We start from the raw sequence: 108,515 nt of genomic DNA, 5'->3' as shown, positions 1-108,515 counted from the left end.
GCACGCCGATCTGGAGTGGGCCCCTGGAGGTGGACGGATTGGATAAGGCTGATTGACCGGCTGGCTGGGTCTTCGGAGGATGAAGACCATGGCACGACACCGTTCCCACAGCGTCGCGTTCAAGCGGCAGGTCGCGCAGGAGTACCTGTCCGGCGAGACGCTGCACGGCTTGGCCAAGCGCCACGAYCTCTCGCGCAACCTCGTGCGCCTCTRGGTGCAGAAGTACGAGACGGGCGCGTTCGACGAYGACGCGGCCGCCGCCGACACGATCCAGGCCTATGAGGCTCGCATCGCCGCGCTCGAACGGCTCGTCGGGCGGCAAGCGCTTGAGCKTGAGTTTTTAAAGGGGGCTCTGCGCAACGGACCGCTGCCGCGAAGCGGGCCTACGTCCGTGATCACCGGCCCGGCAGCCTCTCTGTCGCCGCGGGATGCCGGCTGATGGGTCTGGCGCGCTCAACCTACTACGATGCCCCAATGCGGGCTGCCGACGACACCGCCCTCGTCGAGGCCATGGCCGCAGTCTGCGACGCGTTCGAGGCCTACGGCTGGCGCCGCGCCCAGGCGGCCCTGCGCCAGCAGGGCTGGCGGGTGAACCATAAGAAGGTCCGCCGCCTCATGCGGGAGCACGACCTGCAACCGCGCGTCCGGCGCCGCTACGTCACGACCACCGACAGCGATCACGACAGCCCGATCTTCCCGAACCTGGCCCGGGACATCGTGCCGGACGGGCCTGACCAGCTCTGGGTCGCGRATCTGACMTACGTCGCGGTKACRGGCGGTTTCGTCTACGTCGCGATCATCCTGGATGCCTGGTCGCGGCGAGYGGTCGGCTACGCGCTCGGCCGGTCGATCGACGCCCGCCTGACCATCGGGGCTCTGCGCGCAGCGATCGAGCGGCGTCGGCCGGCGCCAGGACTGACCCACCACACSGACCGCGGCAGTCAATACGCTGCCGAGGCGTATCGAAAGGTGCTGGCCGAGCATGGYCTCATCGGCTCGATGGGCCGGCGCGRCAATCCCTACGACAACGCCAAGGCCGAGAGCTTCATGAAGACGCTCAAGGTCGAGGGGGTATACCCGATGGMGTTCGAGACCTTCGCCGATGTGGCGGCTGAGCTGCCGCGCTTCATCGAMGAGGTCTATAACACCCRCCGCCTGCACTCCGCGCTCGGTTATCTGAGCCCCGTGCAGTTCGAGGAGCAGCACGCCCGGCAGACGGTCAAAACCGCCGCCTGATCGTGCCCACCGTCAGGGGCCCACTCCAGCCGCCTGCACTCCGCGCTCGGTTATCTGAGCCCCGTGCAGTTCGAGGAGCAGCACGCCCGGCAGACGGTCAAAACCGCCGCCTGATCGTGCCCACCGTCAGGGGCCCACTCCAGTTCATCGAAATGGACAGCACCGTGACCCTCGCCGACCAGTTGGCCGACGAGGAGGCTGGTCCGATCGTCTTGATCAACACCTTCGTCGTCCCGCCAGAGGACGCGGACGCGCTTCTGGAGGTCTGGAGCCGCGATGCGGCGATCATGAAACGGCAGCCGGGCTTCATCTCGACACAGCTTCATCGCGGCATCGCGGGAAGCGGTGCCTTTCTGAACTATGCGGTTTGGCAGTCCGTCGCCCATTTCCGGGTCGCCTTCGCCAACCCCGAGTTTCGGGCGAAACTCTCGGAGTATCCAGAGAGCGCGAGGGCGAGCCCCCATCTGTTCCGTAAGGTCGAGGTTCCCGGCATTTGCATCGCCTGACGCCTCATGGGCCCAGATCAGGACACCGCTCTTCGAGAACGCGGATGAAGGCTGATCACTGCGGTTGCTCGATCGAGTGAGGGCCACTTTCTCAGCCCTCACTTCCCAAAGCGGACCGTCGGAAATCCACCACCCTGGACGTGGGTCATCCTCGACGTAGCTGCCGAGAAGCGGACCTTCCAAAAGTCTGAGAAAAGTGGTTTGCGGACCCTGACCTTTCGTCCTGAAGCGGATGTTCCGCCTCCGACCAACAATGGCCATAGCTAGCGGTTTCCCTAATCCCCTGAAGTGGTCATTCGCTTTGCTCTGACCGGCGCGCCTCGGTGCGACACTGCGACCCTCAGGCCCTGGTCAATTTTAGTTCAGTGGCATTTCCGCTGGCGCAGAGAATACAATAAAGGCGTGTTTGGAGTGACCGAGGGCTCCGGCGGTCCTTCGAAGCCCGGAGTTCCTTCTTGCCAACTTCCCCCGAGAAGCCGAAGACCTACGGCCCAAAGACGCCGGTCAGCGGCAGTGGCCCTTCGGGCGTAATCGACCAGCATCACGACATCTTCTTCGCGGCCGTCGAAACGACGCGCATGCCGATGATCGTTACGGACCCGCACCAGGCCGACAATCCCATCATCTTCGTCAACCGCGCTTTCGAGCGCATGACAGGCTACACCCGGGACGAACTTATCGGCACGAACTGCCGCTTCCTCCAAGGGCCTGAGACCGACCGAGAGGTGGTCACCGAACTGCGTGTCGCCATCGCGGAGCAGCGCGAGTTCTCCACGGAGATCATCAATTACCGCAAGGACGGGTCTTCGTTCTGGAACGCGCTGTTCGTCTCGCCGGTCTTCAACCGAGCCGGCGACCTCGTATACTTCTTCGGCTCGCAGCTCGACGTTTCGCGCCGCCGCGACGCAGAGGAGAGTCTACACCAAGCACAGAAGATGGAGAGCCTGGGGCAGCTTACCGGCGGGATCGCGCATGACTTCAACAACCTCCTACAGGTGATCTCCGGTCACAACGAGGTCATGCTGGCGCTGATCGACCACCCGACCATCGATGTCGGCCGATTGCGGCGGGCGGGCGAGGCGGTGCGCGACGCCTCGGAACGCGCCGCCAAGCTGACCCACCAGCTTCTGGCCTTCTCGCGCAAGCAGCGATTGGAGGGGCGCCTCCTCAACCTCAACGGCCTCGTCCAAAGCATGAGCGAGATGGCCGAGCGTACCCTGGGGGACGACGTCACCCTGAAGCAGTCCCTCGCATCCGATCTCTGGAACACCCGCATCGACCCGACCCAGGCCGAGGTCGCCTTGCTGAACGTCTTGCTGAACGCCCGCGATGCGATGCCGGGCGGAGGGTCCGTCACGGTCAAGACCGAAAACCTCCTCATCGAGGACGAGGATACGGCGCTTTTCAAGACGGTCGGCCCTGGGGCCTACGTGGTGGTATCCGTCACCGATACGGGTAGCGGTATGCCGGCCGAGATCCTGAACCGAGTGATGGAGCCGTTCTTCACCACCAAGGGCGAAGGCAAGGGCACAGGCCTAGGCCTCGCGATGGTCTACGGTTTCGCCAAGCAATCGGGCGGCTCGGTCAAGATCTACTCTGAGGTGGGGCACGGCACCACGGTGCGCCTGCTCTTTCCAGCAAGCGACCAGAAGATCGAGGACGAGCGCAGGGCCTCGCAGCGCGCCGCCGACCGGCACGGGACCGAAACGGTACTCGTGGTCGACGACCGACCGGACGTGGCGGAGACGGCGGGAATGATCCTGGAGGATTTCGGCTACAAAGTCATCGTGGCCGACGGCCCCCGCGCGGCGATTGAGTTCCTCGACGGCGAGCGCCGGATCGATCTCCTGTTCACCGATCTCATCATGCCGGGTGGGATGAACGGCGTGATGCTGGCCCGCGCCGCACGCGAGCGACAGCCTAAGATCAAGGTGCTGCTCACTACGGGCTACGCGGAGGCATCCATCGAACGCTCGGATGCGGGTGGCACGGATTTCGAGATCATCAATAAGCCCTATAAACGGCTGGAACTCGCGCGCCGCGTGCGGCGGGTCATTGATGGCCCGACCGGCGTAGGTTGAGCTGTCATTCCCCCGGCTTCCGGCCCTGATCGATACGTCCGCCTCGCCCAGGATCTATCCGATCGCAGCCGGGCAGAAATTCACCCGTCCCGGCCGTAGGACGCTGCTCAACCGTGCAGCCCGCAAGCGGCGGTTCCGGGCTTCTGCAAAGGGTCGGAAGCCGACCTCCCCGGCAGTCAGATTCCGCCACCCCGCGCCCCCTCGGCAACGGAGCGTCAACGCCTCTCGGGCTTCAGTGGCCGGATGGCATCCTCCGCACCCGGTCCCGCCCCGCTCCCCGCCGACGCCCTGGCGTTTCCCGGGGACGCGGCCCTGCGCGCCGAAGCCCGGGCGTGGCAGGACGAACTCGCGCGGGAGCGGCGCCTCTCGCCCAACACCGTCGAGGCCTATGCCCGGGACCTGCGCCAGTTCCTGGCCCATCGCGCCGGGCGGCACGGCCCGCCCGGCATCGCCCAGCTCGTCGCCCTGAAACCGCGCGACGTGCGCGCCTTCATGGCCGCGCGCCGGGCGGACGGGGTCGGCGGGCGCTCGCTGATGCGGGCGCTGGCGGGCCTGCGCTCCTTCGCCCGCCACCTCGAGCGCCAGGGCCACGGCACCGTGGCGGCCTTGGGCGCCGTGCGCTCGCCCAAGGTGGAGCGGCGCCTGCCGCGCCCGATCCCCATCGACGCCGCCCGGGCGATGACCGGGCCGGAGCTGCGGGCCGGCGAGACCCGCGAGCCCTGGGTGCTGGCGCGCGACGCCGCCGTGCTGGCCCTGCTCTACGGCTCGGGCCTGCGCATTTCCGAAGCCCTCGGGATCCGGGCGAAGGACGCGCCCGTGCCGGGCACCGATTCCGTCACCGTGCTCGGCAAGGGCGGCAAGACCCGGATGGTGCCGGTGCTGCCGGTGGTCGCGGCGGCGGTGGCCGACTACGTGGCGGCCTGTCCCTACGCCCTGGCTCCGGACGGCCCGCTCTTCGTCGGCGCCAAGGGCGGCCCGCTCTCGCCGCGGATCATCCAGTACGCCGTGGCGGCGATGCGGGGCGGGCTGGGCCTGCCCCCGAGCGCGACGCCGCACGCCCTGCGCCACTCCTTCGCCACCCACCTCCTGGCGCGCCAGGGCGAATTGCGGGCGATCCAGGAGCTGCTCGGCCACGCCTCCCTCGCCACGACGCAGCTCTACACCAAGGTCGACGCCGCCCGCCTGATGGAGGCCTTCGACGCCGCCCATCCCCGCGCCGGCGCCGGCCGGGCCGCGGCCCTGCGCGCGAAAAGCCGTGCGCCCGGTCCCCCACCCGCGCTAGGACCGGCGGCATGATCCGGCTCCCCGCGCCCCCGACATGACCCAGGACCCGTTGGCCGACCCGTTGGCCGCCCTGCTGGCCTCCCTGCGCCGGGGCGACTGCGCCGGGGCCCGGGCCCTGCGCTTTCCCCCCGGCCTCGCCGAATTCCCGCCCGAGGTCTTCGGCCTCGCCGACACCCTCGAGCTCCTGGACCTCAGCGGCAGCCACCTCGACGCGCTGCCGGCGGATCTCGGCCGCCTGCGGCACCTGCGCGTGCTGTTCTGCTCGGGCAGCCGCTTCACCCGCCTGCCGCCGGTCCTGGGGGATTGCCCGTCCCTGAGCCAGGTCGGCTTTCGCGGCACCGGGCTCGAGGAGGTGCCGGGCGAGGCCCTGCCCCCGGCCCTGCGCTGGCTCACCCTCACGGACAACCGGATCGCCGCCCTGCCGGACGCCCTCGGGCAGCGCCCGCACCTGCAGAAGCTCATGCTCTCGGGCAACGCCCTGGCGGCCTTGCCCGGGAGCCTGGCGGGGGCGCCGAACCTGGAGCTGGTGCGGCTGGCCGCCAACCGCCTGGAGGCGCTGCCGCCCTGGCTGACCACCCTGCCGGCCCTGGCCTGGACCTCCTTCGCGGGCAATCCCGTCGATGACGCGCCCGGGCGCCGCGACGTGCCGGGCGTGCCCTGGCGCGATCTCGAACCGGGCGACCTCCTCGGCGAGGGCGCCTCGGGCCGCGTGCACCGGGCGCTCTGGCGCCGGGGCGGGGCCCCGGCCGAGGCGGTCGCCCTGAAGCTGTTCAAGGGTGCCATGACCAGCGACGGCCTGCCCGAGCGCGAGATGGCGGCCTGCCTCGCGCGAGAAGGGCAACGTCCCGTTCTCCCGGGAGGCCCCCATCTTCGCCTCGATCCTTGGCCTGCTCATCGCCCTCAGCTTCGTCGCCGAGCCTGGAGAGCTGCAGCCGCGACGTCTACGCCCCGGGCCTCGCCCTGACGCCGGCGGCGGCCCTGCGCATCGCCCGCGCCGCCGCGGAGGCCTGCGCCCATCTCCACGCCCGCGGCATCCTGCACGGCGACCTCTACGGCCACAACATCCTGTGGGACGGCACGGACGGCGCCGCCGTCGTCAGCGATTTCGGCGCCGCCTCGACCCTGCCCGCGGGGCCGGCCGGCGCGGCCCTGCGCCGGATCGAGATGCGGGCCTGGGGGCTGCTCCTGGGCGAGCTCCTCACCCTGGCGGATGTCGGTGCCGGCCCCTGGCGCGACCTGGAGCGGGCCTGCACGGGGCCCGACATCGCGGCGCGCCCGGACTTTTCGGATCTCCTCGCCCTTCTGCCGGCCGCGACGACGGGGGCCGGCCGCGACGACTGATGTGCGGAAAGCACAGGCGCTGCCCGGCGCAAGTCCCGGCGGGCCGAACCCGCGCCCCGGCCCGAAGCGGCCCCGATTTCGTCACGGTGGCCCGCCAGGGACCGCAGCCGGAATCAAGGGATGACGGGGATCATGAAGGCATTTACTTCCGCGTTGCTGCTCCTCGGCGCCCTCGCGGCCCCGCAGGCTGCGATGGCCGCGAGCAAGACCACGGTGGGCGTCGGCACCGGGGCGGTGGCGGGCGCCCTGGTGGGCGGACCGGTGGGGGCGGTCGTGGGCGGCATCGTCGGCGGCTATATCGGCGCCACCGCCGAGAGCCCCCGCCCGCGCCGCCGCCGGGTGCGCGCCGCCCGGCGGGCCGCGGTCGCCCCGCCCAAGCTGCGGGTGGCCGAGGAGCGTGCCGCGCCGGTCCGCCCCGCCGCCCCGGCCGCCACCGGCAGCCTCGCCCCGGTCACCACCGCCCCCGCCGCGACCACCTGGCAGAACCCGCGCTAGCGGTTGTCCGGGATTCGGGGAAACCGGTTCTCCCGAAAAGACCAACGACCGGACAGGACTCGAGGGTCTGTCGGGTTCAGGATGAGCCTGACAGACTCCCGGGGGACGGCCTTCGAGGACCGGGACGCACCCTAGCCGACCGTCCGCTCTTGGGGCGTACCGCCATGACGCCGGACATTGGCCGTCCGATCGAGCGGTGCTCGCTCAGGGCGCGGGAGCGTGGGCGGGACGGGATGGGCCTCAGGCCGCCTCGCCCGAGGCCTGAACCCGCGCGCCGCCGAACACGACCGCCTGCCGCAACGGCGCTCGCGACAAGCCGTAGATCAGGCGTGGCTCCGCCGGCGCGCTGACCGCCTCCAACGCGGCGCGATGCTCCGCGGCGAGCACGACATCGAGCGCAGCGATGTTGTCGGCCACCTGCGCCGGTCGGCTCACGCCCATCAGCGGCGCGGTCACACCCGGTCGCCCCATCACCCAGGCGAGCGCCACGCGCGCCGGCGATTGCCCGATGGCCTCCGCCACCCGGCGCACCGCTTCGACGATGGTCCAGTTGCGCGGCGTGAACAGGCTGTCACCGAACGGATTGGCCCCATCGAGCCGCTTGTCGCCGGCGGGACGCGCCTCGCCCGACGCCGCCGCATCCCTCGGCAGGCCGCCCGCGCGGGGTCCGGCCGCTTCCACCGTCGCGCGGTCGTACGTGCCGCTCAGCAGCCCGTAGGCGAGCGGCGACCACGGCACCACGCCCAGGCCGAATGCGGCGGCGAGCGGAATGTGCTCGTCCTCCACGTCCCGGTTCACGAGGGCGTAGAAGTACTGCAGGGCGATCGGCCCCGGCAGCCCGCGTCGTGCGGCCAGCGTCGCGAGCGTGGCAACGTACCAGGCGGGCGTGTTCGACACGCCCCAATAGCGAACCTTCCCGGCGCGCACGAGACCGGCCATCGTCTCCAGCAACTCCTCGGCCGGCGTGACCCCGTCCCACACATGCACCCAGTAGAGGTCGACGTAGTCGGTTCGCAGACGGCGCAGCGAGCCTTCCAGCGCCGCGTGGACGTGCTTGGCACCGTTGCCGCCCGCGTGCGGACCGTTGCCCGTCGCGAACCCCGACTTGGTCGCGAGGACGATCCCGTCCCGCATGCCGGACGCGCGGATGAAGCGCCCGAGCATCGCCTCGCCCTCGCCCCCGGCATACACGTCGGCCGTGTCCACGAAGTTGCCGCCCCGCTCCCGATAGGCGTCGAACACGGCGCGGCTGCCGGCCTCGTCCAGCCCCCAGCGCGCCGTCCCGAAGGTCATGGTGCCGAGCGCGAGGGGACTGACCGCCAGGCCGGAGCGGCCGAGCGTACGGTAATGCGTGAGGTCCATTGTTGCATATCCTTGCTGCTATCACCCAGGATAAGGCCACCGACCCAGGGGGATTAGCCGAAATCGGCGACAAGGGTCTGTGAGTGGAATTCAGCAATGCGACGAGGCACACTCGATGATCTCGCGGCCTTCGCGGCGGTCGCGCGCACCTGCAGCTTCACGCGTGCAGCGGCGGAACTCGGCCTGTCGCCCTCGGCGCTCAGCCACGCCGTCCGCGGGCTGGAGGAACGGCTCGGGGTTCGGCTGCTGGCGCGCACCACGCGCAGCGTCGCGCCGACGCCGGCGGGCGAGCGGCTCGTGCGGTCGCTGGCCCCGGCGCTGGCGGAGATCGAAGGCGGCCTTGCAGCCCTCGCCGACTGGCGCGGTGCGCCGTCCGGTGCGCTCCGGCTGACGACCTTCTCCTCGGCCGCACGCCGCGTGCTCGAGCCGGCCCTGCCGCGCTTCCTCCTCGACCATCCGGCCGTCTCGGTCGAGGTCGTCATCGACGATCGCCTGGCCGACATCGTCGCGGACCGGTTCGACGCCGGCATCCGCTTCGGCGAGTCGGTGGAGCGGGACATGGTGGCGGTGCGGCTGGGGCCGGACCTGCGCACGGTGGTGGTCGGCACGCCCGCCTATTTCGCGCGCCATCCGCGGCCCGAGACGCCGGCCGACCTGGACGCGCACAACTGCGTCAACTACCGGCTGGTCGGCGGCGGGGGATTGCTGCCGTGGGAGTTCGCGCGCGACGGCCAGGAGGTGCGCGTGCGGGCCAAGGGACAGCTCATCGTCAACGATGCGGACCTGTCGGGGGCCGCGGTGCGGGCCGGGGCCGGGCTCGGCTACATGCTGGAGGAGGACGTGGCCGCCGACATCGCGGCGGGCCGCCTCGTGCAGGTTCTGGCGGACTGGTGCACGCCCTTCCCCGGCTACCACCTCTACCATCCGAGCCGGCAGGCGACGCCGACGCTTCGCGCCCTGATCGACGCCCTGCGTCGGCCCGAAGCCTGACCGGCCGGGGTCCGGCGCGACGCGGGTGTCCTCGCGACCGCTTCGTCGCGATCTCGCCACAGGGCGCTCCGCCGGCCTTCCGGCCGCCGGAGCACGGGTCGGGCCGACGAGGTCCGGCCCGACCCGGACCGGACCGGGCGTCAGGCGCCGCCCACCCGGGCGGCCGCCCCGCGGTCCCCGTCACCCCCTCAGGCGCCGCCCCACTGCATGGTCAGGCCGCCGTCGACCACCAGGGTGTGGCCGGTGACGTAGTCGGCATCGTCCGAGGCGAGGTAGAGGATCGCCTTGGCGATCTCGTCGGGCTGGCCGGCCCGGTGCCACGGGATGCGCTCCAGGGACTGGGCGAGCTTGTCCGGGTTCTCGAAGCGGTCGGCGGTCATCGGCGTCTCGATCAGGCCGGGCGCCACGTTGTTGACGTTGATCCGATCCTCGGCGAGCTCCCGCGCCAGGCTGCGGCACAGCGAGCCGACGCCCGCCTTCGACATGCCGTAGGGGGCACTCTCCGGGGTGGGCAGGTGCTGGGCCACCGAGGAGACGATGACGATCTTGCCGCGCCCGCCCTGGGCCCGGCGGACCTTGATGAAGGCCCGGGCGCAGAAGACCGGGGCCATCAGGTTGACGCGCAGGATCTGCTCGAGCTTGCCATCGTCCATCTCGGCCACCGGCATGCCGCTCATCGCCTGGCCGGCATTGTTCACCAGGATGTCGAGCACGCCGAGATCCTGCGCGACCCGCGCGAAGGTCGCCGCCACCGAGGCCGGATCGCCGACATCGTTCTGGATCACGAGGCAGCGGCGGCCCGCTGCCTCGACCCGGCGCGCGGTCTCGCGGGCACCGTCCGCGTCGGTGTTGTAGGTGATCGCCACGTCGGCGCCCTGGCGGGCGAACAGCTCGGCCGTCGCCTGTCCGATTCCCGAATCCGCGCCCGTGATCAGCGCGCGTTTGCCTTCCAGCGTCATGTGAGCCCGTCTCCTCGCACCGTTCGAATCGATGCGGGGACAAGGGACCGGCGCCCGGCCCTGTTCCAGGCCGCGACGCCGGATCACGGGCGCCCGTGCGGGCGTGCGCCCCTCAGGTGACGACGCTCGGCGCGGCGCGGCCGGTGAGCGCGGCGATGTCGGCCAGCGCGTTGGCCACCGCCACCACCGGGGCCAGCACCTCCACCACCGGCAATTCGAGCCGGTCTGGGGCGGCTTCGTAGCGCTCGATATAGACCCGCAGGGTCGCCCCCGCCGTGCCGGTGCCGGAGAGGCGGTAGACCACCCGGGCGTCCTCCGCGAAGGTGACGCGCACGCCCTGCTGCTCGGTGACGGAGCCGTCGACGGGATCGACGTAGCGGAAGTCGTCCGCCGCCGCGACGGTGAGGCCGCCGAGCTTGCTGCCCGGCAGCGTGGCGAGCTTGGCCCGCAGGCCCTCCATCAGGCCCTTGGCGGCCCCGGCGTCGATCTCCTCGTAATCGTGCCGGGTGTAGTAGTCGCGCCCGAACGCGGCCCAGTGCCCCCGCACGACGTCCTGGGCCGGCTTGCCCGTGACCGCCAGGATGTTCAGCCAGATCAGCACGGCCCAGAGCCCGTCCTTCTCGCGGACGTGGTTCGAGCCGGTGCCGGCGCTCTCCTCGCCGCAGAGGGTGATGAGGCCGGCATCGAGCAGGTTGCCGAAGAACTTCCAGCCGGTGGGGGTCTCGTAGGCCGCGATGCCGAGCGACGCCGCCACCCGATCCAGAGCCCGGCTCGTCGGCATCGAGCGGGCGACGCCCGCGAGCCCCTGAGCGTAGCCGGGGGCGAGGTGGGCGTGGGCGGCCAGGATCGCCAGGCTGTCGCTCGGGGTCACGAACAGGCCGGGGGCCACGATCATGTTGCGGTCGCCGTCGCCGTCCGAGGCCGCGCCGAGGTTCGGCGCGTCGGCGCTCAGCATCAGCTCGTAGAGGTCGTGGGCGTGGACCGGGTTCGGGTCCGGGTGGTGGCCGCCGAAATCCTCCCGCGGCGTGCCGTTGAGGACGGTGCCCGGCTCGGCGCCGAACACGCCCTCCAGGATGGCGTGGGCGTAGGGGCCGGTGACCGCGCTCATGGCGTCGAAGCGCATGCGGAAGCCGCCGGCGAACAGGCGCGTGATCGCGTCGAAGTCGATGAGTTCGCGCATCAGCGCGAGGTAGTCGGCGACGGGGTCGATCACCGCGACGGTCATGTCGCCGATCCGGGTCTCGCCGATCGTGTCGAGGTCGAGGTCGGGCCCGGCGACGATCCGGTATTCGGTCAGCGCCTTGGTGCGCGCGTGGATCGCCGCCGTGACGCTTTCGGGGGCCGGGCCGCCATTGGCGGTGTTGAACTTGATGCCGAAATCGCCCTCGGGGCCACCCGGGTTGTGGCTCGCCGACAGGATGATGCCGCCGATGGCGCCGTGCTTGCGGATGACGCAGGAGGCGGCCGGGGTCGAGAGCAGGCCGCCCTGGCCCACCAGCACGCGGGCGAAGCCGTTGGCGGCGGCGATCCTCAGGGTGGTCTGGACCACCTGGCGGTTCAGGAAGCGCCCGTCGCCGCCGAGCACCAGGGTGGCGCCCGCCCGATCGGGAATGCAGTCGACGATCGCCTGGACGAAGTTCTCGACGTAATGCGCCTGCTGGAAGACCGGCACCTTCTTGCGCAGGCCGGACGTGCCCGGCTTCTGGTCGTCGTAGGGCGTCGTCGGGACGGTCGTTGCGGACATCGTTCAAGCACTCCTGAATCGCCGCGCTCAAGAACGCGGTTTGCCGCTGCGGGTCAATCGGCGCCGGCCCGCAGGGGAGCCGGCCTTCGGGGCAAGCTTCGCGCCGATGGGGGGCGACCACGCACGCTTCGGACAGCGTCGCGGACGGGGATGGTCTTCAGAGAGCGATGACAACGCCAGCGTTCCCGAAGCACATCCGCCTTGCCGCGTCGCGGATTCCATGCTTCCTGGATCTCGGCCAGGTGGGTGAGTGTCGAGCCAGGATCCCCGCAAGGATTCGTACGTCCGGTTCAAATCCGGACCCCGGCCTCCATCCTGAACGACCAGCCCCCTCGCGGCGCGTCTTCGAGGTTCGCCCTCCCCCCAAGGGCGGACGACCGGGCCTGAACGCCGGCCGCCGCAACGCCCCTTGCCGACGTCGCCTTTCGCAGCCGCGTCCCGACGCTGCGCGCCGGGATGAATCCCGGTCCTGAGACGTGTTGCCCTGGGAACGATCCCAAACGGTCAAGATTTGTCCTTCACGAATTCGCGTGTGAGGACCGTGCATGGAATGCCCCCAGGATGTCAGCCTGCGCGCTGACGGGTCGAGCGCGACCGAGGTCCGCCCGGAGGCCGACGACATCCTGCTGGCGCCCCTCGCCGACATCCCGCGCATCAACCTGCGCGAGGCGGGCGAGCCCTGGGACAAGCGTCGCCACGCCGGCAAGGCCCTGCGCGAGGCGGTGCCGCACGCCGCCCACGCGGCCTGGACGCCGCCCGCCCACCGGCCCGACCCCGTCGCGCTGATCGAGGCGGCGCATGAGGGGCGCCAGGCGCACCTCATCCCGCTCCGGGTCGCCCGCATGGCGAGCTCGCCCTTCGCCTTCCTGCGCGGGGCCGCCCACGTCATGGCCTGGGACCTCGCCCACACCCCGCGCAGCGGCATCGCGGTGGTGATGAACGGCGACGCGCACCTGGCCAATTTCGGCCTGTTCGGCACGCCCCAGCGCGACATCGTCCTCGACCTCAACGACTTCGACGAGGTCACGATCGGCCCCTGGGAATGGGACCTGAAGCGCCTCGCCGCCAGCATCGAGGTGGCGGCGCGCACCGACGGGGTCGCCAAGGCCGAGCGCCGCGAGGCCGCCCTCGCGGCGGTGGCGGGCTACCAGCACACCATGACCGAGCTGGCGCCGCAGGGGCCCCTCGACGTCTGGCACCAGGCGGCCCGGGCCGACCAGCTCGACTTCGCCGGGCTCACCATCGACACCCATTCCGAGGCGGTCATCGCCAAGGCGGTGGAGAAGGCGCGCAAGAAGCACAACAAGAGCCTGCTCGCCCGGGTCGGCGAGCGCCGCACCGACGGCGGCTGGCGCTTCAAGGCGGCCCCCCCGATCCTCACGAGCGTCGATGCCGAGACCCGCGAGGCGGTGATCGGCGGGCTGGAGCACTATGCCGAGACCCTGCCGCGCGAGCGCCGGTTCATGCTCAGCCGCTACCACGTGGTGGACGTCGCCCACCGGGTCGTCGGGGTCGGCAGCGTCGGCACCCGCGCCTACGTCGCGCTCCTGTGCGGGAATTCCGACCAGGACGTCCTCTTCCTCCAGGTCAAGGAGGCGGTGACGCCGGCCCATGCCCCCTACCTCGCGGGCATGCCGGACGCCTACGGCGACCACGAGGGCGAGCGGGTGATCTACGGCCAGCGCCTGCTCCAGGCGGTGGGCGACCCGCTGCTGGGCTGGACCACCATCGAGGGCCGGCCGTTCTACGTGCGCCAGATGAAGAACATGAAGGGTGACATTCCCGTGGCCGGCCTCACCGGCCAGCCGCTGATCTACTTCTCCTGGGCCTACGGCGCCCTGCTGGCGCGGGCGCATGCCCGCACCGGGGATGCGGCGGCCATCGCGGGCTATTGCGGCCGCGACCGCCAGTGCGACCTGCGCGAGGCCTTGGCCGACTGGGCCCTGGCCTACGGCGACCAGAACGAGGCCGACTTCGCCGCCTTCCAGGCCGCCATCGCGCAGGGCCGCCTGGAGGCGGCGCCCGACCCGGAGATGTGATCCACAGGCCTGCGACAAACTGGGGACGGCGGGCGAAAGAACGGAGCCCGGACCCTTCGTCCGCGTTTCCCGAGTCCTCTTCTCGAGCCGGGCAGCGCACACCCCAGATGGCAAAACGCAGGACCGCGTCGTCTTCCGCTTCGACCGCGACTGCCGAGGGATCGGCCGAGCAAATGGCCGGGGGATCGGCCAAGGAAACGGGCAAGAAAACGGCCAAGAAACCGGTCGAGCGGCCGACCAAGACCTCGCCCCAGGGGCCGCGTGCCAAGGCGGCGCCGAAACCCGCCTCCCGCAAGGCCTCGGGGACACCGGCCGAGACGGTTTCCGAAGCCGCATCCGGCAAGGGGGCCGGCAAGGAATCTGGGAAGGGGACCGGTGCGGGCCGTCCGGCCGCGGCGCCGGCGCAGGCCGCCCCGGCCGGCCCCGAGATCGTGGCGCCCCTGGTGCCCACCGGTGCCCTGGCGGTCGCCCTCCTGGACCTGACGCGGACCGGCAAGCCCCTGATCCACATGGCCCGCGAGAGCCACCGGCTCGACGTCATCGCCAAGATCCTGCGCGCCCTGTCGCCCGAGCGCAGCGTCGCGATCTACCCCGAATGGGACTGCCTGCCCTACGACAGGGCGTCGCCCTCGCGCGGGGTGATGGGCGCGCGCACCGGCGTGCTGCGCTGGCTCACCGACACCGCGGCCCTGCCCGACATCGTCCTCACCACCGCCCCCGCCCTGATCCAGCGCGTGCCCCCGGCCGAGACCTGGGCGCAGGCGCGCCTGGAGGTCCGGGTCGGCGACGCCCTCGATCCCTCCGCCGTCTCCGCCTTCCTGCAGCGGCTGGGCTACATCCTCGACGACCGGGTCGACGAGCCCGGCGAGGTCGCGGTCTGGGGCCGGACCGTGGACGTCTTCCCGGCCGCCGCCGACCGCCCCTGCCGCATCGAGTACGAGGAGGGCCGGGTCACCGCGATCCGCTCCTACGATCCGGTCTCGCAGCGCTCGCTGGCTGATGCCGACCTGCTCGTCATCGACCCCGCCACGGAGATCCTCCTGCCCGAGGGCTCGGAGAGCCGGCTCGCGCCCTTTACCGGCCAGGAACATGGCCTCGCCCGGTTCTACCCGTCCCTCGTCACGGTCCTCGATCAGGTGCCCGACGCGCGCCTCGTGGTCGAGGACGGAGCGGAGGAGCGGGCACAGGCCTTCTTCGAGCAGATCGCGGAAGGCCGCGAGGCCGCGGCCCGGTCCCGGCGCGGCGGGGCCGAGGATGGCGGCCTCTATCTCAGCCCCGCGGATTGGGCGGCCCAGCTCGCGGCGCGCCGGGTCGCCGAGGCCGAGGCGGAGGGCGCCGAGGATCTCACCATGCCGGCCTTCGTGCGCAAGGCCCGGCCGAACACGGCCCTGGCCGAGACCCTGCGCGAGCGCCTGAAGGCGGGCGACCGCATCCTCCTCACGGGACCGGCCGAGCCCCTGGCGCGCCTCGTCCGCATCGCCGAACGGGCGCTGGGCCGCAAGGCCCGGACGGTCCGGGCCTGGGCCGAGGCCGTCGCGGCCAAGCCCGGCGCGCTCCTCAGCCTGGAGGCCCCGATCGAGGCCGGTTTCCGGGTGCCGGACCAGGGCCTGGCGGTGGTCGCCGCCGCCGACCTCTTCGGCGCCCGTGCCGCCACCGTGGCGGCCGGGGGCCCGAGCGCCATCCTGCCCATCGGCGAGGTCGAGCTGCGCATCGGCGACGTCGCCGTGGACCGCGACAACGGGCTCTGCGTGTTCGAGGGCCTGGAGGCGGTGAGCACCGGCGAGGGCGGGAGCGAGGACGCCCTGCGCCTGCGCTTTGCCGGCGACGGCATCCTGATGGTGCCGGTCTCGCAGGCCGACCGGATCTGGCGCTACGGCTCCGAGGTGGAGGCCGTGACCCTCGACAAGCTGGAGGGCGGAAGCTGGGGACGCCGCCGCCTCGAGGCGGAGGCCTGCATGGCCCGGGCCGCCCGGGTGATGCTGGCGGACGCCGAGAAGCGCCGGACGATCCGGGCGCCGGTCCTGGTGCCGCGGGAGCGCGAGATGGAGCGCTTCGCCGCCGGCTTCGGCTTCGCCCTGACCGCCGACCAGGCGGCGGCGGTGAGCGGCGTGATGGCGGACCTGGCCTCCGGCCGGCCGATGGACCGCCTCGTCTGCGGCGATGTCGGCTTCGGCAAGACCGAGGTCGCCCTGCGGGCCGCCGCCGCGGCGGTGTTCGCCGGCAAGCAGGTGGCGATCGTCGCCCCGACCACGGTGCTGGCGCGCCAGCACGTGCAGACCTTCACCCGGCGCTTCGCCCGCTTCGGCCTCGAGGTCGCCCACCTCTCCCGCCTCGTCTCGGCCGCGGAGGCCAAGCGGGTGAAGGCGGGGCTGGCCGACGGCACGATCCGCCTCGTGGTCGGCACGCACTGCCTCGCGGCCAAGGGCGTGGGCTTCGCCGATCTCGGCCTGATGGTCATCGACGAGGAGCAGCGCTTCGGCGCCAAGATCAAGCAGGGGCTGCGGGAGGCGGCGGGGGACGGCCACGTGCTCACGCTCACCGCGACCCCGATCCCCCGCACCCTGCAGAGCGCGCTGGTGGGACTCCAGAGCCTCAGCGTCATCGCCACGCCGCCCTCCGTGCGCCAGCCCATCCGCACCGTGATCGGGCCCTTCGAGGACGAGGCGATGCGGGACGCCCTCACGCGCGAGCACCGGCGCGGCGGCCAGAGCTTCGTGGTCTGCCCGCGCATCGAGGACATCGCCCCCATGGCGGCGCGCCTCGCCAAGCTGGTGCCGGATCTGCAGACCCGGGTGGCCCATGGCGGGCTCAACGCCGCCGAGATGGACGACGTGATGGTGCGCTTCGCCGACGGCGAGGGCGACGTGCTGCTCGCCACCAGCATCATCGAGAGCGGGCTCGACGTGCCGCGCGCCAACACCATGCTGGTCTGGGATGCCGAGCGCTTCGGCCTGTCGCAGCTGCACCAGCTACGCGGCCGGGTCGGGCGCGGCCAGCGCCGCGGCGTGGTCTACCTGCTGAGCCGCCCCGACCGGCCGCTGACGCCCGCCACGGAAAAGCGCCTGCGGACGCTGGAGGCCCTCGACCGCCTGGGCGCGGGCTTCGCCATCAGCGCCCGGGACCTCGACCTGCGCGGGGCGGGCGACCTCGTCGGCGAGAACCAGGCCGGCCACGTCAAGCTCATCGGGCTCGGGCTCTACCAGCACCTGCTGCACCTGGCCCTGCGCGCCGCCAAGGGCGAGCCCGCCGAGGACTGGAACCCGGAGATCCGGCTGGGCCTGTCGGGCGCCGTGCCGGCCGACTACGTGCCCGAGCCGGAGGTGCGGCTCAGCCTCTACACCCGCACCCTGCGCCTCGCGAACCCGGAGGAGGTGGAGGCCCTGCGCAGCGAGGTGGTCGACCGCTTCGGCCCGCCGCCCGCCGCCTTCGAGGACCTGATCGCCCTGGCCCGGCTCCGGGTCGGCTGCCTCGGGCTCGGCATCCACCGCCTCAGCGGCGGACCGCAGGGGCTGGCCGCCGACCTGCGGCCGAACGCGCCGCCCCTGCCGGTGCCCGCCCACGCCCATATCGTGCGCAAGGACAACCGGGTGCTCCTGCGCCAGGGCAGCGACGACCCGGCGACGCGCGGGCGCCTCGCCGCCGCCTTCCTGGAGCGCCTGGCGGCGCAGGGCGAGCGCCCGGCGCCCGCCCTCGCGGCGGCGGCCTGACGGGCCGCCGCACGAGGCCGTGAGGCACGGAACGGCCGGCGGCGGGGCCGATTGACGAGGGCGAGGGGGCGCCCAGCGGCGCCCCCGGACGCCAGACGCGACCCGATGCCCGAGACCCGCTGCCCATGACCGACCTGTCCCGCCGAAGCCTCCTGGCCGCCACCGCCGCCGGGGGCTCCCTCCTCACCGTGGCCGGCGCGCAGGCTCCGCCCGCGGCACCCGGGGCGCAGAGCCCGATCCGGGGCAAGGACGGCGCCTCGATCCTGGGGCCCCGCAACCCGGCCCGGGAGGCGCAGGACCCCTTCACCCTGCGCCCGCCCCGGACCGACCACGGCACGATGCCGAACCTGAAATGGTCCTTCGCCGACAGCCACATGCGCCTCGAGGAGGGGGGCTGGGCCCGGCAGACGACGATCCGCGAACTGCCGGTGTCGAAGGCGATGGCGGGGGTGAACATGCGGCTCGGCGCCGGGGTGGTGCGCGAGATGCACTGGCACAAGGAGGCCGAGTGGGCCTACATGCTGAAGGGCCGGGCCCGGATCACCGCGGTGGACGCGCAGGGGCGGACCTTCGCGGACGATGTCGGCGCGGGCGACCTCTGGTACTTCCCCTCGGGCATCCCGCACGCGATCCAGGGCCTGTCCGCCGACGGCGTCGACGGCTGCGAGTTCCTGCTGGTCTTCGACGATGGCGGGTTCTCGGAGGATTCCACCTTCCTCCTGACCGACTGGATGGCGCATACGCCGAGGGACATCCTGGCCAAGAATTTCAGCCTGCCGGAGAGCGCCTTCGCGGGCATGCCGGAGAAGGAACTCTACATCTTCCCGGGGCCGATGCCCGGCCCCCTCGACGCGGACCGGATGGGCGGCAGCGGCCCGGTGCCGGAGCCCTTCAGCCACCGGATGCTGGCCCAGGCCCCCCTCAGCCTGCAGGGCGGCACCGTGCGCATCACCGATTCCTCGGTGTTCAAGGCCTCGAAGACCATCGCGGCCGCCCTGGTGGAGCTGGAGCCCGGAGCCATTCGCGAGCTGCACTGGCACCCGAACGGCGACGAGTGGCAGTTCTACATCGCGGGCCAGGGCCGCATGACGGTGTTCGGCTCGGAATCGAAGGCCCGCACCTTCGACTACCAGGCCGGCGACGTCGGCTACGTCCCCTTCGCCATGGGCCACTACATCGAGAACACCGGCCCGACGCCCCTGACCTTCCTGGAGATGTTCCGCAGCCCGACCTACGCGGACATCTCCCTGCGCCAGTGGCTCGCCCTCACCCCGCACGCCCTGGTGGCGGCGCACACCCACCTCAATCCGGCGGATCTCGACCGCCTGCCGGCGGTCAAGGCGCCGGTGCTGCCGGGCTGAGCCGCCTCAACTCCCGGGCTTCCTCACCGCCGCGGCGACGTCCACGGGCTTCGGCAGCAGGCCGAGGCGGTGGAAGGTGTCGGCGACCCGCTGCTGGTCGGCGGTGGTCTCGGCGTTCAGCGGCGTGACCCCGTAGGTGAGGCGGCGCAGGGCCACCGTGAGAATCGGCGCCGGGATGCCGACGGAGGGGGCGAGTTCGGCCGCCACCGCGTCGGTGTTGTCCTTGGCCCAGGCGTCGATCGCGCCGATGGCGGCGAGCGTCGCGTCGAGGGCCGGGCCGTGCGCGGCGGCGAAGGCGCGGGTCGAGAGGTAGAACTGGCGGTTCGGCACGAGGCCGGTGCCGTCGGCGAGAATGCGACCGCCGGTGCTGCGCTCGCCCGAGGCAAGGTAGGGGTCCCAGATCGCCCAGGCGTCCACGGCGCCCCGCGCGAAGGCGGCGGCCCCGTCGGCCGGCGCCAGGAAGGTCGGCGTCACCGCCTCGTAGGGCACCCCCGCCTGCTCCAGGGCCCGGACCAGGAAGTAATGGACGTTCGAGCCCTTGTTCAGGGCGATCTTCTTGCCGCGCAGGTCCGCGACCGTGCGGATCGGGCCGTCCTGGGCCACCAGGATCGCCTCGCCCTTGGGGGCTGCGGGCTCGTGGCCGACATAGAGCAGGTCCGGGTTGGCGGCCTGGGCGAAGATCGGGGGGGCCTCGCCGGCCGAGCCGAGATCGACGGCCCCGGCATTCAGCGCCTCCATCAGGGGCGGCCCCGAGGGAAACTCGGCCCAGGTGACGCGGTAGCCGAGCGGCTTCAGGCGCTGCTCCAGCAGGCCCTTGCCCTTGAGCAGCACCAGGGTGCCGTATTTCTGGTAGCCGATGCGGATCACCTTCTCGTCCGCGCGGGCGTGCAGGACGCCGAAGGTCAGCACGGCCAGGGCGGCGAGCAGGATCCCGGCGCGGCGGGTGCCGTCGGAGCGGAGCGCGAGCGCGCGGGTGGCGGCGGGCATGGGACTGTCCTCTGGGCTGGGGGTGGGGTGGAGCGCCGGCAAGGCTCTCTCCCCGCCTGCGGCGACCGGATTTCCACATGTCGGCACGACGCGGCCCTCCTCCCCCTCGTGGGGAGGAGTGGGAGGTGGGGGTGGCTCCGCCAGCCTCGGCCGGCTGAGGGTCACCCGCCCCCCACTCCTCACCTCTCCCACAAGGGGGAGAGGGACGCGCCGAGTTTGCAGAGGCGGATGCGTGAATACGGTAGCCGCCTGCGGGGCGAGGAGCGCGGACACCGCGTCGTGCCCGCGATGAGCGGCGGCGACGCCGAGGAGGCGCCTTCGACGTCAGCGCCTCAATGGGCCGCGATGCGCCGGCTCGGGACGATGTCGTTGGCGATGACCTCGCCGAACGGGCCGTTGTTGCGGGCGTTCGTGGGCGCGACGCCGGTGGTGGCGCGCAAGGGCAGCTTGGGGAAGACCAGCTCGGCGAAGCGGTAGGCCTCCTCCAAGTGCGGGTAGCCCGACAGGATGAAGCGGTCGATCCCGAGGTCGATGTACTCCTTCATCCGGTCGGCGACCTGATCGGCCGAGCCGACCAGGGCGGTGCCGGCGCCGCCGCGCACCAGGCCGACGCCGGCCCAGAGGTTCGGCGAGACCTCGAGCTTGGTGCGGTCGCCCCCGTGCAGGGCCATCATCCGGCTCTGGCCGACGGAATCCTGGCGCTTCAGGGTGGCCTGCGCCTTGGCGATGGTCGCGTCGTCGAGGCGCGAGATCAGGCTCTCGGCCGCGGCCCAGGCCTCGCCCTCCGTCTCCCGCACGATGACGTGCAGGCGGATGCCGTAGGAGAAGGATTTTCCTTTCCGGTCGGCCGCTTCGCGGGCCTTGGCGATCTTCTCGGCGACGCCCGCCGGGGGCTCGCCCCAGGTGAGGTAGACCTCGCAATGCTCGGCCGCGACCTCGATGCCGGCCGGCGACGAGCCGCCGAAGTAGAGCGGCGGATAGGGCGTCTGCACCGGCGGGAAGATCACCCGGCCCTCCTCCACCCGGAGGTGCTTGCCTGCGTAGCTGACCGTCTCGCCGGCCATCAGCCCGCGCCAGATGTGCAGGAACTCGTCCGTCACGACGTAGCGCTCGTCATGGTCGAGGAAGACGCCGTCGCCGCGCAGCTCCACCGGGTCGCCGCCCGTGACGACGTTGATGAGCAGGCGCCCGTCCGAGATCCGGTCGAGGGTCGCGGCCATGCGGGCGGCCATGGACGGCTCCTGCAGGCCGGGGCGCACGGCCACGAGGAAGCGCAGCCGCTTCGTCAGGGGCGCCAGCGCCGAGGCCACCACCCAGGAATCCTCGCAGGAGCGCCCGGTGGGCAGGAGCACGCCGTAATAGCCGAGCTCGTCCGCGGCCTGGGCGATCTGGCGCAGATAGGCGAGCGAGACGTCGCGGGCGCCCTCCTGGGCGCCGAGGTAGCGGCCGTCGCCGTGGGTCGGGAGGAACCAGAGAACGTCGGTCTGACCGGTCATGGGAAATCTTTCTTGGACGGGGAGGCGGCGCTCAGGACGGCGCGCGCTCGGACAACAGGTGGTCGAGGATGCGGCCTTCCAGGGCCGCGAGGTCGGCATCGCCCCGCCGGCGCGGGCGCGGCACGTCCACGGCGACGTCGAGGGCGATGCGGCCGGCCTCCACCACGAGGATGCGGTCGGCCATCGCCACGGCCTCGGCGACGTCGTGGGTGACGAGGATCGCGGTGAAGCCCTGCGCCCGCCAGATCCGCTCGATCATCGCCTGCATGTCGATGCGGGTCAGGGCGTCGAGGGCGCCCAGGGGCTCGTCGAGGGCGAGCAGCCCCGGGCGGCTGACGAGGGCGCGGGCGAGCGCCACCCGCTGGCGCTGGCCGCCCGACAGGGTCGCGGGCCAGTTGCCGGCCTTCTCGGAGAGGCCGACCTCGGCCAGCGCCGCTTGCGCCCTGGCGCGGCGCTCGGCCTTGCGGCCGCCCTCGCCGAGGCCCACCGCCACGTTGTCCACGACCCGGGCCCAGGGCAGCAGGCGCGGCTCCTGGAACATGATGCGCTTCGGGGGCGTGCGCACGGCGCCCGACTCGAGGGCGATGCGGCCGGCGCTCGGCTGCTCCAGGCCGAGGATCAGGCGCAGCAGGGTGCTCTTGCCGCAGCCCGAGCGCCCGACCACGGCCACGAACTGCCCGGCCGGGATGTGCAGGTCGAGGCCCTCGATCACCGTGTGACCGTCGAAGTCCTTCCGCAGGTCGCGCAGGGTGACGCCGATGCCCGTGGCGGATGGCGCGGGCGCGGTCCGGGCCGGCGCCTTCGGGGCGGCGACCGGGCGGGGGTTCGGATCGCGGATCGGGGAATCCTCGGGGACGCGGAGGGCGGTGGCGAGCATGGGACGGACCGTCGAAGGGGAGATGAGGATTTCGGGAGGAGAGCCGCCGCCGCGTCACGCGTTCCGGTAGGCCGGGTTCCAGGCCAGGAACCGGCGCTCCAGCAGGCGGGTGACCGCGTCGGCGGCCTTGCCGAGGCCGGCATAGATCACGATCGCCAGCACCACGACGTCCACCAGCATGAACTCGCGGGCCTGCATCGCCATGTAGCCGAGTCCCGAGGAGGCCGAGATCGTCTCGGCCACGATGAGCGTCAGCCACATGATGCCCAGCGCGTAGCGCAGGCCCACGAAGATCGAGGGCAGCGCGCCGGGCAGGACCACGCGGGTGAAGAGCGTGGTGGGCGACATGCCGTAGACCCGGCCCATCTCCACGAGCTGCGGGTCCACCGAGCGGATGCCGTGCAGGGTGTTGGCGTAGACGGGGAAGAACACCCCGATCGCCACGAGGAAGAGCTTGGCCTCCTCGTCGATGCCGAACCACAGGATCACCAGGGGGATCAGCGACAGGTGCGGGATGTTGCGGATCATCTGCAGCGTCGTGTCGGTGAGGCGCTCGGACAGGCGCGACAGGCCGTTGGCGAGGCCGAGGGCGAAGCCGATGCCGCCGCCGATGAGGAAGCCGACGGCCGCCCGGGCGAAGCTGATCGAGAGGTTGGTCCAGAGCTCGCCGCTGCGCGCCGCCTCCCAGCCCGCCGCGACGACCCCCGAGGGGGCCGGCATGAACCGGGTGGAGACGAGGCCCGTCGAGGCGGCGACCTGCCAGCCGAGCAGGATCACGGCGGGCACGAGCCAGGGCGTCAGGCGCTCGAGGGTGCGGGTGGTGAGGGACGGGGTCATTCTGCGGTCAGCCCTTGCTCGCCGGGGGAGCCGGCGGCGTCCACACGGCATCGCGGACGCGGATGGGGTTGGCGATCAGGCCCAGGGCCTGGAAGCGGTCGGCCACGCGCTGCTGGCCGGCGATGACCGCCTCGGTGAGCGGCGCGATGACGTAGACGCTGCGGTCGACGGCGCGCTGCGTCGCGTCGAGGGGCACGCCGGTGCCCTTCGACAGCAGGGCGGCCACCTCCGGGCGATGCGCCTCGCACCAGGCGGCCACCTCGGCGAGAGCGCCGACCGCCGCCTGGACCACGGGGGCGTTGCCTTGCGTGAAGTCCCGGTTGCCCAGGAAGAAGTTGGTGGGCTTCTCGATCTCGGCGGCACTGGCCAGGATGCGGGTGCCGGGCTGGCGCTCGGCGATGGCGAAGTACGGGTCCCAGATCGCCCAGGCGTCCACGGCGCCCCGCGCGAAGGCCGCCGCCGCATCCGCCGGCGCCAGGGTCACGGGCTCGATGTCCGTGTAGGCCAGCCCCGCCTTCTCCAGGGCGCGGACGACGAGGTAGTGGGCGCTCGATCCCTTGGCGAAGGCGACGCGCTTGCCCTTGAGGTCGGCGAGCGTCCCGAGGGGCGACCCCTGCGGCACCAGGATCGCCTCGCCGGAGCCGCCGGCATCCTGGGCCGCGACGTACAGGAGGGAATTGCCGGCGGCCTGGGCGAAGACCGGGGGTGGCGCGCCGGTCTGGCCGAAATCGATGGCGCCGACGCCGAGGGCCTCGAGGACGGGGGGCCCGAACGAGAACTCGGTCCAGCGCACGGACACGCCCAGCGGCTTCAGCGCCCGCTCGATGGCGCCCTGCTGCTTGGCGACGACGAGGATGCCGTTCTTCTGGTAGCCGATCCGGAAGGTGCCGGCCTCCCCGGCCCGGGACGGGGCGGGCAGGCTCGCCGCCAGGGCGCCGGCGAGGAGGGTGCGTCGGGAGAGCATCGGCGGGGCGCCTTCAGCCGGCGCTGGCGAAGGCGGCGACCGGGGCCTCCGGCGCGGCGATCCGGGCGGCCCGGGCCTGGAGCAGGTCCGCGAGCTGGCTCGCGGCGTCGGCGATGCGGGCCTTCACGCCGTCGTCGACGAGGACGCCGTCGCGAAAATCCGCGTCGGAGCCGTAGACCGCGCTCGGGATGGTGTGGGCGCTGAAGAACCCGAAGAGCGGGCGTAAGGAATGCTCGACCACGAGCGCGTGGCGCGGGCCGCCGCCGGTGGCCGAGAGGATCACGGGCTTGCCCACGAGGGCGGCCGGGTCGACGAAGTCGAACAGGTGCTTGAACAGGCCCGTATAGGCACCCTTGTAGACCGGCGAGCCGACGATGAGCGCGTCGGCGCCCTCGATGGCCTCGACGATGCGGCGGGCCGGCAGCGGCAGCAGGTCCCGCGACCAGGCGGCCCCGAGGCCCGTGCCGGCATCCACCATGTCGAACAGGCGGATCTCGGCCCGCAGGTGCGTGCCCACCGCCTCGGCGAGGGACTCGGCCAGCGCCCGGGTCTTCGAGGGGCGCTGGAGATTGGCGGTGAAGCCGACGATGCGGGGCAGCGACATAGGGTGACTTTCGTGGACGCCAAAGATCTCCAGACGTGACGGCGCCATCGCTCAAGACGAGCGCTGGCCAACTCTGGACATTCGAGAGATCTGTGCTCTGTGAACCGGGCTCAGCCACGGGTTTTCCGTGACGTCGTTCTGACGAAAACGTGCCCGTTGCACGCACGAGAATCAATGAAACGTTCTTTTGAATGCGTGCCACGGCGGAGAGGATCTCTCCGGACTGCGCGCCCCCGGGAGATGATCCCGTTCGACAGGCATTATCGTGCCGAGAATTTCGTCATAGCGAGACTTTCACCGCCGGACGGCGTCGGGCCTCGTCCACGCGGGACGGCGCCCGGGATCGCGTCTCAGACGACGGCGTCGTCGAGCACGCCCTGCAGCACGACCCGGCGGAACGCCGCCAGGAGGTCGGCATCGAGCTTGGGCACCATGCCCTGCATCAGGGCATGGGCCTCCCCGTGGGGCAGCGGATCGCGATAGGGGCGCCGCTCGGTCAGGGCCGAGTGGATGTCGCAGATGGTGACGAGGCGCACGAGATCGGGGATCGCCGCCCCCGCGAGGCCGTCGGGATAGCCGCTGCCGTCGAGCATCTCGTGGTGCGAGCGCACCACGGCGAGGGTCGCGGCGTCGAATCCGCCCTGGGCGGCGAGGAGGTCGGCGCCGACGGCCGGATGGGTGCGCATCACCGCCATCTCCTCCGCGGTGAGGCGGCCGGGCTTGTTCAGGATCGCCAGGGGGATCTTCGCCTTGCCGACATCGTGCAGGAGGGCGGCCTGGGCCAGGCGCTTCTGGTCGGCGCGGGCGAGTCGCAGGCCGGCCCCGAACGCGGCGGCGTAGCCGGCGACGCTGAGGGAGTGCTGGTAGAGCTGCTGGTCGTGGCTCTGGATGACGTCGAGCCAGGTGCGGATGCCGGAATCGGAGACGGCCGCCAGGATCAGCTCCGTGCCGGCATCGACCCCCTCCGCGCTCACGGGACGGCCGGCCTCGGCCGCCTCGAAGGCGCCCGCCACCAGGCCGACGGCGGCCCGCGCCCGCTCGGCGATGTCCCGGACCTTCCGGATGGGGGCGGCGACGGCGCTCCGGCGGGCGGCCTGCCAGGCGTCCACGAGGGCGAAGAGGGTGGCGAGGACCGCCGTGCGGGGTGCATCCGCCGGCAGGGTGCGGGTGGCGACGGCGGCTCGGCCGCGCGCGGCGGGGGGCCGGTTGGTGAGCTCCAGGCTCGCGATCCGGGCGCCGTGGAGCCGGACGATCCAGGCGGCGGCGAGGCGCGCGTCGCCGGTGATGTCGACCACGGCGACGAGGGGCAGCACCGCCGGCAGGGCCTCGCGGGGCTCGATGCAGCGGCAGGCGAGCACGTTCTCGACGGCGCGGCAGAGCAGGGCCGCCAGTTGCGGCCTGTCCGAAACGATGAGAACGGAATTGTCCTGGGTCACGAGCGGGTCCGTCAACCTGGTGCGCGGTCCGGCTTCCGAGCCCGACCCTCAACATTTGACACGAAATCATTATCGAACAATTCACGACAAAGCATCAGGCAGTCGTGGTGCCCCGTCTACGTGGTCTCCGCGAATGAGCGACGGGTGTCAGTGCCTGAGACATCCCGTTTCGGCACAGGTCAGGCGGCGCAGGCGCGCCGAGAGCTTGTCAACCTCTCGATGCGAGCGCCGCCGGCGGGGGTCCGTGCGGGTGGATGCGCCGGCGACGACGGGCGGCACGGGAGCCGGCGCACCACGCCGCCGCCGGGCGGCGCCCCCGCACGACGCTCCCCGCCGGGACGGCCGCACGGCGTGTGGGCCGGCAGCCATCGGCGGTCGTGGACTTTTGCGGCGCGGTCGCGCACCTCGTGCCCGCCCGACTCGGATGCGGGCGGCGGGCGGCGATGACGGAGAACGGGCGATGAACCGGCGTGAGGCGGTGGCGGCGGCCCTGGCGCAGGCGGCGCCGCGCCTGCCCGATTTCGAGACCGAGGCGGTGATCGACCGCGCCCTGGCGAGCCCGGGCCTGCGCAACGCGCGCCCGGACAACGCGGCCTGGCTCGCCCTCGTGGCCTATGCCCGTCACGTCTTCACCGAATACGACGACCTTCTCGCGGAGGGCTACGACCGCGACAGCGCCCGCCACTTCGTCCTCGACGACCTCAACGCCGCCCTCGCCGCCTGGGGCTCGCGCCGCCGGGTTTCGGAAGAGGAGGACGAAGCCCCGTGAGCCCGATCACGGTCGCGTGGGCTCCGGTGCTGGGTTGCATCCGGACGGGTTGCACCGCGCCGGCGCGAACGGCATCGTCCCGCCGCGCCGGCCCATCCGTCCGGGCCGGGCCAAGGGGAGGGAACCCATCGTCATGAAGATCAGCGCACGCAACGTCCTCAAGGGCAAGGTCGTCTCGGTCGAGAAGGGGGCCACCACGGCCCATGTGAAGATCGAGATCGCCGGCGGCCAGCTGGTCACCGCCTCGATCACCAACGAATCCGTCGACAGCCTGAAGCTGACCGTGGGCGGCGAGGCCTATGCCGTGGTGAAGTCGTCCGACGTCCTGGTGGCGGTGGATTGAGGACGATGCGCCGGCTCGCCGCGATCGCGCTCTCCGCCGCTCTCCTGGCGCCGTCCGCCGGCCGGGGGCAGGCGCAGCCCGCCGGCGAGACCGGCGCGTCGCCGCCCGCGGACCCGGCGGCCTGCACGCAGTTCGACTGGTCGCTCCTGCGCGAGCAGGCCTGGTTCTCGGCCGCGAGCCTGCCGCGGGTGGAATCCGGCGGCACCCTGCCGGCTGCGATGCCGGCCGCGATCCTCGCCCTGAAGCCGCAGGAGGCGGTCGCCCCGCCCGTCGCGCCCTCGCGGGCGCCGAAGCCCGGCTCCTATGGCGGCGTGCTGCACCTCGCGGCGCCCCTGGCCCCCGGCGCCTACCAGGTCACCCTGTCGGACCGGGCCTGGATCGACGTGAGCCAGGACGACCGGACCACGCGGCCCCCGACCGCCAGCACGATGCGCCCCGGCTGCCCGATGCTCGCCAAGAGCGTGCGGTTCCAGCTCGGCACCGCGCCGATCACCCTCCTGATCAGCGGGGCGCCCGCCGACACGATCCGGATCGCCGTGGCGCCGGTGGAATAGGGCGGCACCGCGGACCCTCGACGGGGCGATCCCCGATGGACTAGCGTGGGCGTGAACCGCGAACCTTCGCCTCAGACGATCCTCGGCGCCCCGCCCGGCGGGGACGCGATCCCGGGAGCCCTCCGCTGACCCTTCGCCTCCGCCTCGCGACGTTCCTGCTCCTCGGCTCCTGTCTCGGCCTGCCCGCTGCGGCCCAGGACCGGGGTAGCGTCAACCCGAAGCCCCTGCCGCCGCTCGCCAACCCGGACGCGCCGGACACGCCGGCCAAAGCCCTGTTCGGCCGCGCCACCACCCCGGCCCCCGGCCCCGCCCAGGCCTACGGCTCCTATGCCAAGGGCTGCTTCTCGGGCGGCGAGGCGCTGGCCGTGGACGGGCCGACCTGGCAGGTGATGCGCCTGTCGCGCAACCGGACGTGGGGTACCCCGCCCCTCGTCGACTTCCTGGAGCGCCTGGCCGCCAAGGCGCCTCGCATCGGCTGGAACGGCCTCCTCGTCGGCGACATGTCCCAGCCGCGCGGCGGGCCGATGCTGACCGGCCACGCCTCGCACCAGCTCGGCCTCGACGCCGACATCTGGCTGACCCCGATGCCGGACCACCGCATGAGCCGGGTCGAGCGCGAGGAGACCTCCGCCACCAACGTGGTCCGCCCCGACCGCCTCGACATCGACCCGCAGGTCTGGACCCCCGAGCACCTCAAGCTGATCCGGATGACGGCGCAGGAGCGCGAGGTGGCGCGCATCTTCGTCAACCCGGCGATCAAGAAGGCCCTGTGCCGCGAGGCCGGCGGCGACCGCGCCTGGCTCTCGAAGGTGCGGCCGATGTACGGGCACAACTACCACTACCACATCCGCCTCGCCTGTCCGGCGGGCCAGGACCAGTGCGGCGACCAGGCCCCGCCGCCCTCCGGCGACGGCTGCGGCGAGGAGCTGGCCTACTGGTTCAGCGACGCGATCATGAACCCGAAGCCCGCGACGAAGCCGCCGCGCCCGAAGCCGCCGATGACGATGGCGGCCCTTCCCACCGCCTGCCGGGCGGTGCTGAAGGCGCGCTGAGGACCTCTCCCGCCGCCCCCCACCGCGGGGGCGGCCAGCCGGACGACAGGACACCGATGGGCGAACGGATCACGATCACGGCCGGCGACGGCACGCAGGCGGTCATCGACGCCGACGGGGCCGAGCCCGTCTCCTGGCAGGTGGGCGGCCGCGACTATCTCTGGAGCGGCGACCCCGCGCACTGGAACCGGCACGCGCCGTGGCTTTTCCCGGTGGTCGGCGCCTCCACCGACGGCACGGTCCATGTGGGCGACGCGGCCTACCCGATGCCGCAGCACGGCTTTGCCCGCGACCTGCCCTTCACGGTGATCGAGCGGTCCGGCGACAGCGTGAGCCTGCGCCTCACCGACAGCGCCGAGACGCGGGCGCACTACCCCTATGCCTTCCGCTTGGACATCACCGCCCGGGTCGGCCCCGGCCTGCTCGACCTCGAGATCTGGATCGAGAACACCGACACGGTGCCCCTGCCCTACGGGCTCGGCTTCCACCCGGCCTTCCCCTGGCCCTTCGCCGGCGGCGCCCGCGCGGCCGGGGGCGGCTACGCCGTCCGGTTCGAGCACCCGGAGCGCCCCTTCGCCCCCGAGGTCGGAGCGGGCGGCCTCCTCCTGCGCGACGAGCGGCCGATCCCCCTGGAGGGCGACACCCTGCCTCTCGATCCGGCGCTGTTCACCGAGGCCCTGGTCTTCCGGGATGCGGCGAGCAGCTGGATGCGCTTCACAGGCCCCGACGGCGCGGCGATCCGCCTGGCGGTGTCGGACTTCCCCCACCTCGCGGTCTGGACCAAGCCGACGGCCCCCTTCCTCTCGCTGGAATGCTGGACCGGCCATGCCGACTGGGACGGTTTCGCGGGCGACCTCACGGGCCGGGATTCGCAGCGCCTGCTGGCCCCGGGCGGACGGGCGCGCCACGGGGTGACCCTGTCGTTCGAGCGGGAGAGCCGGGCATGACGGAGACCGTCTTGGCCGCCACGTCCTCGGGGGAGGCTTTCTCGGCGGAGGCCTGGACGCGCAACGCGGCGGCCTACGAGGCCATCCGCACCATGCCGTTCAACGCCGAGCTCGCCGCCGGCACCCTCGGGCAGGCGCGCTTCATCCACTACATCGTGCAGGACGCGCACTACCTCGTGGGCTTCGGCCGGGCCCTGGCGCTGGCCGCCGCCAAGGCGCCGAACCCCGACCGGATGGTGCAGTTCGCCCGGGCGGCCGAGACCGCCATCGTGGTGGAGCGCTCGCTCCACGGCGGCTTCTTCCGCGATTACGGCATCGACGCCGAGACCTTCGCGCAGACCCCGCTCTCGCCGCCCTGCGACCACTACGTCTCCTACCTCGTCGCCACCGCCTATGCGGAGCCCTACGAGGTGGTGCTCGGCGCGCTGCTGCCCTGCTTCTGGATCTATGCCGAGATCGGCCGGGACATCTTTTCCCGGGCGCGGGCCGACAATCCGTACCGCGCCTGGATCGACACCTATGCGGGCGAGGACTTCGCGCAGGCGGTCGCCGCCATGATCGCGGCCACCGACGAGGCGGCCCGGGGCGCCTCGCCGGAGGTCCGGGCCCGGATGCACCGCGCCTACACCCAGGCCACCCGCCTCGAATACCTGTTCTGGGACGGAGCCTATCGCGGAGCGGCCTGGCCGGTCTGAGGCGAGGGGCTTCGCCCCATCAAACGGCCTGGAGCCGGGGTCCCCGAGCCTGGGCAGCCGGACGGGTCCGGTCGCGGAACCGGTCCCGGGCGGCGCGGGCCGCCTGCTCGACGCTGCGGTAGACCGTGCCGTCGAGGGGGGCGAAGGCGCGGCTCGACGCGAAGAAGCGCACGCCCCCGGGCTCCGGAACGGCGATCCCGGCGGTGATCTCGCCGATCTCGATGACCCGCGGCGGGGCGGGCTCGGCATGGAGGCGGTTGCGGGCGCGCTCCGCCCGGTGATCCACGAGGCTGGGGGCCGCGTGCAGGCGATTCAGCGCCCGCTCGGCCTCGATCTGAAGATGCGGCATGACAAGGACTCCGGTGGCCGGCGCGGGGCCGGCGCGAGACGAACGGTGGGACGCGAGGGGATGGTCAGCGTCGACAACGGCCGTGTTGGGACCGGAGACGCGGGGCATCGCCCCGCGGGAAGCATGCGTTGCAGACAGTCACGGCAAGTCATCCTTTCCGAGAAGGACCACGAGGCGCGAGCGCATCGCGGTGCTTTAGCGTTTGATGACGCGGCGCAAGCTACACACTTCAAATCACCGCGGCGCGGCGACACCTCCAGGCATCGCCGAACGTCTTGAAGATGCTCATCCCGTTGCGTTTCGTCAACGGATCGATCTTCCGAATGCAGCACAGTCGTTAGCAGAAACGGCCCCGCTCGGCCTCCGGCGCGCGTGCTTCCTTCGCAGACCCGATCAAGCGGCGGCGATGACGCCGGCGAGGTCCCGGTAGTCGCGGAAGATCCGGGCCGCACCGGCCCGGGTCAGGTCCGCGGCCGCCGGGTCGTGGGTCCAGTGCCCGCCGCCGCTGAAGCCGACGACGCGCATGCCGGCGGCGCGGGCCGCCGTGACGCCGGGCACGCTGTCCTCGATGACGAGGCAGGCCGCGGGGGCGACCCCCATCGCGGCGGCGGCGTGGAGGAACAGGTCGGGCGCCGGCTTGCCCCGCGCCACCAGGGTCGAGGAGAAGATCCGCCCCTCGAACAGCGGGAGCAGCCCCGTCAGCCCCAGGGAGTGACGCAGGCGCACGGGGTCGCTGCTGGAGGCGACGCAGGAGGGCAGCCCGAGGGCGGCGACCGCTGCGGCGACGCCCGCGACCGCCCGGAGCTCCCTGTCGAAGGCGCGCAGCGTGTCCGCCTTCACGGCGTCGACGAAGCCCTCGGGCTCCGCGATTCCGTAATCCTGGGCGATGTGGCCCATGATCGAGACCATCGAGGTGCCGGCGAAGCGCGCCCGCACGGTCTCGACGTCGATGGGCACGCCGATGCGGTTGAGGCCGGCGGTGAGGCGCGCCAGGCTGATCGGCTCGCTGTCCACGAGCACCCCGTCGCAATCGAAGATCACCAGCGCGAGGGGTGGGGCCGTCGCGCCGGGCGCGGGCACCGGATGGAGGAGCGTGGAGGCGTCGCGCATGGGGTTCGGTCGGGTCTCGGGTTGCGGATGGGCCCCGCGCCGCGCGGCCCCGTGCCCCGCATATGGCGCGATCGCGATCCCGCGCAAACCGCGACGCCCGGCCGAGCCACCGGTGGCTTGCGCCCGTCGGCGCGCCCTCCTACTCAGCCTGAAGGGCCGGCGCGGATGCCGGCGGGTGCGATCGGGTGCGATGGTCCGTTTCCTCAGCCGCTTCCTCGGCCTCGTCTTCCTGGCGGCGGGCTTCGTCTGCCTCGTCTACGACGGTGCCCGCTCCGTCGCGAACAACACCCCGCGCCTCACCAGCGTCAGCGACCTCGCCTTCACCCTGTTCAAGGACCGGGCGAACGCTCTCCAGGGCACGGTGGAGAGCGTCGCCCCCTGGCTCTGGAAGATCCTGGTCCTGCCCCTGACCCTGGCGCCCGCCGCCCTGATCGGGCTCGTGATCGGGGCCGTCCTGCTCTGGCTCGGACAGCCGGCGCGGGAGCGGATCGGCTTCCTCAGCGGTCCGTGAGGGCCGGTCGCGGCGGCGACCGCCGGACCGGGTGCCATTTCGCACGCGCTGCCGCCCGCCGCCTTCGCGCCATCCGGCCGAGGTGCCATAATCCCGTGCGGTCCCCATCGTAGATGAACGGGATCATCGGGGCGCGGCGCCGTTCACGTCCGATCGTCCCGACGCCTCGCCACCTGTCAGGGATCCGTCGCTCCTCATGCCCCGCATCGTCGCCGCCTCCACCCTGGCCCTCCTCCTCGGCGCCGCGCCGGTCCTGGCGCAGCCGTCCCCGGGCGCGCCCCAGCGCAACATCGCGCCCACCGGGGTGACCAAGCCGCCGGGCCGCGCGGAGGCGGGCAAGGCCCCCTATACCCGCGCCTCCACCGAGGCGGACATGGCCAAGGCCCAGCGCGCCTCGGCCGCCCGCGACAAGGCCTGGGACACCAAGATGCGCACCACCATGGGCTCGATCTGCAAGGGCTGCTGAGGCTTAGGCCGCCGGACCGCGCGCCGGTCAGGGCCCCGTGATCCGCCTGGAAGGCGTCAGCAAGCGGTTCCCCGGGGCCGAACGCCCCGCCGTCGACGCCCTCGACCTCGCCGTCGCCGAGGGCAGCGTCTGCGCCCTGATCGGCCCGTCCGGCTGCGGCAAGTCCACGACCCTTCGGATGGTCAACCGGCTGGTGGAGCCGGATGCCGGCCGCGTCCGCGTCGCCGGCACGGATGTGACGCGGACCGATCCCGTCGCCCTGCGCCGGCGCATCGGCTACGTGCTCCAGGGCGTCGGCCTGTTTCCCCACCGCAGCGTCGCCGACAACATCGGCACCGTGCCGGGCCTGCTCGGCTGGCCCCGTGCCCGGATCGCCGAGCGGGTCGACGCGATGCTCGACCTCGTCGGCCTCGACCCGGCGCAGTACCGGGCGCGCCGCCCGCACGCGCTTTCCGGCGGCCAGCGCCAGCGCGTGGGCGTCGCCCGGGCGCTGGCCGCCGATCCCCCGGTGCTCCTCATGGACGAGCCCTTCGGCGCGGTGGACCCCGTCGCCCGCGACCGCCTGCAGGCCGAGATCGGCGCCATCCTGCGGCGCCTCGGCAAGACGGTGCTCCTCGTCACCCACGACATCGACGAGGCGATGCGGATGGGCGACCGCGTCGTGCTGATGCGGGACGGCCGCATTGTCCAGGCCGATGCGCCCGAACGCCTCCTGGCCGCGCCGGCCGACGCCTTCGTCGCGGGTTTCGTCGGGCAGGACCGGGCCTTGCGCCGCCTCGCCCTGATCGCCGCCGGGAGCCTGGCGAGCCCCGGCGCCCTGCCGGAGGCCCCCACGATCGCGGCCGGGGCGTCCCTGCGGGAGGCCCTGTCACTCCTGCTCGCCACCGGTGCCGACGGTCTCAACCTCACCGGCGACGGACCGCCGGTCCACCTCACCCTGGCGGCGATCCGGGCCGAGGCGGCCCGGGCGGTGGCGTAGGGCCTGACCGGTCCCCTACTTGCACTCCTCGCGGGCGCGCTTCATCGCGTCGCCGAACCCCGCCAGGGCGTACTCGTCGCTGGTGGGATTGCCGCGCAGCGAGGTGGTCTTGACCTGCAGCTTCGGGGTGCGCCCCATCTCGGTGACCACCCGGGTCTCCTCCGCCGGGTTCTGGAGCCAGGCGTTGTTGTCCTTGGTGACGAGGCCGTAGCGGGTGGCGCCGAGGATCAGGGTCGGGTCGGTGGGCGCCGGGCCGGCATTGGCCTTGGCCTGGCTGTTCGCGGGCTTGGCCGGGAAGCCCAGCATCACCGCGACCTCGTTGGCCACGTTCTCGGCCTTGCGCACGGTGACGAAGAGGTAGGCCGTGTCGCGCCTCAGGGTCTTGGGCGAGCGCGTCTGCGGCTGGGCGATGGCGTAGCAGACGCGGGTCTTGCCCTGGCCGCTCGCGAAGACGTTCCAGTCGCCGAAGATCGCCACCGGGGTGGCCTGCTGCATGCCGGGGGCCGTCACGGCGGCCTTCGCGGCGCGCTCGCGCCCCCGGCGGGACTTCCGGCGGCCCGGGGCCTCCGCCTCCTCGGGGGCGGCCTCCTGTGTCTGGGCCTGGGCCTGGCTCTGGGCCCGGGCCGGGCCGGCCGCGAAGGGATGGGGGGCGCCGACCAGGGCGGCGGGACCGGACAGGACCAGGATGGCGGCCCCGAGCCGGAGGCCGCGTCGCAGAACAGGAACCATGGAAGACCCTTCGGGACGTCGCCGGACCGGGAGCCCGGCCGACCGTCCGGATGTGCGACGCCGCGCGGCGCCGGTTTCAGGATTGCGTGTCCCGCCCCGATTAGGCGGCGTGGGGCTCGGCGGCGAACACGCCCGGCAGCGCCGCCATCACGCTCGCGAGGGCGGGTGCGGCCAGCGTCGACAGGGTGGGGGACTCCGCGGGGTCCGGGCCCGTCGCCTCGAAGGCCGCGAGCCTCTGCACCCGCGGCAGCGCGCGGGGCTCCGGATCGTTGTAGGGCGTGTTGTAGCACTTGCGCACCGAGGCCCAGAAGGCGGCCCGGTCGGCCTCGGGCAGGCGGCTCAGGGCGGCGTCGATCAGCGCCGTGGCTTCGGCCGCGAGGGCGGGGACGTCATCCGGCGCGATCCGGCTTTCAGCGGGCATGAGCAGATCTCCGAGGGGCTCGGGACAGGGTCCTACACAGCATCACATAGCTGAGCCGTGAACGCACCTGCCCCGAGTCCGGTTCTTTTCGGGTCAGTCCAAATCGGTTCGATCCCTCCGGGATGGCGGATGGGGGCTTCGGTCGAGCGCCGCGCAGGCTTGCCGAGAGGGGCACCGCTCCGATGACGCGGCGTCCGCATCAGTCCTGCCCGAGGGCCGCGAGCCAGCGGTTCGCCTGCGACCGCACGTTGTCCGGCGCGGTGCCGCCGTAGCTGGTCCGGCTCGTGACCGAGTTCTCGACCCCGAGCACGGCGTAGACCGCCTGCGTGATCCGGGGCTCGGCGGCCTGCATCTCGGCCAGGGTGAGTGCCTCCAGCCCGACGTTGCGGGCGGAGGCCGCGCCGACGAGGCGACCGGTGACGTGGTGGGCCTCGCGGAACGGCAGGCCGAGCTCGCGCACCAGCCAGTCGGCGAGGTCGGTCGCGGTGGCGTAGCCGGAGCCGGCGGCGCGGGCCAGCACCGGGGCGTTGGGTTCGAGGTCGCGCACCATGCCGGTCATGGCGGCGAGGCACAGCGAGAGGGCCTGGAGGGCGTCGAAGGTGCCCTCCTTGTCCTCCTGCATGTCCTTCGAATAGGCGAGCGGCAGGCCCTTCATCACGATGAGCAGGCCCGTGAGCGCGCCGATGACCCGGCCGGCCTTGGCCCGCACCAGCTCCGCCGCGTCCGGGTTGCGCTTCTGCGGCATGATCGACGAGCCGGTGGTGTAGCCGTCGGAGAGCTTCACGAAGTTGAACTGGGCCGAGGTCCAGACCACCAGCTCCTCGGCGAAACGCGACAGGTGGACGGCGCAGATCGAGGCAGCGGCGAGGGATTCCAGGGCGAAGTCGCGATCGGCCACCGAGTCGAGGGAGTTCGCCGTCGGCCGGTCGAAGCCGAGCGCCGCGGCCGTGGCGTGCCGGTCGATGGGGAAGGAGGTGCCGGCGAGCGCCGCGGCGCCGAGGGGGCACTCGTTCAGGCGCGCACGGGCATCGCGGAAGCGGCCCCGGTCGCGGGCCAGCATCTCCACGTAGGCGAGGCAATGGTGCCCGAAGGTGACGGGCTGGGCCGATTGCAGGTGGGTGAAGCCCGGCATCACCGTGCCGGCATGGGCCAGCGCCTTCTCGGCCAGGGCCTTCTGCAGGCCGGCGGCCTGGGCGTCGAGGCTGTCGAGGGTGTCGCGCACCCACAGCTTCATGTCGGTGGCGACCTGGTCGTTGCGCGAGCGCGCGGTGTGCAGGCGCCCGGCCGCCGGGCCGACGATCTCGGTGAGCCGGCTCTCGACGGACATGTGGATGTCCTCGAGCTCGCGCTTGAAGACGAAGCCGCCCGCCTCGATTTCGTCGCGCACGGCCTTGAGGCCGTCCTCGATCGCAGCCACATCGGCGGAGGGGAGGATTCCCGCCTGTCCCAGCATCGCCACATGCGCCAGCGAGCCGCGGATGTCCTGGGGCGCGAGGCGCTTGTCGAACCCGATGGAGGCGTTGATCTCCTCCATGATCTCGGCGGGGCCGCTCGCGAAGCGCCCGCCCCACATCCGGTTGCTCATGTTTTCAAACGTCCTTCCAGCCGCCCTGCCCGTCCGCCCCCGGACGCAACGATGATGCCCGGCCGCAGATCTGCGCTGATCGCCGGGGCCGTCCTCGTCGCCGCACTCGGTGCGGGGCTTGCCGTATACGGGACGGGCTCGACCGGCGGCAACTCCGCCGGCCCCTGCGCGGGCTCGGTCGCGGCGGCCGCCCGCATCGCCCCCCTGGCCCGGGGCGCCGTCGCCGCCCTCCAGGTCGCGACCGTGCCGGTGCCCGCGCCGGCCCTAGCCTTCAAGGGGCCGGAGGGAACCGACGCCACCCTCGACGGCGTGCAGGGCCTGCGCCTCGTGAACCTGTGGGCGACCTGGTGCGCGCCCTGCAAGGCCGAGATGCCGGCCCTCGACCGGCTCCAGGGCCGGCTCGGCGGGCCGGATTTCAGCGTCGTGGCGATCAACGTCGACACCCGCAACCTCGCGGCGCCGCCCGCCTGGCTCAAGCAGAACGGCATCGCGCGGCTGGCCTACTATGCCGATCCCGGCGGCCGGGTCCTGCCGGCGATCCAGAAGGCCACCGGCTCCCTCGGCCTGCCCACCACCCTCCTGGTCGACGGCGCCGGCTGCACCCTCGGGGTGATGAAGGGACCGGCCGAGTGGGACAGCGCCGACGGCGTCACGCTGATCGAGGCCGCCCTCGGGCGATCCTGAATCTGACGCGGTGGGAGAGCGCGGAGGCCCCGGCCGCATCACGCCCGGATTGCCGCCAGGACGGGACACCCACCGGACGGTCGTGTTCGGTCACGGCCAGGCAGGTAAACCTTTTCGCCAATCTTGACACGCAAAGCCCCCAGTCGTCACGCAGTTCCGTCGCGACCATGATCGATCGCCATCGAGCGATGCGAATGTCTCTGCGCCTGTTCTCAGACGGAGGCCTGTCCATCATGTCACGACATGGGGCTTTCTGTTCGCGGCCGTTCTGGCCGCGCCCCTTGCGCAGGCTGCCGAACTGCCGCGCAGCGGCACCGACAGCTACTCCACGACCCACCTCACCTCCGCCTTCGTCACCATGAAGCTCGGCGAGCAGACCGTGACGACCGACGACAGCGCCGGAATCACCCGCAACGAGGCCGGCGGACCAATGTTCAACAACATGGGCACGCGCTGCCTCGGGATGCGCGAGGTCGGCGGCGGCGAGGCGCTCAACCACGGGTCCTGCATCGACAGCGACGCCGATGGCGACCAGATCTTCTCCACCGACGAAGCCAAGGGCGCCAAGGGCACGCACGTCTTCGTCGGGGGAACGGGCAAATACGCCGGGATGTCGGGGACGGCGGATTACACGAGCCAGTCGGTGAAGAGCCCGGACGGTCGCGGAATGACGCTGGTCATTCATCAGTCGAACTGGACGCTATCGCCCTGACTATTCAATCACGGGCGATGACAGATGACGATCATTCGCGACGAACATCGTCCCTCGACATGAAGACCCGTGGGAATTTTTAACGCCTGTCGCGAATGATGCGGGGACTCCCCTCCAGTCGGGCTCCTCGCCGCATGTCCCTTCGCGCCCTGTCGATCCGCACCAAGCTGTTCCTCGGCTTCGGCCTCGTCTTCGGTCTCGTGGCGGTGATCGGCGGGTCGGCCCTGATGCAGCTGCGCGCCGTCAACGGAGTGGCGCGGGAGATGCGCGACGAGCGCCTCCCGACCGTGCAGCTCCTGGGCAAGCTCCAGGTCCTGGTCCTGCGCCAGCGGGTGAATGGCGGCCGCCTGATCACCGCCGACACGCCGGCGGCCCGCACCGACGTCTCGGCCACCCTGGCCAAGCGCGAGGCCGAGATGCGCGCCGCGCAGGCCGCCTACGCCGGCCTGCCGGCCCAGCCGGAGTCGCAGGCCCTCTACCGGACGTTCGAGACGGAATGGACCGCCTACCGGACCCTGCAGGAGGGGATCGTCGCCCAGGCGCAGGCCGGAGATCTCGCCGGCGCCCAGCGCACCTACAACACCGACATGTCGACGCGCATCAACGCCGTCCTCGGCGCCCTGCAGAAGCTCGTCGAGCTGGAAGAGGGCAGCGCCCGCGCCAGCGGCGCCCGCGCCCAGGACACCTACGACACCGCCCTGCTGACCACCGCGATCCTCGTGGGCCTCGGACTGCTGATCGCGGCCGGTGCCGCCCTCGCCCTCGCCCTCGGGGTCAGCCGCCCCCTGCAGCGGATGACCGAGGCGATGCGGCGGCTCGCGACCGGCGACACGGCGGTCGCCGTGCCGGGCGCCGAGCGGGGGGACGAGATCGGCGCGATGGCGGGCGCCGTCCAGGTCTTCAAGGACAACATCCTGCGCACCCGCGCCCTGGAGGCCGAGACCGCGGCGGCCCGGGCCGGGGCCGAGGCCCTGCGCCGGGAGACCCTGCGCAGCCTGGCCGATCAGTTCGAGGCCGCGGTGGGGGGCGTCGTGGCGCAGGTCGGCACGGCCGCCGCACAGTTGCAGGACACGGCCCGCAGCATGTCGGCCAATGCCAGCGAGACGGCGCAGCGCTCCGTTTCCGTGGCCGCCGCCGCCGACCAGGCCTCGGCGAACGTCACCACGGTGGCGGCCGCCGCCGAGGAGCTCGGCTCCTCCGTCGACGAGATCGGCCGGCAGGTCCAGGGCTCGGCCCAGCTCTCCCGCGAGGCGGTGACGGAGGCCGGGCAGACCGCCACCTTCGTGCGCGACCTGAGCGAGGCGGCCCAGCGCATCGGCGACGTGGTGGCGATGATCTCGACCATCGCGGGCCAGACCAACCTGCTGGCGCTGAACGCGACGATCGAGGCGGCTCGCGCCGGCGAGGCGGGCCGGGGCTTTGCGGTGGTGGCGGCGGAGGTCAAGGAGCTCGCCAACCAGACGGCGCGGGCCACGGACGAGATCACCGGCCAGATCGCCCGCATCCAGGGCTCGACGGGCCAGGCGGTGGAGGCGATCGGCGCCATCACGGGGCGCATCCGCGAGATCAGCGACGTCGCGGCCTCGATCGCGGCCGCGGTGGAGGAGCAGGGCGCGGCGACCCAGGAGATCGTGCGCAACGTGGCCCAGGCCTCCATCGGCACCGGCGAGGTCACGCAGAACGTCTCGGGCGTCGCGGGCGCCGCCGAGGAGACCGGCGCGGCCGCCGCCCAGGTGCTGGCCTCGGCCTCGGCGCTGTCGCGCCAGTCCGAGCATCTCGGCGGCCAGGTCTCGCACTTCCTGGCCACCATCCGGGCGGCCTGACAGCCGCAATCCGGGCGGCCCCGCCCTCAGAGCAGGGCGTCCAGGCTCTCGATCACCCGCTCGGGGGGCTGATCGGCATATTCGTCCGGCAGCCCCCTGCGGTTGACCCAGACGGGGCGGAAGCCGAAGGCGGCCGCCCCGGCCACGTCCCAGCGGTTCGAGGAGCCGAACAGCACGGCCTCGGGCCCGACTCCGAAGCGGTCCGTGGCGATGCGATAGGCGGCCGGGGCGGTCTTGAAGGTTCGCGCGGACTCCACCGAGAGCACCGCGTCGAGGTGGTCCGCCAGCCCCGCCGAGCCCACCGCCCGCTCCAGCATCGCCGCGTCGCCGTTGGAGAGGATCGCGGTCCGCCATCCCGCCGCGCGCAGGGCGCGGAGCGTGCCCGGCACCTCCGGATAGGCGTCGAGGTCGCGATAGGCGTCGAGGAGCCGGGGCCGTAGCGCCCGGTCCACCTCCGGGTATCGGGCGAGGGCGTAGTCCAGGGCCTGCTCGGTCAGTCCCCAGAACGGGGCGTGGCACCCCATCAGGCCGCGCACCCAGGAATATTCGAGCTGCTTGGCGCGCCAGGTCTCGGACAGGGCGGCCGCGTCCGGCCCGATCGCGTCCGCGTGGCGCGACACCGCCGCGTGGACGTCGAACAGGGTGCCGTAGGCGTCGAAGACGGCGATGCGGGGGGATTCGGTCATGCGGGCTCCTCTGTCGCATCCGGTCGAGCGCCGCGCCGGCGCGGCGGTTCCCTCGCCTGCGAGCGAGCGGAGGCGGGATCAGGCGCGCCGCAGGCGAAGCCCGAACAGGCGCAGCGTCCCCAACAACAGCACGGCGTAGACCAGCGTTCCGGCGATCCCGAGCAGGCCCAGCACCGCCATCTCGCGCAGGCGCGGCAGGGCCGGCACCAGGGCATCGGCCAGGGGCAGGCCGTAATGGGCGGTGGCCGCGAGGGCGATGCAGGCCACCACCACCCCGACGCCGGTGACCCCGAGGGTGCGGCCCGGGGCCATCCAGCCGCGGCGCCAGGCGAGGGCCACGAGGAGGCCGAGGTTGACCCACTGGCCGATGGCCGTGGCCATCGCGAGGCCGGTCACGCCGTAGGGACCGGTGAGCACCACCTTCAGGGCGACGTTGACGGCGATGGCGGTCAGCGAGGCGATGAGCGGGGTCATCGTGTCCTGCCGGGCGTAGAAGCTCGGGAGCGCGCTGCGCAGGAGCACCACGGCCGGCAGGGCGAGCCCGTAGGCGGCGAGCACCGAGGCCGCGCGGGCGGCATCCTCCGCCCCGAAGGCGCCGCGCTGGAACAGGGCCGTCATGATCAGGACCGGCAGGGTGAGGAACGCCACCGTGAAGGGCGCCGAGAGGGCGAGGGAAAAGCCCGCGGCGCGGTTCTGCGCCGCATGCGCGCCGGCGACGTCGCCGCCGGCGATGCGCCGGCTCATCTCCGGCAGGAGCACCGTGCCGGCCGCGATGGCGATGACCCCGAAGGGCAGCTGGTAGAGCCGGTCGGCGTAGTACAGGGCCGAGACCGCACCGGTCGGCAGGAAGCTCGCCAGGATCGTGTCGGCGAAGGAGGCGATCTGGAACCCGGCCGAGCCGATCACCGCCGGCCCCAGCACCTTGAAGAAGCGCCACATGGCCGGGTCGCGCAGGGTCGGTGTCGTCAGGGTCGGGGCGATGCCCGCCCGCCGGCAATCCCACCACACCAGGGCGAATTGCAGCACGCCCGACACCGTCACGCCCCAGGCGGCAGCGTAGGCGGCGTTGGGGAAGAGCGACGCCGAGGCCAGGGCGGCGAGCATCGACAGGTTCAGGAGGACCGGCGCACCGGCCGCCACGGCGAAGCGCCGATGGGCGTTGAGGAGGCCGGAGAACAGGGTCACCAGCGTCATGAACAGGAGGTAGGGGAAGGTGATCCGGGTCAGCGAGACGGCGAGCGCGAACCGCTCCGGGTCCTCCGAGAAACCGGGCGCCAGGGCCCGCACGACCCAGGGCATCGCCGGCATGGCGAGGGCCAGGAAGCCGATCTGCACCAGCAGCATCAGGGTGAAGATGCGGTCGGCGAAGCGCCGGGCCGCGCCCGTCTCCGGGTCGGCCTTCTCGGTCTCCGACAGGCTGGCGTAGCTCGGCACGAAGGCGGTGTTGAAGGCGCCTTCGCCGAAGATCGCCCGGAAGTGGTTCGGCAGGCGGAACGCCACCACGAAGGCGTCGGCCACCGGCCCGGCTCCCAGGATCGCGGCCATCACCACGTCGCGGGCGAACCCGGTGACGCGCGAAACCAGCGTCCAGCCGCCGACGGAGAGGATGCTGCGGATCATGGGGGACTGCCGGGACGCGGGGCGGGGAGAGTCGGGCGAGCCCTAGACCATGCCGGCGCGCCCGGCGCAAACGCGGAACCGTTCAACGGTCACGCGCCTTGCGCCGCGCACGGACGGCCCGCGGTCGGTGTTCGCCCGACCGCGCCGGTCCGCCCCGGCGCAGCAGGCCCTCTCGCCTTGGACCAGACACTCGCCCAGGACACCTCGCCGTCATTCCGGGTCGTCGGAGACGAGCCCGGACTCCAGAGCCGCCGCCCGTGCGAAATCTCGCACCACCTGCGTTTCCGGATCCCGGCTTCCGCGACGCGGCTCCGGAATGACGGCGGGCCGCCGGAGAATTCCGGTCAGCCGGTCTCCGTCAGCGACGGCCCTGTCCTTCGCGAGACGGCGCCTGTCCCCAGCCTCGTGGCGAGGCCGTAGGATCGTGGGGCCTTACGCGGTGGCCTCACCGTACATCTTTTCCACGTGCTCCCAGTTCACCAGGTTCTCGATGAACGCCTTGAGGTAGTCGGGGCGGCGATTGCGGTAGTCGATGTAGTAGGAGTGCTCCCAGACGTCGACGCCGAGGATCGGCTTGGCGCCGTGCACGAGCGGGTTCTCGCCGTTCGGGGTCTTCATGATGGCGAGCTTGCCGTCCTTGACCGCGAGCCAGGCCCAGCCGGAGCCGAACTGACCGACGCCGGCCTGGATGAAGTCGGCCTTGAACTTCTCGAAGCCGCCGAGATCCTCGTCGATCTTCTTGGCGAGCGCACCCGGGGCGGCGCCGCCGCCGTTGGGCTTCATCCACTGCCAGAAATGGATGTGGTTGTAGTGCTGGCCGGCATTGTTGAAGAGCGGCTGGTTGTTGCCGTAGGCCGAGGTCAGGACCTCCTCGACGCTCTTGCCTTCCAGGCCCGTGCCCTCGAGCAGCTTGTTGCCCGTGTCGACATAGGCCTTGTGGTGCTTGTCGTGGTGAAACTCGAGGGTTTCCTTCGACATGTAGGGGCCGAGCGCGTCGTAGGCGTAGGGCAGTTCGGGCAAGGTGAAGGTCATGGGCAACTCTCCGTCTCGTGAGACATCGGACACGATCAGGCGCGCGATCCGCGCGCGATCCTCGCACCAACGCGCCGTTACGTAAGTCGATGCCCGGATGAAGTCGATGCCCGGGTGGCGTCCACGCCCGGGCGGAGACGATGCCCGGACGGCGGCGATCCGCGGGGGCCTGCCCGGGGCGTGGCTGCGCCCGGCGTGCGAGTGTGCGTTTTGCAAATGCCCCCCAGGCCTTTAGTGTGCGCGCCGCACCTGAAGGTGCAGGCGTTTGTCGAGACATCCATGAATATCGCGCTGTTCGCGCTGGCCGCCGTCATGATCGTCGGCGGAATCGTATCCGTCATCCAGGGTTTCCCCTTCGTCCGGCTGGAGAGCGGTCTCGCCATGACCATCGCGGGCGCCACCACGGCGTCGGCCGGGGCCGTGGTGCTGGGACTGGCGGTCGTGGCGGGCCGCCTGCGCGGCCTGGAGCGCGCCTTCCGCGAGGCGCGTCCGGCGACCCCGTCCTTCCCCCCGGCCGAGACCGGGCTCGCCCCCGGCGGCGCAGCAGACCCGAGCGCCGCCCAGCGGGCCCGGCCGAGCCTCGCCGCCACCGCCGCGAGCCTGGGTGCCGGTCTGGGCGCCGGCGCGGGCTTGGGAGGCGCCGCCTCCACTCGCCCCGGCCTGGAACCGACCTTCTTCGACCCCGCGCCGCCATCCCCGGAGCCCTCGGCCGCCGAACCTCTGCTGCCGAACCTGCTGCCGGCGGACGCGCCCCACGATCGTCCGGAGCCGCACATCCCGGAGCCGCGCATCGCCGACGCCGCACCGGATCCCGAGACCCGGGCGACGGAGAACGACCTGTTCGACGGCCCCGCTCCCGCGCCGGCACCCGAGCCGGCGCCCGAGAGCGCCCCTCGCTTCAAGGAGGCCGAGGCGGAGCCCCGTCGCGCGCCCGACCCCGTTCCCCCGCATCCGTCCGCCATCGAGACGGCCGAGTTCGTGGGCGTTCCCGAGGACAAGCCCGAACCGTCCCCGGAGGCGCCGGCCGCCGAGTCCACGCCCCCCGTCGCGGAGGAACCGCAGGTCGTCGGCACCTATGCCTCGGGAGGGAACACCTACGTGATGTATTCCACCGGCGTGATCGAGGCGGACACGCCGCGGGGCCGCTTCACCTTCGGCTCCCTCGACGAACTCAAGGCCTTCGTCGAGGCGGGCGGGGAGACCGACAGCCGCGGCGCGGCCTGATCGCAGCCCTCCTTCGCGGGAGCGCCCTCAGGCCAGCGGATTCAGCGCCGCGTTGCGGACCGGCAGGGGCGCCCGCATCGTCAGGGTGAACCCCTCCGGCGGGTAGTTCATGGAGACCTCGGCCCGCACCTGGGCCGTCAGCACCCGCTGGAGCAGGCGCGAGCCGAAGCCCTGCCGCTTCGGCGGTGCGACCGGTGGGCCGCCGCTCTCGACCCAGGTGAAGTGCAGGGTCCCGGCCGGACCGCCGGGCTCGAGCGCCCAGGTGATCGCCACCCGGCCGTCCCGGGTGGACAGGGCCCCGTACTTGGCGGCGTTCGTGGTCAGTTCGTGGATCGCCATGCCGATCGGCACCGCGACCTCGGACGCCATGTCGACGGGGGGGCCGGAGAGCTGGATGCGGGCGTCCCGCTCCTCCGCACCGTTCAGGGATCCTTCCGCATAGGGCTTCAACTCGTTGGCGAGCAGGGTGCGCAGGGACGCCGTCTGCCAGGTGTCCTCGGTGAGGACCGAGTGGGTGTGGGCCAGCGACATGATCCGGCCGACGAAGGCCTCGTAGAAGCTCTCGATGCTGGAGGCGGTGCGGGCGGTCGATCCGACGATGGCCTGGACCGTGGCCAGGGTGTTCTTCACCCGGTGGTGCAGCTCGCGGATCAGGAGCGTCTGGCGCTCCTCGGCGAGCCGGCGCTCGGTCACGTCGGCCACGACCCCGATCAGGCGGCGCGGCAGGCGGTTGGGCGCGTCGCGCTCGAAGCGCCCGGCGAAGTCGAGGGTGCGCCACGCCCCGTCGCTGAGGCGGCGGATGCGAGCCGAGACCGCCAGGGTGGTGTCCTCGCGCAGGGCCTGCGTGATCGCGGCGCGGAAGGCCGGGCGGTCGTCGGGATGCAGCACGGTCTCGAGGAATTCGCGCTTGCCCAGGGCGCCGTCGGCGGCGCTGCGCCCGAAGATCGCGAACATGCGCTCGTTCTCCCAGATCGCCTGGTCGTCGAGCATGTGCCATTCGAAGATCCCGAGGGCCGCCAGGGAGGTGGCGATGCGCAGGCGCTGCTCGCCGTCCCGCAGGGCGTTGCGGGCCTCCACGTGGGTGGTCACGTCCTCGACCACGCCGACGAGGGTCGCGGGTCGATCGGCGCCCTCCCCCGCCGGGATGGCCTGCCCCCGGACCCCGACATCGATCGCGGTGCCGTCCGGCGCCCGGCGCAGGCGGCATTCGAAGGTGAAGGGCGCGCCGTCCCGCAAGGATGCGCGGACCTGGGCCCGGATGCGGGCGACCTCGCCGCCGTCCATCGCGGCCTGGAGGCGGGTCCAGGTGACCGGATCGTCCGCGGCATAGCCGAGGAGATGCGCGGCCCGGCGCGACAGGACGACCCGGCCGTCGGCGAAGTCGTAGCGCCACTCGCCCAGGCCCGCCGCCGTCAGGGCGGCGCGGTTCTCCTCGGCCCGCGCGACCTCGTCGGGATCGACGGCCTCGACCACGAGGATCTGCAGGTCGTCGCGCTGCTTCGAGGGGCGGATGCGCATGTCCAGGCCGGTGCCGTCCGCCCGGAGCCAGCGCCGGATGCAGACGCGCTGGGCCACGGCGCCGAGGACCGAGAGGGCCCGCCCATTGAGGGCGCCGGGCTCATAGCCGAGGAGATCGCAGAGATGGGGGTTGGCGTCGCGGATGAGGCCGGCCCCGTCGACCACCAGGATGCCGATCGGCGCCTGCGCGAAGGCCGTCCCGTGCAGACCCGATCCTGGCCCGGCATCCGGGGCGGGCGCCGACGCCAAGTCCGTCCCGACGCCCGCGATGGAAGACTTGTCCATGGAAGACTTGTCCGAAGCGTCGTGCACGCCACATCCTCGCTCGGCGCGTCCGACCTCGTGTCACGGACGCGCGACCGCGCTCCACCGGACGGCTCGCGGTGATCGCGGCCCATCAGACAACCGAAGTCCGAGCGGAACAAGGCCGGGCTGAGATGGGGATGCGCGTTTCTCGAACAACCCCATCAAAAGGATGTCGGCAAACCGGGTTACGCCGCCACCGCGCTCAGGCCGGTCCGACCCGGCGGAATTCGAGGTAGCTCGGCGGCCGGCCGGCGGCGAGGGCCTTGGCCTCGTAGCGGGTGCCCGGCCAATCCGACCAGGGCTGCGTCCAGTCCCGGGCCGCCTCGGCGGTCCAGGCGAGGTCCGGACAGCGCGCGGCGCGAACGAGGGTCCAGCCGGCGTAATCGTCGATGTCGCTGGCGAAGCGGAACACGCCGCCGGGCCGGAGCACGCGGGCGATCTCCGCCAGGGCGCCGTCGGAGACGAAGCGGCGCTTGCGCTGCCGGCGCTTGGGCCAGGGATCGGGATAGAGCAGGTAGACCCGGGCCAGGCTGGCATCGGGCAGGGCCGCGAGCAGGGCCGTGGCGTCCTCGTCCCAGATCCGGACGTTGCGGAGGGCCGCCTCGTCCACCGCGCGCAGGAGCTTGACGACGCCGTTGACGAAGGGCTCCGCGCCGATGATGCCGGTGCGGGGGTGGGCGGCCGCCTGGGCGGCGAGATGCTCGCCGCCGCCGAAGCCGATCTCGAGCCAGACCTCGTCCACCGGGACGGGAAACAGGCTCGGAGGATCGAGGGGCTCGCCGGCGGGCGGCAGGGTCAGCCGGAGGGTCGGCAGCAGCTCGGACAGGCGCTGCTCCTGGCCGGCCCGCAGGCGCTTGCCCTTGCGGCGACCGTAGAAGGCGCGGTCGGCGCCCTCCGGTGATTCAGGCCCGCCCGGGTGGGGCGGGAGATGGTCCCGCCCCAGGGTCATGGGGTCAGGCCAGGGCCGACTTGAGGCCGTCGGCCAGATCGACGCGCTCCCACGAGAAGCCGCCATCGGCCTCCGGGGCGCGGCCGAAATGGCCGTAGGCGGAGGTGCGGGCGTAGATCGGCTTGTTCAGGCCGAGCTTCGTCCGGATGCCGCGGGGCGACAGGTCGAAGGCGTTCATCAGCACGTCCTCGAGCCGGGCCTCGTCGACCTGGCCGGTCCCGTGGAGGTCGACGTAGATCGAGAGCGGCTTGGCGACGCCGATGGCGTAGGCGAGCTGGATCGTCGCGCGGGTGGCGAGGCCGGCGGCCACCACGTTCTTGGCGAGGTAGCGCGCCGCGTAGGCGGCCGAGCGGTCGACCTTCGTCGGATCCTTGCCCGAGAAGGCGCCGCCGCCGTGGGGCGCCGCGCCGCCGTAGGTGTCGACGATGATCTTGCGGCCGGTGAGGCCGGCATCGCCGTCGGGACCGCCGATCACGAACTTGCCGGTCGGGTTCACGTGCCAGACAGTCTCCTCGGAGACCCAGTTCTGCGGCAGGGCGGCCAGGATGTAGGGCTCGACGATGGCGCGCACGTCGGCCGAGTCGAGGGACTCGTCCAGGTGCTGGGTCGAGAGAACGATCTGCGTGACCCCGACCGGGCGGCCGTTCTCGTAGCGGACGGTGACCTGGCTCTTGGCGTCGGGGCCGAGCTTGACGGCGTCGCCCTGGCGGGCCTTGCGGGCGTCGGCGAGGTCCTTGAGGATCTTGTGGGCGTAGTAGATCGGCGCCGGCATCAGCTCGGGCGTCTCGTCGGAGGCGTAGCCGAACATGATGCCCTGGTCGCCCGCGCCCTCGTCCTTATTACCGGACGAGTCCACGCCCTGCGCGATGTCCGCCGACTGGGCGTGCAGGTGGATGGCGATGTCGTTGTTCTTCCAGTGGAAGCCCGACTGCTCGTAGCCGATGTCCTTGACCGCCGCGCGGGTCAGCTCGGCGAGATGGTCGAAGGTCACGGAATCGGGACCGCGCACCTCGCCCGCGATGACGATGCGGTTGGTGGTGGCCAGGGTCTCGACGCCGAGGCGGGCTTCCGGCATCGCCGCGAGGTAGGCGTCCACGACGGTGTCGGAGATCCGGTCGCAGACCTTGTCGGGATGGCCTTCCGAGACGGATTCGCTCGTGAACAGGTAGTTTGAACGCGGCATTGGGGCCCCCATGCAGTGGGCGCCCAGGCTGTGGCGGCGCCGTTCCCGATTGATCAGGCGCGCGTGTCTGGCAGGACAGCCCCGCAGGGTCAAGCCGGAAGACCGGATAAATCCGCCAAAGCGAACGAATCGGACGATAGATCAGCCGTCGAGCTGGCGCCCGATCGCCTGGAGGATCGCGGCGAACCGGCGGCGCTCCGGCTCGGGGAAATGTGCGCTCACGTGCTGCACCACGACGTTCGTCAGGCCCAGCCAGGGATTGTCGGCGGCGTAGACCTCCTGAGGCCCCTCGGCGAACCCCGGTCCTGCGTCGCCGCCGGACGGTCCCGCGCCCTCTTGCTCCAGCCCGTCGAAGAAATAGGCGATCGGCACCCCCGTCAGCCGGCTGAAGGTGTCGAGATGGATGGCGCTGATGCGGTTCGTGCCCTTCTCGTACTTCTGCAACTGGGCGGCCGACATCCCGAAGCTCTGGGCGACGCGCTTCTGGGTCAGGGACGCCCTCTTGCGCTGCTCGGCGATTCGCTGCCCCACGTGAACGTCCCGTGCGTCCGTCTTCTGCCCAGCCATCTTGCCCGTCCCACGCTCTGCTGCGAGCCCTTGCAGCGCCAGGGCCTGACCACGTCCGGACCCTTCGCCCTCAGCGAAGGCTTCGCCGCGGAGACGACCTGCCTTCCGTTCGCCCGGCGGGACGGTATGGCCCCCTCCCGCAGGCGTCAAACCGAACGGGGCCCTGGGGATCACGCGACCGGGCGATCATGTGGACAAGCCGTCCACCCCACATTTCCCGCATCGCAACCGGGCCCGGGCGGCCGGCGTGGTCGAGCCCTGGGGCAGACGGCATCCGGGTGTCGGACGGCGAGATCGCGCCCGCCCATCAACAACCGTCAGATCAAGAAGCGGTCATGCCCAATTTCACGCCTCGAACGGTCAGAGACCTTGACCAATCCTGAAAGAATATGGGGCAAGCCTATATTTCTCGCATCTGAAGGATTTATCGGGCTCCTCGTGATGCAAAACGTATCAGGCAGACCTATACTCTTGTCCCACGGCGCTGCGAAGGCAGCGCATGAAGGGACCTCACGCGTCATGACTATGGGACATCATCAACAGACGGCCACGATTCTGCCCTTTCGCAATCCGCGGGCCTCGGCGGCACAGGGATCACCCGCGATCGGCAAGACGGACAGCGAGGCGAAGGGGCAGCGCCCGTCCCAAGCGGCCTACCACGACAGCGGATATCATCAGGCGGCCATCGAGGAAGCCTCGCGGACCCGCAAGCCCTAGGACGGGCCTTCCGGACCAAGCCTCCATTCGGACACCGGCCCGCCAGCGCGCGCCGATTCGATCCGCATCTGCGGGCGCCGAGCCCAGGCACGCGGGCGTGTGCGGGTCGCCCCCTGCCCTTGCGGGGGCATGCCGGGCGCAGCGGCCCAAGCCTCCAAGCCCGAGCCTACAAAATTCTGAAGCGAGATCGATGCAATCGCGCGCCGGACACGGCGCGTGCGTGGTGGCGTCCCCGGCAGGTCTCGAACCTGCGACCCCAGGTTTCATCCCACTTCGGCTTCCGCCGCCGCGCGCCCGGAGGCGCCCGTTCGTGGTCTGGACTATCCCTTCACCGTAGGCTTCGTCGCCGAACCCCTTAGGTGCCGCCCGTCTAGTCTCTACACCGTCCCGAAGCCCGCGGATGCGGGTGCCGGGCTTGGCTCGGGATTGGCTGCGTGCGCCGGAAGCACACGGTGAGCGTTCCCCGAATTTGAGCGGATCCGCCGCGCGGTTTCCCCTCGCGACGCCCAATTAAGATCTAGGAAACCTGTGCTCTGTCCAGCTGAGCTACGGAGACTCACCGGGGGTGTTCCTAGCATCATCGTCCGGACCCGCCAACCGGGGACGCACGTCTCTGCCGGCCGGTCCGCGAGGCCCAGCCCCGCCGGCCTCCCCTCCCCTTGGGCGGTCGTCTCGCCTGTGGCCATCTTGCCGCAATGCGGCATGAACCGGCCGGCGCGCCGGCCCCCTTCCTTGTCTCTACCCCGTACGGGGCGACAATGGCGGGGGATTCGCACCATCGCCCGGGAGTCGGTTTCGTGACGATCGCACAGCGACGATCGCCCCGCCTGCGGGGAGGACGGCGTCTCGGCTTGGCCGTGGGCGCCGCTCTCGCGCTGCCGAACCCGGCCGGCGCGGGCGCGCCCGAGTGCCGTGAGGCGCCGGCGCGGGCGGAGCGTCTCGCCGGCCTCGGCGTGCGGGGCGAGCTGATCCTCGCGTCCGGCCAACGGGCCGTGCTGGACGGCGTGCGCTGGCCGGACAGGCCGGACCTGGCGTCGGAGGCCGGCGCCTGGCTGCTCGCCCGCAACGGACGCTCCCTGACGCTGGTCGCCCGGGGCGAGAGCGATCGATGGGGCCGGTCCCACGTCGACGCGACGGTGGCCGAGACCGACGCCGAGGCGGCGACGCCCGATCTCGCGGCCGGGCTGGTGGCTCTCGGCCTCGTCGCGGTCGATGCGGGCGAGCGGGACACCCTGTGCCGGCCGGCTCTCCTGGCGGTCGAGGCCGGGGCGCGACGGCGCGGCCGCGGCCTCTGGGGCCAAGCCGGTCCGGACGTCCGGGACGGCCCGGCCCTGCGCGCCAGACTGGGTCACTTCGTCGTGATGCAGGGCGCGGTGCGGTGGGTCGGCGAGCGCCCGCGCCGCACCTATCTCGACTTCGCAGGCCGGGGCGAGGATGGGCTGACCGTGACCGTGTCGAAACGCACTTGGCGCGTCTTGCAGGAACGTGGTTTGAGTGCGGCCTCCCTGCGCGGGCGAGAGGTCCGGGTCCGGGGGGTGGTCGAGGCGTGGCGCGGCCCGACCCTCGACATCGCGAGTGCCGACATGATCGAAGTTCTGGACGGGGAGCAGGCGCAGCGGCGCTGAACGGCATGGGTTCGATCCTTCGCCTCACGATGGCCGCTCCTTCGCCGGCGGGCCGGCTCCGGCCCGGCCGGCAGGCCGCCGCCTGGCCGCTCCTCGGGCTGCTGCTCTCGGGCTGCATCGGCGACCAGACCGGTGCCGTCGTGCAGAAGGCGGCGCTGGCCGTGCCCCGCGAGGCGCCGCGCACGACGGGGCGCGAGCGCACTGCCTCGGACGCCGACCACGCCAAGCTCGTGGCCTCCTTCGGCGGCGAGTACCGGTCCCCGGCGACGTTGCGTCTCGTCAGCGACGTGACCGACCGCCTCGTCAAGGCGACCGAGCGGCCGGAGGAGACCTACGCGGTCACCCTGCTCGACTCGCCCGTCATCAACGCCTTCGCGCTGCCGAGCGGCCGGCTCTACGTCACCCGGGGCCTGCTGGCACTGGCGAGCGACACCTCCGAGGTGGCCGCCGTCCTCGCCCACGAGATCGCCCACGTCACCTTGCGCCACGCCACGGCGCGCACCGAGCTGGCGCTGCGCTCGCAGCTGGTCAGCAAGGTCGTGGCCGACGTACTCAACGATCCCGTGACGGGCGCCCAGCTCCAGAGCCAGTCGAAATTCGCCCTCGCCCGGTTCTCGCGCGACCAGGAACTCGAGGCCGACAGCGTCGGGGTACGCACCCTGGCGCGCGCCGGCTACGATCCGTTCGGCGCCGGCCGGTTCCTCACGGCCCTGAGCCGGACCACGGCCCTGAAGACCGGCACCGGCATGGCCGGCGAACCCGATATGCTGGCGACCCATCCGGGCACCACCGAGCGCATCACCCTGGTGACCCGCGCCGCCCGCCTCATCGGTGCCCCCGGCCTCGGGGTCGACGAGCGCGCCCGCTACCTCGCGGCCATCGACGGCATCGCCTACGGCGACAATCCGGGCGACGGCGTCGTGCGCGGGCGCAAGTTCCTCCATCCCGCCCTCGGCATCGCCTTCGAGGTGCCGGAGGGCTTCTCCATCGAGAACACCCGCAACGCGGTCCTGGGCACCACCGGAGAGGGCAGCCGGCGCCTGCTCTTCGATCAGGTCGAGAGCAATCCGGGCCAGGGCCTCGACGAGGTGCTGAAGGCGACATGGAACGATGTCGTCGAGCCGGGCTCCCTGGAGAACCGGATGGTCGCCGGCTACCCGGCGGCCACGGCCCTGTCCCGCGGCAAGGATTGGACCTTCCGCCTCGCCGTGATCCGGGTCGGCGAGACCACCTTCCGGATGATCATGGCGGCCAAGGGCAGCACCGATCCGGACGGCGCCTTCCGGCGCTGGACCGAGAGCCTGTCCGCGATCGATCCGGCCGAGGCCCGGACCCTGCGGCCCCTGCGCCTCGTGGTGGTGACGGCCGGCGCCGGCGAGACCGTCGAGGCCCTGGCGCAGCGCATGGTGGTCCCGGATAAACCGGTGGAGCGCTTCCTCGTGCTGAACGGCCTGGAGCGCGGCGCCCCCCTCCGGGCGGGCCAGACCTACAAGGTCGTGGTGGAATAGACGCGCCCGGCGAGAAGCGCTCGGCAAGACGCGATCAACAAGTCGGGAGCGGCGAGTCGGGAGCGGACTTCGGCGCCGGTCGGTGCACGGCCGTGCGGGACAGGCTTCCCCGCTCCGGTTTCGCCCGCCGTCGAGGCCTCGGCGATCGCGGCGGATCGATCGGCTGCGAGTTCCCTTCCGTGCCATTCTCGGGAATCTCGCCCCGCCGCGGACCACCGGCTCCTCCGCCTCGACCGATGCGCCGAGCGGCTGACACCGCACATGGCTCACGCTCCATGCGGGGGAGCGCACGTGCGCCGAGACCGCGGGCCAAAACCGCGCGGCGGCGCCGTCCCCGTGCAGAGCCATAATAAATCAGCGCACGCCCCAGTCGTGACCCTTAATAGCTCATAGTCAACACGCGCTTTTGTCTGGGACGTCAGGCGTTGTTCAGGCTATAATCGGACGCAGATCATGCCCGCTGCGCCTGCCCGGTCGGAAGCGGATGAACCCGGAGCCTCCGAGACCTGACATGCTCGCGATCCTGAGCGGCTTCCTCGACCGCACCAGCCTGGCACCACACGGGATCTGCCTGCTGTGGCGGCCGGAGCTGATCTGGACGCATGTCGTCTCGGACGCGATCATCGCCTTCGCCTACTTCACCATCCCGGTGGCCCTCGGGGTCTTCGTGACCCGGCGGCGCGACATAGCCTTCGGATGGATGTTCTGGGCCTTCGCCCTTTTCATCCTCGCCTGCGGCACCACCCATCTCTTCGGAATCTGGACCCTGTGGGTGCCGGACTACGCGGCCGAGGCCGTGATCAAGGCGATCACCGCCGCCGCCTCGATCGTGACGGCGATCCTGCTCTGGGTCCTGCTGCCGCGGGCCCTCGCCCTGCCCTCGCCCGACCAGTTGCGCAGGGCGAATGCCGAGCTGCTGGCGCGGATCGGCGAGCGCGACGCGGCGCTGGCCGCCCTGCACGAGGCCCATGCCGAGCGCGACCGGGCCGAGGAGATGCTGCGCCAGAGCCAGAAGATGGAGGCCATCGGCGCCCTCACGGGGGGCGTCGCCCACGACTTCAACAACCTGCTCGGCGTCGTCATCAGCAACCTCGACCGGATCGAGCGCTTCCTGCCTCCGGAGAGCGGGGCGCGCCGCTCCCTGAACGGCGCGCTCACGGGGGCCGAGCGCGCCGCGGCCCTGGTGCAGAAGATGCTCGCCTTCGCCCGGCGCCAGCCCCTCCAGCCGGTGCGGGTCGACCCGAACCGGCTGATCCGCGACCTGTCGGAACTCCTGCGCGGGGCCCTCGACGCGGTGGAGCGCCCGGAAATGACCCTCACGCCGCAGGTCTGGCCCGTCTGCGTCGACGCCAACCAATTGGAGAACGCCCTGCTGAACCTCGCGGTGAATGCCCGCGACGCGACCGAAAAGGGCGGGCGCACGGTCATCCGCACGCGCAACGTTCCCGCCGCGGAAGCCGAGCAGATCCCCGCCCTGCGCCCCGTCGATCACGTGGCCATCGCGGTCGCGGATAGCGGCCAGGGCATGAGCCCGGAGGTTCTCGCCCGTGCCTTCGAGCCGTTCTTCACCACCAAGGCGGTGGGCGAGGGCACCGGCCTCGGCCTGAGCCAGGTCTTCGGCTTTGCCAAGCAATCCGATGGGCACGTCGTGATTGAAAGTGCACCGGGCCGTGGCACGACGGTATGGATCTACTTGCCTCGCGATCCAACCGAGCTATCGTCCCCTCATCCGAGTGGAGAGGCGTCCCGGCTCGGCCGCACACCACGCCTGGGCTACGCCTGACGGAACGCCACGACGATGAGCGGCTCGGCCAAACCACGCATCCTCATGGTGGAGGACGAGTCTCTGCTACTGGAAGTCATCACGGCCGATCTCGAGGATGCCGGCTTCGCTGTCTTCCAGGCGGCGACCGCCGAGATCGCCCTGAACATCCTGAAGGCGGAGGCGTCCGTCGACATCCTGTTCACCGATATCCGGCTGCCCGGCCTGATGGACGGATGGCAGCTCGCCGAGGCCGCGCGGACCCTGCGTCCCGACCTGCCGGTCATCTACGCCACGGGGTTCTCGCAGACGCCGCCCCGCCTCATCGCGGGCAGCGTGTTCTTCACCAAGCCCTACCGCGCGGCGACGCTGATCAAGGCCATCGAATCCTTCGCGGTCGGGCCGAACGCGTGATCCAGCCCCCCGGCCCCACCCGCCGCGCCGTCGCGGTCGCGGGGCTCGCGGGCGCCGCGGCGCTGACCGCCGTCGGATCCTCCGCGGCCGGGGCGCCCGAGGCGGGGCCCGCGCGGACACGCGCGCTGCGCATCGCGATGCTGCTCTATCCGGGCATGACCGCCCTCGATCTCGTCGGGCCGCAGGCCCTCCTCGCCGGCATCGCCGGAGGCGGGCTGCACCTCGTGGCACGCGCGGCCGGCCCTGTCTCATCGGATACCGGCCTGACCCTCCTGGCCGGGGACAGCTTCGAGACCTGCCCGCGCGACGTCGACGTGCTGTTCGTGCCGGGGGGCGACGGCACGCCCGCGCAGATGCGCGATGCCGACACCCTGGCCTTCCTGCGCGACCGGGCGGCGCGCGCCGGCTGGATCACCAGCGTCTGCACCGGCTCGCTGATCCTCGGGGCGGCCGGCCTCCTGCAGGGCTATCGCGCCACCTCGCACTGGTGCGTCCGCGACCGGGTGCTGCCGCGCCTCGGCGCCATTCCGGTGGATGAGCGCGTGGTCTTCGACCGCAACCGCGTCACGGCGGCGGGCGTCTCGGCGGGTCTGGACTTCGCCCTGGCGCTCTGCGCGCGGCTCGCCGGGCCGGAGGCGGCCCGCACGAGCCAGCTCGTGGCCGAATACGCCCCGGCGCCCCCCTTCGCGGCCGGAACGCCGGAAACGGCCGGCCCCGCCATCACCGCGCGGGCGCGGGCGATCCTCGGCCCGCTCATCGACGGTGCGGACGCGGCGGCCGCGGCGATCACGCGCCCGTGACGGGAGCGCGGCCCGAAACCTGCCGGGGCCGCCAATCGCCGTTTGCCACTGCGTTGGGCAAACGCCAAGATCGCCCCTCACGAAGACCACACCCTTGCCATCCTCTTCCGGGCCCGCCCGCAATGCCGGGCGGGTCATCCGCTCCCAACCAGGATAGGACCACCCTATGGCGGCAGGCCTCGCGGGCGACCTCACGCGCACGAAATCGCTGGAACGGCTGAACAGCGACGCGGAGGGCGGCGAGCACAAGCTCGCCCGCACCCTCGGCCCCTGGAGCCTGATCGCCCTCGGCATCGGTGCGGTGATCGGCGCCGGCCTGTTCTCCCTGACCGGCATCGCGGCGGCCGAGCATGCGGGCCCCGCGGTGGTGATCTCCTTCGCCATCGCCTCGATCGCCTGCGCCTTCGCGGGCATGTGCTACAGCGAACTCGCCGGCATGATCCCGGTGGCGGGCTCGGCCTATACCTACGCCTACGCCACCATGGGTGAGTTCGTGGCCTGGATCATCGGCTGGGACCTCGTGCTCGAATACGCGGTCGGCGCGGCCACGGTCTCGGTGAGCTGGTCCAGCTACGTCACGCGCTTCCTGCGCGACACCCTCGGGATCAACCTGCCCCCGAGCCTCGTCCACTCCCCCTTCGAGACCTACGCCCTCGCCGACGGCACCACGGCCCACGGCCTCGTCAACCTGCCGGCGATCTTCATCATCGTGGCGGCCTCCGCCCTGCTGATGATCGGCATCCGGGAATCGGCCCGGGTCAACGCCGTGGTGGTGTTGATCAAGCTCGCCGTGGTGGCGGTCGTGATCGGGGTCGGGCTGTTCTACATCAAGGCGCAGAACTACGTGCCGTTCATCCCCGAGAACACCGGCACCTTCGGCGAGTACGGCTGGAGCGGCATCATGCGGGGCGCCGGCGTGGTGTTCTTCGCCTATGTGGGCTTCGACGCGGTCTCGACGGCCGCGCAGGAGGCCAAGAATCCCCAGCGCAACATGATGATCGGCATCCTGGGGTCGCTCGCCATCTGCACGGTGATCTACATCGCCTTCGCGGGGGTGCTCACCGGCCTCGTGCACTACGACCAGATGAAGGGCGACGCCGCCCCGGTGAACACCGCCATCGGCCAGACGCCGTTCCTGTGGCTACGCAGCCTCGTGACGCTCGGCGTGATCGCGGGCTTCTCCACCGTCATCCTGGTGCTGCTGCTGGGCCAGAGCCGGGTGTTCTACTCCATGAGCCAGGACCGGCTGCTGCCGGGCTTCTTTTCCAAGATCCACCCGGCCTGGAAGACGCCCTACCGCTCGAACCTGTTCTTCATGGTGTTCACCAGCGCGCTGGGCGGCTTCCTGCCGATCTCCCAGCTCGGCCACATGACGAGCATCGGCACGCTGCTGGCCTTCATCCTGGTCTGCATCGGCGTCATCATCCTGCGCCGGACCCAACCGGATGCGCGCCGCGACTACCGCACGCCCCTGGTCCCCCTGGTGCCGATCCTGGGCATCCTCAGCTGCTTTGCCATGATGGTCTCGCTCGACGGGGAGACCTGGCTGCGCCTGCTGGTCTGGCTCGCCATCGGCCTCGTCATCTACTTCGCCTGGAGCCGGCGCCACAGCCGCGTCGGGCGCGAGGAAGCGGCCTGATCGAGCCGGGAGGTCCCGCCCCGTCCGGGCGAGGGCCCCTGCGCCTCAGGCGGTGCGCGCCAGGGCCAGGGTGGGCGCGCTGCACACCGGCTCGCCCACGGCCACGGTCTGGCGCTCGCGGGCGATGAAGGCGGTGGGCATCGCCGCCTGCATGTCGGCCTCGACGCTGCGCAGCATCGCGTCGGTGTGGCAGGGATGCAGGTGGATGATGGCGAGGGCCTTCACGCTGGCGGCCTGCGCCAGTTCCACGCCCTTCTGCCAGGTCGAGTGGCCCCAGCCCCGGCAGACCGGATACTCGCCCTCGGTGAACATGCCGTCATAGACCACGAGGTCGGCGTCCCGCACGAAGTCCTTCAGGGCCGCGTCCGGCCACGGATCGCTGTGCTCGATGTCGCTGATCACGCAGAGCCGCCGGCCCGCATGCTCGAAGCGGTAGCCCACCGAGCCCTGCGGATGGTTGAGCAGGATCGTGTCGACGGTGGCGCCGTCGGGGAAGGTCAGCCGCTCGCCGGCCTTGAAGCCGTGATGGGCGAGCCGGCAGGGAATGATGTCGAGGGTGACGGGAAACAGCGGCGGCGCGAACAGCCGGTCGAGGGCCGCGGCGGCGCTCTCCCCGTCGAGATTGCCGCAATAGGTGTTGAGGGTCCGCTCCGGGTCCAGCACCACGGGTTTGAAGAACGGCAGACCGGCGGTGTGGTCGAGGTGCAGGTGGCTGAAGAGGAGGTCGATCTCCTTGGGCATCGCATCGCGGTGATGGCGGCCGCAGGCATTCAGCCCCGAACCCGCATCGAGGAGGAACAGCCGCTCGCCGCACCGGATCTCGAGACAGGGCGTGCTGCCACCGAACTCGATGTAATCCGGGCCGCTGACGGGCGTCGAACCGCGTACACCCCAGAAGGTCAGGGTGAGGCCGTCATCCGCGAAGGGACGGGAGGAGAAGGTCATCGTTCGATTACCATATGCCCCGATCCCAATCTGGATCGGGTGCCCTTCGTCGCACCGGCGCGATCCAATCCTCGCGGGTCGGCGATAGGCGGGTGCCGGGATCGAAGTGGAACTGCTCTGAGGTAGTAAGCCGCCCCTCCCCCCGATGTGCGAGCCCGCACATGGCTGGGCGGCGAGGCATCTGGCCCGGAACTTCGCCGGCGAACTGTGTCGACCCGGCCACCGGCCCACTCACCGCTGCGCCAGGACGTCGAGGGTGCCCCGGGCCGGACCGGGCACCGGCAGGATGCCCGACAGGCCGAAGCGAACCAGGCGCGGCCAAGCGACAGGATAAGCCTCCGTCCCGAGGGCGGCCGTCGCCAGGGGCGCGAAGAGCGGCGCCATGCGCTCATAAGCCGGGACGAAGCCCGGCATCCGGGTTCGCGAGAGCGGCGAGTCCGGCGCGATCCAGCGCGACCACACCGCCTCGGCCACGGGGACCGGGCGTGGCCGGGCCGCGATGACCACCACCTCCTGGCCCGCATACGCGAGGGCTTCCGGCCGGCTCACGTCGCCGAGGGAGGCCCCCTTGGCGGCGAGCGCCGCCCAGAACGGATGCTGCGCCCCGTCGGAATAGGTGGTGCGCACGGCCGCGCTCCCCTCCTCCACCAAGGTGGCGATGCGCGCCTCCTCGGCCCCGCGATAGACGACGACTTGGGCCTCCTTGGCCGGATCCTTCGCGGGGGCGAAGACGTAGCGACCGCCGACCACGCTGACGGCCGGCTCCTCGCCGAGGGCGTCGAATCGATCGGCGCCCTCCTTGAGCTGGCGCCAGAAATCGATGTTCGGATCGGCCCGGTGCCGGGCCATGTTCGCGGCCGTCATCCGGAACGGGAAGGACTGGAACTGGAAGGCGGATTGACCGCCGGCGAAGGCCTCCCGGGCGATGGCGTAGATCTCGCCCACCACCTGGTCCGTCATGGCAAAGCAGCCCATCGACGAGCAGACCCCGTGCACCATCACGGCCGAACCGGTGGAGCCGTGGGCCCGGTCATAGGCATTGGGGTAGCCGACGTCGAATGAGAGGTAGTAGCGCGAATTCGGGTTCATCTGGCGCTGCGGCACCGTGTAGAACCCCTCGGGGGTCTGGCGGTCGCCGCTCTTGCGCTTGGGGCCAAGCTGGCCCGACCAGCGGCAGATCGGGAAGGTCTTCACGTGGACGAAGCGGCCGCTGCCGGCCCGCTTCCAGACCTCGATCTCGGATTCCTTCTTGTAGGCCCGGAACAGCACCGGGGCCGCCGCCGTGGTGCCCCGCGCCTGCATGAGGGCCAGGGTGGCGGCCGGAATCGGCGCGAAGGCCTTGGACGGCTCGGCCGCGGCCGGCGACGCCGCCATCACGGCGCCGAGGGTCAGGATCGGCGTCGCGAGAGCGAGAAGGGCCGACGCCGCACGGCGGAGCGGGCCCCGGGACAGGAAGACCATGCGTGGTCCTGAAGAGCGACCCGTCCGCTGGCGGGCGGACGCCCGTGCACGATGCACGCCCTCCTGCCTATCGCATCCCAATGGGGCGGCAATAGGGGAAGGCCCCGGAAAGCCGGAGAAGTCCCGGGTTCTCACCCGCGATCAGGCGGCCAGCACCGTGTTGCGCTCGATGCGCAGCACCGCGTCGAAGGGCTCGACCCCGGCCAGGGCCTCGGCATCCGGCAGGCAGACGATGAGTCCACGGCCGGCCCGGGCCGCCCGCAGGGCCGCCAGACGGGCGCGGATCTCGTCGCCCTTCCGGTCCTCCAGGGCGATGGCGATGACGACGATGTCCGGCCGGCGCACGAGGCAGCGGGCGAGGTCGATGGCGATGCGCTCGCGCGGGCCGATGGCGTTCTCGCCGAGGCTGGCGCCGCCCCCGGCGAGGCCGGGCTCGACCCGGCTCTCGAGGCCGAGGCGGTAGACGGCCGGTTCCAGGCCCTCGTCGGCGAGCACCCGGCGCACCAGGGCCCGCACCCGGGCCTCGGCGCCGGCCTCCTCGCCGTTGATGCGGCCGAACAGGATATTCTCCTCCAGACTCGCGGCGGCGGTGAGCCGGGCCGGATCGTAGAACTCGACCGTTCCCCGCAGGTTGGCGGGCATCAGGCGTGCGAAGGAGCGGCGGGCCTCCACCAGCCGCTCCTCGAAGGCGGCGTCGATGAGGCCGAAGCGGTGCCGCGTCTCGCTGTAGCGCAGGGCGAGGCCGATCAGGCGCTTGCGGTCGCGCTGGCCGGCCGGGCCGCGGCGCCAGCCCTTGGCCTCGGGCTGGCGGCCGACGAGATCCTCGAAGAAGCCCCGCTCGGCGGCCGGGAACAGCGAGAAGGTCTCGAACAGCGGATGATCGTCGGGCAGGTCGGCGAAGATCTCCACGAGGCTGCGGGCGACCTGGAGACCGATCTCCGTGAGAGGGCGACTGAGGCCCTCCGCCTCCAGGACGGCGCGGAGATACGGGTGCGCCGCGATGTGGTCGGAGGCGAAGGCCGGCCCCACCGCCTCGCCGAAGAGGATGTTCTCGCCCACCGTGGCCTGATGGTTGTAGCGGGCCGGATCGAAGGGCTCCACCAGGCGGCCGGCCTTGTCGGCGGCGAGCGCCTCACGGACCGCGTGGCGGGCGGCCACCACGGCACGGGCGATCTCCGGCTCGGCCGCCGGATCGACCGTGCCCTCCAGGCCGCGTGCATACGCGAAGGCGTCGAGGCCGGTGATCCGCAGGGTGGCGATGAGGTCGTCGGGATCGGGGGTCCCGGAGGCGCCGTAGAGGATGTTCTGGCGCAGGGACCCTTCGATGAGAATGGCCTCGGCCCCCGCCAGGGCGATGCGCCGGGCCCGCTCCTCCGGCTCGAAGGCGCGCAGGTCGATGCCGCCGTAGGTGACCGCGCCGGCGGAGGGTTCGAGCTGCCCGGCCAGGATCGCGGCGAGCACCCGGCTGCCGCTGCCGCGCTCGCCCAGGATGGCGACGTGGCCGGGCATCGGCAGGGCGGCGTCGACGCCGGCCAGCCGCTCGCCGGTGGCGGGATCGTAGGCCCCGACCCCCTGCGCCACCAGGGCGCCCGCCTCCGGCAGGGCCGTCACCGTGCCGGGGCGGGCCGGGGCACGGCCCTCCAGGGCCGGCACGGCGACGGCGACGTCGCGGAACGGGCCGGCGAGGATGCGATGCAGGCTCGCCATCCGCAGGGTCACGGTAAGGGCGACCACCGCGAGGGCGAAACCACCGGCGGCGGCCAGCAGCGCCCCGGGCTCCACCGGCTCGGTGGTGCCGTCGTGGCCGCGCCACAGCGCCACCGCCACGACAATCGCGGGCAGCAGGATCGCCAGCGCCATGGAGGGCGCGCGGGCATAGGCCAGGGCGGATTCCGAGGCCGCGAGGGCGTCGCGGGTGCTGGCGCCCTTGGCCGCGAGGCGCTCGCGCTCGAAGGCGGCGGCCCCGTGCGCCCGCACCGCCGGCATGCGGCGGATCAGGTCGGCGAGAGCCCGCCCGGCGGCCCCGCCGGCCCGGAGGCGCAGGGCGGCCCGGTCCTGCATCCGCCGCTGGATCAGCGCCCGGGCGAGGCCGGCGGCCAGGAGCCCGGCGGCGACCGTGGCCACGAGGCGCGGCGCGGCGAGGCCGGCGAGGACCAGGGCGAGGACGGTGCCGCCGACCGCCAGCGCCGGGACCAGGATCGCCAGGCCGAACAGCGTGTCGAGGCGGGCGAGGAGGTCTCCCATGGCCTGGGCCAGGGCGCGGGCCTCGTCGCGGGCGCCGGGCGGCGCGCGTAGGATCGCCTCGGTGACCCGCCCCTGCAGGGCCGCCACCGTCCGGGTCTGGGCATGGAAGCACAGGCGCGCCACGGCCCAGCCGAGGCCGGCCGAGGCGAGGGCCGCCGCCGCGAGCCCCAGGAAGGCCGCGCGCACGAGTTCGCCGTGGGGCAGGATCCAGCCCGCGAAGGCCACGAAGGGTCCCTCGGCGGCGGGACGCCAGGGCAGGGCCGCGGCGATCCGCAGGAACGGTCCCGTTGGATCGGTGTCGTGCACCTGCACGCCGACGAGATCCCGCAGGCACAGGAGTGCGAGCAGCGCGAGGGGTCCGCCGAGACCGAGCGCCAGCCCGACCGCGGCGGCATGCTCCCGCCGCGCGGTCCGCCAGGTGAAGGCGATCGGATCGCGGTCCATCGGCACCCTGTCCACGACGCCCCGGAAAGGGGCCCGGGGAGCGGCTTAGAGGATCGTCCCCGGCGGCGAAAGCGCGGGGGCGCACCTCGGCGGGCCGGACCGCCCTTCTCCGCTGCCCTTCTCCGCCGCCGTTCCCGATCATCGCCCGGCGCGACGCCGGCGGCGCGGACCCAGCGCGCACTCCGGACGTTTCAGGCGGATTACCGGCTCCCGCGGGCGGGAAAATCCTCTAGAGTGGGTCGCTCGGCGCCCCCAGGGGTCCGCCGCCCCGCAACGTCCTCCCTCCGTCCCTCGCGAAGTCCCCCGAACCTCCATGTGCGAACTGCTCGGCATGAGCGCGAACGTGCCCACGGATATCCGCTTCTCCTTCGCCGCCCTGGCGCGGCGCGGGGGCGAGACCGGCCCGCATGCCGACGGCTGGGGCATCAGCTTCTACGAGGGACGCGGCGCCCGCGCCTTCCACGAGCCGGAACCGAGCGCGCAGTCGGAGCTCGCCCGGCTCCTGCGCCGGACGCCGATCAAGAGCCGCATCGTCATCGCCCACGTGCGCAAGGCCAATCGCGGCCGGGTCAACCTCGAGAACACCCATCCCTTCAGCCGCGAATTGTGGGGCCGCCGGTGGACCTTCGCGCACAATGGCCAGCTCAAGGGCGTGAAGAAGTGGCCCCTGACCTGGTTCAAGCCGGTCGGTTCCACGGACAGCGAGCACGCCTTCTGCTGGATGCTCGACCAGCTGCAGCAGCGCTGGCCCGACCTGCCGAGCCCGGCCCGCATCGACCGGGCCGTGGCGGACCTGTGCGCGGCCCTGCACGGCCTCGGCGTCTTCAACATGCTGCTGTCGGACAGCCGCACCCTCTACGCCCATTGCGGCAAGCGCCTGTGCTACCTGACCCGCCGTGCCCCCTTCGGCACCGCGACCCTGGTGGACGAGGACTGGCGGGTCGATTTCGCGCAGGAGACCGGCGCGAAGGATGTCGTCACGGTGATCGCCACGAAGGCCCTCACCCGCGACGAGTGCTGGACCGACGTGGAGCGCGGCCACGTGCTCTCCCTGCGCGACGGCGTGGTGCGCACCCTCAAGCCGGCCAATGCCCCGGGAGGCTCGTCCAAGGGGGCCTCCGCCAAGGCGATCCCGCTCCCGGACCGGGTCCCGTCCCCCTGCGGCTGTTGATGCAGCGCGGCGCAGAACCGCCACGGTTGTCCGGCGGGATGCGTGGCCGGCCCAGATGCGCTACAACGCCCGACATCAGTTGACCACGCGGGTGCTTCTCGGACGCCTCGGGCCGACACGAAACCTGACCGCCCCAGATTACGACGAGCCATGACACGCGACGTGACCGACACCGCCCCCGACGCCCTGTCGGCCTCTGCCGATGGCCGGCCGAACCTGTCCTCGAACATCCGGACCCATCTGGGCGAGCACCTGCGCACGGTCTACGACCGCCTGCCCGCGGACGAGCAGCCGACCCGCTTCGCCGAACTCATCGCGCAGCTGGAGGCCGCCCTCAAGGCGCGCGGCGAGGCGATCGAGCCCGAGTTCCGCAACGGCCTGCTGGCGGCCGTGCCGTCCCTGCGCGCCTTCGCCCTGTCGCTGACGAGCAACCCGGCCCGCTCCGACGACCTCGTGCAGGACACCCTGCTGAAGGGCTGGCAGCACCGCGCCCGCTTCCAGCCGGGCACCAACCTGAACGCCTGGCTGTTCACGATCCTGCGCAACATCTTCTACTCGGACCACCGCAAGCGCGTGCGCGAGGTCGAGGACCAGGACGGCTCCTACGCCGCCCGCCTCGCCACCGCCCCGCACCAGGGCGACCGCCTCGACGTCGAGGACCTGCAGACGGCTCTGGGCAAGCTGCCGCCGGACCAGCGCGAGGCGCTGGTGCTCGTCGGCGCCGAGGGCGTCTCCTACGAGGAGGCCGCGGCCATCATGGGCTGCAAGGTCGGCACCGTGAAGAGCCGCGTCAGCCGGGCCCGCGGGCGCCTCGCCGAGCTCCTGGGCTACGACGAGGAGGACCTGAGCTCGGATCGGCTGATCCAGTCGGCCATGCCCAAGGAAGCCTGATCCCGCCCGGGGAAGTCCGATTCCGGCGGCTCGCGACCGCCGGCCCGTAAGGGGTCCGGCCGTGGCCGCCGGCGCGGCGGACAAGGCCCTCCGCTCCGTTCGGTCCCGGAACTTTCGACGCATCCCTTCCGGGAGTTGGACGTTACTGCCCTGAACCCGGCAGCGCTTCACAGCGTCGCGGGATCCTCGTTCAGGAGCTTCACGATGAACTTCAAGACCCTTCTCGCCGCTTCCGCGATCGCCCTAAGCCTGCCCGTGGCCGCCCAGGCGCAGGGCCTGGTACGCGGCGCCGAGCGCGGCGCCCAAGAGGGTGCGGATGCGGCCGGCCCGGTCGGAGCGATCGTCGGCGGCGCGGTCGGTGCGGCGACCGGCACGGTCGGCGGCATCCTCGGCGTCGATGACCGTCCCCGCTTCCGTCAGTACGTCACCCGCGAGCGTCGCTCGTCCTACGACTACAACGGCGACGTCCGCGTCGGCGCCGTGCTGCCGAACTCGGGCGTGACCTATTACGATGTCCCTGCCGAGTACAACGCCCGCGGCGCCCGCTACACCATCGTCAACGAGCGTCCGGTGCTGGTCGACCGCAGCCACCGCATCGTCGAAGTGATCGACTAAGGATTTCCGCCGCGCCCTCGGCGCGGGGATTGATCGAGGCCTCCGGCGACGCCCTCGCCGGAGGCCTTTTTCCGTTCGGGCCAGTTCATCCCCGCCCTCCCCCGGTGGCCTTCGGACGATGACCGGTGCAACACTTGACGATCTCGGCCGTTACTCTTCCCGGTACGCGTCGCGTGGGTACGAATTTGTCGATGGACGCGAGGGATACCCAGACAATGGCAGACGATTCCACGCTCGACCCGGCCCTTCCCGAGCCGGTCCGCGATCATCTCGGCCAACAGCTGCGGACGGTGTTCACCACTGGCGAGACCGTCCCGGACTATCTCGGCGATCCGGCCGCCCCGGAGGCTTTCGCCCCCCAGCTGAAGCGGCTCGAGGTGCGGCTGAAGACCCACGAGGAGGGCACGGTCGCGGTCGAGCAGGCCCTCGAGGGTCTGCTCGGCGACCTCGGGGCTGCCCCGAAGCCCGACGAAGCCCCCTAGATCGTCAGACCCTCGGCCTGGTCGCCAGGATGTCGCGGATCTCGGAGAGCAGCTTCACGTCGGCCGGAACTTCGGCCACGGCCTCGGGCTTGGCCTCCTCCTTGCTCACGAGGCGGTTCATCGCCCGGATCACGAGGAACAGCACGAAGGCCACGATGAGGAAGTTGAGCGCCACGGTGATGAACTGGCCGTAGCCGATCACCGCGCCCTGCTTCTTCGCGTCGACATAGGCCGCGCCCTTCTGCACGCTGGATGACAGCGCGATGTAGTAGTTCGAGAAGTCGAGACCGCCGGTGATCGCGCCGATCATCGGCATGAACAGGTCCTGCACCGCCGAGGTAACGATGGCTCCGAAGGCGGCACCGATGATCACGCCGACGGCGAGGTCGACGACGTTGCCGCGCAACGCGAACTTCTTGAACTCCTCGAGCATCGACCCGCCCCCGCATGCTTCGTGCCCGGACGAAGCTTCCGGGCCGCGATCAACTTAGACGATGACAACCCGGGAGCGACAGCGCCCTGCGTCAGCTGTCCACGGCCCGATCGTGGGCCGGCCTCGCCCGTTCGGAGAGATCGTCGGCCGCAGCGAGCGCGGCGGAGCCCTGCCCCTCCGCCTTGGCGCGGCGGCGATACTGCGCCGCCCCGATCGGCAGGGTGATGAGGTAGCCGAGCGCCAGCGCCACCATCGCCTCGAACGGGAAGCTGATGAACAGGCCGAAGGCCGCCACCACCACGAGGAAGATCGGCAGCACCCAGTCCCGGGGCACGCGCTTGCCCATGGTCTTGCCCGAGAAGGTCGGCACGGTGGAGACCACCAGCAGGGCGATGCAGAGCATGTAGCCGAGCACCACGGGGGCCGCCCAGTGCTCCATCGGCAGGCCGAGGAAGTTGAGGTAGAGCGGCAGCATCGCGGTGAGCGCCCCGGCGGGTGCCGGCATGCCGACGAAGAAGTCCTTCTTCCAGGCCGGGCGGTTGGGATCGTCCAGCATCGCGTTGAAGCGGGCGAGCCGCAGCGCCATGGCGATGGCGAAGATCAGCGCGACGATCCAGCCGACCGAGCGCAGCTCCTTCAGGGCGAACCCGTACAGGATCAGCGCCGGCGCACAGCCGAAATTGACGAAGTCCGCCAGGGAGTCGAGCTCCGCCCCGAAGCGCGAGGTGCCCTTGAGCATCCGGGCCACGCGTCCGTCGATGCCGTCGAGGAAGGCGGCGGCCACGATGGAGATCACCGCGGGCTCGAACTTGCCCTCGAAGGCCAGGCGGATCGCCGTCAGCCCGAGGCAGAGCGCCATCAGGGTGATCATGTTCGGTGCGATCATCCGGAACGGCACCGGCTTGAATCGACGCGGCCGGGGCTCGTTGGCATCGGGGGCGAAGGGCGGGAACAGGTCGTCCATGGGAACCCCTCAGATGCGCCGGAACGTGCGCTCGGGCCCGCCGCCGAGATCGGCGAGCACGGTCTCGCCCGCCACGGCCTTCTGGCCGAGGCCGACGAGCACGCGAGTGCCGACCGGAAGGTAGACGTCGACGCGCGAGCCGAAGCGGATGAGGCCGAAGCGCTCGCCGACGTTCAGAGTGTCGTTGGCGTGGACCCAGCCGACGATGCGGCGCGCCACCAGCCCGGCGATCTGCACCACGCCGATGCGCAGGGGCGCGCCCTTGTGGGTCGTCTCCATGACGAGGCCGTTGCGCTCGTTGTCGTCGCTGGCCTTGTCGAGCTCGGCGTTGAGGAACAGGCCCGGCGTGTAGTGGATCTGCCCGATCCGACCCGTCACCGGCACGCGATTCACGTGGCAGTCGAACACGTTCATGAAGACCGAGATGCGCAGCATCGGCTCCTGCGGCAGGTCGAGCTCCGGCGGGGGCAGCACCGTCGAGATGAGGTTCACCCGCCCGTCCGCTGGCGAGACCACGAGGCCGTCGCCCACGGGAGTGATCCGCTCGGGGTCGCGGAAGAAGTAGCAGACCCATAGGGTCAGGATCAGGAAGATCCAGCCGAGGAACTGCGCGAAGTAAGCGCCGATCACCGTCAGCACGATGCCGATGACGATGAAGGGATAGCCCTCCTTGTGGATCGGCACGAGCGTCCGGCGAATCGTCTCGAGGAGATCGGTCATGGGTGTTTCGGACTGCTTTCGTCTGGTGGGCGCCCCCGGAAGGCTCCCTGGGCAGGGGCCCCCTCATAAGGCACGGAGCGGCGTCCGTCATACGGTTTCGGATCAGGGACGCGCGAGGCCCCGCCGGCAAACCGGGGACGGGTGTCAGCCATCGGCCTGGACGAGGGGCGGCAGGCGCGCCAGCCGCAGGGCGATCGCCAGCGCGAGGCCGTAGAGGGTCGCGAAGAACGCCACCACGCCGACCCAGCCCGCATGGGCGAAGAACCAGCCCCCGGCGGTGCCGAGCACCGAGGAGCCGAGATAGTACAGGCACAGGTAGATCGACGAGGCCTGGGCCCGGTCGCGCAGGGCCCGGCGCCCGACCCAGCTGCTGGCCACGGAATGCGCGCCGAAGAAGCCCACGGTGACGAGGACGATGCCGAGGATGATCAGGCCGAGATGGGCGGAGAGCGTCAGGGTCACGCCCGCGAGGCCCAGGAGGATAGCGAGCCACAGCACCTTGCGCCGCCCGAGCCGGCTCGCGATCTCGCCGGTCAGCGCCGAGGAGACGGTCCCGAACAGGTAGACGACGAAGATCGCCCCGATGGCGCTCTGGCTGAGGGAGAAGGGCGGATCGAGCAGGCGAAAGCCGATGTAGTTGTAGATGCAGACGAAGCCGCCCATCAGCAGGAACGCTTCGGCGAACAACCAGGGCAGACCGGGATCGCGGAAGTGCTGACCGAAGGTGCCCGGCACCTCGCGCCAGCGCATCCGGTTCGCCCGGAAGCGCCGCGAATCCGGCAGCAGGTAGACGAAGGCGATGGCAGCGAGGAGCGCCAGCACGCCGATGGTGCCGAGGCCCCAGCGCCAGGAGGCATGGTCGGCGATGATGCCGGTGAGCAGGCGACCGACCATGCCGCCCGCCGCGTTCCCGCCGATGAGCAGCCCCATCGAGAGGCCAATGGCACGCCCGTGCATCTCCTCGCCGAGATAGGCCATCGCCACGGCCGGCAGGCCGGAGGCGGCGAGCCCCGTGAGCGCGCGCAGGGCGAGGAAGCCGTGCCAGCTCGGCACCAGGACCGCGACGATGGTGAGGAGCGCCGAGGCGAACAGCGAGGCCACCATGATGGGCTTGCGGCCCCAGACCTCCGAGAGGGGGCTGACCACCAGGAGCGCGATCGCCAGCATGGCGCAGGGCAGCGACAGGGCGAGGCTGCTCTCGGCCGGAGAGACAGCGAAGTCGTCGGCGAAGATGGGCAGCAGCGGCTGCACGCCGTAGAGCACCGCGAAGGTGGAGAACCCGGCGGCCCCCAGCGCGATGGCGGTGCGGCGGAAGGCCGGGGTTCCGGCCTCGATCAACCGCTCGCTCGCCTCGTCCATGAATGCTCCTGCGGAGTCGGCCCGGAAGCCGTGACACGCCGCAGCGGATGATCTCGCCCGGCCACCGGCCCCTCGCGAACGGGAGCCGAAGGCAGCGGAGCCCCGAGGGCCCGCGCTGCCGAGGCGGGTATATAGGCCGGGCCGACGATGGGGAAACCGCACCGGCGCCCGCCATGGCAGCCGGCGCCGGATGTCCCCGAGGCCGCCCGGTGCCCTCGGAGGCACTGGTCGGGCTGCTCAGGCTGCCCGGACGGTGGCGAGGAAGCGGGCAACCTCGGCGCCGAGATGCTCGGACTGGCGCGAGAGTTCGCTGGCGGAGGACAGCACCTGGGCGGCCGCGGCGCCGGTCTCCTCGGCGGCCCCCGCCACGCTCACGATGTTGGAGGTCACCAGTTCGGTGCCGACCGCCGCCTGCGAGACGTTGCGGACGATCTCCCGGGTGGCCGCACCCTGCTCCTCCACCGCCACCGCGACGGTGGTCGACACGCCGCTGATCTCCCGGATGCGGTCGGTGATGCTGCCGATGGCCGAGACCGCCTGTCCGGTCGAGCCCTGGATCTGACCGATCTGGGTTCCGATCTCTTCGGTGGCCCGGGCGGTCTGGTTGGCGAGCTCCTTGACCTCCGCCGCCACCACCGCGAAGCCGCGGCCCGCCTCGCCCGCGCGGGCCGCCTCGATGGTGGCGTTGAGGGCCAGAAGGTTGGTCTGGCCCGCGATGGTCGAGATCATCGCCACCACGTCGCCGATCCTGGTCGCGGCCGTGCTGAGATCCTGCACCAGGGTGGCCGTCCGCTCCGCTTCGACCACGGCGCGTTGCGCGAGCTGGGCCGAGCCGTCGACCTGGCGTCCGATCTCCTGCACGGACGAGCCGAGCTCCTCGGTGGCCGCCGCCACGGTGTTGACGTTGGAGGCGGCCTCCTCCGCGGCGGCGGCCACGGTGGTGGATTGGCTGGCGGTCTCGGTCGCGGTGCCGGCCATGCTCTGGGCCGTGGCCTGAAGCTCCGTGGCGGCGCTGGTCACCCGGGTGATGATGCCGCTCACGGCCGTCTCGAAATGATCGGCCATCTGGTGCATCCCCAGCCGGCGCCGCTCCTCCGCCGCCAAGTCGCTCGTCTTCTGCTGCTGGCGGAGGGTCTCGGTCTCCAGGAGGTTGTCGCGGAAGACCGAAAGGGCCGAGGCCATCGCGCCGATCTCGTTGCGGCGGCCGGAATAGGGGATGTCCCGCGCCAGATCGCCCCCCGCGACCGCCTGCATCGCACCGGTGATCCGAGCGATCGGACGCGTCACGCCGAAGAGGACGAACACCGCGCCGCAAACGCCGATCAGGAGCGAGACGCCGCCCACCGCGACCGTGAGCCAGAAGGCGTTCGCGTAGTCGATCTTCGAGGCGGCCTCCGCCGCGGCGGCCCCACGGTCGTTGTAGGCGACATCGTCGTCGATGACCTTCATCAGTTCCATGTAAGCCGGCCGCGTCATCTCGAACGCGTCGACCATCGCGCTCTGGTCACCGGCCCTGAACGAGGCCAGAAACCCGCCGCGGACCTCGTCATACGCGGCGTAGCGCTTGGCGATGTCTTCGGCGATCACCCGTTCCTCAGGGGCGGCGATGTACGACTGATGAGCCTTCAGGGCGGTTTCGACCGCTTTCTCGCGCGCCGCGTTGAGCGTTTCGAGCGAAGCCGCCGAATCCCGCCCCATGACATAGCGCGCATCGACAAGCCGTAGATTCGTCAACGTGAACTTGATCTCGCCCAAGCTCCGCACGCTTGGCATCCATACCGTAGAGATTTGCGTGGAATTTGCCCGGATTTTCTCCAAGCTCTTCATCGCTATCCCGCCCTGAACCACCAGGGCGGCGATGACAGAACCGATGATCGAAATCAATATCCACTTCAGCTTGATCGACATTGCTTGATAAGAGCGCCTAAAATGCTGTCGTGTCTGCGGCGATCAGAACACAACAGGCCCGAAAGACGATCTAGACTGTAGATTGATCGATTAAAGATTTGATAATCCGGACCCCGGTCACGATCGAAATTCATGGCCGGTGCCCGCCTGGATTCCACGCGGCGGTTCGAGGCGATCCGTGTCGCCGTCCTGTCGGCTCGCGGAGCGCCGTTTCCGGGGGGAACGCGCCGGCAGGCGAGCGGCCGAACGGCGACAGGGCGGAACCGCTCCAGTCCCGTGCCCCCGCGGCCTGCCTGGGCAGGACCGTTCGACGTCCGGCCGGTGAACGGGGCGGTGACGCGACCCGCGCGCCGGGCCCCAGGCTCATGACGGACCGGATCGTGACCGGTGGACCGTCGCAGCGACGCGGGAGCGCATCGGGAATGCGATCCTGCCGGCCACGCGCAGGAGAGGCAGGCCGGGACGAACCCATGCGTCCCGGGTGTCTGCGTAGACCGATCGACGACCAGGGTCGATCGGGCCCGTCAGGCGACCCACGCAGCCTTCTCGCCGTCACCGGTCCGTCGAAGGTCGGCAAGCGACGGGCGCGCAGCGGGCAACCGGCGGCTTGTCGCCCGCCGGTCGCCGAACTTATCGCCTCAGCGCGGCGGCGGCGCCTCGCTTTGCTGCTGGATCAGCGGCGTGATGCGGCGGACGGTCACCCGCCGGTTCTCGCGCGAGGCGCTCTGCGTGTTCACCTTCAGGTTCTGCTCGCCATAGCCCTGCGTGGTCAGGTTCTCGGGCGGCACCTGGAAGTTCTGCGTCAGCACCGTGGCCACCGACTGCGCGCGGCGGTCGGAGAGCGAGAGGTTGTCGATGTCGGCCCCCACCGCGTCGGTGTAGCCTTCGATCAGGAACACCTCCTGCGGATTGGCCTTGATCGCCCGGTTCATCGCCGACGCGATGGTGGCGAGGCGGGCGGCCTGGTCCGGCGTCACCGTGAACGAGCCGGTGTCGAAGTTGATCGTATCGATGTCAACGCTGCGCATGCGGGCGCGCAACTGCGGGCTGTAGCGGACCTGATCGAGGGTGTAGCGCCGGTCCACCGCCACCACCGGCGGGGCCGACAGGGCCTCGTAGACGGCGCCCTCGTCCGCCCCCTCGTAATCGACCACGTAGCGATTGCGCGGGATGCGGATGTCCGGCGGCGGCAACTCGACGACGTCCTCGTAGATCGGCCGCGCGACGCCGCCGCCGAAGCTGTTGTCGATGATGACGACCTCGCGCCCGTCGCGGGAGCGGCGGGACCGGCGCACGAGACGGCCGTCATCGTCCACGATGGTGACGATCTGCTCGCCGCCCGGCCGGTCGAGATACGTGATGGTATCGCCGCCGCGACGCTCGCTGCGATAGGCTCGCCGGTCGAGATCGCGGAAGCGCTCGTTCTCGTCGTGGCGGATGAAGTAGGTGTCGCGGTCACGCACGATGATGCGGCCGGGCTCGCGGATATAGGTCCGGCCCCCTTCCGAGAACTCGCGGCGGTCGCGGCGTACCTGATCGTAGTCGCGGACATCGTCATCGTCCCGGAAGCCGCCCGGGACGTAACCCGGCCGCCCCGGCGCATTGAAGCCGCTGCGCGCGTCGCGGCGCTCGAAGGCGTCACGCCGCTCGCGGTCCTCGCGACGGTCATCGATGCCGCGATCGTCGCGGCGGGCATCGCCGGGCCGGAGATCGGGTCGGCCCGCGTCGTCGCGGCCGGGGCCGTTCCGATCGGGGCCGTCGCGGCGCAGGTCGCGGGTCCCGGACTCCCTGGCAGCCGGATCTCTCGCATCCCGACCGCCCGGGATCGGTCCGTCCCGATCCGGCCGGGCGTCGGCCGGGTTGGCACCCGCACCCGGACGGCCGTCGGGACGCGGCGCGTCCGGATTCGGGGCACCGGGCGGGACGAACGGACGTCCCGGGACGCCGGGCCGCGCATTGGGCGCCGCGGCGCCGGGCTGGCCGGGCTGCGGAGTCGGGGGAGCCGGCTGGCCCGGGGCACGCGGCTCGCCGGGGGCATTCGGACGGCCCGGCTGGGCTGCGCCCGGCACGTTCGGATTGACGGGGTTGGCCGGGTTGCGGATCTCGGGTGCGTTCGGCGCCGGGGCCTGCGCCGGAGCGGGGGCTTGTGCAGCAGGCGGGGCTTGGCGCGGCTGCGCGGGCGCCGGACGGTTCGGCTCGGGCGCGGCGGGACGCTCGGGCGTGTTCGGCCGGTCGGGGGTGCGCTCCCGGGCGGCCGGCGGGGGCGACGTACGCTCCGTGGGCCCATCGGCACCGGGGGCACGACGCTGCGGCGCCTGATCCCGGTCCGGACCGGGGCCACGCTCCTCGCGGGCGGGACGCTCCTGGCGCGGCTCCGGGCGATCCGGACGGGCGGCGGGACGCTCGGCCGGCGGCGCGGCCGGCACACGCTCCTGGCGCTCCGGACGGGGCTCGGGTCGTTCTTGACGGGACTCAGGGCGCTCCTGGCGCGGCTCGGGGCGGGCGGCCGGCCGCTCCGGACGCGGCTCGGGCCGCTCCTGCCTTGGCTCCGGCCGCTCTTGGCGAGGTTCCGGCCGCTCCTGGCGGGGCTCGGGGCGGGGAGCCGGCCGTTCCTGGCGCGGCTCGGGGCGCTCCTGCCGCGGCTCCGGTCGTTCACGTCCGCCGCCGGGCGGCCCGCCCCGCGGACCTTCGGCACCCCCACCCCGGGGGCCCTCGCCCCGCGGCCCCTCGCCCGGCCCGGCTTGGGCCAGCAGGGCTTGGGCCAGCAGGATGGTGCCACCCGATGCGGAGTCCGGCCGGGCCAGGCTGGGGCCGGACAGGAGCAGGGCAGGCAGAACCGTGCCGGTCAGGAGAAGGTGGCGGATGCTCCGCATCGAAGGTCACTCACGTCGTTGATGAGGCCTTCGGAACAGAATGCGAGCGGGATGGTTCCCGTTTTTTGGCCGCGCGGCGCCGACTGTCCCCCTTCAGGGATTCCCCGGCCGGGGGGCGGTCGAGAACAGGTTCGGGGCGATGATGCGCACCGGCTGGCGCTCCTCGCCCGTCCCCGGCACGGCCGCGGCCGGCTCCGTCAGCGCAGGCGCATCGGAGGCGACGCCGGCACTGCGCGTGGCGGCGTCGGCGGCGAGGCCCGCGGCGGTCTTGTCGGCCCGTCCCACCAGGGTCAGGCGGACCTTCGGCGGGCGCGACAGGGCTTCGGCCTGCATCGGCGTGACGAAGATGTCGCCCTTGTGCCGGACCAGCATGCTCTCGGCCTTGACCAGGGACTGGGCCCAGCTCTGCCCCTCGCGCTTGCACGAGCAGTTCGGCGTGAAGGAGGTGCGGAACTTGAAGGCGTTGGGCAGGGCCGTGTAGGCGCGGCTCCCCTTCACGGTGGCGGCCTGTTTCAGGGCCTCGTCGCCGTGCGGCATCGAATAGGCGGCGGCTTCCGCGCCGGGGCAGAGGGCCTGGCAGAGCTCGTCGGCGCCCTCGCGCCCGTCGGGCAGGTTGGTCATCGGGAAGTAGGCGCCGTCGCAGGTGCGCACGCAGATCACCTGCGCGCCACCCCGCGCGCGCGCCTCGCCCGGAGGTCCGTCCGCCTTGATCAGGCTGCGGCTCGCAGCATCCGTGCAGGCGGCGGCGATCGCCTCCGTGAGCTGCTGCCGGCGGGCGGCCGTCACCTCGCCGTTCTCGGCGCCGTAGCCGGCGTTGAGCGCGCGGATGCGCTGTTCCACCGCGCCGCATTGCGGGGGGCGCGAATCGAAGAAGAGGAACCGCCCCCCCTCGCAGTTCAGGGTGCGATAATAGGCATTCAGGCGGCTGATCTCGTTCTGCAGGGCCCGCGCGGTGCTGGCGCCGTCGCTGAGGCCGGCGAGTTCGGAGCGGTAGCGCAGACAGGCGGAGGTCTGCGCCTCGGCGATACCCGTCAGGGTGGTGACGGCGAGGACGCCGGCGAGCACTCGGACGAGCGTGCGGATCTGGGAGGGGATCAGCGGCATGGCCTGATTGCAATGGATGGCGGGACGCCGCCGCGCGACGTCCCCCGAAGGAAACTTCGACGAAGCGAAGGCGAACGGGCTCAACACAAGTTTATTAGCGACCCTCGCACGACCGCGACACCCTTCCCACATCCGCTCGGAACAAACTGAGGGGAATGATACGATGATGTGGCTTCGGGGTCTCACAGGCTGCGCGCTGGCGCTGGGGCTCGGCCTCGCCGCACAACCGGCGCGCGCGGACGATGCGGACCGCATCTTCGACAAGTCGACCGTGTGGCGACCTCTGACACCCAACGACAAGCTCGTGGTCTACGGGATCGACGATCCGTCGGTGGCAGGGGTGGCCTGCTGGTACACCCAACCGGAGAAGGGCGGCATCAAGGGCACCCTCGGCCTCGCGGAGGATGTCTCCGACATCTCCCTCGCCTGCCGTCAGGTCGGCCCGGTGCAGTTCAAGGAGAAGTTCAAGCAAGGCGCGGTCGTGTTCAGCGAGCGCCGGTCGCTGATCTTCAAGTCGATGCAGATCGTGCGCGGTTGCGACACCAAACGCAACACGCTGATCTACATGGTCTACTCGGACAAGGTGATTCAGGGCTCGCCCAAGAATTCCACCTCCGCCGTGCCGCTGATGCCCTGGGGCACCGAGCCGCCGCCACGCTGCGACGCGTTCATGGAGAAGTAGCCCGGGAGACCGGATCGCCTCACGTCGGAGCGACCCGGCTGCCTGCCACGCTCGGGCGGGATCCATCCTGCCCGAGGATTCAATCCTGGCAGGTGATCCGGATCGGGCGCTCGGCGGGCTTGGCCACCGGGGCCGGCGGGATCGCGCCGGTATATTCGTCCTGGGCGGCGACGCCGAAGGAGCCGGCAGAGGCGAAGCCCTGCGCCTCGCACCAGGCATTGGCCACCACTTGGCCGCAGGCGCTCTCGCCATTGGTGAGGCAGTCGCCGACGCCGTACCCCTCGCTCGACGGGATCAGGAACGTCTTCTCGACGGTGCCGGGTGCCTTGGCCGGGCTTTCCCCGTCGGAGGCGAGGGCGCCGTGGGCGGAGAGGACGAGAGCGAGAAGAGCGCCGATACTGGCGGTCGCGCGGCGCATGGGCAGAACCTTGCTGGTGTCGGAAGCGTATGGGGCGAAAATTTCGCGGCACCGGGTTAACAAACCCTTTCGCCGTGCCGTCGTTTTCGCGGCAGGCGTTTCGAAGGCGTGCCGGTCCGGCGTCGTTCTCGAATTGCTCATGGTTTTGGGGTAGCGCAGGACGGGCGGCCCGGCCGTCGCCTTCGCGCAACAGGGCCCCGGGCGGAACGCGGCGACGGTTTGGCGGGCGCTTGGGTGCGCTGCGGCAAAAGCCGCGCGAAACCAACGCGCTGCGGTGTTTTCAGGGACGGACGGGTCCGGATGGAGGCCCGGGACGTAAGGAAAGTTTCATGGCCTCGATGTTGCGGCTCTACAACACGCTGACCCGCGAGAAGGCCGCCTTCACGCCGATCGATCCCACGAACGTACGGATGTATGCCTGCGGCCCCACCGTCTACGACGCCGCCCATATCGGCAACGCCCGGCCGATCATCGTCTTCGACCTGCTGTTTCGCCTGCTGCGCCACCTCTACGGCGCGCCCCACGTCACCTATGCCCGCAACGTCACGGACGTGGACGACAAGATCAACGCGCGGGCCGCCGAGCGCGGCATCAGCATCCGGGAACTCACCGACGGCACCCTGAAGGCCTTCCACGCCGACATCCGCGAACTCGGCGTGCTGATGCCGGAGGACGTCAACGTGCCGGGCGGGCGCCCGCGCTTCGTCGAGCCGCGGGCCACCGACCACATCGCCGAGATGCACACCATCATCGCCGGCCTGGTGACGCGCGGCCATGCCTACGTGGCGGACGGCCACGTGCTCTTCGACGTGCCCTCGATGCCCGATTACGGCGCCCTCTCGAAGCGTCCCCTGGACGAGATGGAAGCCGGAGCCCGCGTCGAGGTCGCGCCCTACAAGCGCTCGCCCCTCGACTTCGTGCTGTGGAAGCCCTCGAAGCCCGGCGAGCCGTCCTGGCCCTCCCCCTGCGGGATCGCCGAGCCCGGCCGGCCGGGCTGGCACATCGAGTGCTCGGCGATGTCCTGGAAGCATCTCGGCGAGCGCTTCGACATCCATGCCGGCGGCATCGACCTCATCTTCCCGCACCACGAGAACGAGGTCGCCCAGTCGCGCTGCTGCTTCGGCACCGACGTGATGGCCGACGTCTGGCTCCACAACGGCTTCCTCCAGGTGGAGGGGGAGAAGATGTCGAAGTCGCTGGGCAACTTCATCACGATCCGGGACGTGCTGAAGGATTGGCCCGGCGAGGTCGCGCGCCTCGCCATGCTCAAGACGCATTATCGCCAGCCGATCGACTGGACCCTGCGCGGCCTCGAGGAGGCGGCCCGGATGCTCGACCGGTGGTACGGGGTCGTCGGCGACGTGGCCGCGGCCGCGGCGATTCCGGAGGGCGTGCGCGAGCCGCTCCTCGACGACCTCAACACCGCCGCGGCACTCGCCGAGCTGCACCGCCTCGACGAGCCAGCGGCCCTGAAGGCCGGGGCGAACCTCCTCGGCCTGCTCACCCAGACGAAGTCGGTGCGCGACCAGGGCACCATCCGGGCAGCCGGCGTCGACGTCGCCCGGGTCGAGGCGCTGATCGCCGACCGGCGCGCGGCCCGGGCCGCCAAGGACTGGGCCGCTTCGGACCGGATCCGCGACGAACTCCTGGGCATGGGCGTCGCCGTGAAGGACGGCAAGGACGGGACGACCTGGAGCGTGGCGACCTGAGCCGGGCCGCCGCGCCGGGGCCGTCGCCTCAGAACCGCTCCGCCACCAGGGCTTCGGCGGCGGGGGCCGGCGCGACCGATCCGGCCGCGTCGCGCAGCAGGCCGACCACGTCGGCCGCCTCGGTGGCCACGAGGTAGCTCAGGTCGAGCCCTTCGCGGATGAAGCCCTGCCCCCGCATGTGGTCGAGGAGCGTCAGGAGGGGCGTCCAGAAATCCGCCACCGAGAGCAGCAGGATCGGCTTGTTGTGCTGGCCGAGCTGCGCCCAGGTGAGCTGCTCCACCAGCTCCTCCAGGGTGCCGATGCCGCCGGGCAGGGCCACGAAGGCGTCCGAGCGCTCGAACATCAGCCGCTTGCGGGTGTGCATGTCCTCCACGACGATGGTCTCCTGGATCTCGTCGAGCATGCGCTCGCGCGATTTCAGGAAATCGGGGATGATGCCGGTGACGTGGCCGCCGTTCTCGAGGACCGCCCGGGCGACGGTACCCATCAGGCCGACATTGCCGCCGCCGTAGACGAGGCCGATCCCGGCCTCCGCCAGGGCCTTGCCGAGGGTCACGGCCGCAGCCGTGAAGGCCGGATCGCCGCCGAAGCCCGAGCCGCAATAGACGCAGACCGTCCTTACCGGAGCCATGCCGGACCTCCCTGATGCGCAGCGGCCGGGGCCCGTCCGCCGCGGTCCACGAGCCAAACTGCTGATTTTACGGAAGATCCGGCCGTGATCCGGCGGGTATGATTTGGTGATCCGATCATGTTCGCTAATATGTCGCCATCAATCGCCGGTTTGTCGACGGGCCCGATCCCGCGGCGATGGAATTTCGGCCGCCGTGCCGGTGGACGAAGGAGTGGCGTGTCATGAGGGCGGAGTTGCGACGGAGCATCTTCCTCGCCTGCGTGGGGCTTCTGGCGGGCTTTGCCCTCGTGGTCACCCTCTACGGCGCAGGCACCCTGTTCAAGCGCGGCCTCGGATCCCCGGCGGGCTCCGGCGCCCCCGAGGAGAGCGCCCCCCCCACCGGCAAGCCCCCCGCCCGGACCGACGGCGCGGCCGAGCCGAATCCGCCGGTCCGGCGGGATGCGAGCCCCGGGGAGGGGGCGGCGCCGGCGGGAAAGCCCCTGGCGGCCCTGGGCCCGGGCCAGCCGTCGGCGCAGGCCTCGGGCACCTCGCCGGGCAGCGAGGCGCCGACCTTCGACATCATCCGGATCGAGCCCAATGGCGAGGCGGTGATCGCCGGGCGGGCCGCGCCCAACACCACCGTCGAGCTTCTGCGCGACAACGAGCCGATTGCCCGTGCGCTCGTCGACCCCTCCGGCCAGTTCGCCATCGTGCCCCCCGCCCTGCCCACCGGCAGCAGTGAGATCACCCTGCGGGTGCTCGGTGCCGACGGTCAGGCCCGGATCTCGCGCGACAGCGTGGCGGTGGTGGTCTCGCCCCATCGCAATGCCAAGCCCCTCATCGCCCTGACCTCCCCCGACAAGCCCACCATCGTGCTCTCGCAGCCGGACCCGGCTCCGGCGACGCCGGGGACCACCCTTGCCGATGCGGGCAGGACCGAGACGGGGAAAGCCGCGACCGGCAAAACCGAGCTTGGCAAGACCGAGTCCGGCAAGTCGGATCTCGGCAACACGGATTCCGGCAAGGCCGTTTCGGACAAGGCGGACGCGGGCAAGGGCACCTCGGGGAGAGATCTCTCGGACAGGGCCGGGGGCGGGCGGACCGGCAAGGCCGACGGCCGCGTCGCAACGACCGTGCCCGACGGCCGCGCCTCCCGGAATCCGGCGGCGGAGGCCGGCTCCGGCAGGGCCGACGCGGACCGCACCGGACCGGTGAAGATCGTCAGCGTCGAGGCGGAAGAGGGCGGACGGCTCTACGTCACGAGCCAAGCCCCGCCCGGGGCCACCGTGCGGCTCTATCTCAACGACGCCCTGGTGGCGCCCGGCAGTGCCGGCGCCGACGGGCGCGTGGCCTTCACCATCGGGCGCGGCGTCCGGCCGGGCGACTACAAGGTCCGGGTGGACCAGGTCGATCCCGTCTCCGGCAAGGTGAAGACCCGCTCCGAGGTCGCCTTCACCGTGCCCGCGGCCGTGGCCAAATCGGCGGCAGCGGGCGCGGGCCGATCGCCCGAGGGCGCGGCCGCCGTCGCGCAGCCGGGCACCCCGCCGGTGGCGCCCGGCCCGGTCGCACGCCTGGGGACGCCGGAGAACCCGGCCACGCTGCCCCCGGCGGCCGTGCCCCGGACAACACCCCCGAACCCGGGGACCGGAACCCCGCAAGCGCCGACGCCGGCACCCGCGTCGGCAGCCCCCGCCCCGGCGCGGCCGGCCCGGACGTCGCAGGAAGCCCGCTCACAGGAAACACCCTCGCGCGAATCCGCCTCGCGAGAATCTCCCTCGCAGGCGTCGCGTGCGCAGGACTCGGCCGCGCGGGACGCAGCCGCGTCGGGATCTCCGTCGCCGCAGGCCCCGCCCCGCGCCACCGCGGGCACGCCGCCCGCCCAGGCCGAGGCGCGCGGGCCGAAAAGTCCCGTCCCGGAGACGGCCCAGACGGCTCCCCAGACTCATGCCCAGACTCATGCCCAGATGCAGGCACAGACTCATGCCCAGATGCAGGCACAGACCCCGGCGCTCATGGACCGGAGCCCCACGGTCTTCGTCCCGGAGATCGGGACCGCGACGATCGTCCGGGGCGACAGCCTGTGGCAGATCAGCCGGCGCATCTACGGCAAGGGCACGCGCTACACGGTGATCTTCGACGCCAACCAGCCGCAGATCCGCAATCCCGACCTGATCTATCCCGGCCAGATCTTCGTCCTACCCACCGACGGCACCGCGGCTGTGCCGCAGGCCGACAAACGGGGCTGACGGCGCAGCCCCGACCCGGCTGTGCCGCAGGCCGACAAACGGGGCTGACGGCGCAGCCCCGACCCGACGGTGTCGCAACCCGACAAGCGGGGCTGACGGCGCGGCCCCTACGCGGCGGGCGCCGGCTCCGGCACGAGGGCCGGTCGCTCCTTGGGCACCGGCAGCGCCGCCTCGCTGCGCTGGAGGATCTCCAGGGCGGCGTCGGCCTCGCGCTGACGGCTCCACATGGAGGCATAGACGCCGTCCTGCTCCAGCAGGGTGGCGTGGTCGCCGCGCTCGACGATCACCCCCTTGTCGAGGACGATGATCTCGTCCGCATTGACCACCGTGGAGAGACGGTGGGCAATGACCAGGGTGGTGCGGCCCTGGCTCACGGTGTCGAGGGCATCCTGGATCTCGCGCTCGGTGAAGGAGTCGAGGGCCGATGTCGCCTCGTCGAGGACGAGGATCGGCGGTCCCTTCAGGATGGTCCGGGCGATGGCGACGCGCTGCTTCTCGCCGCCCGAGAGCTTCAGGCCACGCTCGCCCACGGGCGTGTCGTAGCCCTCCGGCAGGGCGGAGATGAAGCGGTCGATCTGCGCCAGGGCGGCGGCGGCGCGCACCTCCGCCGGGGTGGCGTCCCAGCGGCCGTAGCGGATGTTGTAGCCGATGGTGTCGTTGAACAGCACCGTGTCCTGCGGAACCATGCCGATGGCCACCCGCAGGCTGGCCTGCCGGACCCGCGAAATATCCTGGCCGTCGATGAGGATGCGGCCGCCCTGCGGCTCGTAGAACCGGAACAGCAGGCGCGACAGGGTCGACTTGCCGGCCCCCGAAGGGCCGACGATCGCCACCGTCTTGCCCGCGGGCACCGCGAAGCTGACACCCTTGAGGATGGGCCGGGCCGGGTCGTAGGCGAAGCGCACGTCCTCGAACCGCACCACGCCGTCCGAGACGGCGAGCGACAGCGCGTCCGGCCGGTCGGCGATCTCCGGGTTGCGGTGCAGGATCTGGAACATGTCGTCGATGTCGATCAGCGCCTGTTTGATCTCGCGATAGATCATGCCCATGAAGTTGAGCGGCATGGAGAGCTGCACCAGCATGGTGTTGACCAGCACGAAGCCGCCGAGGGTGGTACGCCCCGCCATGATGTCGCGCGCTGCCAGCCACATCACGATGGTCATGCCCACGGTGAAGATCACTGCCTGGCCGGCGTTGAGCACCGCGAGCGAGACGTAGGTCTGCGTCGAGGCCTTCTCGTACTTGGCCATCGAGACGTCGTAGCGTTCCGCCTCCCGCCGCTCGGCGCCGAAGTATTTCACGGTCTCGAAGTTCAGCAGCGAATCCACTGCCTTGGTGTTGGCGTCGGTGTCGGAATTGTTCATCCGGCGCCGGATCTCGATGCGCCACTGCGTCGCCTTCCAGGTGAAGGCGAGGTAGGCCGCCACCATCACGAACACGACCACCGAGTAGATCCAGTCGAACTCGTAGGCGAGGACGCCGATCACGAGCAGGAACTCGACGATGGTCGGCACCAGCGTCAGCACCATCAGGCGCGAGAGTTCCTCGATGCCGCCGCGCCCGCGCTCCAGCACGCGGGTCAGGCCGCCGGTCTTGCGCTCCAGATGGAAGCGCAGGGAGAGCCGGTGCATGTGCTCGAAGGTCTGGAGCGCGAGGCGGCGCACCGCATGCATCGCCACCTTGGCGAACAGCCCGTCGCGCACCTGCGTCAGACCCGCCATGAGGATGCGCGACAGGCCGTAGAGGCCGATCAGCAGCATCGGGGCGGCAAACAGCCCGGTGGGGATGGCCGCACCCGGCTTGGGGTCGGTCAGCGCCACCAGGGCGTCGGTGGCCCACTTGAAGGTGAAGGGCGTCACCATCGTCACGAACTTGGCGACGATCAGCAGGCCGAAGGCGAGGAAGACGCGTCGCTGCAGGTCGGGCCGGCCGTGGGGCCAGAGATAGGGCCAGAGACGGCGATAGGTGGCGACGAGGCCGGGGCGCGCGGGCGGCGCGGCCGCGGCCGGTGCCGCCGGGGCGGGATCGGTGCTCATTCGGGTCAGGAACTCGGGATGAAGAGGGCGTCGGGCCCGCATATAGGCGCCCCACCCGGCCAGCGACAGTCACGGGTGCCGGCGGGTCGGGCCTGCATGCACCGCAGGGACCCGCCGTCAGCCCTCTCCCGCCAGCCGGCGGAGCACCACGTCCCGCCCGATCAGCGGCAGCAGGCCGGCGAGATCCGGCCCGTGCTCCAGCCCGGTGATGGCGAGGCGCAGCGGCATGAACAGCGCCTTGCCCTTGGCCCCCGTGGTGGCCTTCACGGCCCCCGTCCAGGCCTTCCAGGTCTCCCCGTCCCAGGGCTCGGCCGGCAGGAGCGCGGCGGCGGCCCCGATGAAGGCCGGGTCGGCGATGACGGGGCTCACCGGGCCGGTGACCACGCGCCACCAGTCGCCCGCCTCCGAGACCTTGGCGAGGTTGGGCCGCACGGCCTCCCAGAACGCCGCGGCGCGCTCGGACGCGACCCCCTGCGCCGCGAGGCGGTCGGCGACCTCCGCATAGGGCATGACGTGGACGAGGCGGGCGTTGAGCCCGTCGAGCTCGTGCGGGTCGAACTTCGCCGGAGCCCGCGAGATCTGCGCAAGGTCGACGAGGCCGGCGAGCTCGTCCAGGCCCGCCACGGCGCGGACCGATTCGGCCGACCCGGTGAGCACGGCCAGCGAGCGCACGGCGCCCGGCTCGTAGCCGGCCTCGCGCAGGCCGCGCAGCGAGAGGTGGCCGAGGCGCTTCGAGAGCCCCTCCCCGTCCGCGGTGGTCAGGAGGTTGTGATGGCCGAAGACCGGGATCGCGCTGCTCAAGGCTTCGAAGATCTGCACCTGCACGCCGGTGTTGGTGACGTGGTCCTCGCCCCGGATGACGTGGGTGACGCCCATCTCGGCGTCGTCGGCCACGGAGGGCAGAGTGTAGAGGTAGCTGCCGTCGGCCCGGATCAGCACCGGATCGGAGAGCGAGGCGCAGTCGACATGGGCGGGGCCGCGCACGAGGTCGTCCCAGGCCACCGAGCGGGCGTCGAGCTTGAAGCGCCAGTGCGGCGTGCGACCCTCCGACTCCAGGGCAGCCCGCTCGGCCTCCGTCAGAGTCAGGGCGGCCCGGTCGTAGATCGGCGGCTGGCCACGCCCGAGCTGGCGCCGGCGGCGGCGCTCGAGCTCCTCCGGCGTCTCGTAGCAGGGATAGAGCCGGCCCATCGCCTTCAGGCGTTCGGCGGCCGCATCGTGGACCGCCACCCGGTCGGATTGCCGCGCGAACAGGTCGGGCACGATCCCGAGCCAGGCGAGGTCCTCGGAGACCGCGTCGGCGAAGGCCTGCGTCGAGCGCTCCCGGTCGGTGTCGTCGAGGCGCAGCAGGAAGCGCCCGCCCCGCGCCCGCGCGAAGAGCGCGTTGAGGAGCGCCGGCCGGGCGTTGCCGATGTGCAGGTAGCCGGTGGGCGAGGGCGCGAAGCGCACGAGGGGCGCGCCGGCGCGGGGCGTGTCGGCCTGGGGCGAGGTGGCGTGAGTCATGAGGCGCCCTCTAGACCATTTCGCCGGCCCTGAGGACTCCGGTGACGGGCGAAAGCCTCAGCCCCGGGTGCCCCATCTCACGCCCATCCGGCTCGGGGCATTCGAATCCGGCCCGAGGGCTGGTCCGCTCCCGCTGCGCGGCACGAAGGGCTTCGGCGTCAGGGTCTCGGGGATGGCGCTCTCGAACTCCTGCATCTTGGCGAATTGGCCCGCCTTGCGGAAGCGCCAGAGGTAGCCCGGCACCACCGCCTCCATGGCGGTGGGCTGCAGGCCGATGCCCTCCAGGGTACGCCCCTCGGCCTTGGCCGTCTCGGAGACGACGTTGTCGTTCTGGAGCAGGACGACCTGGTCGCGGGTGAGCTTCAGGCTGTCCGGCAGGAGGCCGAGGGTGAGGGTGTCGACCACCTCGAGAGCGCGGGCCTGGAACATCGCGGCCGGCTGCGGCAGGCCGAGGACCACGCGCTTGCGCATCGTGACCTTGAGCATGTAGCGCACCAGCGATTCCAGGGTCTCGACCTCCGGGCCGCCGAGTTCGTAGACCTTGCCGGCGGGCACGTGGCCCTCCACGGCGCGGGCCACCGCCTCGGCCACGTCGGCCACGTAGACGGGCTGGAAGCGCGACGCGGCGCCGGCCAGCGGCAGCACCGGCAGGGCACGGGCCAGGGCGGCGAAGCGGTTGAAGAAGCTGTCGCCGGGGCCGAACACCAGCGAGGGCCGCAGGATCACGTGCGGACCGCCGGCCTCGGCGACCCGGGCCTCGCCGAGGGCCTTGGTGCGGGCGTATTGCGAGGGCGAGTGTGCATCGGCGCCGATGGCCGAGACGTGGACCAGGGGCGCGCCGACGGCGGCCGCCGCCCGGGCGATCTCGCCCGCGCCTTCCGCCTGCAGCTGCGAAAAGGTCTGCTTGCCGGTCTCTTGGAGGATGCCCACGAGGTTGACGACGATGTCGGCGCCGTGGACCGCCCGGGCGATCGAGTCGGGGTAGCGCAGGTTGGCCTGGACGGCGACGATCTGGCCGACCTTGCCGAGGGGCTGCAGGAACAGGGCGAGGTCGGGCCGGCGCACGGCCACCCGGATCCGGTAGCCGCGCTTGGCCAGCGCCCGCACCACGTGGCGCCCGAGGAAGCCCGATCCGCCGAACACGGTGACGAGCTGCGAGGCGGGGCGGGTCAGGGGGAGGGTCTCGAAGCCGGTCATCGCTCGTGCGTCTCGAAAAGCGGCCCCCGCGCCGGTCCGGCCCCTGCGGGGCTTGGATCGGCGCCGGTCCTTGAGCCTGGTGCAGCGTATCTAGACCACTTCCAGGCCAGACGGGAGGCCGAACGATGAAATTCGGCCCTCGGCAGCTCCGGGGGAGCCTCAGCGCAGGCGCGGCTGGGGCTGCGGTCCGGCGACCGGGGTGCGCCGGCTGAGGCCCTTGTGGACATGCACCATCAGGGCGATGCCGAAGAGCGGGGTGACGAGGTTGAGCACCGGCACCACCATCAGGCCGGCCAGCAGCACGCCGGCGAGGAGCGTGGTGCCGCCGTAGTGGCGGCGCATGGCGCCGGCCTCCGCCATCGGCCGGAAGCGTCCGGCGGCGAGCTCGAAATACTCCCGCGACAGCAGGTAGGCATTGGCCCCGAAGAACGCGACGAGATTCACCCCCGGCACGAAGAACAGGATCAGCGCCACGAGGTTCACCAGCAGGGCGAGGCCGGCGAAGCGGACGGCGTAGAACATCGCGGTGCCGAGGGGCAGGGCGAGGCCGGGCGGCTCGCCCGGAAAGTCCGTGCGCTCGACGATCTCGGCCGCGTCGTCGAGGAAGTAGCCCGCCACCAGGATCGACACCGCCGGCATAACGTAGGCGAGGCCCACGAACAGGCCGGCCCCGGCGAAGAACACCGCCAGGGTATCGAGGAAGGGATAATCCACCGAGAGATGGTGCTGGGACAGGAACCAGTTGATCGCCCGCGTCAGTCCGAACCAGACGAGCACGAGGATGCCCACCGTGAGCCCGAGGGACTTCCACAGGATCGCGCGCAAGGGGGCTGAGAACACCTGCCGGACGGCGGCGAAGGCGGCCTGGATGAGCATACCTGGGTATCCCGTGGTCGTGGATCGATCCGTTCGTGAGGTCCCGGCCTGCGTCGCCCCCGCGCGCGCCGTGCCCCGAGGTTCTGGCGATGGCCGTGCGCAGGCGCAAGTGCGGGCCATCGCTGCACCACCCGTCCCGCCGGGCGGCGGACGGGCGATTCGCGGCGCCGACCCTGGACGCCCGAGTTTTCTGGCGTGTGACCGGCGTGCGACCGGTCGCACGGTGTCGCCCGGCACCGCCCTCTGCTAGGCCCATCGCCATCCTTCGCCGACAGGAACGAGACCGTCATCCATGCGGACGTCCCGCCCCGAGCACGAACGCTGGCGCCCGAGCATCGCGCCGCGCCTGGCCCCCCTGCCCGACGATCCGGAGGTCATCGTCGTCGGGGCGGGCGCCGCCGGCGTCGCGGCGGCGCGCGGCCTCGCGGCCCTGGGCGTCCGGGTGGCGGTCCTGGAGGCGCGCGACCGGGTCGGCGGGCGCCTCGTCACGGTCTCCCTGCGGGGTCACGCCGTCGACCTCGGCGGGCACTGGCTGCATGCGGGGCCGATCAACCCGCTGGTGCGGCTCGGAACCCAGCGGGGGGAGCCCCTGCGGATGGCGGCCCAGGAGAGCCATCTCTGGGTCGGGCGCCGGCGCGGCCGGCCGGCGGAGGCGGCGGCCCTCGGCCGTGCCTTCGCAGTGGCCGACCGGGCGATGAGCACCCAGGCGGGCTGGGCGGGGCCGGACCGGCCGGCGGCCACCGCCCTGCCGCCGGGCCTCGGACCCTGGGGCCGGCGGGTCGAGCGCGTCCACGGCCTGGTCTCCGGGCAGTCCCTCGCCCGCGTCTCGCTCCAGGACTTTCCCAGCATGGAGTACGGCGACAACCGCTTCATCGCCGGGGGCTACGGCGGTTATCTCGCCCGCCTCGCCCAGGGGCTGCCCATCGCCCTTGGGACGCCGGTCACCGGCATCGACTGGTCGGGCGCGGGCGTACGGGTGCACACGGGATCTCGGAGCTTCGCGGCCCGGGCCGTCATCGTCACGATACCCACCATGGTGCTGCGGGCCGCGCCTCTCTTCACCCCCGTCCTTCCCCCGGAGGTCGCGGAGGCGATCACGGGATTCGCCACCGGCATCTACGAGCATGCGGTGCTGCACTGGCCCTCCTGCCCATTCCGGGGGGCGGACCGGCTCGCGAGCCTCGTCGGCGGGCGCGAGGCGAGCCCGGGCCTCCTCACCCGGATCGACGGCACGCCGTTCCACTTCTTCGAGCTCGATGCGCCGATGGCCGCCGCCCTCGACGCCCGTGGGGCCGGGCCGGACGGGGTCCGCCACCTGGTGCGGGCGACGCTCGCCGCACATGTCGGCGCCCGCGCCCTGCACGACCTGAGCATCCCGGCGGTGAGCGCGTGGCGCCACGACCCCTGGGCGCGCGGATCCTGGGCCGTGGTGCCGCCGGGCCATGCCGATGCCCGGGTCCGCCTGCAGGCGCCCGTGGCGGACCGGATCTGGTTCGCCGGCGAGGCCTTGTCGCGCCTGCAATGGGGCACGGCGGGGGGCGCCTATGCGGAGGGCGCGCGGGCCGCCGCGGCGGTGGCCGAGCGCCTGCGCGCTTAGGACGGCCTCAGGCCGGCGCCCGGCGGAACATCAGGGGCAGGAGGGGGAAAATCTCGCCGAAGCGCACCGGCAGGGATGCGATGAGGTGGGGGATTTCGTCGGCCGGTCGGGCCGGGCTGAAGAGGAAGCCCTGGATGTCGTCGCAGCGGCTCGCCCTGAGCATCTGCGCCTGCTCCCTCGTCTCGACGCCCTCCGCGGTGACGGTGATCGAGAGCTTGCGCGCGAGGGTCAGGATCGCCTCGATGATCGCCAGGCATTCGGGTCGGCTGTCCATGTCCTTGATGAAGGAGCGGTCGATCTTGATCTTGTCCACCGGGAACCGGATCAGGTAGCTCAGCGACGAGTAGCCGGTGCCGAAATCGTCGAGCGCCACGCGGATGCCCAGGGCGCGCAACTCGTTGAGGTTGGCGATGGTCGTCGCGTTCATCTCGAAGAACACCGACTCGGTGACCTCAATCTCCAGGCGCTCCGGCCTCAGCCCGCTGGCCTCCAGCGCCTGGGTCACGTCGGCGACGAGGTCGGTGTTCCGGAACTGGATCGGCGAGAGGTTCACCGCCAGCCGGATGTCGTCGGGCCAGCGCGCGGCCTCCCGGCAGGCCTGCATCAGGACCCAGCGGCCGATCTCGGTGATCAGGCCCGAGGCCTCGGCGACGGGCACGAAATCGGCGGGGGAGACCGGGCCGCCGGCGCCGCGGGTCCAGCGCAGCAGGGCCTCGAAGGTACGGACCCGACCGTCCTCCAGACCCACCAGGGGCTGGTAGTGCAGGCTAAATTCGCCCTGCGCCACCGCCCGCTTGAGATCGACCTCGAGCTCGCGCCGCAGGCGCATCGTCGCCTCGAGGTCGGGCGAGAACACCCGGACCTTGCCGCGGCCGGTGGCCTTGGCCCGGTAGAGGGCGAGATCGGCCTTGCTGAGGAGGCCTTCGGGGCTGTGCGCATCGCGCGGCGCCAGGGCGAGGCCGACGCTGGCGCCGATCTCCACCTGAACCCCGTCGAGAGTGTAGGGTGTGCTCAGGGCCGCGATGAGGCGCCGGGCCAGTTCGGTCAGGGCATCCTCGTCGCCGCCGGGCAGGAGGATGGCGAACTCGTCGCCGCCGAGGCGCGAGACCAGCCCCTGGGGCGGGACCGTGCCGGTCAGGCGCTGGGCCACCCGGACCAGCAGGACATCGCCGAGGGCATGGCCGAAGGTGTCGTTGACGAACTTGAAGCCGTCGAGGTCGAGATAGAGCAGCGCGCAGGCCTCGCCCCCGGTCTGCGCCCGGGCGCAGAGCTGGGTCGCCACGCCCTGGAACTGGGTCCGGTTGGCCAGGCCCGTCAGCGGGTCGTAGCTCGCCAGATAGGCGATCCGCGCCTCGGACTGGCGGGTGTCGGTGATGTCCGAACCGACCCCGCGAAAGCCCAGGAAGGTCTCGCCGCCGTCGGTGATGGGCCTGCCGCTGAGGCGCCACCACCGCGTCAATCCGCCGATGGTGACCTCGACGACGCGCTCGCGAAAGGCCTTGCGCCCGGCGACGAGGGCCAGGATCTCGGCGATCTCCGGGGTCATCCGACGGGGCTTGCGAACGCCGAGAAAGAGCGCCGCGAACGGCGCCTCGTGCAGGATCGCCGGGTCCTCGCCCGCCACCTGGCCGATGCGCTCGGACACGTGCTGGAGGCGTCCCAGCGGGTCGGTCTCCCAGAGCCAGTCGCTGGTGCTCGCCTCGAAGTCATGGAGCAGCAGGCTGATCGTCTCGTTCTGCTCGCCGACCCGGACGCGATCGATGATCCGCTGTTCCGAGAGGCGTCCCATCCGCCCGGCGGTGAAGGCGACGAAGGCCGAATAGACGCCCATCAGCATCGCCAGCCACCCGTTGGCGGCCCCTCCGACGAGGAACAGGGCGGCGAGGCTGCCCAGGGCGATCGGCGCGGAGTAGACCAGGCCGAGATGCGCGAGCGAGCCGAAGGTGTAGGTGGTGGCCATCAGGCCGGCCCCGATGGCCACCACGAAGGTCTGGTCCTGGGTGCCCGCGGTGGGGAGGATCATCAGCGGCATGCTGGCCCAGGCCAGCCCCAGGATCAGCGAGAACAGGGCGGCGAGCCGATGCCCGGTGACGACGTCGCGCTCCCCCAGGCGCCGCCGGCGGTAGCGCCGCGCCCCGATCGCCGCGAGGGTGATGGGACCGGCGACGCTGCCGAACAGGATCAGCAGGTAGGTCCGGTGCGCCTCGCTCCAGAAGAGCAGCAGCACGGCACCGACGACCACCGTATGGGTCAAGGCCAGGTAGGGTGCGAATTGCAGCACCTCGTCGAGATGGCCGGCGCGGGCCTCCAGATCGTAGCGATTGGTCCGAAGGCTCGCGGCGCGGGACGGCGCCCCCTCGGCCGCCGGCTCCGGGCTCCCCGGTGCCGAGGCGCGAACGCGATCACCCGCCCGGCGTCCCCACGTGGCCTCGCGCACCCGCGCCCCGGCGGCGGGGGAGACGAGCGGCCCGGAGGCGAGGGAGGGGCAGGCGAGGACGGGGGCAGGTGGACGCGGCATCAGCTGAGCGATCTTCAGGTTATCGCCAGCAGTGGGGGCCTGCCGGATCGACCCGACCGGACAGGACTTGACGGAATCGGGGTCGCATCGTCCGCGTACCGCATCGTCAAGTCTCCGACTGGAGGGCGAGGCCACAGGCTAGTCCCGATCATTTGATAGAAACTTAATTGTAGCCTTTCGCGCAGTCCCGCAGCGGTTGCGTCGCCAGTTATCCCGTCCCGGATCGCCCCCTCCTGATCGCCTCAGAAACCGGACCGGCCTCGGACGGGCCGGAGGCACTCCCGCGTCACGAGAAGAGATCGCGCGTCACAACAGGACGTGGGGGCCGAGATCCTTCGCCGGAAGGGGCTGGAGGAACGCCGCGCCGATGCCGTCCTCGAAGCAGCGCGCGACCGTGGCCGGCGTTCGGCCCAGGGTGATCTGCGTGCCGGGCTCCAAGCGGATGTCGATCCGCACGGCCGCGCCCGAGGCCGAGACGTTGAGGAGGCGGCCCGGGATCCGGGTGCCGCAGGACATCGTGACGAGGATGTCGGGCGAATCCGGCACGAAGCGCGGATGGACGCGCTGGGGCACCTCGCCGCCGTTCTGCTCGGCGGCGAGGTCGAGCAGGCGACGCACGATGACGGGCAGCGGGGCCTCGGCGCGGATCACCCGGGTGACGAACTGCTCCTTGCCGCCCTCGATGACCTGGGCTTCCATCGCGCCCGCGTGCCGGATGCTGCAGGACAAGATCTCGCCCAGGGACGGCACGACGGACGAACGGAAGCGAAGACCTGTGACGGAGAGATCGGCGGTGACGGCGTAGAAATCGGCACGATACCGATTCCAGCAGAGGGCAGGCAGGATCACTCTCGTCTGCGTTGCTGTGAGGGTCTCGCCCATGGCCATCCTGAGGTTGCGGAGCCATAAGACGGGCCGCCCCCCGACATTCCTTTACCCGAACGCCGAAAATTTGATCCAACCGGGCCCGGGAAGGCCGGCCATGCACGATTTCCGTGCAGAAGGCCCTGCTCGGAATCCTCGCACGCCGCATCGGTGCGGACCCGCCCCTCACCCGGTCGGACGGGCTAGGGATGGCAGTCGCTGCTCGACGCCAGGGTGTCGAGGCGGGTGAGGTCGCCGACCACCGCGAATTCGCCGTAGTTGAGCCGCAGCGCGCCGCTGACGCCGTTCTCGTAGAGGTCGAAGCTGAGGACGTAGATCGGCGTGCGCTCGCCCTCGCCGGGAATGTAATAGCTCAGGGTGACGGGCCAGCGCGGCACGGTCGCCATCGGCCCCTCCCGCAGGGGCTTGTCGCGCTCGGCCGCCTTGTCGGAGGCCGCCGGCGCCGGGACCTGACGGCCGATGACCGCGAGGGTGTCGTAAACCTTGCGCCCATCGTCGGAGCCGTCGAAGACCTTGACGGAGACGGTGCTCTGCCCGTCGCGGGCCGCCTGGATCAGGCGCCGCATGTGCACCGTGGGGAAGAGGACCTCGCCCGCATCCTGGAACTGGTCGCGCTTGGGCTCCTTCAGCTTGACCTTCAGGAGGTCGGAACTCGATTCGGCGGTGCCGTCCACAGCCTGGCCGGGCGTGCCGTTGAGTACCGTGCTGGTCTTGAAGCGGTAGCTGCGCCCGTCCCCGCTCTCGAACGTGCTGTTGCGCAGGTCCGAGGTGCGGCTGCCGGTCTCGCCACTCTCCAGAACGGTCACCTGGCGGGTCTGCATCGTGTAGCCCTTGCAGGCATCCCCGGTGAAATCGATGACGATGCGCCCCCGCGCGCTCTCCACCGCCCGCGTGCCGCTGCTCTCGGCGAGGGAGAGATCGTAGACGGCCCGATGGTTGGCGAGGGTGATCGGCGCGGCGGCCCCTGCCCCGGTCGCGAACAGGACGAGACCGACGGCGATGCCGGGGACGGCCAGCCGCGCCCTCGGGACGGCTGCACTCACGCTGGGACGACGCATGGACTCTCCTGACAGGACGGGGCCGGAGGACAGGGGCCCCGCCGACGCCCCTCAGATAGGGCACCCCGCGGGCCCGCGCGAGGCTCGGTCCCCCCGTCCGCATTCGCCGCGCCGACGGGGCGCCCTAGATCGGATCGGAGAAGAAGAACCGGAAGACGGGAGAAGGAAACGCCCATGGACGCCGATACCCTGCGCTCGCTCCAGGCCCCGATCAAGGACCGCTACCGCAACGCCCCGGACTCGGCCGTGGTGACCCTGCGGGCCCGGGGCAGCCTCGACGACACGGCCATCGCTTGCAAGGTCGAGACCGGGCGCGCCCTCGCGGTGGCGGGCCTGCACCCGGCCACCGGCGGCTCCGGCGCCGAGCTCTGCTCGGGCGACATGCTGCTCGAAGCCCTGGTGGCCTGCGCCGGCGTGACCCTGAAAGCGGTGGCCACCGCGATCGGCGTCGCGCTCCGGTCCGGCACGGTGAGCGCCGAGGGCGACCTCGATTTCCGCGGCACCCTCGGGGTCGACAAGGCGGCGCCCGTGGGCTTCCGCGCGATCCGCCTCACCTTCGCCCTCGACACGGACGCCCCCCCGGACAAGCTCGACCAGCTCCTCAAGCTGACAGAGCGCTACTGCGTCGTGTTCCAGACCCTGAACCACAAGCCGGAGCTGGCCGTCACCCTCGCGCAGGGCTGACCGGCAGCGCCGGGTTTCGCGCCGGGGCGAATGATCCCGGGGCCGTGCTGGCGCGTTCCCCTCGACATGATGATTTTTCAATGGACGGTCGGCGTCCTTCTCGGCGCCGTGCTCCTGGCGGGGCTCGCCCGCCGGGTGGGTGCCCCTTATCCCGTCTTCCTGGCCCTTGGGGGCATCGGCCTCGCCTTCATCCCGGCCGTGCCCAACCTGGTGCTCGACCCGGAGCTGGCGCTGGCCCTCTTCCTGGCGCCCGTCCTGCTCGATGCGGGCTACGACACCTCGGTGCGGGACCTGCGCACCCACTGGCGCCCGATCGCCGGCCTCGCCTTCGGGGCGGTGGTCGCGACCACGGCCGCCGTGGCCGTGGTGGTGAAGTGGCTCGTGCCGGACATGCCCTGGGCGGCCTGCATCGTGCTCGGCGCGGTGGTGGCGCCCCCCGACGCCGTGGCCGCGCTGTCGGTGCTGCGCCACGTCTCGCTGCCCCACCGCCTCACGACGATCCTGCGCGGTGAGAGCCTCCTCAACGACGCGGGCTCGCTGATGATCTACCGCCTCGGGGTCACGGCGGCTGTCACCGGCACCTTCTCGGTGAGCCAGATCGGCCCGGCCTTCCTCGTGGGCATCCTCGGCAGCCTCGTCGCCGGGCCGGTCCTCGCCCTCCTCTACAGCGCCGCCACGCGCCCGGCCACCGACGCGCCGAGCGTCATCGTCCTGCAGTTCGTGGCCGCCTTCGGAATCTGGATCGGAGCGGAGCACGTGCACCTGTCCGGGGTGCTCACCGTGGTCACCTTCGCCATCACGGTGGCGCGCATCGCGCCGGGCCACACCCCGCCGCGCACCCGCATCGTCTCCTACGCGGTCTGGGACACGGCGGTGTTCGTGCTGAACGTCCTCGCCTTCGTGCTGATCGGCCTGCAGATCGGTCCGATCCTGGAGCGCCTGACCCGGGAGCAGCAGATCTCCTACGCGCTGGTCGGCGCGGCGGTGTTCCTCACCGTGGTGGTGGTGCGCTTCCTCTGGGTCCTGCCCACGGCCCACCTCGCCCGCCTGGGAGCCGACGGGACCGAGACCCGCGACCGCGGGCTCTCGGCCGGGATCGCGGTGTCCTGGGCGGGCATGCGGGGCATCGTCACCATCGCCACGGCCCTGGCCCTGCCCGACGGCGATCCGGGCTTTCCCTACCGCGACCTCATCGTGCTCACCGCGTTCTGCGTCATCATCGGCACGCTGACGATCCAGGGCCTGACCCTGCGTCTCCTGCTCGGCCGGCTCGGGTTGGAGGACAACGACCCGGTCGGGCGCGAGGTCGGGCACGGCCGCACCGAAGCCTACCGAGCCGCCCTAGAGAGCCTGGAGAATGCCGAGGATGCCCCCTCCGAGGCCTTGCGCGAGGAGTTCCGCATCGCCCTGGAGCAGGCCGAGGCCCGCGACACGGGCTTCGCCTCCGAGGCGCTGCCCGCCGATGCCGCCCGTCGGCGCGCCATCGAGGCGGCCCGCGACCGGGTGCTGGCCCTGCGCCGCTCCGGCACGATCGGCGACGACGCCTACTACGTGCTGGAGGAGGAGTTCGACTGGGCCGAGATGAATGCGACGCCCCGGGCCGAGACCTGACACGCGGGCGCGGAGTCGCATCTCGACCCCGACGCCTCAGGCCACGGGCGCCACCCGCAGGGAGAAGTGTGCGCCCTGCACGTCCGGGGCGACCGCGAGGGCGCCCCCGAGCTGGCGGGCGAGGCTGTTGATGATGCGCATGCCGAGGCTGGCGCTGCGCGCCGCCGTGGGATCGAATCCGTCCGGAAGCCCGGCGCCGTCATCCTCCACCGCGAGGATCAGGCCGGCCGCCCCGTCGGGCCGGGCCTCGACCCTGATCTCGCCCTCGCCGTCCGCGTAGGCGTACTTGATCGCGTTGGTGACGAGTTCGTTGACGAAGAGGCCGAGGGGGATCGCGAGATCGGCGGGGATGTTCATCCGCGCCGCGCGGCAGACGAGGCGGTGGCGCGGCGCGCTCTCCTGCAGCTTGGCGCAGAGGGCCTCGAGGAAGCCCGCGACGTCGATCGCCTCGAGGCTCGGCTGGCGCCAGAGCTGGTCGTGGACCTGGGCCACTGCCTCGACCCGGGTGCGGGCATCGGCGAGGGCGCTTTTCACGTCGTCGTTGTCGGAGCCCCGGGCCTGGAGCCCGAGAAAGCCCGCCACCACCGCGAGGCTGTTCTTCACCCGGTGGCTCATTTCCCGGGATAGGAGCTCCTGGCGCTCCAGGGCCGCCTTCAGCCGTGCCTCGGCCCGCTGGCGCTCGATGGCACCGCCGACGAGGTTGGCGAACCCCTGCATGAAGGCGATGTCGGCCTCCTCGAACTGGCCCTCGCGGGTGTCGTCCACCTCCAGCACGCCGTAATTGCCGTCGCGGTTGGCGATCAGCACGTTGATCGCGCGGCGGATGCCGTGGTCGGCCATCAGCTTCGGCGTGCGGAAGCGCGTCTCGTTCTCGAGATGGTTCGAGATCACGGGCCGGCCGGTCTTCAGGGCATAGCCCGCCGGCGAGGCGAGGTCGGCACCGATGATGGTGGTGCCCACCGCGTCCTCGGCCCAGCCCACACCGGCACAGACGAGGAGGCAATCCTGGTGCGGTTTGTATTCCAGCGCCTTGCAGAACTGCGCCTCCATGCCCTCGGCACAGAGTTCGGTGGCGCGCTGGAGCAGGGGCAGCAGCTCGGTGGCCCGCAGGGCTTCGACCCCGAAATCGGAGAGGATCGCCTGCTGCCGCAGGCGGATCGCCAGGGCCTTCGGCGCCAGTTCGGTCATCGCTACGCTACACGTCCCGGTTTCGGCGCGGCCGGGCCGCCCGTCCGCATGGCTCCCTTGTGCGACACCCGGAGCGCTGCCCGCAAGGTCATACAGCACGGTCCGCACGAGAGTTGATGGCCCGCGCCCGGCTCAGATCTCGATCTCGGTGCCGACCTCGACCAATTGCCGGGTCGGCACGCAGAAATGCGCGCCGGTGCGCTCGGCGTTGCGCAGGAGGAAGGCGTAGATCTCCTCCCGCCAGGTCGCCATGCCGCGCTGGTCGCTCTTCGGGATGATGGTCTCGTGCCCGATGAAAATCGTCAGATCCTCGAGGCACTCTGCCGGCAGGCGCTTGGCATCCACGGCGCAGCGGAGGCCGTCGGGCACCGAGGCATCCTCCATGAAGCCGTAGCGCAGGATCACGCGGGTGATGTCGGGCGTGATCGGGATGACCTCGGCGCGCTGATCGCGAGCGACGGCCGGCTCCTCCTCGTAGCGGGCGGTCACGATGAGGATGCGCTCGTGCAGGGCGTGGCTGCGCGCGACGAAGCGGGACAGGTGCAGCGGAATGGCGCTGGTGGCGGAGGACAGGAAAGCGGCGTTGCCCGGCAGGACGATCGGCGGATCGCGCCGGAGCTGCTCCAGGAATTCGACCTCGGGCTGGCGCAGGGCGACCCGGGCCGACTCGACGAGCTGGTTTCCTTTGCGCCAGGTGAGCATCAGGAACGCCACCACGGCCGCCAGCATCAGCGGAAACCAGCCGCCCTCGAACAGCTTCACGCTGTTGGCCCCAAGGAACACGAAGTCGATCGCCAGGAAGAACCCGTTCACCGCCAGCACGGCCACGGGGTTGTAGCCCCATTTCAGCGCCACGAGGGCGGCGAGCAGGGTGGTGATCGCCATCAGGGAGGCGACGGCGATGCCGTAGGCGCCGGCCAGGGCATCCGAGGAACCGAAGACCAGGACCGCGCTCAGGGTGGCGGCGGCGAGCAGCCAGTTCACCATCGGCACGTAGATCTGTCCGCGCTCGTGCCGGGCGGTGTGGACCACCCGCATCGGCGGCAGGAAGCCGAGCTGAATCGACTGCTGGGTGAGCGAGAAGGCCCCCGAGATGATCGATTGCGAGGCGATCACGGTGGCGACCGTGGCGAGGCCGATCAGCGGATAATGCGCCCAGTCCGGGCTGAGGCGGTAGAACGGGTTCTCGATGGCGTCGGGCTCGACCAGGAGCAGCGCGCCCTGTCCGAAATAGTGGATCACCAGGGCCGGCAGCACGAGGCCGAACCACGAGGCGCGGATCGGGCCGGCTCCGAAATGCCCGAGATCGGCATACATCGCCTCGCCGCCGGTGACCGCGAGGAAGGCCGCGCCCAGCATGGCGAAGCTGACGTGCCAGCCCGCATGCGTCAGGAATTCGACGGCTTTGAGCGGGTTGAGAGCGGTCAGGATCTGCGGCGCATGCCAGATGCCGCCGAGACCGAGCAGCGCCAGCACGACGAACCAGACGAACATCACCGGGCCGAAGATGCGGCCGATGAAGGCCACGCCTCGGCTCTGGACCAGGAACAGCCCGACCAGGATCAGCACCGTGATCGGCACGACGAAGCGCGACAAGGCCGGTGCCTCGACCTTCAGGCCCTCCACCGCGCTGAGCACCGAGATCGCCGGCGTGATCGCGCCGTCGCCGTAGAGGAGCGCGGCGCCGATGAGGCCGACCACGAGGAGAAGGCCGGCCCAGGAGCCGGGCTTGGCGTTCCGGGCTCCGAGCAGCGCCAGCATGGCGACGATGCCGCCCTCGCCGCGGTTGTCGGCGCGCAGGATCAGCACGGCGTACTTGATCGAGACGATGAGGATCAGCGACCACAGGATCAGCGAGACGGCCCCCGTCACCGCGATCGGAGTCGGGGGCGCCCCGGCACTCGCGGCGCGGACCGCCTCCTTGAAGGCGTAGAGGGGGGACGTGCCGATATCGCCGTAGACGATGCCGAGCGCCCCCAGCATCACCGCCGGGCGCAGGGCCGGCCGTCCCGAACGGGATTCCTCGTGGACCACGGGCACGCTCTCCGGCAACGGCGAAGGTTCGCTCTGCCGCTCGCAGGTAGGGGCGGCTGTCCGCCCGACCAGGGGCCGGGCCGCCCTCCGGCGTGAAACCCCGGGCGGGGACGTCACTCGAGCCGGACCACGACGCTGTCGCTGGCGCCCGTGGCGTCCATCACGGAGATCCGCGCGAAGCCGGCACCGTCCGGAGCCCAAGCCGATTGTCGGCGCGCGCCCCCCGCCACCGGCAGGCCGTCGACCATCCAGGTCAGGGGCGGCACGCCGCCCAGCGCCTTCAGGGCGAGACGCGCCGACGGGGCGGGCTCCGGCTCCGACAGGCCCAGATCGATGCGGGCGCCGTCCGGCGGGTAGGCGATCTTCAGGGCACCCCCCAGCGCCGCCGACAGGGTCTTGGGGATGTCGCGCCGGATGTGGCGCAGGGGCGGCGGCAGGCCGGCCGTGGTGGTCACCAGGGCGTCGCGCGGCATCGGCACGGGGTCGGGCTCGCCGCCGAAACGAGCGAACGCATCGAACAGGATCGGGGCCGCCACCACCCGGCCGACGAGGCCCGGCACGGCATTGCCGTCCGGCCGTCCGACCCAGACCGCGAGGGTGATGCGCCGGTCGAACCCCACCGCCAGGGCATCCCGGTAGCCGTAGGAGGTGCCCGTCTTGTAGGCGAACCGGCCCGCTAGGGCATTCTCGGGCGGCGGCGCACCCCGAAGGATGTCGGCGACGTACCAGGCGGCGACGGCGTCCGTGATGCGGGCCTCCTGCGGCGGCGCGCCGGCCCCTCCGCCCGACGCCTCCCCGACGCGACGGGTCAGGTTCGGTACCAGCCCCTGCCGGGCGAGTCCGGAGAACAGGCGGGCGAGGTCGGTGAGGGTGATCCCGAGGCCGCCGAGCGCCACCGGCAGGCCCGGCGCGGTGTCGCGGGGCAGGTCGATGCGGGCGCCGGCGGCCCGCAGGCGGGCGATGAAGCGGGCGGGGCCGACCCCTTCCAGCAGGTCCACCGCCGGCACGTTCAGGGAGAGCTGGAGGGCGCGTCGCGCCGTCACGCTGCCCTGGTAGCCGAGGTCGAAGTTCTCGGGGGCGTAGGCCCCGGCAAAGCGCACCGGCCGGTCGTCGAGCTGCGTCTCGGGATGCGCCAGCCCGGTCTCGAAGGCGAGCGCGTAGATGAACGGCTTGAGGGCGGAGCCCGGCGAGCGGATCGCGCCCGTCATGTCGATGGCGCCGGCGCGACTCGCATCGAGGTAGCCGGGGCTGCCGACCTGGGCCAGAACCGCGCCCGTGCGGTTGTCCAGCACCAGGATGGCGGCCGAGATCCCGGGTCCCTGGGCGGCTGCGCGCTCGGCGGCCAGGGTTTCGAGACTCGCCTGCAGGCGGCCGTCCAGGGTGAGGCGGATCGCCTGGGCACCCGGGTCGGCGGCATGGGCCGCCTCCGCCGCGTGGGCGGCGAGCATCGGGAAGGGTTTTCGCGCGGATGGCACCGGCTCGGCGCGGGCGGCCTCCGCCTCGGCCGCCGTGACGACGCCCTGAGCGGCGGCGATGGCGAGGACCCGGTCTCGGGCGCGCCGGGCCGCCTCGGGGAAGCGGTCGGGTCGCCGGGCTTCCGGCGCCTGCGGCAGAGCCACGAGGAGCGCGCTCTCGGCGAAGGTGAGCCGGGCCGGCTCGCGGCCGAAATACGCGAGGCTGGCGGCACGCAGGCCCTCGACCGGGCCGCCATAGGGAGCGAGCGCCAGGTAGAGGTCGAGCACCCCGTCCTTGCCGAGGCGACGCTCCAGCTGCACCGCCCGCACCATCTGGCGCAGCTTGGCGGCCAGGGAGCGCTGGGCCCGCGGCTCGACGAGGCGGGCCACCTGCATCGACAGGGTCGAGCCGCCCGAGACGATGCGGCCCGCCCCCAGCCATTGCCCCGCGGCCCGGAGGGTCGCCGCCGGATCGACGCCTGGATGGCTCGCGAAGCGCCGGTCCTCGTAGGCCGTGAGCATGGCGCGGAAGCGCGGATCGACCTGGGACCCGGTCACCGGCAGACGCCAGCGCCCGTCGGCGGTGGCGAAGGGGCGCAGCAGCCGCCCGTCGCGGTCGAGCACCACCGTCGAGCGGAGCCCGGCCGGGATCAGGTCGAGGGGCGGCAGGGTTTGGATGAAGTGCCAGAGGGCGAGGGTCGGGCCGAGACAGACAACGGCAAGGGCTGCGAGCGCGAGGCGCCGAAGTCCCCGCCCCGTTCCGGGGGCACTCGGAGTTTCACGGTCACGCGCACCGCGTCCCCCCCTCCACGAGGGGGACGCGGTGCGCCATGCCGTGCGCGCCCGATCGGACCGGAGAGGAGGGTCGCGGTCCGTATCCACGGCCCTACTTCGCGCTCACCGTCATCGAACCGAACCCCGTACGCCCGAAGCGCTCCGGCCGGTACATGTCCTCGATGGTGGCGGCCGGGTGAACGTAGGTGCCGGGCGAGACCGCCCGCACGGTGTAGGCGACCCGGAAGAAGGCCGATTGCTCGGGGGTGCGCTCGTAGGCGGCCACGAAGCGGTCGTCGCGGAACTCGGTGTGCACCGGCGCCACGTCGGACTTGGCGAAGGCGAGACCGGTGAGCGCATCGGCATCGAGGAGCTTCGGGTTGTCGATCTCCAGGCCGGCGGGCAGCCGGTCGACCAGGAGGAGGCGACCGGCGCTGGCCTTGGCCTCGGTCACGGTGAGCACCACCACGAGACGGTCGTTCTGGTGGATTCCTTGCGCGAGATCCACCGGGGCGCCGTCGAGACGGTGATAGCGTCGCTCGATGGTGTAGCCGCGCGCCTCGGCCGGCTCGGGAGCGATCGGATTGCCGCTGACGCTGACCACCGCCTGCACGGGCTGGGTGCCGGCATTGACCAGGGTGACGGGTTTCCCCTTCAGGGCGGCGGCGCGGTAGCGGCGCGCCAGAGCACCGCTCTGCGGTTTACCGTCCAGGGTGAAGCGGAGGTTGTCGGAATCCGCGCTCAGGCCCTCGGCGGCCAGCACCATCCAGGCCTCCTCCTGCGTGCTGGTCGGCCGGCCGGCGGCCCGCTCGGCCGCGATGATGGCACCGAGCGGCTTGACGCTGTCGCGGGCAAGCCCCGTCTCGGCGGCCAGCGCCAGCAAGCCCGCGCTGTCGCGCAGGCGCGAGCCGTAATCCGGCCGGTAGGCCGAGGTCGTGGAAGCCGCCTCGCGGAAACCGGCCAGCGCCGAGGCGAAGGCTTTCGCCGCCCGGCCCCGGTCCCCCAACAACGCCAGGGCCGCCGCGATCTGTCCGCGCGCGAGGGGCGTCGCGAACGCGGCCAGCTTGGTGTCGACGAGGTAGCGCAGGTCGCCCATCACCGGGCGGCCGTTGCGGGCGAGCACGTAGGCGGCGTAGGCGATGTCCATGCCGCCGTCGCCGACCTCGGTGGTGTTGGCCACCGCGTTGCGCAGGCGGTCGAGGGCATTGGCGAAGGCGGTCTGGGGCACGGCGAACCCGCGCTCCCGGGCCCGGGTCAGGAAGTCGGTGACGTAGGCGTTGAGCCAGGTGTCGCTGGCGCCATCCGTGGACCACAGGCCGAAATCGCCGGCCGCGTTCTGGCGGCCGAGCACCCGCTCGATCGCCTGGCGCACGCGCTCGTCGGCCTTGTCGAGGCCGAGCAGATCCTGACCGAGCTGATCTTGAGCCGCGAGGCGGTGGACGTAGAGGAGCGGCATCGCCCGACTCACCGTCTGCTCGGAGCAGCCGTAGGGATAGCGGTCGAGGGACTGGAGGAGCGCCGGCACGTCGATGCCGGCGAGATTCGAGGCGGAGAGCGAGACCGTGCCGGTGCCGGGCAGGATGTCGGCCAGGAGCTCGTCGGAGAGGTGCAACGCCGCGCCGGGTTCGAGGGTCTCCACGGAGCGGCGGGCGAGCGCCCCCGTGCCGGGACCGATGGTCAGGGCGAAACTCTGGCCGACGCCCTCGGGCAGTCCGGGGCCGCTGAGCGTGAGGTCGATCCGCGACGGGCCCGGCCCGGCAGCGGTGATGGGAATGACGAGGGCCCCCCTGGCGCCCGCCTCCAGCCGCAGGGTCTTGTGCAGGGCCTCGGCACCGACCAACACCGAGCCGGTCAGGTCGAGATCCACGGTGTAGTCGCCGGCCGGCCCCTCGACATTGTCGATGGCGACGTGGACGCGCGAGCGATCGCCGACATTGAGGAAACGCGGCAGGGTGCCGGTGACGATCACGGGATCGCGGATGATCACGTCGGCCTGGGCGGCGCCCACCTTCGCGCGACTCCAGGCGGTGACCATCACCCGGCCGGTGCCGTTGAAGGACGGCAGGGGGAAGCTGACGCTGGCACGGCCGTCGGGTCCGACGGCGATCGGCCCGGAATAGAGCGCCAGCGGCGCCTGGGTCGGCGGCGAATCGGCGAGTTCGGCTGCAGCCCCGTCGCCGCCGGAGCGGATGGCGCCGAGCGTCCCCTGCATGCCGTCGATCAGGTATCCGTAGAGGTCGCGGATCTCCGGGCCGAGGGCCTTCTGGCCGAAGAAGTAGCCGAACGGGTTCGGTGCCTCGTAGCGGGTGAGGTTGAGGATGCCGACATCCACCAGCGCGACGGTGACCCGCGCCTCCTCGCCGGCTCGCAGGCCGGCGAGCTGGATCGGCAGGGTCAGGGTCTCGCGCGGACGGACCTTCGCCGGCGCGTCGAGCGTGACGCCGAGATTGCGGCTGTCCCGGTCGACCCCGAACCACGCGACACCGAGCGCACGGCCCGGCAGGCGCTTGGCCGCCTGGTCCAGGGGCCGGTAGGCGGTGGCCACGAGGTAGGCGCCCGAGCCCCACTCGGCCTTCACGGGGATGTCGATGGTGGCACCGGCGGCCGGCACGTCGACGGTGAGGAGCGCGTGCAGCTTGTCGCTGACGACGGCCAGCGTCGCCTGTCCCTTGAACGTCGGCTGCAGCCGCGCGTGCAGCGTCTCGCCGGTGGCGTAGGCCGCCTTGTCCAGGCGCAGGTCGAGGAGGTCCGGCACGTCCGCCGTCTCGCCCCCGCTCCAGCCCACTGTGAAGGTCACGCTCGCGGTGGCGGCCGGGCGACCGGGCACGCTCGCCTCCAGCCGGTAGGTGCCGTAGCTCACTGTGGCGCTGACGCGGCCCGGCGCGGCGGGGGTCAGGTCGAGACGGCCATCGGCGACGCGGCGGGTGCTGGTCACCGGCTCGTAGGACCAGCGCCCCCCCTCGCGGTACCATTGATAGTTCTTCTCGACGCGCTGGAGCGTCCAGGCTACGTTCCCCTGCGCCAGGCGCCGGCCGTCGGGAGCGGCCATGACCACGTCGAAGCCGGCGACGCCGCCCTCGGTGAGGTCGCCGGCAAAGCCCTTGCGGATGGCGAGCACCGGCGCGTCGGGCAGGATCGGCAGGGTCAGGCTGCGGCTCAGCGCCCGCCCGCCGGGCTCGCCCACCTGCAGGGTGATCCTCGCCTCGACGGGGCGCGGGGCGGCGAGCGCCTGGACCGGGACGACGAGCCGGGCCCTGCCGGCCGCATCGGTGGTGGCACGGGCGTCGATCTCCGCCGAGGCGGCCTCCACCCGCTCGTCGTCGAGGCCGACCGAGAAGCCCTCCAGGCCCTGGATCCCGCTGCCCGCCGCCTGTTGGACCAGGACGGTACCGGAAACCTCGAGCCCGGCGCCCGGCGCGCCGTAGAGGTAGCGCGCCGCCACGTCGATGGTGGCGGGCGCACCCCTGGTCAGGCTCGGCGTCGCGCTCGAGAGCGTCACGTCGAGGCGCTCGGGGACGTAATCCTCCACGAGGAAGCTCGCCTCGCCGATGGCCGGCGCCTTGGGGTCTGTGTAGGCCGCCACCCGCCAGGTGCCGTGCTGCGCGCCGGCCAGAAGGGGCAGCGCCAGGGCGCGTCCGCCGAGGCCCGCATCCGCCACCTGGGCGCGGCGGTACTCGACGCCGTCGGGACGCTTGACCACCAGGGTCAGAGGAATTTCCGGCACGGCGGCGCCCTGTGCATCGCGCAGCAGGCCGGTGAGGTTCACGGTCTCGCCCGAGCGGTAGACCCCGCGCTCGGGAAAGACGTAGGCCTCGACGGCGCCTGGCTGGGGCCGGCCCTTCACGCCGCGATCCGTGAGGTCGAAGGCCGACTGGCCGAGATCGAGGAAGCCGTAATCGTCGCCGATCTGCGCCACCACGAGGCCCGGTGCGGTGCCCCCCTCCCCGCGGGCGAGGCCCGACGCGAAGGCGGCGTGGCCTTGGCCATCGGTCTTCGCCGTGGCCAGGACCTCGTTGTTGCGCGCCACCAGCCGGATCTCGGCACCGGTCAGCACGTCGGCCGAGGCCAGCGAGCGGGCGAAGACGTGGACGCCGTCGCGGCCCTTGAAGGCGGTGAGGCCGAGATCCGAGACCACGAACCATTGCGTCGCCTGCTGCTCGTAGCCGCCCTCCTCGTCGGTGGACGCCGTGGCTCCCGCGGGTTGGGCCACCATGATGTAGATGCCGGCTTCCAGCTTGCCGACCGCCTGGAGCACCGGGAAGGCGGTGACGGCCTCCTGGTTCAGCTCGGCCTTGGCCGTGTCGAGGACGCCCTTCCAGACGCGCTGACCCTTCTGGTCGGCGATGGTCCGCGCCGTCGTCCCGTTGAGCTGGGACAGGAAGTCCTCGGCCCGCAGCGACGGCAGCAGCCCCCGGTCACCGACGCGCAAGACCTCAACGTCGATCTTGGCCGCGTTGATCGAAACCAGAGGCACGCCGGCCTGACCGGTGCGGGGCAGGACGTAGTTGCGCCCGGTAAAGCGGACCTGGGGCGAGCGGTCCCGGACATAGATCTCGTAATCGGATGCCTTGAGCAGGGTCTCCCCAGCGCCGGAGGGCAGCCCGGAGCGGACCACGAAGGCGTAGCGCTCGCCGTGCTTGAGCCCGTCGACGCAGATCTGCTGGCCGGTGCCGGTGACGGCGGCGTTGGCTGCGCCGGAGACGGCGATGAAGGGCGTGAAGTCGGTCTTGGCCGCGACGCCTTCCGAGAACTGGAAGCAGACGCGCGGCGCGGCAGCGTCCGAATCGACGGTGTAGTTGAGGATGCGGAAGCCGTGCTCGGCGCGAAGGCCCTCGTAGGTCGCACGCACGTCCGCGTCGTCGGCGAGCGCCAGGCTGGCGCGGTAGGCCTCGAGCGACGGGCGCCACTCCGATTCGGCGGCATAGACCTCGCCCAGCGTCGCGAGCGCCTCGGCCTCGACCGCTCCGGCACTCGCCCGCAGATAGCCCTGGTAGGCAGCGGCCCGCGCGTTGCGGCGCAGGCGCAGACGGCCTGCGTAGTCACCGGTCTGCTCGTCGCTGCCGACCGCGCTGGCGGCGCGCGCATAGGCCAGCCAGTTCGCCGGCTCGCCGGGTTCGCTCGCCACGGCGAGGCCGAGGGGCTTCAGGGCATCCGCCGGCTTCTCGGCTTCCACCAGGGCCTCGCCCTCGGCCCGCGCCTTCGCGGCGGATCGGGTATCGGGCCGGGGATTCCCCACCTCGGCCTTCAGGGTCGCTTCGAGGCGGACACCGTCGCTGGCGAGGTCTTCGCGCACGAAGCTCTTGGCGGCGGACGGCCTGGGCGAGACCTTGGCAGCGGGGCGCGTCGTTGGCGACTGGGCTTGCCCTTGGGCCTGCCCCTGCGCCTGGACGGGGAGGGCCAGAAGCCCGGCGATCGTGAGGACCTGCACGAGGCCAGAGAGTCCGACCACAGATCGGGGCGAGCGCCCGTATCCGGATGATCCCGCCATGCTTCCACCCCGTTCTCTGGAGGCCGGCCCGTCGCACCGGTCCCGCGCGGAACCGTAGCATTTCGCGCATCGGCCGCAACGGCCTGGAATTCGGGCGTGGGCTCTGCCACACCGGATGGGTTCTCGCGGGGGAGACGCGACTCGGCCATGATGCGACGCGATCGGACCACCCGGGGCCTGACCGGGTTCGTGCTGGCCCTGGCGGCGAGCGCGGCCTCCGCCCAGACGCCGCCGGCACCGAGCCCCGGCGCATCGAGATCCGCCATACCGAGACCCGCCATACCGATGCCGATCCCGTCGACGCCCGCCGCATCGGCGCCCGCGCGGGCGAAGCCGGCTGCGCCCGATCCCGCCTTCGAGGCGGCACGGAGCCTGTTCGAGGCCCTGCCGGAGGCCGAGCGCAAGGGGCTGCAGGACGCCCTGGTCTGGACCGGCGACTACAACAGCCTGGTCAACGGCACGTTCGGGCGGCGCAGCTACGAGGCGCTTCAGGCGCATGCCCGAAGAACCGGCGGAGCGGGGCTGCCGGACGCGGCCGGACGCGCCGCCCTCCTCAAGGAGGGGGCCGCGGCGCGCGCGGCCGCCCGATTCGCCGTGAAGCCGGACCCGGCCAGCGGCGTCGTGCTGGGCGTGCCCGAGCGCATCCTGTCGAAGCGCACGCCCCAGCCCGGGGGCACCCGCTGGCAGAGCGCCGACGGGCGCATCACGCTGGAGACGAAATCCTATCCGCCCGGCGAGACCGGGCTGGAGGCGGTCTTCGCCCGCATCACCGCCCCAGGGCCCGACCGGCGGGTGACCTACAAGCTCCTGAGACCCGACTTCCTGGTGGTGACCGCGGAGACCGGGACCGGCAAATCCTACATCCGCTACGCCGCCGGCGAGGCGGGCCTGCGCGGCCTCACCCTCGGCTACGACAAGGCCCTGTCCGGGGAGGTGGACCGCCTCGCCATCGCCATCGCCAACAGCTTCGTGCCCTTCCCCGAAACGGCCCCCGCCTCGGCACCGGCTCCGGCCGCGACGGCCGTTCCGTCATCGAGCCTGCCGCCCGTCGCAGGCAGCCGGCCGGCCCCAGTCGCGACGGGCCTGGTCGTGGCGCCGGGACGGGTGCTTACCAGCGCAGCGGCGCTGATGGACTGCCGGGCACCGGTGGTCGCGGGCCTGCCGACGCGGGCGAGCCCTGGCGGCACCGCCGATCTGATGCTGCTGGAAACGGCTCTGCTCCCCGGCCGGACGGAACGCACGCCGGCCCTGCACGCCGGCGCCCTCGCCGAGGGCGAGGCCGTGGTGGCGTTGGCCGTCGATGCCGAGGGGGGCGTCGTGGTGGCGCCGGGCCGCTCCGAGCCGGGCGGGGGGCGCGTCGCCGCGCCGCTGCAGCCCGGCGCCGGCGGCGCTCCGGTTCTGGACCGCGCCGGTGCGCTTGCGGGCCTCGTCGCGACGGTTCCGAAACAGCCCCGCCTGATCGCGGGGGTCATGCCGCCTGCGAGCTACAGGCTCGTCCCGGCCGACGCGCTCGCGGCCTTCCTCGGCGCTGCGGGCTTGCGGACAGCGCCTGCGCCGAAGGCGGCCGGCACGCTGGGCGCAGCCGCCGCGACCCTGGTGGGCGCGGTGGTGGCCATCACGTGCCAGCCGTGAGCGGGGCCGTCAGATTCGTCCGGTGACGAGCAGCACGATCAAGATGATCACCAGCAGGCCGCCGAGACCGAAGCTCGGTCCGCGGTAAGCGCCGCCGCCGAGGAAGTTGCCGCCGCCGAGAACGATCAGGATCAGGACGATGAGGAGAATGGTGGTCAGGGTCATGGATGGGAACTCCGTCACGCGCCCAACCGGAATTGCTTGAGCTTGACCGTACAAACGTCGCCGTGGCGATTCCGTTCAACGGTCCGTGCGGCATAATCCCACGAAGGCAGGGTTTTTCGCCGGTTCGACGTCAGGCTTGCCACTCCGGCAGGGAATCCGATGCGGTTCCAAGCCAATCCGGCACCGGCAGGCCCCGCTCGGCCAAGAAGGCGGGGTTGAATAGCTTCGAGGCGTAGCGCGCGGCACCATCGCACAGGATGGTCACGATGGTGTGGCCTGGCCCGAGATCCCGGGCGAGCCGGATCGCCCCGGCGACGTTGATGCCCGACGATCCGCCGAGGCTGAGGCCCTCCTCCCGCATCAGCCGAAAGACAATATGGAGGGCTTCGACGTCGGGAATCCGGAAGGACACGTCCGGGGTGAAGCCCGCGAGGTTGCGGGTGATCCGGCCTTGGCCGATACCCTCCGTGATCGAGGAGCCCTCCGCCCTCAGGGTACCGGTGGTGTAATGAGCGTGCAGTGCGGACCCCTCCGGGTCGGCGAGGCCGATCCGCACGCCGGGACGCGCCGCGCGCAGGGCCTCGGCGGTCCCCGCCAGGGTGCCGCCGGTCCCGGCCGCACAGATGAAACCATCGACCGCCCCACCGGTCGCCGCCAGGATCTCCGGGCCCGTGGTTTCCACGTGCGCCTGCCGGTTGGCGACGTTGTCGAACTGGTCGGCGAAGAAGGCGCCGCCCGGTTCGGTCTCGGCCAGGCGCTCGGCCAGGCGACGCGCGGCGTGGACGTAGTTGTTCGGGTTGGCGAACGGCACCGCCGGCACCTCGACCAGGCGGGCGCCGGCCAGGCGGAGGGTTTCCTTCTTCTCGGCCGACTGCGTCTCCGGGATCACGATGACCGTGCGGTAGCCGCGCACCGCCGCGACGAGCGCCAGGCCGATGCCGGTGTTGCCGGCCG

The 108,515-nt window shown here is 72.0% G+C and carries 86 protein-coding genes, 1 tRNA gene and 2 pseudogenes (1 of these 89 only partly in view); 42 read left to right on the top strand and 47 right to left on the bottom strand.

Annotated features, from left to right (window positions below):
• Positions 1–88: 88 nt before the first annotated feature.
• From ASG63_RS02730 to ASG63_RS02700, 7 genes and pseudogenes are all read left to right on the top strand, one after another.
• Positions 89–439, top strand: coding sequence for a transposase (locus ASG63_RS02730; RefSeq protein ID WP_056211850.1), 351 nt, complete (start codon positions 89–91; stop codon positions 437–439).
• Positions 430–1,236 (top strand): annotated as a pseudogene (locus tag ASG63_RS02725) (IS3 family transposase); the annotation flags it as partial. The gene ASG63_RS02730 and the pseudogene ASG63_RS02725, both read left to right, overlap by 10 nt.
• 152 nt (positions 1,237–1,388) lie before the next feature.
• Positions 1,389–1,742, top strand: a complete 354-nt coding sequence (locus ASG63_RS02720; protein WP_056211848.1) for an antibiotic biosynthesis monooxygenase family protein — start codon at positions 1,389–1,391, stop codon at positions 1,740–1,742.
• A 455-nt stretch (positions 1,743–2,197) separates the two neighbouring features.
• The gene (locus ASG63_RS02715; RefSeq protein WP_056211791.1) at positions 2,198–3,823 is read left to right on the top strand and encodes a hybrid sensor histidine kinase/response regulator; all 1,626 of its coding nucleotides are present in this window, start codon (positions 2,198–2,200) and stop codon (positions 3,821–3,823) included.
• A gap of 243 nt (positions 3,824–4,066) precedes the next feature.
• Positions 4,067–5,119 carry a tyrosine recombinase XerC gene (locus ASG63_RS02710; RefSeq protein ID WP_056211788.1) on the top strand — a complete coding sequence of 351 codons (1,053 nt, stop codon included), beginning with the start codon at positions 4,067–4,069 and terminating at the stop codon, positions 5,117–5,119.
• A 22-nt stretch (positions 5,120–5,141) separates the two neighbouring features.
• A pseudogene (locus tag ASG63_RS02705) lies at positions 5,142–6,448 on the top strand (protein kinase).
• A gap of 132 nt (positions 6,449–6,580) precedes the next feature.
• A complete protein-coding gene (locus ASG63_RS02700; protein WP_056211846.1) occupies positions 6,581–6,943 on the top strand; it encodes a hypothetical protein in 363 nt (120 codons plus the stop codon).
• Between the two features lie 240 nt (positions 6,944–7,183).
• Here the strand turns inward: ASG63_RS02700 and ASG63_RS02695 are convergent, their stop codons facing one another.
• Positions 7,184–8,305 (bottom strand): aldo/keto reductase, encoded by a 1,122-nt coding sequence (locus ASG63_RS02695; protein ID WP_056211786.1) that lies wholly within the window; start codon positions 8,303–8,305, stop codon positions 7,184–7,186.
• A 96-nt stretch (positions 8,306–8,401) separates the two neighbouring features.
• Between ASG63_RS02695 and ASG63_RS02690 the strand changes: the two genes are divergently transcribed.
• Entirely contained in the window at positions 8,402–9,295 is an 894-nt protein-coding gene (locus ASG63_RS02690; RefSeq protein ID WP_056211784.1) for a LysR family transcriptional regulator, read from the top strand.
• A 188-nt stretch (positions 9,296–9,483) separates the two neighbouring features.
• Here ASG63_RS02690 and ASG63_RS02685 read toward each other — a convergent pair whose 3' ends face one another.
• Entirely contained in the window at positions 9,484–10,254 is a 771-nt protein-coding gene (locus ASG63_RS02685) for an SDR family NAD(P)-dependent oxidoreductase (RefSeq protein ID WP_056211782.1), read from the bottom strand.
• A gap of 112 nt (positions 10,255–10,366) precedes the next feature.
• Entirely contained in the window at positions 10,367–11,998 is a 1,632-nt protein-coding gene (locus ASG63_RS02680; RefSeq protein ID WP_056211779.1) for an alpha-D-glucose phosphate-specific phosphoglucomutase, read from the bottom strand.
• Positions 11,999–12,234: 236 nt separating this feature from the next.
• Between ASG63_RS02680 and ASG63_RS24895 the strand changes: the two genes are divergently transcribed.
• From ASG63_RS24895 to ASG63_RS02665, 4 genes are all read left to right on the top strand, one after another.
• Positions 12,235–12,311, top strand: a tRNA-OTHER gene (locus ASG63_RS24895).
• A gap of 232 nt (positions 12,312–12,543) precedes the next feature.
• Positions 12,544–14,037: a DUF2252 domain-containing protein gene (locus ASG63_RS02675; protein ID WP_082501407.1), complete on the top strand. Its 1,494-nt coding sequence runs from the start codon at positions 12,544–12,546 to the stop codon at positions 14,035–14,037.
• Between the two features lie 173 nt (positions 14,038–14,210).
• On the top strand, positions 14,211–17,744 hold the full coding sequence (locus tag ASG63_RS02670; RefSeq protein ID WP_244479788.1) for a DEAD/DEAH box helicase: 3,534 nt from the start codon (positions 14,211–14,213) through the stop codon (positions 17,742–17,744).
• A 125-nt stretch (positions 17,745–17,869) separates the two neighbouring features.
• Complete coding sequence (locus ASG63_RS02665; RefSeq protein WP_056211777.1) at positions 17,870–19,105, top strand: oxalate decarboxylase family bicupin; 1,236 nt, start codon at positions 17,870–17,872, stop codon at positions 19,103–19,105.
• Between the two features lie 6 nt (positions 19,106–19,111).
• Here the strand turns inward: ASG63_RS02665 and ASG63_RS02660 are convergent, their stop codons facing one another.
• The 7 genes from ASG63_RS02660 to ASG63_RS02630 all read right to left on the bottom strand — a co-directional run bounded on the left by ASG63_RS02660 (position 19,112) and on the right by ASG63_RS02630 (position 26,321).
• Positions 19,112–20,092, bottom strand: a complete 981-nt coding sequence (locus ASG63_RS02660) for a sulfonate ABC transporter substrate-binding protein (protein ID WP_056211775.1) — start codon at positions 20,090–20,092, stop codon at positions 19,112–19,114.
• A 332-nt stretch (positions 20,093–20,424) separates the two neighbouring features.
• Positions 20,425–21,588, bottom strand: a complete 1,164-nt coding sequence (gene ssuD, locus ASG63_RS02655; protein ID WP_056211773.1) for an FMNH2-dependent alkanesulfonate monooxygenase — start codon at positions 21,586–21,588, stop codon at positions 20,425–20,427.
• A 31-nt stretch (positions 21,589–21,619) separates the two neighbouring features.
• Positions 21,620–22,465 (bottom strand): ATP-binding cassette domain-containing protein, encoded by an 846-nt coding sequence (locus tag ASG63_RS02650; RefSeq protein ID WP_056211771.1) that lies wholly within the window; start codon positions 22,463–22,465, stop codon positions 21,620–21,622.
• 54 nt (positions 22,466–22,519) lie between these two features.
• Positions 22,520–23,302: an aliphatic sulfonate ABC transporter permease SsuC gene (gene ssuC / locus ASG63_RS02645; protein ID WP_056211769.1), complete on the bottom strand. Its 783-nt coding sequence runs from the start codon at positions 23,300–23,302 to the stop codon at positions 22,520–22,522.
• Positions 23,303–23,309: 7 nt separating this feature from the next.
• On the bottom strand, positions 23,310–24,266 hold the full coding sequence (locus ASG63_RS02640) for an aliphatic sulfonate ABC transporter substrate-binding protein (protein ID WP_056211766.1): 957 nt from the start codon (positions 24,264–24,266) through the stop codon (positions 23,310–23,312).
• A 13-nt stretch (positions 24,267–24,279) separates the two neighbouring features.
• Positions 24,280–24,870 carry an FMN reductase gene (msuE, locus tag ASG63_RS02635; protein WP_056211764.1) on the bottom strand — a complete coding sequence of 197 codons (591 nt, stop codon included), beginning with the start codon at positions 24,868–24,870 and terminating at the stop codon, positions 24,280–24,282.
• 350 nt (positions 24,871–25,220) lie between these two features.
• The gene (locus ASG63_RS02630; RefSeq protein ID WP_244472689.1) at positions 25,221–26,321 is read right to left on the bottom strand and encodes an HD-GYP domain-containing protein; all 1,101 of its coding nucleotides are present in this window, start codon (positions 26,319–26,321) and stop codon (positions 25,221–25,223) included.
• Between the two features lie 409 nt (positions 26,322–26,730).
• Between ASG63_RS02630 and ASG63_RS02625 the strand changes: the two genes are divergently transcribed.
• From ASG63_RS02625 to ASG63_RS02600, 6 genes are all read left to right on the top strand, one after another.
• A complete protein-coding gene (locus tag ASG63_RS02625) occupies positions 26,731–27,075 on the top strand; it encodes a DUF2293 domain-containing protein (RefSeq protein ID WP_056211762.1) in 345 nt (114 codons plus the stop codon).
• Between the two features lie 133 nt (positions 27,076–27,208).
• Complete coding sequence (locus ASG63_RS02620; protein ID WP_055948660.1) at positions 27,209–27,418, top strand: TOBE domain-containing protein; 210 nt, start codon at positions 27,209–27,211, stop codon at positions 27,416–27,418.
• A gap of 5 nt (positions 27,419–27,423) precedes the next feature.
• Positions 27,424–27,972 (top strand): hypothetical protein, encoded by a 549-nt coding sequence (locus ASG63_RS02615; RefSeq protein WP_056211760.1) that lies wholly within the window; start codon positions 27,424–27,426, stop codon positions 27,970–27,972.
• 125 nt (positions 27,973–28,097) lie between these two features.
• A complete protein-coding gene (gene mepA / locus ASG63_RS02610; protein ID WP_056211758.1) occupies positions 28,098–29,024 on the top strand; it encodes a penicillin-insensitive murein endopeptidase in 927 nt (308 codons plus the stop codon).
• Positions 29,025–29,080: 56 nt separating this feature from the next.
• Positions 29,081–29,971 carry an aldose 1-epimerase family protein gene (locus ASG63_RS02605; protein ID WP_056211757.1) on the top strand — a complete coding sequence of 297 codons (891 nt, stop codon included), beginning with the start codon at positions 29,081–29,083 and terminating at the stop codon, positions 29,969–29,971.
• On the top strand, positions 29,968–30,666 hold the full coding sequence (locus ASG63_RS02600) for a TenA family protein (RefSeq protein ID WP_056211755.1): 699 nt from the start codon (positions 29,968–29,970) through the stop codon (positions 30,664–30,666). Before ASG63_RS02605 ends, ASG63_RS02600 begins: the two co-directional genes overlap by 4 nt.
• A 19-nt stretch (positions 30,667–30,685) precedes the next feature.
• Here the strand turns inward: ASG63_RS02600 and ASG63_RS02595 are convergent, their stop codons facing one another.
• Together ASG63_RS02595 and ASG63_RS02590 are read right to left on the bottom strand one after the other, a co-directional pair.
• Entirely contained in the window at positions 30,686–31,015 is a 330-nt protein-coding gene (locus tag ASG63_RS02595) for a hypothetical protein (protein WP_056211753.1), read from the bottom strand.
• Positions 31,016–31,408: 393 nt separating this feature from the next.
• Positions 31,409–32,125: an HAD-IA family hydrolase gene (locus ASG63_RS02590; RefSeq protein WP_056211751.1), complete on the bottom strand. Its 717-nt coding sequence runs from the start codon at positions 32,123–32,125 to the stop codon at positions 31,409–31,411.
• Between the two features lie 190 nt (positions 32,126–32,315).
• Between ASG63_RS02590 and ASG63_RS02585 the strand changes: the two genes are divergently transcribed.
• The 3 genes from ASG63_RS02585 to ASG63_RS02575 all read left to right on the top strand — a co-directional run bounded on the left by ASG63_RS02585 (position 32,316) and on the right by ASG63_RS02575 (position 34,081).
• Positions 32,316–32,636, top strand: coding sequence for a hypothetical protein (locus tag ASG63_RS02585; RefSeq protein ID WP_056211749.1), 321 nt, complete (start codon positions 32,316–32,318; stop codon positions 32,634–32,636).
• A gap of 196 nt (positions 32,637–32,832) precedes the next feature.
• Positions 32,833–33,102, top strand: coding sequence for a hypothetical protein (locus ASG63_RS02580; protein WP_056211747.1), 270 nt, complete (start codon positions 32,833–32,835; stop codon positions 33,100–33,102).
• A 37-nt stretch (positions 33,103–33,139) separates the two neighbouring features.
• Positions 33,140–34,081 (top strand): ABC transporter ATP-binding protein, encoded by a 942-nt coding sequence (locus tag ASG63_RS02575; RefSeq protein WP_056211745.1) that lies wholly within the window; start codon positions 33,140–33,142, stop codon positions 34,079–34,081.
• 15 nt (positions 34,082–34,096) lie between these two features.
• On the opposite strand, the gene ASG63_RS02570 is transcribed toward ASG63_RS02575, so the two are convergent.
• The 3 genes from ASG63_RS02570 to argH all read right to left on the bottom strand — a co-directional run bounded on the left by ASG63_RS02570 (position 34,097) and on the right by argH (position 36,816).
• Positions 34,097–34,810, bottom strand: a complete 714-nt coding sequence (locus ASG63_RS02570) for a hypothetical protein (protein WP_056211743.1) — start codon at positions 34,808–34,810, stop codon at positions 34,097–34,099.
• A 100-nt stretch (positions 34,811–34,910) separates the two neighbouring features.
• Entirely contained in the window at positions 34,911–35,231 is a 321-nt protein-coding gene (locus ASG63_RS02565; RefSeq protein WP_056211741.1) for a hypothetical protein, read from the bottom strand.
• Between the two features lie 199 nt (positions 35,232–35,430).
• Positions 35,431–36,816, bottom strand: a complete 1,386-nt coding sequence (gene argH / locus ASG63_RS02560; RefSeq protein WP_056211739.1) for an argininosuccinate lyase — start codon at positions 36,814–36,816, stop codon at positions 35,431–35,433.
• A gap of 51 nt (positions 36,817–36,867) precedes the next feature.
• Between argH and tlpA the strand changes: the two genes are divergently transcribed.
• The 3 genes from tlpA to ASG63_RS02545 all read left to right on the top strand — a co-directional run bounded on the left by tlpA (position 36,868) and on the right by ASG63_RS02545 (position 40,035).
• A complete protein-coding gene (gene tlpA / locus ASG63_RS02555; protein ID WP_443189767.1) occupies positions 36,868–37,500 on the top strand; it encodes a thiol:disulfide interchange protein TlpA in 633 nt (210 codons plus the stop codon).
• A 358-nt stretch (positions 37,501–37,858) separates the two neighbouring features.
• Positions 37,859–38,212, top strand: coding sequence for a hypothetical protein (locus ASG63_RS02550; RefSeq protein WP_056211737.1), 354 nt, complete (start codon positions 37,859–37,861; stop codon positions 38,210–38,212).
• 134 nt (positions 38,213–38,346) lie between these two features.
• Positions 38,347–40,035 (top strand): methyl-accepting chemotaxis protein, encoded by a 1,689-nt coding sequence (locus ASG63_RS02545; protein WP_056211736.1) that lies wholly within the window; start codon positions 38,347–38,349, stop codon positions 40,033–40,035.
• A gap of 26 nt (positions 40,036–40,061) precedes the next feature.
• Here the strand turns inward: ASG63_RS02545 and ASG63_RS02540 are convergent, their stop codons facing one another.
• From ASG63_RS02540 to ASG63_RS02530, 3 genes are all read right to left on the bottom strand, one after another.
• Entirely contained in the window at positions 40,062–40,721 is a 660-nt protein-coding gene (locus tag ASG63_RS02540) for a haloacid dehalogenase type II (RefSeq protein WP_056211734.1), read from the bottom strand.
• Positions 40,722–40,799: 78 nt separating this feature from the next.
• Complete coding sequence (gene murJ / locus ASG63_RS02535) at positions 40,800–42,341, bottom strand: murein biosynthesis integral membrane protein MurJ (RefSeq protein WP_056211732.1); 1,542 nt, start codon at positions 42,339–42,341, stop codon at positions 40,800–40,802.
• Positions 42,342–42,773: 432 nt separating this feature from the next.
• Complete coding sequence (locus ASG63_RS02530) at positions 42,774–43,373, bottom strand: superoxide dismutase (RefSeq protein ID WP_055946939.1); 600 nt, start codon at positions 43,371–43,373, stop codon at positions 42,774–42,776.
• Between the two features lie 279 nt (positions 43,374–43,652).
• Here ASG63_RS02530 and ASG63_RS02525 point away from each other — a divergent pair, with 279 nt between their 5' ends.
• The gene (locus tag ASG63_RS02525; protein ID WP_056211730.1) at positions 43,653–44,597 is read left to right on the top strand and encodes a hypothetical protein; all 945 of its coding nucleotides are present in this window, start codon (positions 43,653–43,655) and stop codon (positions 44,595–44,597) included.
• Between the two features lie 27 nt (positions 44,598–44,624).
• Here ASG63_RS02525 and ASG63_RS02520 read toward each other — a convergent pair whose 3' ends face one another.
• The 4 genes from ASG63_RS02520 to ASG63_RS02505 all read right to left on the bottom strand — a co-directional run bounded on the left by ASG63_RS02520 (position 44,625) and on the right by ASG63_RS02505 (position 49,120).
• The gene (locus tag ASG63_RS02520) at positions 44,625–46,400 is read right to left on the bottom strand and encodes an HWE histidine kinase domain-containing protein (RefSeq protein ID WP_056211728.1); all 1,776 of its coding nucleotides are present in this window, start codon (positions 46,398–46,400) and stop codon (positions 44,625–44,627) included.
• Between the two features lie 223 nt (positions 46,401–46,623).
• Positions 46,624–47,370 (bottom strand): tRNA (guanine(46)-N(7))-methyltransferase TrmB, encoded by a 747-nt coding sequence (gene trmB, locus ASG63_RS02515; protein WP_082559148.1) that lies wholly within the window; start codon positions 47,368–47,370, stop codon positions 46,624–46,626.
• 4 nt (positions 47,371–47,374) lie between these two features.
• Positions 47,375–48,553 carry a methionine adenosyltransferase gene (gene metK / locus ASG63_RS02510; RefSeq protein ID WP_056211726.1) on the bottom strand — a complete coding sequence of 393 codons (1,179 nt, stop codon included), beginning with the start codon at positions 48,551–48,553 and terminating at the stop codon, positions 47,375–47,377.
• Positions 48,554–48,694: 141 nt separating this feature from the next.
• Positions 48,695–49,120, bottom strand: coding sequence for a helix-turn-helix domain-containing protein (locus ASG63_RS02505; RefSeq protein WP_056211724.1), 426 nt, complete (start codon positions 49,118–49,120; stop codon positions 48,695–48,697).
• A 1,520-nt stretch (positions 49,121–50,640) separates the two neighbouring features.
• Here ASG63_RS02505 and ASG63_RS02495 point away from each other — a divergent pair.
• From ASG63_RS02495 to ASG63_RS02470, 6 genes are all read left to right on the top strand, one after another.
• Positions 50,641–51,462, top strand: a complete 822-nt coding sequence (locus tag ASG63_RS02495; RefSeq protein ID WP_443189769.1) for a DNA-binding protein — start codon at positions 50,641–50,643, stop codon at positions 51,460–51,462.
• 29 nt (positions 51,463–51,491) lie between these two features.
• A complete protein-coding gene (locus ASG63_RS02490; protein ID WP_056211832.1) occupies positions 51,492–52,970 on the top strand; it encodes a M48 family metalloprotease in 1,479 nt (492 codons plus the stop codon).
• A gap of 511 nt (positions 52,971–53,481) precedes the next feature.
• Positions 53,482–54,753 carry a sensor histidine kinase gene (locus tag ASG63_RS02485; RefSeq protein WP_056211721.1) on the top strand — a complete coding sequence of 424 codons (1,272 nt, stop codon included), beginning with the start codon at positions 53,482–53,484 and terminating at the stop codon, positions 54,751–54,753.
• 15 nt (positions 54,754–54,768) lie between these two features.
• A complete protein-coding gene (locus ASG63_RS02480; protein WP_056211718.1) occupies positions 54,769–55,146 on the top strand; it encodes a response regulator in 378 nt (125 codons plus the stop codon).
• A gap of 137 nt (positions 55,147–55,283) precedes the next feature.
• On the top strand, positions 55,284–55,946 hold the full coding sequence (locus ASG63_RS02475) for a DJ-1/PfpI family protein (protein ID WP_056211829.1): 663 nt from the start codon (positions 55,284–55,286) through the stop codon (positions 55,944–55,946).
• 166 nt (positions 55,947–56,112) lie between these two features.
• Complete coding sequence (locus ASG63_RS02470; protein WP_056211717.1) at positions 56,113–57,585, top strand: amino acid permease; 1,473 nt, start codon at positions 56,113–56,115, stop codon at positions 57,583–57,585.
• Between the two features lie 45 nt (positions 57,586–57,630).
• Here the strand turns inward: ASG63_RS02470 and ASG63_RS02465 are convergent, their stop codons facing one another.
• The 3 genes from ASG63_RS02465 to ASG63_RS02455 form a co-directional block, all read right to left on the bottom strand.
• Positions 57,631–58,530 (bottom strand): MBL fold metallo-hydrolase, encoded by a 900-nt coding sequence (locus ASG63_RS02465; protein ID WP_056211715.1) that lies wholly within the window; start codon positions 58,528–58,530, stop codon positions 57,631–57,633.
• Between the two features lie 231 nt (positions 58,531–58,761).
• On the bottom strand, positions 58,762–59,991 hold the full coding sequence (locus ASG63_RS02460; protein ID WP_156394044.1) for a L,D-transpeptidase family protein: 1,230 nt from the start codon (positions 59,989–59,991) through the stop codon (positions 58,762–58,764).
• A 141-nt stretch (positions 59,992–60,132) separates the two neighbouring features.
• Positions 60,133–62,679 (bottom strand): ABC transporter transmembrane domain-containing protein, encoded by a 2,547-nt coding sequence (locus ASG63_RS02455; protein ID WP_056211713.1) that lies wholly within the window; start codon positions 62,677–62,679, stop codon positions 60,133–60,135.
• Positions 62,680–62,992: 313 nt separating this feature from the next.
• On the opposite strand from ASG63_RS02455, the gene ASG63_RS02450 reads away from it, so the two are divergent.
• From ASG63_RS02450 to ASG63_RS02435, 4 genes are all read left to right on the top strand, one after another.
• Positions 62,993–63,850 carry a class II glutamine amidotransferase gene (locus tag ASG63_RS02450; RefSeq protein WP_056211711.1) on the top strand — a complete coding sequence of 286 codons (858 nt, stop codon included), beginning with the start codon at positions 62,993–62,995 and terminating at the stop codon, positions 63,848–63,850.
• A gap of 150 nt (positions 63,851–64,000) precedes the next feature.
• A complete protein-coding gene (locus ASG63_RS02445) occupies positions 64,001–64,741 on the top strand; it encodes a sigma-70 family RNA polymerase sigma factor (RefSeq protein ID WP_056211709.1) in 741 nt (246 codons plus the stop codon).
• 204 nt (positions 64,742–64,945) lie between these two features.
• The gene (locus ASG63_RS02440) at positions 64,946–65,356 is read left to right on the top strand and encodes a DUF1236 domain-containing protein (protein ID WP_056211707.1); all 411 of its coding nucleotides are present in this window, start codon (positions 64,946–64,948) and stop codon (positions 65,354–65,356) included.
• 215 nt (positions 65,357–65,571) lie between these two features.
• Positions 65,572–65,838 (top strand): hypothetical protein, encoded by a 267-nt coding sequence (locus ASG63_RS02435; RefSeq protein WP_200917582.1) that lies wholly within the window; start codon positions 65,572–65,574, stop codon positions 65,836–65,838.
• 4 nt (positions 65,839–65,842) lie between these two features.
• Here ASG63_RS02435 and mscL read toward each other — a convergent pair whose 3' ends face one another.
• From mscL to ASG63_RS02400, 7 genes are all read right to left on the bottom strand, one after another.
• The gene (gene mscL, locus ASG63_RS02430) at positions 65,843–66,271 is read right to left on the bottom strand and encodes a large conductance mechanosensitive channel protein MscL (protein WP_056211704.1); all 429 of its coding nucleotides are present in this window, start codon (positions 66,269–66,271) and stop codon (positions 65,843–65,845) included.
• A 91-nt stretch (positions 66,272–66,362) separates the two neighbouring features.
• Positions 66,363–67,235 carry a CDP-alcohol phosphatidyltransferase family protein gene (locus ASG63_RS02425; protein WP_056211702.1) on the bottom strand — a complete coding sequence of 291 codons (873 nt, stop codon included), beginning with the start codon at positions 67,233–67,235 and terminating at the stop codon, positions 66,363–66,365.
• Between the two features lie 9 nt (positions 67,236–67,244).
• Complete coding sequence (locus ASG63_RS02420) at positions 67,245–67,955, bottom strand: phosphatidylserine decarboxylase (RefSeq protein WP_056211700.1); 711 nt, start codon at positions 67,953–67,955, stop codon at positions 67,245–67,247.
• A 144-nt stretch (positions 67,956–68,099) separates the two neighbouring features.
• Complete coding sequence (locus ASG63_RS02415) at positions 68,100–69,314, bottom strand: MFS transporter (protein WP_056211698.1); 1,215 nt, start codon at positions 69,312–69,314, stop codon at positions 68,100–68,102.
• A gap of 237 nt (positions 69,315–69,551) precedes the next feature.
• Positions 69,552–71,222, bottom strand: coding sequence for a methyl-accepting chemotaxis protein (locus ASG63_RS02410; protein ID WP_056211695.1), 1,671 nt, complete (start codon positions 71,220–71,222; stop codon positions 69,552–69,554).
• Positions 71,223–71,860: 638 nt separating this feature from the next.
• The gene (locus ASG63_RS02405; protein ID WP_056211693.1) at positions 71,861–74,095 is read right to left on the bottom strand and encodes an OmpA family protein; all 2,235 of its coding nucleotides are present in this window, start codon (positions 74,093–74,095) and stop codon (positions 71,861–71,863) included.
• A 93-nt stretch (positions 74,096–74,188) separates the two neighbouring features.
• Positions 74,189–75,199 (bottom strand): DUF2865 domain-containing protein, encoded by a 1,011-nt coding sequence (locus tag ASG63_RS02400; RefSeq protein ID WP_056211825.1) that lies wholly within the window; start codon positions 75,197–75,199, stop codon positions 74,189–74,191.
• Positions 75,200–75,362: 163 nt separating this feature from the next.
• Here ASG63_RS02400 and ASG63_RS02395 point away from each other — a divergent pair, with 163 nt between their 5' ends.
• Positions 75,363–75,881: a CreA family protein gene (locus tag ASG63_RS02395; RefSeq protein WP_056211691.1), complete on the top strand. Its 519-nt coding sequence runs from the start codon at positions 75,363–75,365 to the stop codon at positions 75,879–75,881.
• A 79-nt stretch (positions 75,882–75,960) separates the two neighbouring features.
• On the opposite strand, the gene ASG63_RS02390 is transcribed toward ASG63_RS02395, so the two are convergent.
• On the bottom strand, positions 75,961–76,299 hold the full coding sequence (locus ASG63_RS02390) for a hypothetical protein (protein WP_056211689.1): 339 nt from the start codon (positions 76,297–76,299) through the stop codon (positions 75,961–75,963).
• Between the two features lie 329 nt (positions 76,300–76,628).
• Here ASG63_RS02390 and cysS point away from each other — a divergent pair, with 329 nt between their 5' ends.
• A complete protein-coding gene (gene cysS, locus ASG63_RS02385) occupies positions 76,629–78,008 on the top strand; it encodes a cysteine--tRNA ligase (protein WP_056211686.1) in 1,380 nt (459 codons plus the stop codon).
• 28 nt (positions 78,009–78,036) lie between these two features.
• Here cysS and ASG63_RS02380 read toward each other — a convergent pair whose 3' ends face one another.
• On the bottom strand, positions 78,037–78,639 hold the full coding sequence (locus ASG63_RS02380) for a TIGR00730 family Rossman fold protein (RefSeq protein WP_056211684.1): 603 nt from the start codon (positions 78,637–78,639) through the stop codon (positions 78,037–78,039).
• Positions 78,640–78,860: 221 nt separating this feature from the next.
• Here ASG63_RS02380 and ASG63_RS02375 point away from each other — a divergent pair, with 221 nt between their 5' ends.
• Positions 78,861–80,864, top strand: a complete 2,004-nt coding sequence (locus ASG63_RS02375) for a LysM peptidoglycan-binding domain-containing protein (RefSeq protein WP_056211682.1) — start codon at positions 78,861–78,863, stop codon at positions 80,862–80,864.
• A 107-nt stretch (positions 80,865–80,971) separates the two neighbouring features.
• Here the strand turns inward: ASG63_RS02375 and ASG63_RS02370 are convergent, their stop codons facing one another.
• From ASG63_RS02370 to ASG63_RS02355, 4 genes are all read right to left on the bottom strand, one after another.
• Entirely contained in the window at positions 80,972–82,900 is a 1,929-nt protein-coding gene (locus tag ASG63_RS02370) for an ABCB family ABC transporter ATP-binding protein/permease (protein WP_056211681.1), read from the bottom strand.
• A 117-nt stretch (positions 82,901–83,017) separates the two neighbouring features.
• A complete protein-coding gene (gene gltX / locus ASG63_RS02365; protein WP_056211679.1) occupies positions 83,018–84,400 on the bottom strand; it encodes a glutamate--tRNA ligase in 1,383 nt (460 codons plus the stop codon).
• 57 nt (positions 84,401–84,457) lie between these two features.
• Positions 84,458–85,597: a complex I NDUFA9 subunit family protein gene (locus tag ASG63_RS02360; protein ID WP_056211677.1), complete on the bottom strand. Its 1,140-nt coding sequence runs from the start codon at positions 85,595–85,597 to the stop codon at positions 84,458–84,460.
• Positions 85,598–85,756: 159 nt separating this feature from the next.
• Positions 85,757–86,473, bottom strand: coding sequence for a sulfate transporter family protein (locus ASG63_RS02355; RefSeq protein ID WP_056211675.1), 717 nt, complete (start codon positions 86,471–86,473; stop codon positions 85,757–85,759).
• Between the two features lie 292 nt (positions 86,474–86,765).
• Between ASG63_RS02355 and ASG63_RS02350 the strand changes: the two genes are divergently transcribed.
• The gene (locus tag ASG63_RS02350; protein ID WP_056211673.1) at positions 86,766–88,070 is read left to right on the top strand and encodes a flavin monoamine oxidase family protein; all 1,305 of its coding nucleotides are present in this window, start codon (positions 86,766–86,768) and stop codon (positions 88,068–88,070) included.
• Between the two features lie 7 nt (positions 88,071–88,077).
• Here ASG63_RS02350 and ASG63_RS02345 read toward each other — a convergent pair whose 3' ends face one another.
• The 3 genes from ASG63_RS02345 to ASG63_RS02335 all read right to left on the bottom strand — a co-directional run bounded on the left by ASG63_RS02345 (position 88,078) and on the right by ASG63_RS02335 (position 92,531).
• Positions 88,078–90,588, bottom strand: coding sequence for a putative bifunctional diguanylate cyclase/phosphodiesterase (locus tag ASG63_RS02345; protein WP_056211671.1), 2,511 nt, complete (start codon positions 90,586–90,588; stop codon positions 88,078–88,080).
• 306 nt (positions 90,589–90,894) lie between these two features.
• Positions 90,895–91,470: a PilZ domain-containing protein gene (locus ASG63_RS02340; protein ID WP_056211668.1), complete on the bottom strand. Its 576-nt coding sequence runs from the start codon at positions 91,468–91,470 to the stop codon at positions 90,895–90,897.
• A 185-nt stretch (positions 91,471–91,655) separates the two neighbouring features.
• Positions 91,656–92,531 carry a cell envelope integrity EipB family protein gene (locus ASG63_RS02335; protein ID WP_056211666.1) on the bottom strand — a complete coding sequence of 292 codons (876 nt, stop codon included), beginning with the start codon at positions 92,529–92,531 and terminating at the stop codon, positions 91,656–91,658.
• Between the two features lie 174 nt (positions 92,532–92,705).
• Between ASG63_RS02335 and ASG63_RS02330 the strand changes: the two genes are divergently transcribed.
• Both ASG63_RS02330 and ASG63_RS02325 read left to right on the top strand, forming a co-directional pair.
• Positions 92,706–93,215 (top strand): OsmC family protein, encoded by a 510-nt coding sequence (locus tag ASG63_RS02330; protein ID WP_056211665.1) that lies wholly within the window; start codon positions 92,706–92,708, stop codon positions 93,213–93,215.
• 66 nt (positions 93,216–93,281) lie between these two features.
• Positions 93,282–94,826 carry a cation:proton antiporter gene (locus tag ASG63_RS02325; RefSeq protein ID WP_056211663.1) on the top strand — a complete coding sequence of 515 codons (1,545 nt, stop codon included), beginning with the start codon at positions 93,282–93,284 and terminating at the stop codon, positions 94,824–94,826.
• A 36-nt stretch (positions 94,827–94,862) separates the two neighbouring features.
• Here the strand turns inward: ASG63_RS02325 and ASG63_RS02320 are convergent, their stop codons facing one another.
• From ASG63_RS02320 to ASG63_RS02305, 4 genes are all read right to left on the bottom strand, one after another.
• On the bottom strand, positions 94,863–96,014 hold the full coding sequence (locus ASG63_RS02320; protein ID WP_056211660.1) for a sensor histidine kinase: 1,152 nt from the start codon (positions 96,012–96,014) through the stop codon (positions 94,863–94,865).
• 132 nt (positions 96,015–96,146) lie between these two features.
• Entirely contained in the window at positions 96,147–97,997 is a 1,851-nt protein-coding gene (locus tag ASG63_RS02315) for a potassium transporter Kup (protein WP_156389770.1), read from the bottom strand.
• A 164-nt stretch (positions 97,998–98,161) separates the two neighbouring features.
• Entirely contained in the window at positions 98,162–100,126 is a 1,965-nt protein-coding gene (gene pbpC / locus ASG63_RS02310; RefSeq protein ID WP_443189766.1) for a penicillin-binding protein 1C, read from the bottom strand.
• A gap of 262 nt (positions 100,127–100,388) precedes the next feature.
• Positions 100,389–105,764: an alpha-2-macroglobulin family protein gene (locus tag ASG63_RS02305; RefSeq protein WP_082559144.1), complete on the bottom strand. Its 5,376-nt coding sequence runs from the start codon at positions 105,762–105,764 to the stop codon at positions 100,389–100,391.
• Positions 105,765–105,911: 147 nt separating this feature from the next.
• Here ASG63_RS02305 and ASG63_RS02300 point away from each other — a divergent pair, with 147 nt between their 5' ends.
• The gene (locus ASG63_RS02300) at positions 105,912–107,396 is read left to right on the top strand and encodes a serine protease (protein WP_244479787.1); all 1,485 of its coding nucleotides are present in this window, start codon (positions 105,912–105,914) and stop codon (positions 107,394–107,396) included.
• Positions 107,397–107,405: 9 nt separating this feature from the next.
• Here the strand turns inward: ASG63_RS02300 and ASG63_RS24890 are convergent, their stop codons facing one another.
• Both ASG63_RS24890 and ASG63_RS02295 read right to left on the bottom strand, forming a co-directional pair.
• Positions 107,406–107,561 carry a DUF3309 domain-containing protein gene (locus ASG63_RS24890; protein ID WP_156389751.1) on the bottom strand — a complete coding sequence of 52 codons (156 nt, stop codon included), beginning with the start codon at positions 107,559–107,561 and terminating at the stop codon, positions 107,406–107,408.
• A gap of 130 nt (positions 107,562–107,691) precedes the next feature.
• Positions 107,692–108,515 carry the 3' portion of a cysteine synthase A gene (locus tag ASG63_RS02295; RefSeq protein ID WP_056211659.1) on the bottom strand. It continues 226 nt past the right edge of the window, so 824 of the gene's 1,050 nt are visible here — the last part of the coding sequence; its start codon lies off the right edge, out of view; its stop codon occupies positions 107,692–107,694.

Origin of the sequence: Methylobacterium sp. Leaf94, from assembly GCF_001426045.1 — a bacterium.
Lineage (GTDB): Bacteria > Pseudomonadota > Alphaproteobacteria > Rhizobiales > Beijerinckiaceae > Methylobacterium.
This window is presented reverse-complemented; position numbering and strand designations above follow the sequence as displayed.

Bases quoted from the DNA above. Each gene is read 5' to 3' on its own strand.
- ASG63_RS02435 (WP_200917582.1), top strand. From the start codon at position 65,572: ATGGCAGACGATTCCACGCTCGACCCGGCCCTTCCCGAGCCGGTCCGC.
- ASG63_RS02675 (WP_082501407.1), top strand. From the start codon at position 12,544: ATGGAATGCCCCCAGGATGTCAGCCTGCGCGCTGACGGGTCGAGCGCG.
- ASG63_RS02550 (WP_056211737.1), top strand. From the start codon at position 37,859: ATGAAGCTCGGCGAGCAGACCGTGACGACCGACGACAGCGCCGGAATC.
- ASG63_RS02360 (WP_056211677.1), bottom strand. From the start codon at position 85,597: ATGACCGGCTTCGAGACCCTCCCCCTGACCCGCCCCGCCTCGCAGCTC.
- ASG63_RS02565 (WP_056211741.1), bottom strand. From the start codon at position 35,231: ATGCCCGCTGAAAGCCGGATCGCGCCGGATGACGTCCCCGCCCTCGCG.
- ASG63_RS02300 (WP_244479787.1), top strand. From the start codon at position 105,912: ATGATGCGACGCGATCGGACCACCCGGGGCCTGACCGGGTTCGTGCTG.
- cysS (WP_056211686.1), top strand. From the start codon at position 76,629: ATGGCCTCGATGTTGCGGCTCTACAACACGCTGACCCGCGAGAAGGCC.
- ASG63_RS02470 (WP_056211717.1), top strand. From the start codon at position 56,113: ATGGCGGCAGGCCTCGCGGGCGACCTCACGCGCACGAAATCGCTGGAA.
- ASG63_RS02320 (WP_056211660.1), bottom strand. From the start codon at position 96,014: ATGACCGAACTGGCGCCGAAGGCCCTGGCGATCCGCCTGCGGCAGCAG.
- ASG63_RS02450 (WP_056211711.1), top strand. From the start codon at position 62,993: ATGTGCGAACTGCTCGGCATGAGCGCGAACGTGCCCACGGATATCCGC.
- murJ (WP_056211732.1), bottom strand. From the start codon at position 42,341: ATGATCCGCAGCATCCTCTCCGTCGGCGGCTGGACGCTGGTTTCGCGC.
- ASG63_RS02590 (WP_056211751.1), bottom strand. From the start codon at position 32,125: ATGCGCGACGCCTCCACGCTCCTCCATCCGGTGCCCGCGCCCGGCGCG.
- ASG63_RS02640 (WP_056211766.1), bottom strand. From the start codon at position 24,266: ATGCTCTCCCGACGCACCCTCCTCGCCGGCGCCCTGGCGGCGAGCCTG.
- ASG63_RS02700 (WP_056211846.1), top strand. From the start codon at position 6,581: ATGAAGGCATTTACTTCCGCGTTGCTGCTCCTCGGCGCCCTCGCGGCC.
- ASG63_RS02530 (WP_055946939.1), bottom strand. From the start codon at position 43,373: ATGACCTTCACCTTGCCCGAACTGCCCTACGCCTACGACGCGCTCGGC.
- ASG63_RS02665 (WP_056211777.1), top strand. From the start codon at position 17,870: ATGACCGACCTGTCCCGCCGAAGCCTCCTGGCCGCCACCGCCGCCGGG.
- trmB (WP_082559148.1), bottom strand. From the start codon at position 47,370: ATGACCCTGGGGCGGGACCATCTCCCGCCCCACCCGGGCGGGCCTGAA.
- ASG63_RS02710 (WP_056211788.1), top strand. From the start codon at position 4,067: ATGGCATCCTCCGCACCCGGTCCCGCCCCGCTCCCCGCCGACGCCCTG.
- ASG63_RS02330 (WP_056211665.1), top strand. From the start codon at position 92,706: ATGGACGCCGATACCCTGCGCTCGCTCCAGGCCCCGATCAAGGACCGC.
- ASG63_RS02485 (WP_056211721.1), top strand. From the start codon at position 53,482: ATGCTCGCGATCCTGAGCGGCTTCCTCGACCGCACCAGCCTGGCACCA.
- ASG63_RS02680 (WP_056211779.1), bottom strand. From the start codon at position 11,998: ATGTCCGCAACGACCGTCCCGACGACGCCCTACGACGACCAGAAGCCG.
- ASG63_RS02410 (WP_056211695.1), bottom strand. From the start codon at position 71,222: ATGTCGATCAAGCTGAAGTGGATATTGATTTCGATCATCGGTTCTGTC.
- ASG63_RS02605 (WP_056211757.1), top strand. From the start codon at position 29,081: ATGGGCGAACGGATCACGATCACGGCCGGCGACGGCACGCAGGCGGTC.
- ASG63_RS02340 (WP_056211668.1), bottom strand. From the start codon at position 91,470: ATGGGCGAGACCCTCACAGCAACGCAGACGAGAGTGATCCTGCCTGCC.
- ASG63_RS02525 (WP_056211730.1), top strand. From the start codon at position 43,653: ATGAATATCGCGCTGTTCGCGCTGGCCGCCGTCATGATCGTCGGCGGA.
- ASG63_RS02615 (WP_056211760.1), top strand. From the start codon at position 27,424: ATGCGCCGGCTCGCCGCGATCGCGCTCTCCGCCGCTCTCCTGGCGCCG.
- ssuC (WP_056211769.1), bottom strand. From the start codon at position 23,302: ATGACCCCGTCCCTCACCACCCGCACCCTCGAGCGCCTGACGCCCTGG.
- ASG63_RS02620 (WP_055948660.1), top strand. From the start codon at position 27,209: ATGAAGATCAGCGCACGCAACGTCCTCAAGGGCAAGGTCGTCTCGGTC.
- ASG63_RS02580 (WP_056211747.1), top strand. From the start codon at position 32,833: ATGCCCCGCATCGTCGCCGCCTCCACCCTGGCCCTCCTCCTCGGCGCC.
- msuE (WP_056211764.1), bottom strand. From the start codon at position 24,870: ATGTCGCTGCCCCGCATCGTCGGCTTCACCGCCAATCTCCAGCGCCCC.
- ASG63_RS02690 (WP_056211784.1), top strand. From the start codon at position 8,402: ATGCGACGAGGCACACTCGATGATCTCGCGGCCTTCGCGGCGGTCGCG.
- ASG63_RS02395 (WP_056211691.1), top strand. From the start codon at position 75,363: ATGATGTGGCTTCGGGGTCTCACAGGCTGCGCGCTGGCGCTGGGGCTC.
- ASG63_RS02425 (WP_056211702.1), bottom strand. From the start codon at position 67,235: ATGGACGACCTGTTCCCGCCCTTCGCCCCCGATGCCAACGAGCCCCGG.
- ASG63_RS02650 (WP_056211771.1), bottom strand. From the start codon at position 22,465: ATGCTCGCCACCGCCCTCCGCGTCCCCGAGGATTCCCCGATCCGCGAT.
- ASG63_RS02455 (WP_056211713.1), bottom strand. From the start codon at position 62,679: ATGGACCGCGATCCGATCGCCTTCACCTGGCGGACCGCGCGGCGGGAG.
- ASG63_RS02460 (WP_156394044.1), bottom strand. From the start codon at position 59,991: ATGGTCTTCCTGTCCCGGGGCCCGCTCCGCCGTGCGGCGTCGGCCCTT.
- ASG63_RS02490 (WP_056211832.1), top strand. From the start codon at position 51,492: ATGGCCGCTCCTTCGCCGGCGGGCCGGCTCCGGCCCGGCCGGCAGGCC.
- ASG63_RS02380 (WP_056211684.1), bottom strand. From the start codon at position 78,639: ATGGCTCCGGTAAGGACGGTCTGCGTCTATTGCGGCTCGGGCTTCGGC.
- ASG63_RS02305 (WP_082559144.1), bottom strand. From the start codon at position 105,764: ATGGCGGGATCATCCGGATACGGGCGCTCGCCCCGATCTGTGGTCGGA.
- ASG63_RS24890 (WP_156389751.1), bottom strand. From the start codon at position 107,561: ATGACCCTGACCACCATTCTCCTCATCGTCCTGATCCTGATCGTTCTC.
- gltX (WP_056211679.1), bottom strand. From the start codon at position 84,400: ATGACTCACGCCACCTCGCCCCAGGCCGACACGCCCCGCGCCGGCGCG.
- ASG63_RS02660 (WP_056211775.1), bottom strand. From the start codon at position 20,092: ATGCCCGCCGCCACCCGCGCGCTCGCGCTCCGCTCCGACGGCACCCGC.
- ssuD (WP_056211773.1), bottom strand. From the start codon at position 21,588: ATGACCGGTCAGACCGACGTTCTCTGGTTCCTCCCGACCCACGGCGAC.
- ASG63_RS02540 (WP_056211734.1), bottom strand. From the start codon at position 40,721: ATGACCGAATCCCCCCGCATCGCCGTCTTCGACGCCTACGGCACCCTG.
- ASG63_RS02520 (WP_056211728.1), bottom strand. From the start codon at position 46,400: ATGGACAAGTCTTCCATCGCGGGCGTCGGGACGGACTTGGCGTCGGCG.
- ASG63_RS02670 (WP_244479788.1), top strand. From the start codon at position 14,211: ATGGCCGGGGGATCGGCCAAGGAAACGGGCAAGAAAACGGCCAAGAAA.
- ASG63_RS02325 (WP_056211663.1), top strand. From the start codon at position 93,282: ATGATGATTTTTCAATGGACGGTCGGCGTCCTTCTCGGCGCCGTGCTC.
- ASG63_RS02445 (WP_056211709.1), top strand. From the start codon at position 64,001: ATGACACGCGACGTGACCGACACCGCCCCCGACGCCCTGTCGGCCTCT.
- ASG63_RS02695 (WP_056211786.1), bottom strand. From the start codon at position 8,305: ATGGACCTCACGCATTACCGTACGCTCGGCCGCTCCGGCCTGGCGGTC.
- ASG63_RS02335 (WP_056211666.1), bottom strand. From the start codon at position 92,531: ATGCGTCGTCCCAGCGTGAGTGCAGCCGTCCCGAGGGCGCGGCTGGCC.
- argH (WP_056211739.1), bottom strand. From the start codon at position 36,816: ATGAGCAACCGGATGTGGGGCGGGCGCTTCGCGAGCGGCCCCGCCGAG.
- ASG63_RS02355 (WP_056211675.1), bottom strand. From the start codon at position 86,473: ATGCTCATCCAGGCCGCCTTCGCCGCCGTCCGGCAGGTGTTCTCAGCC.
- ASG63_RS02375 (WP_056211682.1), top strand. From the start codon at position 78,861: ATGAGGGCGGAGTTGCGACGGAGCATCTTCCTCGCCTGCGTGGGGCTT.
- ASG63_RS02475 (WP_056211829.1), top strand. From the start codon at position 55,284: ATGCTGCTCTATCCGGGCATGACCGCCCTCGATCTCGTCGGGCCGCAG.
- ASG63_RS02465 (WP_056211715.1), bottom strand. From the start codon at position 58,530: ATGACCTTCTCCTCCCGTCCCTTCGCGGATGACGGCCTCACCCTGACC.
- ASG63_RS02545 (WP_056211736.1), top strand. From the start codon at position 38,347: ATGTCCCTTCGCGCCCTGTCGATCCGCACCAAGCTGTTCCTCGGCTTC.
- ASG63_RS02345 (WP_056211671.1), bottom strand. From the start codon at position 90,588: ATGCCGCGTCCACCTGCCCCCGTCCTCGCCTGCCCCTCCCTCGCCTCC.
- ASG63_RS02600 (WP_056211755.1), top strand. From the start codon at position 29,968: ATGACGGAGACCGTCTTGGCCGCCACGTCCTCGGGGGAGGCTTTCTCG.
- ASG63_RS02480 (WP_056211718.1), top strand. From the start codon at position 54,769: ATGAGCGGCTCGGCCAAACCACGCATCCTCATGGTGGAGGACGAGTCT.
- ASG63_RS02315 (WP_156389770.1), bottom strand. From the start codon at position 97,997: ATGCTGGGGGCGCTCGGCATCGTCTACGGCGATATCGGCACGTCCCCC.
- ASG63_RS02400 (WP_056211825.1), bottom strand. From the start codon at position 75,199: ATGCCGCTGATCCCCTCCCAGATCCGCACGCTCGTCCGAGTGCTCGCC.
- ASG63_RS02350 (WP_056211673.1), top strand. From the start codon at position 86,766: ATGCGGACGTCCCGCCCCGAGCACGAACGCTGGCGCCCGAGCATCGCG.
- metK (WP_056211726.1), bottom strand. From the start codon at position 48,553: ATGCCGCGTTCAAACTACCTGTTCACGAGCGAATCCGTCTCGGAAGGC.
- ASG63_RS02585 (WP_056211749.1), top strand. From the start codon at position 32,316: ATGGTCCGTTTCCTCAGCCGCTTCCTCGGCCTCGTCTTCCTGGCGGCG.
- mscL (WP_056211704.1), bottom strand. From the start codon at position 66,271: ATGCTCGAGGAGTTCAAGAAGTTCGCGTTGCGCGGCAACGTCGTCGAC.
- ASG63_RS02415 (WP_056211698.1), bottom strand. From the start codon at position 69,314: ATGGACGAGGCGAGCGAGCGGTTGATCGAGGCCGGAACCCCGGCCTTC.
- ASG63_RS02570 (WP_056211743.1), bottom strand. From the start codon at position 34,810: ATGGTTCCTGTTCTGCGACGCGGCCTCCGGCTCGGGGCCGCCATCCTG.
- ASG63_RS02390 (WP_056211689.1), bottom strand. From the start codon at position 76,299: ATGCGCCGCGCGACCGCCAGTATCGGCGCTCTTCTCGCTCTCGTCCTC.
- ASG63_RS02420 (WP_056211700.1), bottom strand. From the start codon at position 67,955: ATGACCGATCTCCTCGAGACGATTCGCCGGACGCTCGTGCCGATCCAC.
- ASG63_RS02440 (WP_056211707.1), top strand. From the start codon at position 64,946: ATGAACTTCAAGACCCTTCTCGCCGCTTCCGCGATCGCCCTAAGCCTG.
- ASG63_RS02685 (WP_056211782.1), bottom strand. From the start codon at position 10,254: ATGACGCTGGAAGGCAAACGCGCGCTGATCACGGGCGCGGATTCGGGA.
- ASG63_RS02370 (WP_056211681.1), bottom strand. From the start codon at position 82,900: ATGAGCACCGATCCCGCCCCGGCGGCACCGGCCGCGGCCGCGCCGCCC.
- ASG63_RS02625 (WP_056211762.1), top strand. From the start codon at position 26,731: ATGCGGGCGGCGGGCGGCGATGACGGAGAACGGGCGATGAACCGGCGT.
- ASG63_RS02405 (WP_056211693.1), bottom strand. From the start codon at position 74,095: ATGCGGAGCATCCGCCACCTTCTCCTGACCGGCACGGTTCTGCCTGCC.
- ASG63_RS02595 (WP_056211753.1), bottom strand. From the start codon at position 31,015: ATGCCGCATCTTCAGATCGAGGCCGAGCGGGCGCTGAATCGCCTGCAC.
- tlpA (WP_443189767.1), top strand. From the start codon at position 36,868: ATGATGCCCGGCCGCAGATCTGCGCTGATCGCCGGGGCCGTCCTCGTC.
- ASG63_RS02720 (WP_056211848.1), top strand. From the start codon at position 1,389: ATGGACAGCACCGTGACCCTCGCCGACCAGTTGGCCGACGAGGAGGCT.
- ASG63_RS02505 (WP_056211724.1), bottom strand. From the start codon at position 49,120: ATGGCTGGGCAGAAGACGGACGCACGGGACGTTCACGTGGGGCAGCGA.